99 protein-coding genes, 1 tRNA gene and 1 pseudogene (2 of these 101 only partly in view) are annotated in these 114,956 nt (G+C 64.1%); 33 read left to right on the forward strand and 68 right to left on the reverse strand.

The window, feature by feature from the left end; genetic code table 11:
* From PCO31110_RS03740 to PCO31110_RS03775, 8 genes are all read right to left on the reverse strand, one after another.
* Positions 1-396, reverse strand: the 5' portion of a protein-coding gene (locus PCO31110_RS03740) for an ABC transporter ATP-binding protein (RefSeq protein ID WP_010805584.1). Its footprint begins 336 nt before the window's first position; 396 of the gene's 732 nt are visible here — the first part of the coding sequence; its start codon is at positions 394-396; the stop codon falls past the left edge of the window.
* Positions 389-1,141 carry an ABC transporter ATP-binding protein gene (locus PCO31110_RS03745; protein WP_150689650.1) on the reverse strand — a complete coding sequence of 251 codons (753 nt, stop codon included), beginning with the start codon at positions 1,139-1,141 and terminating at the stop codon, positions 389-391. Before PCO31110_RS03745 ends, PCO31110_RS03740 begins: the two co-directional genes overlap by 8 nt.
* Positions 1,138-2,211 carry a branched-chain amino acid ABC transporter permease gene (locus PCO31110_RS03750; RefSeq protein ID WP_010805586.1) on the reverse strand — a complete coding sequence of 358 codons (1,074 nt, stop codon included), beginning with the start codon at positions 2,209-2,211 and terminating at the stop codon, positions 1,138-1,140. Before PCO31110_RS03750 ends, PCO31110_RS03745 begins: the two co-directional genes overlap by 4 nt.
* A gap of 13 nt (positions 2,212-2,224) precedes the next feature.
* Positions 2,225-3,097 carry a branched-chain amino acid ABC transporter permease gene (locus tag PCO31110_RS03755; RefSeq protein ID WP_036663908.1) on the reverse strand — a complete coding sequence of 291 codons (873 nt, stop codon included), beginning with the start codon at positions 3,095-3,097 and terminating at the stop codon, positions 2,225-2,227.
* Positions 3,098-3,144: 47 nt separating this feature from the next.
* A complete protein-coding gene (locus tag PCO31110_RS03760; protein WP_010805588.1) occupies positions 3,145-4,341 on the reverse strand; it encodes an ABC transporter substrate-binding protein in 1,197 nt (398 codons plus the stop codon).
* A 393-nt stretch (positions 4,342-4,734) separates the two neighbouring features.
* On the reverse strand, positions 4,735-6,075 hold the full coding sequence (locus PCO31110_RS03765) for a LysR family transcriptional regulator (RefSeq protein WP_150689651.1): 1,341 nt from the start codon (positions 6,073-6,075) through the stop codon (positions 4,735-4,737).
* A 7-nt stretch (positions 6,076-6,082) separates the two neighbouring features.
* On the reverse strand, positions 6,083-6,442 hold the full coding sequence (locus PCO31110_RS03770) for a protocatechuate 3,4-dioxygenase (RefSeq protein ID WP_150689652.1): 360 nt from the start codon (positions 6,440-6,442) through the stop codon (positions 6,083-6,085).
* Positions 6,439-7,281 carry a gallate dioxygenase gene (locus tag PCO31110_RS03775; protein WP_150689653.1) on the reverse strand — a complete coding sequence of 281 codons (843 nt, stop codon included), beginning with the start codon at positions 7,279-7,281 and terminating at the stop codon, positions 6,439-6,441. The genes PCO31110_RS03770 and PCO31110_RS03775 overlap by 4 nt, the downstream gene beginning before the upstream one ends.
* Before the next feature lie 213 nt (positions 7,282-7,494).
* Here PCO31110_RS03775 and PCO31110_RS03780 point away from each other — a divergent pair, with 213 nt between their 5' ends.
* The 3 genes from PCO31110_RS03780 (at position 7,495) to PCO31110_RS03790 (ending at position 10,253) form a co-directional block, all read left to right on the forward strand.
* The gene (locus tag PCO31110_RS03780; protein ID WP_010805592.1) at positions 7,495-8,163 is read left to right on the forward strand and encodes a GntR family transcriptional regulator; all 669 of its coding nucleotides are present in this window, start codon (positions 7,495-7,497) and stop codon (positions 8,161-8,163) included.
* Positions 8,164-8,247: 84 nt separating this feature from the next.
* Positions 8,248-9,312, forward strand: a complete 1,065-nt coding sequence (locus PCO31110_RS03785; protein WP_150689654.1) for a Rieske 2Fe-2S domain-containing protein — start codon at positions 8,248-8,250, stop codon at positions 9,310-9,312.
* Positions 9,309-10,253: a PDR/VanB family oxidoreductase gene (locus tag PCO31110_RS03790; RefSeq protein ID WP_150689655.1), complete on the forward strand. Its 945-nt coding sequence runs from the start codon at positions 9,309-9,311 to the stop codon at positions 10,251-10,253. Before PCO31110_RS03785 ends, PCO31110_RS03790 begins: the two co-directional genes overlap by 4 nt.
* A 97-nt stretch (positions 10,254-10,350) precedes the next feature.
* Here PCO31110_RS03790 and PCO31110_RS03795 read toward each other — a convergent pair whose 3' ends face one another.
* From PCO31110_RS03795 to mdlC, 3 genes are all read right to left on the reverse strand, one after another.
* Positions 10,351-11,736, reverse strand: coding sequence for an MFS transporter (locus PCO31110_RS03795; protein ID WP_150689656.1), 1,386 nt, complete (start codon positions 11,734-11,736; stop codon positions 10,351-10,353).
* Positions 11,737-11,841: 105 nt separating this feature from the next.
* Positions 11,842-13,311, reverse strand: coding sequence for an aldehyde dehydrogenase (locus PCO31110_RS03800; protein WP_150689657.1), 1,470 nt, complete (start codon positions 13,309-13,311; stop codon positions 11,842-11,844).
* Between the two features lie 84 nt (positions 13,312-13,395).
* Positions 13,396-15,024, reverse strand: coding sequence for a benzoylformate decarboxylase (gene mdlC, locus PCO31110_RS03805; protein WP_150689658.1), 1,629 nt, complete (start codon positions 15,022-15,024; stop codon positions 13,396-13,398).
* A gap of 260 nt (positions 15,025-15,284) precedes the next feature.
* Between mdlC and PCO31110_RS03810 the strand changes: the two genes are divergently transcribed.
* On the forward strand, positions 15,285-16,190 hold the full coding sequence (locus PCO31110_RS03810) for a LysR family transcriptional regulator (protein ID WP_150689659.1): 906 nt from the start codon (positions 15,285-15,287) through the stop codon (positions 16,188-16,190).
* Positions 16,191-16,205: 15 nt separating this feature from the next.
* Here PCO31110_RS03810 and PCO31110_RS03815 read toward each other — a convergent pair whose 3' ends face one another.
* Together PCO31110_RS03815 and argB are read right to left on the reverse strand one after the other, a co-directional pair.
* On the reverse strand, positions 16,206-16,904 hold the full coding sequence (locus PCO31110_RS03815) for a Dph6-related ATP pyrophosphatase (RefSeq protein ID WP_150689660.1): 699 nt from the start codon (positions 16,902-16,904) through the stop codon (positions 16,206-16,208).
* Positions 16,905-17,049: 145 nt separating this feature from the next.
* Complete coding sequence (argB, locus tag PCO31110_RS03820; RefSeq protein ID WP_150689661.1) at positions 17,050-17,955, reverse strand: acetylglutamate kinase; 906 nt, start codon at positions 17,953-17,955, stop codon at positions 17,050-17,052.
* Between the two features lie 445 nt (positions 17,956-18,400).
* Between argB and PCO31110_RS03825 the strand changes: the two genes are divergently transcribed.
* On the forward strand, positions 18,401-18,661 hold the full coding sequence (locus tag PCO31110_RS03825; RefSeq protein ID WP_246189710.1) for a cysteine-rich CWC family protein: 261 nt from the start codon (positions 18,401-18,403) through the stop codon (positions 18,659-18,661).
* 30 nt (positions 18,662-18,691) lie between these two features.
* On the opposite strand, the gene PCO31110_RS03830 is transcribed toward PCO31110_RS03825, so the two are convergent.
* On the reverse strand, positions 18,692-19,180 hold the full coding sequence (locus tag PCO31110_RS03830; protein WP_150689662.1) for a copper chaperone PCu(A)C: 489 nt from the start codon (positions 19,178-19,180) through the stop codon (positions 18,692-18,694).
* A gap of 218 nt (positions 19,181-19,398) precedes the next feature.
* Between PCO31110_RS03830 and PCO31110_RS03835 the strand changes: the two genes are divergently transcribed.
* Together PCO31110_RS03835 and PCO31110_RS03840 are read left to right on the forward strand one after the other, a co-directional pair.
* Positions 19,399-20,667: an ATP-binding protein gene (locus PCO31110_RS03835; protein WP_010805603.1), complete on the forward strand. Its 1,269-nt coding sequence runs from the start codon at positions 19,399-19,401 to the stop codon at positions 20,665-20,667.
* A complete protein-coding gene (locus tag PCO31110_RS03840) occupies positions 20,664-21,206 on the forward strand; it encodes a response regulator transcription factor (RefSeq protein ID WP_010805604.1) in 543 nt (180 codons plus the stop codon). Before PCO31110_RS03835 ends, PCO31110_RS03840 begins: the two co-directional genes overlap by 4 nt.
* Positions 21,207-21,271: 65 nt before the next feature.
* Here the strand turns inward: PCO31110_RS03840 and hslU are convergent, their stop codons facing one another.
* The 7 genes from hslU to PCO31110_RS03875 all read right to left on the reverse strand — a co-directional run bounded on the left by hslU (position 21,272) and on the right by PCO31110_RS03875 (position 29,132).
* Positions 21,272-22,630, reverse strand: a complete 1,359-nt coding sequence (gene hslU, locus PCO31110_RS03845) for an ATP-dependent protease ATPase subunit HslU (RefSeq protein ID WP_150689663.1) — start codon at positions 22,628-22,630, stop codon at positions 21,272-21,274.
* Positions 22,631-22,753: 123 nt separating this feature from the next.
* The gene (gene hslV / locus PCO31110_RS03850) at positions 22,754-23,305 is read right to left on the reverse strand and encodes an ATP-dependent protease subunit HslV (protein WP_010805606.1); all 552 of its coding nucleotides are present in this window, start codon (positions 23,303-23,305) and stop codon (positions 22,754-22,756) included.
* 293 nt (positions 23,306-23,598) lie between these two features.
* Positions 23,599-25,617 (reverse strand): TonB-dependent receptor, encoded by a 2,019-nt coding sequence (locus PCO31110_RS03855; RefSeq protein WP_150689916.1) that lies wholly within the window; start codon positions 25,615-25,617, stop codon positions 23,599-23,601.
* A 378-nt stretch (positions 25,618-25,995) separates the two neighbouring features.
* Complete coding sequence (locus PCO31110_RS03860; protein WP_150689664.1) at positions 25,996-26,439, reverse strand: hypothetical protein; 444 nt, start codon at positions 26,437-26,439, stop codon at positions 25,996-25,998.
* 236 nt (positions 26,440-26,675) lie between these two features.
* Positions 26,676-27,095 (reverse strand): RNA polymerase-binding protein DksA, encoded by a 420-nt coding sequence (gene dksA / locus PCO31110_RS03865; RefSeq protein ID WP_010805609.1) that lies wholly within the window; start codon positions 27,093-27,095, stop codon positions 26,676-26,678.
* Between the two features lie 389 nt (positions 27,096-27,484).
* Positions 27,485-28,546 carry a CobW family GTP-binding protein gene (locus PCO31110_RS03870; protein ID WP_150689665.1) on the reverse strand — a complete coding sequence of 354 codons (1,062 nt, stop codon included), beginning with the start codon at positions 28,544-28,546 and terminating at the stop codon, positions 27,485-27,487.
* Positions 28,547-28,637: 91 nt separating this feature from the next.
* Positions 28,638-29,132: a Fur family transcriptional regulator gene (locus PCO31110_RS03875; RefSeq protein WP_010805611.1), complete on the reverse strand. Its 495-nt coding sequence runs from the start codon at positions 29,130-29,132 to the stop codon at positions 28,638-28,640.
* 146 nt (positions 29,133-29,278) lie between these two features.
* On the opposite strand from PCO31110_RS03875, the gene PCO31110_RS03880 reads away from it, so the two are divergent.
* Complete coding sequence (locus tag PCO31110_RS03880; protein ID WP_010805612.1) at positions 29,279-30,154, forward strand: EamA family transporter; 876 nt, start codon at positions 29,279-29,281, stop codon at positions 30,152-30,154.
* 19 nt (positions 30,155-30,173) lie between these two features.
* Here the strand turns inward: PCO31110_RS03880 and PCO31110_RS03885 are convergent, their stop codons facing one another.
* From PCO31110_RS03885 to PCO31110_RS03905, 5 genes are all read right to left on the reverse strand, one after another.
* Positions 30,174-31,388: a class I SAM-dependent rRNA methyltransferase gene (locus tag PCO31110_RS03885; RefSeq protein ID WP_010805613.1), complete on the reverse strand. Its 1,215-nt coding sequence runs from the start codon at positions 31,386-31,388 to the stop codon at positions 30,174-30,176.
* Positions 31,389-31,546: 158 nt separating this feature from the next.
* Positions 31,547-32,620 carry a tyrosine recombinase XerC gene (gene xerC / locus PCO31110_RS03890; protein WP_150689666.1) on the reverse strand — a complete coding sequence of 358 codons (1,074 nt, stop codon included), beginning with the start codon at positions 32,618-32,620 and terminating at the stop codon, positions 31,547-31,549.
* Positions 32,621-32,675: 55 nt separating this feature from the next.
* A complete protein-coding gene (locus PCO31110_RS03895) occupies positions 32,676-33,344 on the reverse strand; it encodes a DUF484 family protein (RefSeq protein WP_150689667.1) in 669 nt (222 codons plus the stop codon).
* A 151-nt stretch (positions 33,345-33,495) separates the two neighbouring features.
* Complete coding sequence (gene dapF, locus PCO31110_RS03900; RefSeq protein ID WP_010805616.1) at positions 33,496-34,347, reverse strand: diaminopimelate epimerase; 852 nt, start codon at positions 34,345-34,347, stop codon at positions 33,496-33,498.
* Positions 34,348-34,391: 44 nt separating this feature from the next.
* Positions 34,392-35,288 carry a lipid A biosynthesis lauroyl acyltransferase gene (locus tag PCO31110_RS03905; protein WP_010805617.1) on the reverse strand — a complete coding sequence of 299 codons (897 nt, stop codon included), beginning with the start codon at positions 35,286-35,288 and terminating at the stop codon, positions 34,392-34,394.
* A gap of 187 nt (positions 35,289-35,475) precedes the next feature.
* Between PCO31110_RS03905 and metK the strand changes: the two genes are divergently transcribed.
* Entirely contained in the window at positions 35,476-36,654 is a 1,179-nt protein-coding gene (gene metK / locus PCO31110_RS03910) for a methionine adenosyltransferase (RefSeq protein WP_010805618.1), read from the forward strand.
* Between the two features lie 137 nt (positions 36,655-36,791).
* Here metK and PCO31110_RS03915 read toward each other — a convergent pair whose 3' ends face one another.
* Both PCO31110_RS03915 and PCO31110_RS03920 read right to left on the reverse strand, forming a co-directional pair.
* Complete coding sequence (locus PCO31110_RS03915; protein ID WP_036663913.1) at positions 36,792-38,156, reverse strand: coniferyl aldehyde dehydrogenase; 1,365 nt, start codon at positions 38,154-38,156, stop codon at positions 36,792-36,794.
* A gap of 188 nt (positions 38,157-38,344) precedes the next feature.
* Positions 38,345-40,009: an isovaleryl-CoA dehydrogenase gene (locus PCO31110_RS03920; protein ID WP_150689668.1), complete on the reverse strand. Its 1,665-nt coding sequence runs from the start codon at positions 40,007-40,009 to the stop codon at positions 38,345-38,347.
* A 292-nt stretch (positions 40,010-40,301) separates the two neighbouring features.
* Here PCO31110_RS03920 and PCO31110_RS03925 point away from each other — a divergent pair, with 292 nt between their 5' ends.
* The gene (locus PCO31110_RS03925; RefSeq protein ID WP_246189711.1) at positions 40,302-41,990 is read left to right on the forward strand and encodes a GMC family oxidoreductase; all 1,689 of its coding nucleotides are present in this window, start codon (positions 40,302-40,304) and stop codon (positions 41,988-41,990) included.
* Here the strand turns inward: PCO31110_RS03925 and PCO31110_RS03930 are convergent.
* The 15 genes from PCO31110_RS03930 to gatC all read right to left on the reverse strand — a co-directional run bounded on the left by PCO31110_RS03930 (position 41,961) and on the right by gatC (position 60,549).
* The gene (locus PCO31110_RS03930; RefSeq protein ID WP_246189712.1) at positions 41,961-42,851 is read right to left on the reverse strand and encodes a prepilin peptidase; all 891 of its coding nucleotides are present in this window, start codon (positions 42,849-42,851) and stop codon (positions 41,961-41,963) included. The two genes, PCO31110_RS03925 and PCO31110_RS03930, sit on opposite strands and share 30 nt — an antisense overlap.
* Before the next feature lie 2 nt (positions 42,852-42,853).
* A complete protein-coding gene (locus tag PCO31110_RS03935; RefSeq protein WP_150689669.1) occupies positions 42,854-43,945 on the reverse strand; it encodes a type II secretion system F family protein in 1,092 nt (363 codons plus the stop codon).
* A 42-nt stretch (positions 43,946-43,987) separates the two neighbouring features.
* Complete coding sequence (locus PCO31110_RS03940) at positions 43,988-45,706, reverse strand: GspE/PulE family protein (protein ID WP_174979303.1); 1,719 nt, start codon at positions 45,704-45,706, stop codon at positions 43,988-43,990.
* Entirely contained in the window at positions 45,690-46,154 is a 465-nt protein-coding gene (locus PCO31110_RS03945; RefSeq protein ID WP_150689671.1) for a hypothetical protein, read from the reverse strand. Before PCO31110_RS03945 ends, PCO31110_RS03940 begins: the two co-directional genes overlap by 17 nt.
* Positions 46,144-47,499, reverse strand: a complete 1,356-nt coding sequence (pilO2, locus tag PCO31110_RS03950; RefSeq protein ID WP_150689672.1) for a type 4b pilus protein PilO2 — start codon at positions 47,497-47,499, stop codon at positions 46,144-46,146. The genes PCO31110_RS03945 and pilO2 overlap by 11 nt, the downstream gene beginning before the upstream one ends.
* 1 nt (position 47,500) lies before the next feature.
* On the reverse strand, positions 47,501-49,267 hold the full coding sequence (locus PCO31110_RS03955) for a secretin GspD/PilQ domain-containing protein (RefSeq protein ID WP_150689673.1): 1,767 nt from the start codon (positions 49,265-49,267) through the stop codon (positions 47,501-47,503).
* 50 nt (positions 49,268-49,317) lie between these two features.
* Positions 49,318-49,893, reverse strand: a complete 576-nt coding sequence (locus tag PCO31110_RS03960) for a toxin co-regulated pilus biosynthesis Q family protein (RefSeq protein WP_150689674.1) — start codon at positions 49,891-49,893, stop codon at positions 49,318-49,320.
* A 55-nt stretch (positions 49,894-49,948) separates the two neighbouring features.
* Positions 49,949-50,593, reverse strand: a complete 645-nt coding sequence (locus PCO31110_RS03965) for a type II secretion system protein (protein ID WP_174979305.1) — start codon at positions 50,591-50,593, stop codon at positions 49,949-49,951.
* Positions 50,594-51,069: 476 nt separating this feature from the next.
* Complete coding sequence (locus tag PCO31110_RS03970) at positions 51,070-54,231, reverse strand: efflux RND transporter permease subunit (protein ID WP_150689676.1); 3,162 nt, start codon at positions 54,229-54,231, stop codon at positions 51,070-51,072.
* A complete protein-coding gene (locus tag PCO31110_RS03975; RefSeq protein ID WP_246189713.1) occupies positions 54,228-55,469 on the reverse strand; it encodes an efflux RND transporter periplasmic adaptor subunit in 1,242 nt (413 codons plus the stop codon). Before PCO31110_RS03975 ends, PCO31110_RS03970 begins: the two co-directional genes overlap by 4 nt.
* Before the next feature lie 145 nt (positions 55,470-55,614).
* On the reverse strand, positions 55,615-56,421 hold the full coding sequence (locus tag PCO31110_RS03980; protein WP_010805632.1) for a polyphosphate kinase 2 family protein: 807 nt from the start codon (positions 56,419-56,421) through the stop codon (positions 55,615-55,617).
* Between the two features lie 125 nt (positions 56,422-56,546).
* Complete coding sequence (gene gatB, locus PCO31110_RS03985) at positions 56,547-58,019, reverse strand: Asp-tRNA(Asn)/Glu-tRNA(Gln) amidotransferase subunit GatB (protein ID WP_010805633.1); 1,473 nt, start codon at positions 58,017-58,019, stop codon at positions 56,547-56,549.
* A 115-nt stretch (positions 58,020-58,134) separates the two neighbouring features.
* Positions 58,135-58,551, reverse strand: a complete 417-nt coding sequence (locus PCO31110_RS03990; protein ID WP_246189753.1) for a hypothetical protein — start codon at positions 58,549-58,551, stop codon at positions 58,135-58,137.
* Between the two features lie 95 nt (positions 58,552-58,646).
* Complete coding sequence (gatA, locus tag PCO31110_RS03995; RefSeq protein ID WP_010805635.1) at positions 58,647-60,137, reverse strand: Asp-tRNA(Asn)/Glu-tRNA(Gln) amidotransferase subunit GatA; 1,491 nt, start codon at positions 60,135-60,137, stop codon at positions 58,647-58,649.
* 112 nt (positions 60,138-60,249) lie between these two features.
* The gene (gatC, locus tag PCO31110_RS04000) at positions 60,250-60,549 is read right to left on the reverse strand and encodes an Asp-tRNA(Asn)/Glu-tRNA(Gln) amidotransferase subunit GatC (protein WP_010805636.1); all 300 of its coding nucleotides are present in this window, start codon (positions 60,547-60,549) and stop codon (positions 60,250-60,252) included.
* Positions 60,550-61,099: 550 nt separating this feature from the next.
* Here gatC and PCO31110_RS04005 point away from each other — a divergent pair.
* From PCO31110_RS04005 to rodA, 5 genes are all read left to right on the forward strand, one after another.
* Complete coding sequence (locus PCO31110_RS04005) at positions 61,100-62,143, forward strand: rod shape-determining protein (protein ID WP_010805637.1); 1,044 nt, start codon at positions 61,100-61,102, stop codon at positions 62,141-62,143.
* A gap of 184 nt (positions 62,144-62,327) precedes the next feature.
* Complete coding sequence (gene mreC, locus PCO31110_RS04010; protein ID WP_010805638.1) at positions 62,328-63,296, forward strand: rod shape-determining protein MreC; 969 nt, start codon at positions 62,328-62,330, stop codon at positions 63,294-63,296.
* A 9-nt stretch (positions 63,297-63,305) separates the two neighbouring features.
* Positions 63,306-63,818 (forward strand): rod shape-determining protein MreD, encoded by a 513-nt coding sequence (gene mreD, locus PCO31110_RS04015; protein ID WP_010805639.1) that lies wholly within the window; start codon positions 63,306-63,308, stop codon positions 63,816-63,818.
* A 52-nt stretch (positions 63,819-63,870) separates the two neighbouring features.
* Positions 63,871-66,105: a penicillin-binding protein 2 gene (gene mrdA / locus PCO31110_RS04020; RefSeq protein WP_010805640.1), complete on the forward strand. Its 2,235-nt coding sequence runs from the start codon at positions 63,871-63,873 to the stop codon at positions 66,103-66,105.
* Positions 66,105-67,253, forward strand: coding sequence for a rod shape-determining protein RodA (rodA, locus tag PCO31110_RS04025; protein ID WP_010805641.1), 1,149 nt, complete (start codon positions 66,105-66,107; stop codon positions 67,251-67,253). Before mrdA ends, rodA begins: the two co-directional genes overlap by 1 nt.
* A gap of 90 nt (positions 67,254-67,343) precedes the next feature.
* Here rodA and PCO31110_RS04030 read toward each other — a convergent pair whose 3' ends face one another.
* From PCO31110_RS04030 to def, 15 genes and pseudogenes are all read right to left on the reverse strand, one after another.
* Positions 67,344-68,063, reverse strand: a complete 720-nt coding sequence (locus tag PCO31110_RS04030) for a tetratricopeptide repeat protein (RefSeq protein WP_010805642.1) — start codon at positions 68,061-68,063, stop codon at positions 67,344-67,346.
* Positions 68,064-68,199: 136 nt separating this feature from the next.
* Positions 68,200-68,622 carry a DsrE family protein gene (locus PCO31110_RS04035; RefSeq protein ID WP_010805643.1) on the reverse strand — a complete coding sequence of 141 codons (423 nt, stop codon included), beginning with the start codon at positions 68,620-68,622 and terminating at the stop codon, positions 68,200-68,202.
* A 96-nt stretch (positions 68,623-68,718) separates the two neighbouring features.
* A complete protein-coding gene (locus tag PCO31110_RS04040; RefSeq protein ID WP_144265876.1) occupies positions 68,719-68,934 on the reverse strand; it encodes a hypothetical protein in 216 nt (71 codons plus the stop codon).
* A gap of 471 nt (positions 68,935-69,405) precedes the next feature.
* Entirely contained in the window at positions 69,406-69,849 is a 444-nt protein-coding gene (gene queD, locus PCO31110_RS04045) for a 6-carboxytetrahydropterin synthase QueD (protein ID WP_010805645.1), read from the reverse strand.
* A gap of 9 nt (positions 69,850-69,858) precedes the next feature.
* Positions 69,859-70,494, reverse strand: a complete 636-nt coding sequence (gene queE / locus PCO31110_RS04050; protein WP_010805646.1) for a 7-carboxy-7-deazaguanine synthase — start codon at positions 70,492-70,494, stop codon at positions 69,859-69,861.
* Between the two features lie 22 nt (positions 70,495-70,516).
* A complete protein-coding gene (gene queC, locus PCO31110_RS04055) occupies positions 70,517-71,254 on the reverse strand; it encodes a 7-cyano-7-deazaguanine synthase QueC (protein WP_150583592.1) in 738 nt (245 codons plus the stop codon).
* Between the two features lie 218 nt (positions 71,255-71,472).
* A tRNA-Phe gene (locus PCO31110_RS04060) sits at positions 71,473-71,548 on the reverse strand.
* 106 nt (positions 71,549-71,654) lie between these two features.
* Complete coding sequence (locus tag PCO31110_RS04065) at positions 71,655-72,392, reverse strand: response regulator (protein ID WP_150689677.1); 738 nt, start codon at positions 72,390-72,392, stop codon at positions 71,655-71,657.
* A complete protein-coding gene (locus PCO31110_RS04070) occupies positions 72,393-74,684 on the reverse strand; it encodes a sensor histidine kinase (protein ID WP_281350611.1) in 2,292 nt (763 codons plus the stop codon). It lies immediately after the preceding gene.
* Between the two features lie 319 nt (positions 74,685-75,003).
* Positions 75,004-75,591, reverse strand: a pseudogene (locus PCO31110_RS04075) (DUF4390 domain-containing protein); the annotation flags it as partial.
* Positions 75,588-76,901 carry a 16S rRNA (cytosine(967)-C(5))-methyltransferase RsmB gene (gene rsmB / locus PCO31110_RS04080; protein WP_150689680.1) on the reverse strand — a complete coding sequence of 438 codons (1,314 nt, stop codon included), beginning with the start codon at positions 76,899-76,901 and terminating at the stop codon, positions 75,588-75,590. The gene rsmB and the pseudogene PCO31110_RS04075, both read right to left, overlap by 4 nt.
* Before the next feature lie 174 nt (positions 76,902-77,075).
* Positions 77,076-77,936 (reverse strand): zinc metalloprotease HtpX, encoded by an 861-nt coding sequence (gene htpX, locus PCO31110_RS04085; RefSeq protein WP_010805652.1) that lies wholly within the window; start codon positions 77,934-77,936, stop codon positions 77,076-77,078.
* Positions 77,937-78,152: 216 nt separating this feature from the next.
* On the reverse strand, positions 78,153-79,136 hold the full coding sequence (gene fmt, locus PCO31110_RS04090; RefSeq protein ID WP_010805653.1) for a methionyl-tRNA formyltransferase: 984 nt from the start codon (positions 79,134-79,136) through the stop codon (positions 78,153-78,155).
* A gap of 30 nt (positions 79,137-79,166) precedes the next feature.
* Positions 79,167-80,921 (reverse strand): ArnT family glycosyltransferase, encoded by a 1,755-nt coding sequence (locus PCO31110_RS04095; RefSeq protein ID WP_150689681.1) that lies wholly within the window; start codon positions 80,919-80,921, stop codon positions 79,167-79,169.
* 144 nt (positions 80,922-81,065) lie between these two features.
* A complete protein-coding gene (gene def, locus PCO31110_RS04100; protein ID WP_150689682.1) occupies positions 81,066-81,569 on the reverse strand; it encodes a peptide deformylase in 504 nt (167 codons plus the stop codon).
* Between the two features lie 131 nt (positions 81,570-81,700).
* On the opposite strand from def, the gene dprA reads away from it, so the two are divergent.
* The 3 genes from dprA to PCO31110_RS04115 all read left to right on the forward strand — a co-directional run bounded on the left by dprA (position 81,701) and on the right by PCO31110_RS04115 (position 86,575).
* Entirely contained in the window at positions 81,701-83,140 is a 1,440-nt protein-coding gene (dprA, locus tag PCO31110_RS04105) for a DNA-processing protein DprA (protein WP_150689683.1), read from the forward strand.
* 101 nt (positions 83,141-83,241) lie between these two features.
* Entirely contained in the window at positions 83,242-83,631 is a 390-nt protein-coding gene (locus tag PCO31110_RS04110; RefSeq protein ID WP_150689684.1) for a thioredoxin family protein, read from the forward strand.
* 226 nt (positions 83,632-83,857) lie between these two features.
* The gene (locus PCO31110_RS04115) at positions 83,858-86,575 is read left to right on the forward strand and encodes a DNA topoisomerase III (protein ID WP_150689685.1); all 2,718 of its coding nucleotides are present in this window, start codon (positions 83,858-83,860) and stop codon (positions 86,573-86,575) included.
* 100 nt (positions 86,576-86,675) lie between these two features.
* Here the strand turns inward: PCO31110_RS04115 and PCO31110_RS04120 are convergent, their stop codons facing one another.
* Positions 86,676-87,644 (reverse strand): LysR family transcriptional regulator, encoded by a 969-nt coding sequence (locus PCO31110_RS04120; protein ID WP_010805659.1) that lies wholly within the window; start codon positions 87,642-87,644, stop codon positions 86,676-86,678.
* A gap of 424 nt (positions 87,645-88,068) precedes the next feature.
* Here PCO31110_RS04120 and hemN point away from each other — a divergent pair, with 424 nt between their 5' ends.
* Positions 88,069-89,616 carry an oxygen-independent coproporphyrinogen III oxidase gene (gene hemN / locus PCO31110_RS04125; protein ID WP_246189714.1) on the forward strand — a complete coding sequence of 516 codons (1,548 nt, stop codon included), beginning with the start codon at positions 88,069-88,071 and terminating at the stop codon, positions 89,614-89,616.
* A 95-nt stretch (positions 89,617-89,711) separates the two neighbouring features.
* Here the strand turns inward: hemN and PCO31110_RS04130 are convergent, their stop codons facing one another.
* Together PCO31110_RS04130 and PCO31110_RS04135 are read right to left on the reverse strand one after the other, a co-directional pair.
* Complete coding sequence (locus tag PCO31110_RS04130) at positions 89,712-89,909, reverse strand: YbdD/YjiX family protein (RefSeq protein ID WP_010805661.1); 198 nt, start codon at positions 89,907-89,909, stop codon at positions 89,712-89,714.
* A gap of 16 nt (positions 89,910-89,925) precedes the next feature.
* Positions 89,926-91,992, reverse strand: a complete 2,067-nt coding sequence (locus PCO31110_RS04135) for a carbon starvation CstA family protein (protein ID WP_010805662.1) — start codon at positions 91,990-91,992, stop codon at positions 89,926-89,928.
* A gap of 366 nt (positions 91,993-92,358) precedes the next feature.
* Between PCO31110_RS04135 and PCO31110_RS04140 the strand changes: the two genes are divergently transcribed.
* Both PCO31110_RS04140 and PCO31110_RS04145 read left to right on the forward strand, forming a co-directional pair.
* On the forward strand, positions 92,359-93,744 hold the full coding sequence (locus tag PCO31110_RS04140; protein WP_036663508.1) for a cache domain-containing protein: 1,386 nt from the start codon (positions 92,359-92,361) through the stop codon (positions 93,742-93,744).
* Positions 93,741-94,373 carry a response regulator gene (locus tag PCO31110_RS04145; protein WP_150689686.1) on the forward strand — a complete coding sequence of 211 codons (633 nt, stop codon included), beginning with the start codon at positions 93,741-93,743 and terminating at the stop codon, positions 94,371-94,373. The genes PCO31110_RS04140 and PCO31110_RS04145 overlap by 4 nt, the downstream gene beginning before the upstream one ends.
* Before the next feature lie 31 nt (positions 94,374-94,404).
* Here the strand turns inward: PCO31110_RS04145 and PCO31110_RS04150 are convergent, their stop codons facing one another.
* From PCO31110_RS04150 to PCO31110_RS04160, 3 genes are all read right to left on the reverse strand, one after another.
* A complete protein-coding gene (locus PCO31110_RS04150) occupies positions 94,405-94,824 on the reverse strand; it encodes a type II toxin-antitoxin system VapC family toxin (protein ID WP_010805665.1) in 420 nt (139 codons plus the stop codon).
* 17 nt (positions 94,825-94,841) lie between these two features.
* Positions 94,842-95,048 (reverse strand): FitA-like ribbon-helix-helix domain-containing protein, encoded by a 207-nt coding sequence (locus PCO31110_RS04155; protein ID WP_010805666.1) that lies wholly within the window; start codon positions 95,046-95,048, stop codon positions 94,842-94,844.
* 256 nt (positions 95,049-95,304) lie between these two features.
* On the reverse strand, positions 95,305-97,191 hold the full coding sequence (locus tag PCO31110_RS04160; RefSeq protein ID WP_246189715.1) for a phosphoenolpyruvate carboxykinase (GTP): 1,887 nt from the start codon (positions 97,189-97,191) through the stop codon (positions 95,305-95,307).
* 561 nt (positions 97,192-97,752) lie between these two features.
* Between PCO31110_RS04160 and PCO31110_RS04165 the strand changes: the two genes are divergently transcribed.
* Positions 97,753-98,763, forward strand: coding sequence for a D-2-hydroxyacid dehydrogenase family protein (locus PCO31110_RS04165; RefSeq protein ID WP_150689687.1), 1,011 nt, complete (start codon positions 97,753-97,755; stop codon positions 98,761-98,763).
* Positions 98,764-98,801: 38 nt separating this feature from the next.
* Here PCO31110_RS04165 and PCO31110_RS04170 read toward each other — a convergent pair whose 3' ends face one another.
* The 3 genes from PCO31110_RS04170 to PCO31110_RS04180 form a co-directional block, all read right to left on the reverse strand.
* Complete coding sequence (locus PCO31110_RS04170; protein ID WP_010805669.1) at positions 98,802-99,650, reverse strand: patatin-like phospholipase family protein; 849 nt, start codon at positions 99,648-99,650, stop codon at positions 98,802-98,804.
* 56 nt (positions 99,651-99,706) lie between these two features.
* A complete protein-coding gene (locus tag PCO31110_RS04175; RefSeq protein ID WP_010805670.1) occupies positions 99,707-100,108 on the reverse strand; it encodes a PaaI family thioesterase in 402 nt (133 codons plus the stop codon).
* A gap of 111 nt (positions 100,109-100,219) precedes the next feature.
* Positions 100,220-100,807 (reverse strand): hypothetical protein, encoded by a 588-nt coding sequence (locus PCO31110_RS04180; RefSeq protein ID WP_150689688.1) that lies wholly within the window; start codon positions 100,805-100,807, stop codon positions 100,220-100,222.
* 384 nt (positions 100,808-101,191) lie between these two features.
* On the opposite strand from PCO31110_RS04180, the gene PCO31110_RS04185 reads away from it, so the two are divergent.
* From PCO31110_RS04185 to PCO31110_RS04210, 6 genes are all read left to right on the forward strand, one after another.
* On the forward strand, positions 101,192-101,599 hold the full coding sequence (locus tag PCO31110_RS04185) for a DoxX family protein (RefSeq protein WP_150689689.1): 408 nt from the start codon (positions 101,192-101,194) through the stop codon (positions 101,597-101,599).
* 257 nt (positions 101,600-101,856) lie between these two features.
* Positions 101,857-102,417, forward strand: coding sequence for a Spy/CpxP family protein refolding chaperone (locus PCO31110_RS04190; RefSeq protein ID WP_150689690.1), 561 nt, complete (start codon positions 101,857-101,859; stop codon positions 102,415-102,417).
* Positions 102,418-102,860: 443 nt separating this feature from the next.
* Positions 102,861-103,817, forward strand: a complete 957-nt coding sequence (locus tag PCO31110_RS04195; RefSeq protein WP_150689921.1) for an aliphatic sulfonate ABC transporter substrate-binding protein — start codon at positions 102,861-102,863, stop codon at positions 103,815-103,817.
* 335 nt (positions 103,818-104,152) lie between these two features.
* Positions 104,153-107,914 carry an ATP-binding protein gene (locus PCO31110_RS04200; RefSeq protein WP_150689691.1) on the forward strand — a complete coding sequence of 1,254 codons (3,762 nt, stop codon included), beginning with the start codon at positions 104,153-104,155 and terminating at the stop codon, positions 107,912-107,914.
* Positions 107,915-108,048: 134 nt separating this feature from the next.
* On the forward strand, positions 108,049-108,618 hold the full coding sequence (locus PCO31110_RS04205; protein WP_150689692.1) for a molybdopterin-dependent oxidoreductase: 570 nt from the start codon (positions 108,049-108,051) through the stop codon (positions 108,616-108,618).
* Positions 108,619-108,681: 63 nt separating this feature from the next.
* Positions 108,682-108,981, forward strand: a complete 300-nt coding sequence (locus tag PCO31110_RS04210; protein ID WP_150689693.1) for an agmatine deiminase family protein — start codon at positions 108,682-108,684, stop codon at positions 108,979-108,981.
* Between the two features lie 14 nt (positions 108,982-108,995).
* Here the strand turns inward: PCO31110_RS04210 and PCO31110_RS04215 are convergent, their stop codons facing one another.
* Positions 108,996-110,039 (reverse strand): FadR/GntR family transcriptional regulator, encoded by a 1,044-nt coding sequence (locus PCO31110_RS04215; protein WP_174979346.1) that lies wholly within the window; start codon positions 110,037-110,039, stop codon positions 108,996-108,998.
* A gap of 273 nt (positions 110,040-110,312) precedes the next feature.
* Here PCO31110_RS04215 and PCO31110_RS04220 point away from each other — a divergent pair, with 273 nt between their 5' ends.
* The 5 genes from PCO31110_RS04220 to PCO31110_RS04240 all read left to right on the forward strand — a co-directional run.
* Complete coding sequence (locus PCO31110_RS04220) at positions 110,313-111,518, forward strand: ABC transporter substrate-binding protein (protein WP_010806699.1); 1,206 nt, start codon at positions 110,313-110,315, stop codon at positions 111,516-111,518.
* Between the two features lie 140 nt (positions 111,519-111,658).
* A complete protein-coding gene (locus tag PCO31110_RS04225) occupies positions 111,659-112,516 on the forward strand; it encodes a branched-chain amino acid ABC transporter permease (RefSeq protein ID WP_010806700.1) in 858 nt (285 codons plus the stop codon).
* A complete protein-coding gene (locus PCO31110_RS04230; protein WP_150689923.1) occupies positions 112,516-113,505 on the forward strand; it encodes a branched-chain amino acid ABC transporter permease in 990 nt (329 codons plus the stop codon). Before PCO31110_RS04225 ends, PCO31110_RS04230 begins: the two co-directional genes overlap by 1 nt.
* A complete protein-coding gene (locus PCO31110_RS04235) occupies positions 113,502-114,278 on the forward strand; it encodes an ABC transporter ATP-binding protein (RefSeq protein WP_010806702.1) in 777 nt (258 codons plus the stop codon). Before PCO31110_RS04230 ends, PCO31110_RS04235 begins: the two co-directional genes overlap by 4 nt.
* Positions 114,275-114,956: the 5' portion of an ABC transporter ATP-binding protein gene (locus PCO31110_RS04240; RefSeq protein WP_010806703.1), read on the forward strand. Its footprint extends 20 nt past the window's final position; the window shows 682 of its 702 coding nt (coding positions 1-682); its start codon is at positions 114,275-114,277; its stop codon lies beyond the right edge, outside the window. Before PCO31110_RS04235 ends, PCO31110_RS04240 begins: the two co-directional genes overlap by 4 nt.

Genomic DNA, 114,956 nt, shown 5'->3' on the forward strand with positions numbered 1-114,956 from the left:
ACGTTCGTGCAATCGCGGGAACAAGTCGTACACGCGATCGAGCGTCCAGTCGTTGCTGCCGCGCTCGCCTGCGTCACCCATCGCAGAGACCTGAAGGTTCTCTTCGACGGAGAGCGACTTGAAGATCTCGCGCTCCTGCGGCACCAGCGCCAGCCCCGCGCGGGCTCGCTTATAGGCGGGCCACGACGAGATGTCGTCGCCGCGATAACGCACCGCGCCGCCGTGGCGCGTGGTCAGTCCCAGCAGGCTGAGCAGCAAGGTGCTCTTGCCCACGCCGTTACGGCCAAGAATGGCGACGGCCTCTCCCGCGCCCACGCGAAGACTCAGGTCCTCGAGCACGATGGTCTCGCCATACCCGGCGCTGAGTCCGCAGGCTTCGAGCAGAATGTCAGTCATGATGGCGACGCCCCAGATAAATGTCGCGCACGCGCGGATCGCTGCGCACTTCGTCCTTCTCGCCTTCCATCAGCACCGCACCTTCGACCAGCACCGTGATGCGGCGCGCGAAGCGGAAGACCAGATCCATGTCGTGTTCGATGACCATCACCGCGACGTCTTCTGGCAGGCGTTCGAGCAGTTCGAACAGCTTGCGTCCCTGCCCTGACGGCACGCCTGCGACGGGTTCGTCGAGCAGCACCACCTTGGGATCGAGCGCGAGGCCCAGCGCGATTTCCACCTGACGACGCTGGCCGTACGCCAGTTCGTCGATGCGTCTGCCCGCGAGATCGAGCATGCCCAGTTCGCGCAGACGCTCCGCGGCCTCTTCCACCACCGCCGGACGGCTCGCGAGCGGCTTGCCGATGCAGCCGTCGAGGCCGCGCCGCGACGTGAGCGCCAGCGCCACGTTCTCGGCCACCGTGAGCGTGTCGAACAGCGTGTTCAACTGAAACGTGCGAGCCAGCCCCAGCTTCACGCGTTTGTGCGAGGGCATCGACGTCACGTCCGTGCCACCCACGCGCACCACGCCGGCATTCGGCTTGAGCACGCCCGTCAGCAGATTCATCAGCGTGCTCTTGCCTGCGCCGTTCGGGCCGATCAACGCGTGTCGCGCACCGACCGGCAACGACAGGCTGACGTTGCGGGTCACGTCCAACTGCCCGAAGCGTTTGGACAGTCCTTGAATTTCCAGTGCGGCGCTCACGGCGTCACCTCCTTGTCCGTGGCGGTTGCCTTGGCGTCGCCGGTCTTCTGCGGCGTGACCGCCTGGCGAGGACGGCGAATGCGTGCCGCGCAGCGATCTACCACACCGATCAGGCCATCGGGCGCGAAGCGCACCACGACGATCAGCAGCACACCGAGGGCGGCAAGCCAGTTCGTCGGGTCGATGGCCGCGATGCGGTCGGACAACACCATGAAGACGACCGCACCGAGCACCGCGCCGTAGAGACGTCCGGTGCCGCCCAACGCGAGCATCACGAGCACGTTGGCCGAGAGCGTGAACGACAGCGTGTCGAGTGCGACGATGTTGTTCACTTGCGCGGAGAGTGCGCCCGCGACGCCGGCCACCGCAGCGGCAAGCGTGTACAGCATCAGGCGGCGCAGACCGACGCGAACACCGAGGAGCGACATACGCACGGCGTTCTCGCGAATGCCCTGTACGGTCAGGCCGAACGGCGAATTCACGAGAAACTGCGTGAACAGATACACGACGAGCAACACGGCCAGCGCATAGAGATAGGCCGTGTGCCCATAGATATCGAAACTGAACAGGCCGAGCACGGGAGCGATGGTGTAGCCGGTCAGGCCGTCGTCGCCCATGGTGATCGACTTCGCGACGTTGCCCGCCTCGTAGAGCAGCGTGGCGCACACCAGCGTCAGCATGATCTGCGTGAGCCCGGTGACGCGCAGCACGACGACGCCGGTAATCAGCCCCACGACCGCCGCGACCACGGCGCCCGCCACCAGTCCCAACAACGGATCTGGCGAGACATGCATCGCGAAGAGCCCGGCAGCGTAGGCGCCGCTACCGAAGAACGCCGCGTGCCCCAACGTCTCGATACCGCAGTAGCCCTGCACGAGATCGAGCGAGAGCGCGAAGATGATCATGATCAGCACGCTCGTGGCGAGCGCGAGGTACAGATCGGCGAAGAAGTACGTGGCGACGGCGGCAATGAGGAGCACCGCGTCGAGCACGCCAAGACGTTTGCGACGCAGCGCGGGAGCCACTTGCGCCGTGCCCGCGACCGGCGGCAGAGGATTCGTATGAGACATCGTCACCCTCCGCTCAGGCGCGGCCGACCAACCCTTGCGGGCGGATCAGCAGAATGGCCAGCACGGCCAGATAGATCATGAAGGCACCGAGTGCGGGCACGTAGTAGCGGCCCAGCGTATCGATCAGGCCCAGCAGCAGCCCTGCGTAAAGCGAGCCTCGCAGACTGCCCAGGCCGCCAGCAGCCACGACAATCAGCACCAGCACCAGATACTTCAGACCGTAGTACGGTTCGAGCGGCAGGATCTGACTGGAGAGCGCGCCCCCCAGACCCGACAGCCCGCAGCCGATGGCGAACGTGATCGAAAACACGAGCGGCACATCGATGCCGACGCAACGCGCCATGCGCGGATTGTCGACCGCGGCGCGCAGCTTCGCACCGAACGGCGTGCGCTCCAGCCCCCACCAGATACCGAGGGCCACGACTGCGCTGCACACCAGCGCGAAGATGCGATAGACGGACACCGAGAACGCACCGAAGTCCCACGTGCCGCGCAGCCCCTGCGGCACGGGAATCGTTTGCAGCTCCGTGCCGGCGAGATGCTTGGCAACCGCGCAGATGATGAACGCGAGTCCGATCGTCATGAGCAACTGCCCCAGACCGTTGGCCGTGTAGACCCAGCGATACAGCGTGCGCTCGAGCACGGCGCCCAGCACCATCGTGCCGAACACCCCGACGAGCAGTGCGACGAAGAAATCGAGCCCGGCGCGCTGCATGGCCCACAAAGTGAAATAACCGCCGATCATGGCGAAGGCGGAGTGCGCGAGGTTCACCACGCGCATGACGCCCAGCGTGACGGTGAGACCCACGGAAATGAGAAACAGCAACATCCCGTAGGCCACACCGTCGATCGACAACGACAGGAAAGTGGCAAGCGATTGCGTCATGAAGAAATTACCGAACGAACTGAACAAACTGAACGACCACGCCTGCGTTACTTGGCAGCCACCTGGGGGTGGCTCACGTGCCACGGCTCGACCACCGACTTGTAGGTCTCGATGGGCTTGTTGCCAAGCTTTCCGTCGATGGACTCCACGCGCCGGATGTAGACGTTCTGGATGATTTCGCGCGTCTTCGGATCGATCGACACCGGGCCGCGAGCGCTCGTCCAGGCATAGCCCTTCACGGCAGCAATGGCCTTCTCGCCATCCTTCTTTCCCTTCGTGGCCTTGACCATCTGCGCGATGAGCGTCATCGAGTCGTAGGCCGCCACCGAGGCAATCGACGGCAGCGCGCCCGGGCCGTACTTCGCCTTGTAGGCTTTCACAAATGCGGTGTTCTCCGGCGACGTCAGATACGGCGAGTAGTGCAGCGCGGTGATCGTGCCGAGAGCGCTGTCGCCGATGGCCGGCAGATCGGATTCCATCGTCTCCGTCGTGGCGAAGAGCTGAATACCGGCCTTGTCGAGTTCGCGCTCCTTGAAGGCTTTCACGAAGCCTGCCGACATCGGGCCCACGGGCATGAACATGAAGACGGCGTCCGGCTTTGCATCGCGCACGCGTTGCAGGTAGCTCGAGAAGTCGGTGGTGCCCAGCGGTACCTTCACTTCGACGGCCACCTTGCCACCCGCCTTCTTGAACGTCTCGCTGTAGGCGTCGATGGCGTCGTAGCCTGTGGCGAAGTCGGCCACCACGATGGCGGCGTTCTTCACGCCCTTGCTGGCGGCGTATTCCACGAGCGGCACGCTCACGGTCCACTGCGTGAAGCCCGTGCGCACGAAGTACGGCGACTTGAGCGTGACGTTGGACGTCCCCGAGTTACCAATCACGAGCGGCGTCTTGGTCTGGTTCGCCACGTCGGCCATGGCCAGCACGTTCGGCGTGTACGAGCCGCCGAACAGGTACTGCACCTGATCGCGCACCACGAGTTCCTGCGCAAGCTGGCGCGTGCGCTGCGGATTCACGCCGCCTTCGTCGCGCTCCAGGATCACGAGCTTATCGTCGCCAACCTTGTTCTTGTTTTGTTCGAGCCACAGGTTGATGCCGCGACGGTACTCCGTGCCCCACCACGACGCCGAGCCGGAGAACTGGCCCAGCACGCCGACCTTGATGTCCTCGGCGCGTGCCGAGACAGCAGTGAGTTGGAAAACGCTCGCAAGTGCTACCGCGAGCCACAGATGGCGCTTCGTCATGGTGTCGTCTCCTCGTCGGCGTCGTGCGCCGCTCCGCTTTTTGATGTGGCGCGCCGGGGGGGTTGGCGCACCTTTTCAATGTGTCCGGAACAGCTTAGGCAACCGAGAAGAACACGTCGAATGAAACTCCCGCGTCGAGCGTTGCGTTTTTCGTATATCCCCGAGATTTCCCCTACGTTATGTGACGTTTTTTGCGAGGGGAATTTCGCGCTGCGGGACGCGCGGCGCGCTCTTGGCGAAACGCCCGCCGCACAAGGCGCGGCGAGCGCTCGTCAGCGACCGTCTCGCAAACCGGAAACGGCGCGCGCGCGAAAGCGATCGGATATGCAACTCATGACGAATTCCGCGATTTTTGCCGCGCTCGCCGACAATTTCGCGAACACAGCATGCGGATTACGTCGGATGCTGCATCGTCGGCACAAGCCCGCGGAGTTCGTCGAGCAACTGCTCCGCCGCCGGCGACAGCAGACCATCGCGGCGCATAGCAACGCCGATGGCACGCCGCGCGTGGTACAGCGGCACCGGCACTACGGCCAATTCTCCCGTGCGCAACTCCGACGTGATCTGCACCGGCGAGAGCAGCGCGAGCCGGTCGCTCGACGACAACAACCCGCGCACGACCGGTGAGCTGCTCGCGTGGACCTGCGTCTGCGGCAACGGCAGCCCTTCCGCATGAAACACCCGCTCGAATACACTGCGCGCGGGCGTACACGGCAGCGGGCTCACCCAGCCGTACCCGGCGAGTTCCGCAAGCGTGGGCGTGCATCCCGAGCTCAGACACGGATGATCGGCACGCGCGACCACCGATAGATGATCTTCGAACAGCGCCTCCTGACGAATGTCCGGCGGCACGTCGTTCGCACGCAACGCGCCGACGATCAGGTCGACGTCTGCCTGACGCAACTGCCGCACGAGCGCTTCATAGGTGCCATCGACGACGGTCACGCTCAGATACGGCGACTTGTGCAGCAGGCTGTCGATGGCCTTGGGCAGCAAAAAGCCGCTAGATAGCGGCAACGCCGCCACGATCACCGTGCCTTGCTGACGGCCGCCGAACGGCGCGAGTTCGTCTTCGGCAATCGCCAGTTCGGCCAGCGCCCGTTTGACCGGGCCAAGCAACGCCTGCGCTTCGTCCGTCAGACGGGTGCCGCGCGGCGTGCGGCGAAAGAGCTTGATGCCGATGAGATCTTCAAGCTGATCGAGATTGCGCTGAATCGTCGGCTGCGAGCATTGCAGACGACTCGCTGCGAGCGGCCCGCTCCCCAACTCCGCCACGGCGATGAAGCTCGTGAGGTGCTGAGGCGCGACGACCGCCGCGAAACGGCTCGCCGCACGTGCGCCGCCATCGGCCTGCGACGCCGTGGCGGCGAACGCCTCCCGGTACCCGTTGGCCAGTTCGGCAAGCGCACGCGAAGCCCGCACCCCAAGGCGCTGGCCCGCCGCATTCGGAATCAGACCGCGCCCGCTGCGATGAAAGAGCGGGAAACCCAGTTCTGCCTCGATGTCGGAAATCGAGCGCGCAACGGCCGACTGCGAAAGATGCAGCATGCGCGCGGCGCGTGCGACCGAATCGCATTCGAGCACGGCGACCATCGCGCGCAAGCCTCGCAGCTTGCGGCACAGCAGCGCCGCCTCGTTGCTCTGCGGCGCCCGGCTCCAGGTGCCGCGTTCGTGACACGCCAGCCGGGGTGCGGCCGGCGCATGGGTCAGACTGACGGCAGCGTTGATGGACATGCCCGGCTCAGCGCATGGTCGGCACGCGGCGCGTAGCCATGAACGCTTCGAGCGTCTCGCCGCGCATGAGGGCATAGACTTCGAGATTGGTCTTGCGCACCACGCGAGCGAACTTCTCCAGCACGAAGAAATTCACGCCGTGACGCACCAGACCCAGCCAATCCTGTGCCAGCACCATCGCCTGTTCGCCGGCGCTCAGTCCGGCCGCCGTCATCGTAGCGACGGGATCGCCCAGATACGCCTCGCGATTCTCCGCGCGAATCATGTGCCAGAAGAAGCGATTGAGTTTGAGCGTGCGATTGCTCACGCGCAGATCGAACGCGTAGGTACCGGTGATCGCCTCGATCCCTTCGAGTTGCGGGTTCATGCGGCGTCCTCCTCGTAGAGCGCGACCGTCATGGCGGTGGTCGTCGCCAGGTAGTAGTTCAGATGCAGACGCCTGATGTTCGGGCCGAGCGCGCCGCGCATCGACAGCCACATGATTTGCTCGACGCTCTCGGCACCGCCACGCTCGACGTAGTCCACATGCTTGAGTTCGGTCAGCTTCTCGGGCTGGTGCTCCAGCAGTGCCAGGAATTCACGATCCCACGCTTCGTCGTTGTAACCCGTGCGCTCGCCGTGAATTTGGTGCGACAGACCGCCCGTGCCCACCACGACCACACGCAAATCTTCCGGATACGACTCGATGGCGCGGCGCACCGCCTGACCGAGGCGATAGCAACGGCGGCCCGTCGGCAACGGGTATTGCAACACGTTGATGGCAATCGGCACGACCGTGCCCGGCCAGTCCGGCTTGTGCGGCCAAAGCAACGGCAGCGGCGACGCACAACCGTGATCGATGGGCTTGTCCTGAAACACGGTGATATCGAACTCGTCGTTCACCAGCGACTCGGCAATGTGAGCCTGCAACGCCACGTCGCCCCGGATCGGCGGCAGCGGACGCAGCCCTGCGCCTTCGTCGGCAATCGGGAACGCCTCGCCCACGCCCAGCGCAAACGTCGGGTACATGTCGAAGAAAAACGTGGTGGCGTGGTCGTTGTAGAAAAACACGAGAACGTCTGCCTGCTTTTCGGCCAGCCACTTCGCTACGGGCTCGTAGCCCAGAAACAGCGGCGCCCACGCGGGGTCCTGCTGCTTGCCCTTGTCGTACGCCACGCCGATGGTCGGCACGTGCGACGTACCGATCCCCCCAATGATCTTTGCCACGCGAAGTCTCCGTCTTTTGTCTTGTGGTGCCGGGCGGCCGAATGACATCACCCGCACTTATGCAGCGCCGAGTCTATCCGGGATCCCATATGAACATAAAGCAGGGTATCTACTGATGCGTTTTGCCATTACGGGATCCCATAATGAGTAAAAGCCGGATCTGGCAGGGTCTAGAACGACCGGCAGGCATTCCGAAAAATCGAAAGGAGACGCATGCTGCATCCCACGCCGACCACGGTTCAATTGCGCGAGATGATCCTCAAGGGTGACCTCGCGCCGGGCGAACGTCTGGCCGAAGCCAAACTCGCGGAGCAACTGGGGGTCTCGCGCATGCCGGTCCGGCAAGCGCTGCCGGTGCTCGCCGAGGAAGGACTGGTGGTGCGTGCCGGGCAGCGAGGCTATGCCGTACGGGCCCACACGCGGGAGGAGAGTGTCGAGGCGCTGCATCTGCGCGGCGCCCTCGAAGGCTACGCCGCGCGCCTGCTTGCCGAAAAAGGTGCGAGTGCCGAGTTGCTCCATCAGTTGCGCGATCTGCTGGCCGAAGGCGACAGCCTGCTCGCCGGGCACACCATGACGGCCGAAGTGCAGATCGGCTACGCGTCGCTCAACGCGCGCTTTCACGATCTGCTCGTCACCGGTGCGCGCAATCCGCTGCTCGAAGGCTTCATCGCGCGCTGCAATCTGGTGCCGTTCGTCGCGCCGCGCACGGTGGCGTTCGGGCATGACGATCGCCGGCAGTATGCAGACATCATCGCGTATGCCCATCGCCAGCATCACGCCATCGTCGAGGCGATTGCCGCGCGCCAGCCCGATCGCGCCGAGTTCATGTGCCGTGAGCACATCGTCACGCAGGAACACAGCATGGGCGCGCAGTTGCTCTGACGCGCGCTCCCCGACTTCATCCCTACCATCCCCTATCAAAACGAGATCGCACCGCTCGAAGGTGCGCCAAGGAGACAAACGATCATGTTCCTCAAAAATACCTGGTACGTCGCCTGCACCCCGGACGAGTTTGCCGAGAAACCGCTGGGCCGCAAGATCTGCAACGAACCGATCGTGTTCTTCCGCGACGGGAACGGCAAGGCCGCCGCGCTGGAGGACTTCTGCCCGCATCGCGGCGCGGCGCTGTCGCTGGGCTTCGTCAAGGACGGCCACCTCGTCTGCGGCTATCACGGTCTGACGGTCGACGGCGGCGGCAAATGCACGAAGATGGTCGGCCAACGTGTCGGCGGCTTCCCGAAGACACGTTCGTTTCCCTGCGTGGAGCGTTACGGCTTCGTCTGGGTCTGGCCGGGCGACGCCGCGCTCGCCAACGCCGATGAGATTCCGCATCTGGCGTGGGCGGTGAGCGATCAGTGGGCGTATGGTGGCGGGCTGTATCACATCAAGTGCGACTATCGCCTGATGATCGATAACCTGATGGACCTGACGCACGAGACGTATGTGCACGCGACGAGCATCGGTCAGGAGGAAATCGAAGAAGCGCCACCGAAGACGACCGTCGAAGGCGACATGGTGATTACGGCGCGCCACATGGAGAACATCAAGGCGCCGCCGTTCTGGGCAAGCGCGCTGCGGGCGAACGGTCTTGACGATCAGGTGCCGTGCGACCGCTGGCAAGTCTGCCGCTTCACGCCGCCGAGCCACGTGATGATCGAAGTGGGGGTTGCGCACGCGGGTCATGGCGGTTACCACGCACCGGCCGACAAGAAGGCCGGCAGCATCGTGGTCGACTTCATCACGCCCGAGTCGGACGAATCGATCTGGTATTTCTGGGGCATGGCGCGCAACTTCAAGCCGGAAGACGCCGAACTCACCGCTGCGATCAAGCGTGGGCAGGGCGGTATCTTCGCCGAAGACCAGGACGTGCTCGAAGCCCAGCAGCGCAATCTGTCCGCGTATCCCGAGAAACCGATTCTGAAGCTCAACATCGACGCGGGCGGCGTGCAGTCGCGCAAGGTGCTCGACCGTCTGATCGATGTCGAACGCGCCGGTGGGGCCAACGTACAGCGCCTGGGGAGTGCGGCATGAAAGTCAGGCTGGCGAACAAGCGCGATGTCGCGACCGACATCTGCGAATTCGAACTGGTGAGTGTCGACGGCAGCCCGCTGCCGGCATTCACCGCAGGCGCGCATATCGACGTGCACGTGGCCGACGGACTCGTGCGTCAGTACTCGCTGTGCAACGCGCCCGGCGAGACGCATCGTTACTGTGTGGGTGTGTTGCGCGACCCGGCATCGCGAGGCGGTTCTACCGGCATGCATGCGCTCGCGGTCGGCACCACGCTGGAGATCAGCGCACCGCGCAATCACTTCCCGCTCGCCGAGCAAGCGCAGCACAGTATTCTGCTCGCCGGCGGGATCGGTGTGACGCCGATTTTGTGCATGGCCGAAGCGTTGTCCGCAGGCGATGCGTCGTTCGAAGTGCATTACTGCACCCGCGAACCCGCACGTACCGCGTTTCGCGATCGCTTCGCGCGAGACGATCTCGCGGCGAAGACGCGTCTGTACTTCGACAACGACGGCGAGCGCGCCGATCTCGACGCCATCCTTGCGCAGCCGTCCGGCGGCAAGCATCTGTATGTCTGCGGCCCGGCCGGCTTCATCGAAGCAATCCTCGCCCGCGCGGAAGCGGCGCAATGGCCGGAAGGCAATGTGCATCGCGAGTACTTCGCCGCACCGGCGCAGGCAGACACCGGCGGCGACCAGCCGTTTCAGGTGAAGCTGCATTCGAGCGGCCGTGTGATCGATGTGAAGGCCGGAGAGACCATCGTTGCGGCGCTCGCCGCTCAGGGCGTTGAAGTACAGATGTCGTGCGAGCAAGGCGTGTGCGGCACGTGCCTCACGCGCGTGATCGACGGCACGCCCGATCATCGCGACGTCTACCTGACCGACGAAGAACGCGCGGCCAACGACCAGATCCTGCCGTGCTGCTCGCGCAGCAAATCGACCATGCTGGTGCTCGATCTGTAACTCGATCGGTAACGCATCGACGCCGGCGTCGGAAGACAACAGCCCCGCTTCGCATCGCGAGCGGGGCTGTTGTCTTTTCATGGATCGCCGGACCGCGTTACAGCGTCCGGTCCTTCGTCTCACGCACAAGGAAAGTCGAGATCAGCGCCATCGCCGCGAGGACGAGGAAGTAGACGATGACCGGCCAGATCTGTCCGTGACTCCACGCCAGCAGACTCGCGGCAATCATCGGCGCCATTCCGCCGCCCAGTACCGTGCCGATCTGCTTGCCGAGCGACACGCCCGAGAAGCGCACGCGGGTGTCGAACAGTTCCGAGAAGAAGCTGCCTTCCGGGCCGAACATCATCGGATGAATCACGCCCGCACCGATCACGATGGCCATCACGACCAGCGCCGTCTCCTTGCTGCCCATCATCAGGAAGAAGGGATAGATGAAGATCGCGGTAGCGGCCAGTCCCATCAGGAACATCGGGCGGCGTCCCAGCTTGTCGGAGAGCATGCCGAACGCGGGGATCGTCAGCATCGCGAGAATGTTCGCGTACAGCACGCCGTCGGCCATCATGTTGCGTGGCAAGCCCAGCGTCTTGGTGCCGTACGACAGCGAGAAAATCGCCACCAGATAGAAGAAGCTCGTCTCGGCCAGACAGATGAAGAACGTGACGAGCGTCGGCCGCCAGTAATGCGTGACGACTTCCACGACCGGCACCTTCGCGATATCGCGATGCTGTTCTGCCGCCTTGAAGCTCGGCGATTCCTCCACCTTGAGACGCACATACGTGCCCAACGCCACCAGTAGCAGACTCACGAGGAACGGCAAACGCCAGCCCCAGGTGAGCAGATCGTCTTCCGGCAGCCGCGTGATGAGCACGATGGCGAGCGACGCGCCCACGATCGATGTCGGCCCTGCGGCCTGAATCAATCCGCCAAAGAGCCCGCGCAGGTGGGCAGGCGCACCTTCGACCGTCATCAGCAAGCCGCCGACGGATTCCCCGCCGAGCGCGAAGCCCTGCACGAAACGCAACGTCACGAGCATGATCGGCGCCCACATGCCGACCTTGTCGTACGTGGGCAGCAGACCGATCGTCGTGGTGGCCACGCCCATCAGAATCAGGGTGAACAACAGAATCGACTTCCGGCCGATGCGGTCGCCGAAGTGGCCGAACACGATGCCGCCGATGGGCCGCGCGATGAAGCCGACGGCGAAGGTAGCGAACACGGCGATCATGCCCGTCATCGGATCGAGCTGCGGGAAGAACAGCCGGTCGAACACGATGGGCGCCAGAAAGCCGTAGATGAAAAAGTCGTACCACTCGATAGCGGTACCGAAGCAACTGGCCGCCACCACTCGGCCGTAGTTTGCCGATGCGCCCGGCGTGGCTGTCGTGGCGGCAGCGCCGGTGTCGTGGGGGTGAGCCTCGCCGGCGCTGGCATGGCCGGACGTTGCACCGGCCCCCGCAGGGGCGGTTTCGTACTGTTGTGACACGGTTGTCTCCTCCGGCCGTCTGTTCCGGTCTCCCGGCTGCGGCGGTATGGTGGGTCTTGCGTGACTTCACGTGACGTCCGGGGTGTCCGGGACGTCGAGCGTCGCTCAGAACGGGTAGTGACGCGGGGTGATCTGCACTGTCATCCAGCGCAGATCGGTGAATTCGTGAACGCCGGCCTTGCCGCCGAAACGTCCCCAGCCGCTCGACTTCACGCCGCCGAACGGCATCTGTGCTTCGTCGTGCACCGTGGGGCCGTTGATGTGGCAGATGCCCGATTCGATGCGTTTGGCAACGCCCATCGCTCGCGCGATGTCGCGGCTGAAGACGGCGGACGACAGCCCGTAGGCGTTGTCGTTGGCGCACGCGATGGCCGCTTCGTCGTCTTCCACCCGCACGATGCCCTTGACCGGACCGAACGACTCTTCGCTGTAAATCTTCATGTCGGGCGTGATGTGATCGAGCAGCGTGGCAGGCATGAGCGTGGTTTCTGCGCGGCCGCCGCACAGCAGCTTCGCGCCCTTGGCGAGGGCATCGTCGATCAGCGCGTTGCAGCGCTCGACCGTCGCCATGTCGATCACCGAACCGAGCACGACCGGGCCTTCGCGCGGATCGCCCAGCGGCAGCGCACGCGCCTTGGCAGCGAGTTTTTCCACGAAGGCATCGGCAATCGACTCCGCCACGACGATGCGCTCTGTCGACATGCAAATCTGTCCGGAGTTGGCGAACGCCCCGAATGCGACGCCGTTCACGGCGGCATCGAGATCGGCATCGTCGAGGACCAGACACGGCGCCTTGCCGCCCAACTCCAGCACGGCAGGTTTGAGATGTTCTGCACACATCGTGGCGATGATGCGGCCCACGCGCGTCGAACCGGTGAAGTTCACGCGACGCACGGCGGGCTGCGCGATCAACGCTTCGACGATGGCGCCGGCGTCCTTCGGCGCGTTGGTAATGAAGTTCACTACGCCCGGCGGCAAACCAGCGTCCTCCAGCGCATCGGCAATCAGACCGTGCGTGGCCGGACACAGCTCCGACCCCTTGAAAACCACGGTGTTGCCGCAAGCCAGCGGCAACGCCAACGCACGCACGCCGAGAATGACTGGCGCGTTCCACGGCGCAATGCCGAGCACCACGCCCGCGGCCTGACGCACCCCCATCGCGAGACTGCCCGGCACATCCGACGGGATGATTTCACCAGCGATCTGCGTCGTCATCGCGGCAGCTTCGCGTAGCCCCTGCGCGGCCAGATGTACGTTAAAGCCAGCCCACAAGCCAGACGCGCCCGTCTCCGCAGCCATGGTGGCCTGAAACTGTTCGACTTTCGCTTCCAGTTGATCGGCGGCCTTCATGAGCAGCGCGCGGCGTTCGCCGGGACCAGTGTTCGACCATGCGGGAAAAGCGTCCCACGCGGCGCGCACAGCGGCGCGGGCGTCGTCGGCAGTGGCAGCGGGGGCGCGCGAGGCGACTTCGCCGTCGAGCGGATTGCGTCGCTCGAAGGTGGCGCCGTGCGTCGCGCCGACGCGCTTACCGGCGATCAGCATCGTCAGGGCTTTAGGATCTTGTTGGGTAGGCATTGGCATTCGTCTCCTTGCTCGATGGTTCGTCACGCGATGGCGAGCACGGCACTCGGGAGGACCGGCGCACGCACTCGCCGTGCATCATGCCACTACGATTTCGACGAGACGTGTCTCGCCACTCGCCATGGCTTGCGACAGCACGTCGCGCAACTCGCTTCCCTGTTCGACGCGCTGCGCGCGCACGCCCATGCCCTCGGCCAGACGCACGAAATCGAGATCGGGCAGATCGGTCCCTTGCACCGGGTCTTTCGGCCCGAAGCCGAACGACGGCGCGAAGTCCTGCAACGCGGCATAGCGGCGGTTGTTCAGAATCACGAACGTGATGGGCAACCTGGCTTGTGCTGCACTCCACAGGCCCTGAATCGAATACATCGCAGAGCCGTCGCCGATCAGACAGATGACGCGCCGTGCCGGATGCGCCATCGCCACACCGACCGCCGCAGGCATGGAGTACCCGAGGCCGCCGCTGTTCATCGTGTAGAACGTGCCCGGCAGCGTGAAGGACAGGTATTGCTGCATGACTGAACGCGCACTCGGCGCTTCTTCCACAACGATGTCGTGAGCGTCACGCACTTCGGCAAGCGTTTGCAGCGCAAAGGCAGTTGTCATACGTTCGCCCGGTGCGTTCGCCGTAGCCACTGGCGCGACGGCACGCGCGGGCGGCAATGCGCGCTCGCCAGCGATGTCGCGGGCGAGCAGCGCCTCGACGCCGAGCCGCACGTTGCCCACCACGGATGCGCCGACCGGCGTCCACGCCGCCACGCCCGGATCTTCGATCAACTGGAACAACGATGCGCCCTCGGGGACATGTGGCCCCGCGCCTTCCACGTGATATGTGAACGCCGGGGCGCCGATCACGAGAATCAGATCGTGACCGCTTAGCAAACCTACGATCTTCTCGCGCATCGGCGGCAGGAAGCCGGCGAACAGGCGGTGATCTTCGGGAAACGCACAGCGGGCACACATCGGTGCGGTGAAAACGCGAGCGTTGTGCCGTTCAGCCAGCGCAACCACGGCGTCGAACGCCCCTGCCCGGTCGATGGACGAACCGACGACGAACGCCGGACGCTCGCACGCATCGAGCGCCGCCCCCAGTTGCGCAAGCGCCACCGGATCGGGCTGCACACGTGTGCTCACCTGACGCGGCGGCAACGCCTCGGCAGGCCGATCCCAATCGTCGACCGGAATCGAAACGAAGACCGGCCCCTTCGGTTCCTGCATGGCGATGTGATACGCACGGGCGAGCGCCAGCGGCACGTCTTCGGCACGCGCCGGTTCCAGACTGAATTTGACGTACGGCTGCGGCAACTCCGTCGCCCGCACCGATGCGAGGAACGGATCGAACGGCAGAATCGAGCGCGCCTGCTGGCCGGCGGTCACGATGAGCGGCGTCTGATTCCTGTAGGCCGTGAAGATGTTGCCCATCGCGTTGCCGACACCGGCGGCCGAGTGCAGATTGATGAAGGCCGCATTGCCGGTCGCCTGTGCGTAGCCGTCGGCCATGCCGACGACCACCGCCTCCTGAAGACCCAGCACGTATTCGAAGTCGGCGGGGAAGTCGCGGAACAACGGCAACTCGGTCGAACCGGGGTTGGCAAACACCTTGGTCATGCCATGACGGCGCATCAGGTCGATGACCACCTCGCGAACGCTCAGGGCTTGAGGCGTACCGGCGCGCTGGTCCGCGCGAAGTTCTCGGCTGTCTTTCATGGATACGGTTGTCTCGTGCCGCCGTCGACGCGCGAGCGTGACGGCGTGGTTGTTGTATGGGCTCGGGCTGCGCGGCCTGACACCGGCGCGGCAAGTCGATCAATTTCAATTGCGACGAGCGATGCACACGAGTATAGGCAGCCGACATATGCACCGGAATTGCTTTTACGTACCGAAGTCATTACGCTTTTGCATGACTTTTCGATGTCGCCGCGTTGCCGTCATTGCGTTCGGCCTCCCCGCCTTCCTCTGGAGTTTCCATGAGCCTCAATCTCCAGCAATTGCGCGCCTTCACGACCATTGTCGCGACCGGCAGTCTTGGTCGGGCCGCCACGGAGCTGCACCTCACCCAGCCCGCGTTGAGCCGCACCATCAAGCGGCTTGAGACCGATCTGGGCGCGCCGTTGTTCGAGCGTCACAGCAAGGGGATGGAATTGACGGCGTTCGGGCAAGCCTTGTTACCGCACGCGATGCTGCTCGAGCGCGAGGCCGACCACGCGCGCGAAGAGATCGATGCGTTGCGCGGGCTCGCCAAAGGCGTCATCAAAGTTGGCGCCGTCGGCGCCATCGCGAGCCATGTGCTGCCGCTCGCCGTCGATCGTGTGCTCAATCGCTGGCCGAATCTGCGGGTGGAGATCATCGAAGGGGTGTGGGACCGGCTCGCGCAAGGGCTCATGCGGCACGAGATCGATCTGGCGCTCTCGACCGCCGCCCCTGATACCGAAGACATCGTCGCCATCGCCGACTGCCATTGGCAAGACGACAGCTACGTAGTGGCCGCGTGCGATCACCCGTTGCGCCAGCGCAAGACGCTTGAACTGGCCGACACGCTTTCGCAACGCTGGGCCATTCCGCCACGCGGCACCGCACCGTATGCGCATATGCAAGGCGTGTTCGCCGCACACGGGCTGGGGCTGCCGAACATCGTCGTGGAAACGCGCTCGGTGCCCGTGCTCAAGAGCATGGTCGCGCGATGCGGTTTTCTGACGTGGATGCCCGAGCCCATGTACGATGTCGAAGCGAGGGCGCAGGTGATGGATACGTTACCGATTGCGACCGTGCGCGCCACGCGCACGCTCACGGCATTTCGCCGCCGTCAGGGGATCTTGCCAAGCCCCGCGGCCAAGCTGCTCGACGAGTTGCGCCAATTGACCGCACCCGGTTGATGTCCCGCGTCCGGCTCAGTCCGGCGCGGACGCGATGTGCGCGCGGTGGTACGGCGTGCCGCCGTATTCCTTGGGGCCGTGAATCGTCTCGACCCGCTCGATGCGCCACGGCACTGGCTGCGTGAAGCGCGGGCCATCGTAGGCGAAGGTGTGGAACTCGCCGTTCTCACCGCACGCGTCGACACCTGCCGGAAGATCGGCCAGCAACGACGCATCGTATTCGCGGCCGACGAATTCCGGCCCGAGATGGCGCCCGTCCACACACACGATCACCGCGCGATAGCCCAGCGAGATGAACTCATGCGCGAGCGTCAGGCGCTCGCGCTGCCACAGCGGCAGCACGGCGGTCATGCCCGCTGCCGCACAGACTTTCTCTTCCCAATCGCGATGCGGCTGCAAATCGATGTCGCCGAACAGGCCGTGTGTGATGCCGTCAGCCCGCATCGCCTGCAATCGGGCAACGAACGCCGTCTCGTATTCGCGCCAGCCGGCATGTCCAACATCGAGCGCGATACCAAGCGCATCCGCCTGCGCCTGCATCAATTCACGCGGCAGGCCATGCGAGCGTGAGCTGTCGCCGGTGTCGTCGAACATCGCCAGCAAACGCCGCACGTCGTAATGCGGCGCGCCACTCGTGTCGCACGACAGGGCGTGATGCAGGGCAAGGCAGGAATCCTTGCCGCCACTCCAGGAGAAAAAGGCAGGTGTGGGCATGGGGTCTCGTGAGTCGGTCGATAGGTCGAATCATCGATCCATCGGAATGACGGATCGCACAAATGCAAAGCGGACCCCGCAGGGTCCGCCCTTGCGCCTTGCAGGCTGCGATGTTTCCATCGACGTGGCCCGCATGACGTCGCGCTCAGTGCGAGCGAATCATCGTGCCGAACGGCTGCTCCGTCAGAATCTCGAGCAACACCGAGTGCTCGATGCGGCCGTCAACGATGTGCACCGACTTCACGCCGCTCTTCGCAGCGTCGAGCGCCGACGAGATCTTCGGCAGCATGCCGCCCGAGATCGTGCCGTCTGCGAACAGTTCGTCGATCTCGCGCGCCGACAGATCGGTCAGCAAATTGCCTTCACGGTCCAGCACGCCCGGGATGTTGGTCATCATCACGAGCTTCTCGGCGCCCAGCACCGTGGCGAGCTTGCCCGCCACGAGGTCGGCGTTGATGTTGTACGCCTGACCGTCTTCCCCCACACCGATCGGCGAGATCACGGGAATGAAAGCGTCGTCCTGCAACGCGCGCACCACCGCCGGGTTGATCGAGTCGACTTCACCGACGAAACCGATGTCGAGGAACTGGCCCTCATGTTCGCGATCCGGCATCAGCATCTTGCGAGCGTTGATGAGACCACCGTCCTTGCCGGTGAGACCCACTGCCTGGCCGCCGTACTGGTTGATCAGCATGACGATGTCCTGCTGGACTTCGCCGCCGAGCACCCACTCGACCACTTCCATCGTCTCTTCATCGGTCACCCGCATGCCCTGGATGAACGTGCCCTGCTTGCCGATCTTCTTGAGCGCCTGATCGATTTGCGGGCCGCCGCCGTGCACCACCACCGGGTTGATGCCGACGAGCTTGAGCAGAATGACGTCGCGCGCGAAGCCCTGCTTCAGACGCTCTTCGGTCATTGCGTTGCCGCCGTATTTAATCACCACGGTCTTACCGTGGTACTTGCGGATATACGGCATCGCCTCAGCCAGCACTTCGGCTTTGAGAGCAGGTGCGATGTCGTCGATGGAAGACAGTTGCGGATCGGACATGGCGGGAAGGTTCTTCGCAGGTGGACCAGAAACACGGCGCATTGTACAACCAAGAAGCCTTTGCGTGCGGGGCTTTGACCGGTTTCGGAAGGGTCTGGGACTTGCCTCGGCCAATGCCCAAGGCGGCCTTGCGCCGAGTGTCGGACGGTAACCGCAAAAGCGGCGATTTTCGCCCGCTCAGCGGCACAGAATCGCGTGTGCGTATCACCCCTTTCACTTGGTCATGGACGCCCGTCAGTGGCCGATTTTTGCCGCATCGCCCGTCGCCCGACAATTTCGGTGCCGCAAGCGAGCGCCGAAGGCCGGCCGATGACAGCGGGCGCGCTGTTGCAGTTGTGCAACTCGTGCCGGCGAACACCCCGGCCAGACGCCCGCGCTGTGGCTTCGCCGCCGCTCAAGGCTTGGTAATCTATGGCGATGGAAAAAGAGATCGGGAATCGGGACCATGGTTGACACGAACCCTCCGGCGCCGGTCGGCATGGCGCCCGATCCGTCGCGCTGCCCCCGGTGCGGCGCCGTCGTGGCGTGCGGTGTGCTTGCGTCGGCGCCCGGCACCGCCGGCTTGCGCTGCTGGTGCCTCGATTGGCCCCATCTGCCCGCGTCGGCCCGGCTCGGTGCCGATGCCTGCCTGTGCCCTGACTGCCTTCGTGCGGCGCTCGCCGCCGCCGGTGTAGCGATCGACGGCACCGCCGCCGATCCCGGCTGAGGCTCGCTGGGCACGACATGGGCGTTGAGGTTATTGGCTGTGCGTGCCGTGTGCCATGCCGGCCATGCTGCCCGCGGCAGGCGCGCCTGCCGTCAGATCGCGCACCGGCACCTGAACCTGCTGCTCGGACTTCTTGTGATCCGCCGATTCGAAACGCAACGTCAGGGGCACGGTGTCGCCCTTCTTGAGCGCTGCCTTCAGGTCTGTGAGCATGATGTGATAGCTGCCCGGCTTGAGCTGCACCGGCTGATTGGCCGGCAGCGGCAGGCCGTTGGGCAGCGCGCGCATTTTCATCAGCGTGCCTTCGAGCTTCATTTCATGCACTTCGGCGTTCGCGGCAGCCGACGTGCTCACACCGACGAGCGTTGTCGCCTGATGCGCCTGCAACGTCATGAAAACGCCGGTCGCGGTCTGGCCGGGCACGGTACCGCGCGCCCACGCATCGGAGACATCCACCTGTGCATAGGCCGAGGCCATGCCGAAACTCAGCGCGGCAACCCCCCAAAGCTTGTGTTTCATGCAAACTCCTTTTCGTTGTCGACGGACACACATCCGCCCTGTATCGCAGGAGACGTCGCGCGACACCCTGTCGCGCGAGACGCGGACGTTCATTGTAGTCGCGCCCCGTCGTACGCGTGCACGGGCGGCGCGATGCGGCCTGCCTCCCCGTGCGGCAGAGTGTCGCAGCGCCCGGAGACGCGGGATGGCCCGTGACCCGGACTTGGTACACTTGTCGTATGACTCATTTTCCCATCGAGCGAACCAACGTCGTCCAGCTCTTCTGGCTGCGCTGCCTGGCCATCGTGGGCCAACTGGCGACGATCGGGGTCGCGCAACTCTGGCTCGGCGTGCGCCTGCCGCTCGAGCCGATGCTCACCATCGTCGCCCTCGAAGTGCTGTTCAACGTGCTCACGTGGATACGGGCGCGACGCGGCGTCGAGCGCGCCAAGCGCCACACCGATCTCGACCTGATGAGCCAGTTGCTCGTCGATCTGGCCGCGCTCACCGCGCTGCTGTTCTTCTCGGGTGGCGCGACCAATCCGTTCGTCTCGCTCTTCCTGCCGGGTCTGGCAATTGCCGCCGCCGTGCTGCCGTGGCGTAACGCCTCGCAACTGGCGTTGCTCTCGCTGGTCGCCTATGGCGCCCTGAACTTCCAGTACGTGCCGCTCGATCTGGCCGACCCAGGCAATCTGCTGCGCCTGCATCTGGCAGGGATGTGGGTCAACTTCGTGGTCAGCGTGCTCGTGATTGCGTGGTTCGTCTCCCGGATGTCCCGTGCACTGCGCGCCCGCGACGCGCAGCTCGCCCGTGCGGAACAACGGCTGTTGCGCGACGAACGCATGGCCGCACTCGGCGCTCAGGCCGCGAGCGTGGCGCACGAACTCGGCACGCCGCTCTCGACGATGGCCGTGGTCATCGGCGAACTTCGCAGCGAGAGTCTGAGCAACGCCGCGCTGAAGCCCTTCGAGCTGGATCTTCAGACACTTGAGCAGCAAATTGCGTTGTGCAAGAGCGCCATCGGCCACGTGCAGACGCGTGCCGCAGCCCCCGTACGTCAGGCGGTGGCCGAGTGGCTGCCCGCTTTCACTACGCAATGGCGCTTGCGTCATCCGCAGGTGCAGTTCCAGTTACGTGTTCCGCCGCAGATGACCGCGCGCATCGAAGACACGGTACAGGTCGGTCAGATTCTCACCATCCTGCTCGATAACGCGGCCTACTTCAGCCCGTCGTCGGTCACGCTCGACGTAAGCATCACGCCGGAAGATGCCCGCTTTACCGTCTGTGACGAAGGCCCCGGCATGACCGCCGAGTTGCGTACCCGACTGGGCACCTCCCCCGTCATGAGCACGCACGGCGGGCATGGCATGGGCCTGTATCTGGCCTTTGCCAGTGCGCAGCGTCTCGGCGGCGACATCGTCCTCACCCCCAACACGCCGCAAGGCACGCGCGCCGAGCTGCGCCTGCCGATGGCCACCTTCTTCTTCGGCTCGCGGAGTCAGACATGAACGCCTCGCATTTCCTTCTCATCGACGACGATGTCGTCTTCGCCGAAACGCTGGCCCGCGCGTTGACCCGTCGCGGCTACGACGTGCAGATAGCGGCCGACGGCGCCGCAGCGCTGCTCGCGGCGCGCACGCGTCAGTTCGATCTGATCTCGGTCGACCTGCATCTGGGCCACGACTCGGGCCTGCCGCTCATCGCCCCGCTGCGCGCATTGCAACCGAAAGCCCGCATGCTGGTGCTCACGGGTTACGCGAGCATCGCGACGGCGGTGCAAGCCGTCAAGGACGGCGCCGACAACTATCTCGCCAAGCCGGCCAATGCGGACACGATCCTCGCATCGCTGCGCAGCGATGCGAGTGAGACCCAGGCCGACGAAGCCTTCGAAAATCCCTCGCCGCTGTCGGTCGCGCGTCTCGAGTGGGAGCATATTCAACGCGTGCTCTCCGAACACAACGGCAACATCTCGGCCACGGCACGCGCGCTGAACATGCATCGCCGCACGTTGCAGCGCAAGCTGCTGAAGCGGCCGGTGAAGCAGTAACGCTCGCGTCGCCGTCAGACAAAAAAAAAGGCCCCTCGCGGGGCCTTTTTCACATCACTTCGATCTCACAGCACGTAGCGCGACAGATCTTCGTTCTGCGCCACTTCTTCGAGGAAGCGATTGACGTACTCGGCGTTGATCGACACCACCTCGCTCGCCTGCTTGCCGGCGTTGTACGAAATGTCTTCGAGCAGCTTCTCGATGACGGTGTACAGACGTCGCGCACCGATGTTTTCCGTCTTCTCGTTGACCGAGAACGCGATTTCCGCGAGACGCTTGATGCCGTCCGGCGCGAATTCGAGATGCACGTCTTCGGTCGCGAGCAACGCCTGATACTGCTTGACGAGGCTGGCATCCGTTTGCGTGAGAATCGCTTCGAAATCTCCGACCGAGAGCGATTCGAGTTCGACGCGGATCGGGAAGCGGCCTTGCAGTTCCGGAATCAGATCGCTCGGCTTGGCCAGATGGAACGCACCGCTCGCAATGAACAGGATGTGATCCGTCTTGATCATGCCGAACTTCGTGCTCACGGTCGTGCCTTCGACGAGCGGCAACAGATCGCGCTGCACGCCCTGACGCGACACGTCGCCGCCGCCCACTTCGCTGCGCGTGGCGATCTTGTCGATTTCGTCGAGGAACACGATGCCGTTCTGCTCGACGTTACGCAGGGCCAGTTGCTTGACCTCTTCGTCGTTGAGCATCTTCGACGCTTCTTCGTCGGTCAGCACCTTGAGCGCGTCCTTGATCTTGAGCTTCTGGCGCTTCTTGCGCTGATTGCCCAGATTCGCAAACATGCCCTTGATCTGCTCGGTCATCTCTTCCATTCCCGGCGGGCCCATGATCTCCATGCCCTGTGCCGGAACTTCCACTTCCAGTTCGACTTCCTTGTCGTCGAGCTGACCCTCGCGAAGACGCTTGCGGAAGGTCTGACGCGTGATGTTGTCTTCCGCGCTCGGCTCAGCCTCATGCGACGCCGAACCGAAACGGATATCGCGCGACGATTCGCGTCCGGTCGGCAGCAGCAGATCGAGAATGCGGTCCTCGGCGCGATCTTCGGCCTTGGTACGCACTTTCTTCATTTCGGCTTCCCGCGTCTGCTTGATCGCGATTTCCGCGAGGTCGCGCACGATGCTGTCGACGTCGCGGCCCACGTAGCCGACTTCGGTGAACTTGGTCGCCTCGACCTTGATGAACGGCGCGTCGGCCAACTTGGCCAGACGGCGGGCGATCTCGGTCTTGCCGACACCGGTCGGACCGATCATCAGAATGTTCTTCGGCGTAATTTCCTGACGCAGGGGCTCAGCCACCTGCTGACGGCGCCAACGGTTGCGCAAGGCCACCGCAACGGCCTTCTTGGCCTTCTGCTGGCCGATGATGTGTTTGTCGAGTTCGGAAACGATCTCGGAGGGGGTCATATGGGTCATGACGTTCGCCAAATTAGGGGTTCGCACAGAGGGTGACGCCCGGCCGGCCAGCTGTCGTTCAGCCGCCGGCCGGCAGGTCGCGCCGCAGGAGTCCACCTGCTGCGGCGCGCGCGTCGTCCGTCGTCACTTCGCTGCCTTCGGCGGCAGCGTTTCGATAATGTGGTTGTCGTTCGTGTAGATGCACATCTCGCCGGCGATCGTCAGCGCTTTCTTGACGATCTCGCCCGGCGTCAGATCGGTGTTCTCGATCAGCGCGCGGGCCGCAGCCTGTGCATACGATCCGCCCGAACCGATGGCAGCCACGCCGCCCTCCGGATCGAGCACATCGCCATTGCCGGTAATGACCAACGTGGTCTCGGCGTCGGCGACGATCATCATCGCTTCGAGCCGACGCAGCATGCGGTCGGTACGCCAGTCCTTGGCGAGTTCGACGGCCGAGCGCGTCAGATGCCCCTGATGCTTCTGAAGCTTCGCCTCGAAGCGGTCGAGCAGCGAGAAGGCGTCCGCCGTTGCCCCAGCGAAGCCGACCATGACCTTACCGTCATAAATCGTGCGCACCTTGCGTGCGGTGCCCTTCATCACGATGTTGCCGAGCGTGACCTGGCCGTCGCCGCCGAGCGCGACCTGATCGCCGCGCCGAACGGAGACGATGGTGGTGCCGTGATATTGCTCCATGCCTGTTCCTTTTCGGGGGGCGACACTCGCCCCGTAACGATTGGCCCGGACGCCTGACACGTCCTCACGACTGTGACGACGCACCCGACCGGGCGAGACGTGACTGTAGTTTAGGGCAATCGAAAGAATATCAAGAGGCGTCGACGGCGGCAGGCACGCGCCGCTTTTCGACGGCAAGCCAGTGTCGCAAAAAGCGGCGTGAATCGGGAGATTCGCGCGGCATTGCACCGCGCGAATTGGATGCTGCGAAGCAATTTCTCGGAAATTGCTTCGTTTTTGCGGAGTTTTGCCGCTTAGAACGTGGTGCGCAACCCCACACGAACCGAGCGTCCGCCCTGCGGCGCAATGTCGCGCAGCACCGAACTGGCCAGACGCACTTCCTGATTGGTCAGGTTCTCGCCCTTCAGATACGCCAGCCACTGAGCGCCGCCGGCCTTGAACTGGTACGTGAGCGAGGCGCCGAGCGTGGTGTAGCCGCTCGTTGTCAGATCGTTCACGGGCACACGGCCCTGATTGCTCGCGTGCACCATTTCCAGACGCGCGCCCCAGTGGCCCAGTCCATAGGCCAGCGCCGCTGTCAGACGCAACGGCGCGATGCGCGGCAGCGGTTCGCCCGTATCGCGGTTGCGCCCGAGGGTGTAATCGCCGCGCAGCTCGAGATCGAGATTGCCGTAGCCCTGCCAGAGCCGGGCGCGGCCTTCGGCTTCGACACCGTAAAGGTCGGCCGGCACGCCCGCGTATTGATAGACCGGCAGGTCCCGGACGTCCCCGGCGATCGTCTGCCCCGTGTTGTTCAATGCGATGAAATTGGTGAAGCGGCTGTAGAACAAGCCGACGCTGCCCTTGTTCGGACCGCTTTCATAGCGCAGCGACAGATCGGTCGAGAATGCCTTTTCGAGCTTGGCCTGCGGGTTGCCGATTTCCCAGACGCCGGTCGCCAGATGCGGGCCGTTAGCGTATAGCTCGTAGAACGTCGGCGCCCGCTCGGTGTACGACGTATTGAGCGCGACCGACCACGCGGGCGCCAGCGCGAAGACGGCCCCTGCCGACACGCTGCCGGGGGTGAAATTGCGCGACGGCAGGTTGTCGAAACGCTCGTTGCCGCCAGCGCTCGGCTTGACGCTCGTGTGTTCGATACGCGCGCCGAACGAGAGCTTCACCGCCTGACTCACGGCCCACTCTTCGAGTGCGAAAAGGGCCACATTGCTCGTATCGCTCTTCGGCACGAAGGCCTCTTCGCCGAGCGCCGAGAAAGTGTTTTGCGAGAACTGCACGCCCACGGCGCCTTCGAGCGGCCCGATCTTCGCGTGGCGCGCTTCGATGCGCCCTTCGTAGCCGTGATTCTTGAACGTCGTGCCCGTCTCGCCGTTCTCGATTTCCTTGTGCTCATAATCGGTGTAGCCGAAGTTGAACTTGAGGGCGGTGAACGGTCCGCTCAGATTGCGCACTTCACTGGCTAACGCCAGACGCTGCTGCCGCAGCCGGATGCGCGTGTCGGCCTCGGCCACCGTGCCGTAATCGGAGTCGTAACCGGAGTACGAAAGGCCCGTGTAGCCGTTGACCCATGTCCACGACGCCCCCACAGCCGCGCCGCTCACCTGTCCGTTGCTGTTCGGCAACGTGCCCGACGCTTGCGGCGTGCCGTCGTCGTCGCGTGCACGTTGTTGTGCCGAATGCGCGAAGCCGGGGATGCGCAGGTCCGCGCTCTTTCGTGCGAAGCCATCGACATGGAGCGCGAACTGGCCATTGCCGAATTCAAGCTGTGCCGCGCCCGCGCGTTCGCGGTTGGCGCCGCCGTAGCTGAAGTCCGTCGCCCCGGAAATGCCGGTGATGGATTCGCGCGGAATACGGTTATCGATGGTGTTGATTACGCCGCCGACGGCATTGCCGCCGTACAGCAAGGCGGCCGGGCCACGCACGATTTCTACGCGCTCGATCGTCAGCGGATCTTGCGCCACGGCGTGGTCGTACGACAGCGACGAGGCGTCAAGCGCGGCAGTGCCGTTCTGCAGCACGCGAATCCGGTCGCCGTCGAGACCGCGAATGATCGGACGGCTGACGTTCGGGCCGTAGGACGTCGCCGAGACGCCCGGCAGGCCGTCGAGCGTCTCGCCCAGCGTGCCGGCTCGGCGCAGCGCGAGCGCTTTCCCGTCGAGTTCGGTCACAGGTGCGGCGAGGTCGGCAGCGGCGCGTCCGAGGGGGTTGCCGGTGACGAACGTTGTCGGCAGCACAGCTTCGGGCGCCGCCGGGGTGGCGGTCGCAGAAGGTAGTTCGGCGCGTGCGTCAGCGGCTTGTACGGACCAACTCGTCATGGCGAGCGCACTGAATGTCAGTGCGGCAGCCAACGGCAGCGGTGCCAGGTTGGGCCGCGCGAGGCGCGCACGAGGCGCGGCGGGAAGCGATGCGTAAGCGAGCGAAGACGTCGCGCGCTCACGCGCGGCGTTCGATGAAATGTGTGCCATGTCGTTATGAGTTCTGTTGGATCTGTCCGGGGGAGCCTCGCCCGAGGGCGCAAGACTCCCGGATATCCCGTGCATCGGCGCGAGCGAACCCGCCGCGTCGACGCCTGTCGGCGAACGAACGCGCAGCAGCACACCGCCGTCGAGGCCCTGAAGGGCGGCGAAGCTCAGTGCTGGCGTTGGCAGGGATTCGCGCAGGAAGCGCGGAAAAACGCGAGAGAACGCGTGGGGTCAGACCGCGACCGGCGGGGCGCGAGAGTCGAACGGCAGTTCAAGCGCACTGGCATGAGTGCGGCCGTTGGCGCGCAGCGGGGTGTTCGCCGTGGCGTTGGCACCGCGCCATTGCAGGACGGCCACCGCCATGGCGGCCGCCAGCGTCGCCCCTTCGAACAGATGGCAATGATGGTGATGGCCGCCAACACCGAATGGCGTCGTCGACGACACGTCATCGTCGTCGCCAAACGTGAGATCCGAGGCATGCGAATCGACTGGCGCCGACGCACTCCACACGCCACCGGACAACTCGCGCGCATGCAGGATTTCGTGTTGCAAACCCCACATCTGCACGCAGATCAGCGCGACGATGAGCCAGACGATCCAGCCGCTTCGCCCACGGCCGGCCAGCGTGCGCAAACGCGCACGCCATTGGCGAAAGACGGATTCGATAGGCAGCATGGAAACGCTAAATTGCAACTGAGTTGCAATTCTGCCATAAAGCCCTCTAGGCCGCGAGCGCTACCTTGCGTTGCGTGCAGGCGACAGTGCGAGGCTGGCGTCGCGTGGTCGACCGGCCGGCATCAAGATGGGCAACAAAAAAGGCATGTCGTGAAGACATGCCTTTAGCAAACCGAGGGGCCCGACTGACAAACTTGCCGCCACCGCGCGGCATCGGGCCGGATTGCGTGATGCGATCAGTCGCCGAACAGCTTTTGACGCAGTTCGCGACGTTCCTGCGCTTCGAGCGACAGGGTAGCCGTCGGGCGGGCAAGCAGACGCGGAATGCCGATCGGCTCACCGGTTTCCTCGCACCAGCCATACTCGCCGGAATCGATGCGGGCGAGCGATTGCTGCACCTTCTTCAGCAGCTTGCGTTCACGATCACGGGTACGCAGTTCAAGTGCGTGCTCTTCTTCGATCGTGGCGCGGTCAGCCGGGTCCGGGACGAGAATGGTTTCCCGAAGGTTCTCGGTCGTTTGACCGGCATTGCGCAGAATGTCAGCTTGCAGAGTTTCCAGACGATCCTTGAAGAAGGCGAGTTGATCTTCATTCATGTAGTCCTTCTCGCCCATCTTCAGAATTTCGGCCTCGGTCAAAAGTCTTTTCTTGCTCATGGGTTTTTGTGGCGTCTCTTTCGGATAGTCCGGCGACGCCCCTGCAGCAGATGGGACGTCTTGCTTACCGGCGATGCCGCGGGCGGCTTCTTGGGTTACGTTCCTGCCGGACGATTGGGGCGCGGCCTTTTTGGCGGCGACCTTCTCGCCCGTCTTCGATTTGCCTGCTGGAGCACGCTTGGCACCCGCATCCGGCGCCGGGTCAGACCGGCGCGTGGGGCGTGCGGTGGCAGTCTTGCGAGAGGCGGTGGCCATGGCGGTGCTCCCCTGCCTACCCCCCGGAATGCCGCGTCAATTCGCTGGCGACAGCCCAGTGGGCAGGTATTGTAACCGAATCATCGGAAAGCTCCGGTTAAGGGGTTTCCCGTTGATCGATTCGGCAGTCCCGTTCAGACCAGACAGCGCTCCAGCCCTTGCAGGATGATGTCTTTCGGCAGCTCGGCACCAATAAACACCATCTTGGTGTTCGGCGTCTCTCCGGGTTGCCATTTCGTGCCCACGTCACTACCCATCATCTGGTGCACGCCCTGGAACACGACCCGGCGGTCGATGCCGCGCATATTTAATACGCCTTTATAACGCAATAAGCGTTCGCCGTACACCTGTAGGATGCTCCCGAGGAAATCCTCCAGCTTGGCCGGATCGAATGCCTTTTCGGTGCGGAAGACGAACGACTTGATGGCGTCGTCGTGATGCGCATGGTGGTGCCCGTGGTCGTGACCCTCGTGAGCGCATTGGCCATGATCGTGATCGCAGTGCGCGTGGTCATGGTCATGGTCGTGGTCGTGCGAGTGCTCGTCGGCGGCCAGGAAGTCCGGATCGATATCCAGCTTGTCGTTCAGGTTGAAGCCGTGGATATCGAAAATCTGCTTGAGGTCGGCCTGACCGAAGTCGACCACCTGCTGCGGGGCGCGCGGGTTCATGTGCGCGAGACGATGTTTCAGATCGTGCAGCACCTCGGGCGTGACCAGATCGGCCTTGGTGATGAACAGGCGGTCGGCAAAGCCCACCTGGCGCTGCACCACTTCGTGTTGATCGAGCTGTTGCGGGCCGTGTTTGGCGTCGACCAGCGTGATGATGGCGTCGAGCCGATAGGTGTCGGCCACTTCGTCGTCGATGAAGAAGGTCTGCGCCACCGGGCCGGGGTTGGCCAGGCCGGTCGTCTCGATCACCACGCGATCGAACTGAATCTTGCCCGCATCGCGCTGGCTGTTCAGATCGGACAGGGCCTGCACCAGATCGCCGCGAATCGTGCAGCAGATGCAGCCATTGCTCATCTGCACGATCTGCTCGGCGTTCTCCTGCACGAGGATGTCGTTATCGATGTTTTCTTCACCGAATTCGTTTTCGATGACGGCAATCTTCATGCCGTGCGCTTCGGTCAGGATGCGCTTGAGCAGCGTGGTTTTCCCGCTGCCGAGAAAACCGGTCAGGATGGTGACGGGGGTCATGAATGCAATGTCCTGTTGTGAAGCGGCTTGCCCGTTGCCGCCTGAAAGTCACCCACTCTACCCGAGGTGACGAAAAGCGGCTTGGGACGCGTCAGTTGGGGGCGCCCGCGCACTGTGCGCAAGTGCCGTGAATCAGCAGCTCGACCTGTTCGCCCACGAAACCCTTGGGCAGGCGCTTGAGTTCGCGCTCACTCAGTTGGGGATGCTGGGGCCAATCGTCAAGACAGAAGGTCCGGTGACAGCGTACACAGCGGAAATGACCGTGTTGCGTATGCGGACGCGGCGATGCGGCACGTTGCGGGTCGACATGCTCGGCCATGACGAAGCGGAAGATCCGGTCGTCGCCCGCCTGCTTGATGGCCCACCCCTGCGCGACCAGCCAGTCGAGTACGCGGTAGGCCGTCACGCGGTCGAGCGGATCGGCGTCGGTGGCCAGATCGGCCAGCACTTCCTGATGAGTGAGCGGCCGGCCAGCCTTGAGCAGCAAGGCCAGCACACGCACACGCCCCGAGGTCACGCGGCCCGATTGCTCCTGCAAGCTTGTGCGCGCAGCTTCCAGATACGGTTGTAGTTGAGTAAGGCTCATGAATCGATTTAAGCACAGCGCCGCCAGCGCTGCAACCGAGTTGCAAAAGTGAGGACTCGGCCTCGAGCGTCGGAGGGACGGCTCGAAAGTGACTGAAAGTGTACGAGCAATGCGTCATACAATTGACACAAAAAACACCCCTTGCCATGTCGCCCACCGCTCTCGCTCTAGTCGTTACCGCCGCATTCCTGCATGCCACATGGAATTTCCTCGCCAAACGCATCGACACGAGCGAAGGGGGCGGCCCGCAACTCGTCTTCCTCTATGCGCTGCTCACCGTCGTGCTCTACACGCCGCTGGCGCTGTTCTTCCTGATCGGTGCCGACGCCGGTTGGCCAACGGCACTCGGTTGGGTTGTCATCGCCGCCAGCGCCTTGCTGCACTATGGCTATACCCTGGTCTTGCAGCGCGGCTACCGGGTGGGCGATCTGTCGGTCGTCTACCCGCTCGCGCGCGGCACCGGGCCATTGCTGTCGTCGCTGGGCGCCATCGTGCTGCTGGGCGAACGCCCAGGCTGGCTGGCGCTCGCCGGCATCGGGCTCGTGGTGGGCGGCGTGCTGGTGATCGCCGGCGGCGAGCGCCTGTTCCGGCGCGGCAGCATGCATGCGGGCGCCGGCTGGGGCGTGCTGACGGGCGGATTCATCGCCGCATACACGCTGGCCGACGCCTACGCCATTCGTACGCTACTGCTCGCGCCGCTTGTCTATTACTACCTGGAGAACGTGCTGCGGGTGGTGCTCTCGGCCCCGATGGCGTGCTCGCGCCCTGCACGCATCGCCATGCTCTGGCAGTCGAACTGGCGCAAGATCGTGCTCATCTCGCTGATTTCGCCGATGTCCTACTTCCTGATACTCACCGCGCTCAAATACGCGCCGGTCTCGCACGTCGCCCCGGCGCGGGAGATGTCGATGATGGTCGCCGCGCTGCTGGGCGTACGTCTGCTGGGAGAAGGTGAGATGCACCGCCGCGTGGGCGGTGCCGTGCTGATCGCGTTGGGTGTGGTCGCATTGACGCTGGGCTGACGCCCACAATAGCGAGCACTTACATACGCTGCAACCAAAGTCCCTTGAGGTATTCGCCCTCGGGGAATTGCGTGAGCATGGGGTGATCCATGCCAGCCGACAGGCGGCGCAGAATACGCGCGTCGACACCGGCATCGACCGCTGCCCCCGCCACGATCTTCTGAAACAGCGCCGCGTCGATGGCGCCCGAGCACGAGTACGTCAGCAACTGACCGCCCGGACGCAGCAGGCGGAAACCCGCCATATTGATGTCCTTGTAGGCCCGGGCGGCACGATCAACGTGATGGGCCGACGGGGCGAACTTGGGCGGATCGAGCACGATCATGTCGAACGTGCGTCCCTCTTCGCGCAAAGCGCGCAGGGTCTTGAAGACGTCGGCATCGCGCCACTCGGCGCGGTTGGCGTCGAAACCGTTGAGTTCGACGTTACGCGCGCCGATGGCCAGTGCCTCGCCCGACGAGTCGATGGACAGCACGCTCTGTGCGCCGCCCGCCAGCGCCGCCAGCGAAAAGCCGCCGGTGTAGCAGAAGCAATTGAGCACGTCGCTGCCCTTGGCCTGTTGCTGTACGAGCAAACGGTTGTCGCGCTGGTCGATGTAGAAGCCGGTCTTGTGTCCGTTGCGCACGTCGACGTAATACTTCACGCCGCACTCGTATGTCGTCAGGAGGTCGGGCGCTTCCGGCGGCTCGGCGCCCGCCAGCACGCCGGTGATGCTCGGCAGGCCTTCGCGCTCGCGCACGGCGGCGTCGGAGCGCTCATAGACGTTCGGGCAACCGGTCGCGCCGGTGAGCGCGCGCGTGATCGCATCCTTCCAGGCTTCTACGCCCGCGGCCATGAACTGGCACACGATCTGGTCGGTCACCGGCGCGCCGGGGGCCGATTGATAGCGGTCGACGATCAGACCCGGCAGACCGTCGGCCTCGCCGAAGATCAGGCGCGTCGCGCCCGTGTCGTGCACCATCTGCTCGCGATAGGCCAGGGCCGCCGACACGCGACGTTTGAAGAACGCGTGATCGACCGGCTCGTTCTCGTCGAACGTCCACACGCGGGCACGGATGGCGGAGACCGGGCTGAACGCGGCGCGCGCGAGAAAGCGCCCGTCGGCGGCTCGCACCACGACCGTTGCGCCGGAAGCCGGCTTGCCGTCCACGCGCGCCACGGCGGTAGCGTAAATCCAGGGATGACGGCGCAGCAAGGACTTTTCTTTGCCGGGCTTGAGGGTCAAGGTGTTCATGCGGGACGGACCAACGGTTGCAAACGGAATGGCGGCAAGTCGCGCGGGGCACGCGGCGGCGTCGCCTCGCGGGGGCGACGTCCGGCAAACGGACAACATGCGGGACTTACTGGGGAAGGACGCGATTCTACACTGAGTCGCACCGCCCGCCGCAAAGCTCAGGTCTTCTTGCGCGAGCGCGGATGCGCCTGATCGTAGACCTTCGCGAGATGCTGGAAGTCGAGCTTCGTGTAGATCTGCGTGGTCGAAATATTGCTGTGGCCGAGCATCTCCTGCACGGCACGCAGATCGCCGGACGATTGCAGAACGTGCGTCGCGAACGAGTGACGCAACATGTGCGGGTGGACGTGGGTCGGCAACCCGGCCGCCAGTGCATGACGTGCCAGCCCCTGCTGAACCGCGCGCGCGCCGATACGTTTGCCGCGCGCCGAAAGAAAGAGGGCATGCGGCTCGGCCGTCGCCAGTGCCGTGCGCATGTCGAGCCAGAGCGAGAGCGCTTGCGCCGCCTTCTCGCCCACGGGCACACGACGGCGCTTGTTCCCTTTGCCGGTGACGACCACTTCGCGTTCGGGCAAGTCCAGCCAACTCGCGGATCGATAACCGTCGGCTTCCATATAGCGATGATCGAGCCCGGTCAGCTCCGACAGACGCAACCCCGACGAGTACAGCAGTTCGAACATCGCCCGGTTGCGAACGGCCTCGGCGGATGTGCCGCAGACGTACTCGACGAGCGCCGACGCCTGATCGGGCGACAGCGCCTTCGGCAACGGCTTGGGCTGTTTGGGGGCGCGCACCCCTTCGACAGGGTTGGCGGCCAGCGGGGTTCGCTGCGCGAGCCACGCGAAATAACCGCGCCACGCAGAGAGCTTGCGGGCAATCGAACGGCCGACGAGACCTTCGCTGTGCAACTGCATGGCAAAGCGGCGAATGTCGCCGTGCTGAAGCGATTCGAGCGAACGGCCGTGCGCCAGACGCTGCAACTGGCGCAGGTCGCGCGTGTAGTTCTCGAGGGTCAATGCCGCGAGCTTGCGCTCGCTGGCGAGCGAGGTGAGGTAGCGGCGAATGCCGGGTTCCAGCGGCGTGTCGGACAACTCAGGCGTTTCCGCTTTGCCGGCACGCTCATGGACGCCGGCCGCCTTGGGCTTGCGGGCGTGAACCGGCGAGGGGCCGCCGGTTCGGGTGTTGGCTGCGGCCCCGTTGGTCGTGCGTGGCGATCGGGTCGACGTGACCATGAGGTGCCGGAAATGAAGTCGTCAGCTCGCCACGGACCCGGCGGGCATGAGTTGCTCAGTCGTCTGCGCGCAGCTTGCCGAGCGCCGCCCCCGCCAACTCGCCGATCTGCGTCAGGAAATCGGTCGCCATGCCTTCGTGGAAACGGCGGGCGTCTTCCGACCCCATGACAAGCAGGCCGAAGATCGGACCGTCAGGCATTTGCGGATCGCGCAGCGCCAGCAATGCGACAGACGCCGGATCGCTCGACGCACCTAGCCACGTCACCGCTTCGAAGCCGGTATTGGCGCCGCAATACGGCGTGGCCAGGCTCGACGCGAAGATCTTCACCTCTTCGCTCACGCTGCGGGCGAAGTCGGCGGGTTGATAGGGTGTGGCTACGTTCCAGAGACGCACTGCCGCAAACGGCACGTCGAAGACGTCGCGCAGACCCCGGGCGATCGCATCGGGCAGGGCATGAGGATCGCGCTCACTGAGCAGACCGAGGGTCCAGCGATGCAGTTTTGCCGAGATGTCGTCGTTTTCGTGACCATAGCGCATCAGTTCGGCGAGGCGTCGCTCGATCTGTTTGGTCTTCTCGCGCTGCATCTCGATCTGGCGCTCTTGCAGCGACACCGCACGCTGGCCGTGCGGGCTGGTGAGCCGCACACCGGCCAGCAATTCGGCATGGCGCTCGAAGAAGTCGGGATGCGCGATCAGGTATTCCGCAATATCTCGGTCGTTCATGAGTGTCCGTCTGCTGTTCGTCAACTGCTGCCAGCCGCCCTCGAGCACAAGGGTGGCCCGCGGCCGCCTGGGTCGCTAAATCAGAATCCGTGAGAAACCAATATCGTACTGCCCTGCGCTCCGGGCACCGCGCCGTCGCCGGCGTTTTACGTCAGATCTCGATCGTGCCTTCAAAGACCGTGGCGGCCGGCCCCGTCATGATGACCGGGCCGCTTGCGCCGTCCCAGTCGATGGTGAGCGTGCCGCCATGCGTTTCGACGGCCACGGGCGCGCTCAGCAGCCCGCGGCGAATGCCCGCCACCGCAGCCGCACACGCACCGGTGCCGCAGGCGAGCGTCTCGCCGGCACCGCGCTCGTACACGCGCAGACGCACCCGATGCTTGTCCACCACCTGCAGGAAACCGGCGTTCACGCGGCGCGGAAAGCGGGCGTGACGCTCGATCAGCGGGCCGTCCGTCTCCACTGCGGCGGTATCGACGTTATCCACCACTTGCACGGCGTGCGGATTGCCCATCGAGACTACGGAAATCCACGTCGTCTTGCCAGCCACGTCGAGCGGCCAGAGCGTGTCGTCGCCTTCGCGGCGGCCTTCCAGACCACTGGCATCGAACGGCACGTCGGACGGTGTGAGGATCGGGGCGCCCATATCCACGCTGACCTGACCATCGTCGCGCATCGTCAGCGAAATCACGCCCTGCTGCACTTCGACGCGCACCGAGCGCTTGTCGGTCAAGCCCGTGTCGTGCACGAACTTCACGAAGCAGCGCGCGCCGTTACCGCAATGCTCCACCTCGCCGCCGTCGGCGTTGAAGATGCGGTAGCGGAAATCCACGCCCGGCAACGTCGAGTGTTCGACAAGCAAAAGCTGATCCGCGCCGACGCCAAAATGACGGTCGGCGAGCGCACGCCACTGTTCGGGCGTGAAATCGATGGTCTGCGAGATGCCGTCGATCACGACGAAGTCGTTACCGGCACCTTGCATCTTGGTGAATTTAAGCTTCATGCCCGCTATTGTAGTGGAGAAGATCGACGCGCATCCGGCACCGGTCAATACACGCCCGGCTCGCCGGGCGGACGCGTCTTGAAGCGCTTGTGCACCCAGTAGTACTGCTCCGGCATCTTGAGAATCTGTTCTTCGAGGAACGCGTTCATGCGGCGCGCATCGGCGTCCGGGTCGCCGCTCGGGTAGTTTTCCCACACTGGGAACACCTTGAGACGGTAGCCCTTGTAATTAGGCAGCACCTCGCCGATGAACGGCAGGATCTGCGCCCGGCCAACTTCGGCGAGGCGAGAAACCGACGTCAGCGTGCAGGCCGGGACGCCGAAGAACGGCACGAACGTCGAGTTTCGCGCGCCGTAGTCCATATCGGCCGCCAGCATGACCGGCTTGCCCTTACGGAACATACGCAGTACGTCGCGGGCACTGTCGCCGCGCGGGATCATTTCTGCGTCGAAACGGCCGCGCTGCTCGCGCGCCATGGCGTCGAACGCCGGGTTCGACATCGGCGTGTAGAGCGAGGCGCAAGGCCGGTGCAGCGAGTAATTGATGAACACCGAGCCCGCCTCGATGCCGACGAAGTGGAATCCGAGCAGGATCGTCGGCGGCATGTTCGGGTCGCGCAGATCGACCGCCGAGTCGAGTTCGATAAGCCGTTCAAGCTTCTTGCCGTCGGCGAACCATTGCACGCTGCGCTCCGCATAGCTGCGAATGGCGTGCACGAAAGACGCCTTGGCAACGCGCTCGCGCGTCGCGTCGTCCCAATGGGGGAAACACAGACGCAAATTGGTGTGCACCACACGCTTGCGCGAGCTAGGAAGCGCGTAAAGCACCCGACCCAGGCCGGCGCCGAAACGCGCGACCCAACTATAAGGGAGCAGATTCAGCCCGCGCAGCAGGCCAACGCTAAGGTAATAGCCGATGGACTTCTTGGGAGTAGTTGCCATGTCGCCAGCAAAATTTCTTCAGGGGCGTATAATAATCGACATCGCCGAGTTAACTGACAACTTGCGGGGCGATTCGAGTGAGCCACCCTATCAGGCAGCACATTCGACCAACTTTCCGCTAAAGCGTCGCCGCTTCCCCTCCGATGACGGCTACGTGAGTCGCCAAGTTCATTTAGAGGAGCCAGAAGTGGCGAACGATTATCTCTTTACCTCCGAATCGGTTTCTGAAGGTCACCCGGATAAGGTCGCTGACCAGATTTCTGACGCCGTTCTCGATGCCATCCTGAAGCAAGACAAATACGCCCGCGTTGCTGCCGAGACGCTTTGCAACACGGGTCTTGTCGTGCTGGCTGGCGAAATCACCACGACCGCCACAGTCGACTACCAGCAAGTCGCACGCGATACGATTCGCCGCATCGGTTATGACAACACCGACTACGGTATCGATTACAAGGGTTGCGCGGTGCTGGTCGCCTACGACCGCCAGTCGCCGGACATCGCCCAGGGCGTGGACCGCGCGCATGACGACAACCTCGATCAAGGGGCCGGCGACCAAGGCCTGATGTTCGGTTACGCCTGCGACGAAACGCCGGAACTCATGCCGCTGCCGATCTACCTGTCGCACCGTCTGGTCGAGCGCCAGTCGCAAGTGCGCCGCGATGGCCGTCTGCCCTGGCTGCGCCCGGACGCCAAGTCCCAGGTCACCATCAGATACGAAAACGGCCGTCCGCACAGCATCGACACCGTCGTGCTCTCGACGCAGCATGCGCCTGACATCGGTCTGGAAGCCCTGCGCGAAGCCGTGATCGAAGAAGTCATCAAGCCGGTGCTGCCGGCCGACCTGATCAAGGGCGATATCAAGTTCCTGGTGAACCCGACCGGCCGTTTCGTGATCGGTGGACCGCAAGGCGACGCCGGCCTCACGGGCCGCAAGATCATCGTCGACACGTACGGCGGCGCCGCACCGCACGGCGGTGGCGCGTTCTCGGGCAAGGACCCGTCGAAGGTCGACCGTTCGGCGGCCTATGCCGGGCGTTACGTTGCGAAGAACATCGTGGCCGCCGGTCTGGCCACGAAATGCGTGATTCAGGTCTCGTACGCCATTGGCGTGGCCCGTCCGACGTCGGTCATGGTCAACACCTTCGGCACCGGCAAGATCAGCGATCAGCGCATCGCCGAGCTGGTCGAGAAGCACTTCGATCTGCGTCCGAAGGGCATCATCCAGATGCTCGACCTGCTGCGCCCGATCTACGAGAAGACCGCCGCCTATGGTCACTTCGGCCGCGAAGAGCCGGAATTCTCGTGGGAAGCGACCGATCGCGCCGACGCCCTGCTGGCCGACGCTGGCCTGCGCGCCGTGGCCTGATCGAGAGTGCGTGACCCGGCGCTCACCGGTCGAAACCGGTGAGCGTCAAACAAAACCCCCGCCCGGGTCAAACCGGCGGGGGTTTTGTTTTGTCCCGGCGCCCGTCGCCCGACGCGAGGGCTTCCGGCAGAGATCCGTCAGCGCAGCAACTGCCGGATCATCGCGGCGAACACCTTGCCGTAGGGCGGATTGAGCAGTCCGGCACCGTTCCAGCGCGCCTGCCGGAAAATCGGCTTCTCTTTGGAGAACGTGCGAAAGCCCGCCTCGCCGTGATACCCGCCCATGCCCGATGCGCCCACCCCACCGAACGGGAGGGCATGCTCGGCAACGTGCAGCAGCGTGTCGTTGATCGTCACGCCGCCGGAAATCGTGCTGTCCACCACCTGATCGATGCGCGAGTTGTCGGTATCGAACACATACAACGCCAGTGGACGCGGACGCTCATTCACATACGCGATAGCGGCGTCCAGGTCGTCGTAGGGCACCACGGGCAACAACGGCCCGAAGATCTCCTCGCGCATTACGCGCATGCCGTCGTGCACGCCGGTGAGCACCACGGGCGGCAGACGTCTGCGCGACGCCTGTGCCGGGGTATCGAACAACTCATACGACGTGGCGCCCTGCGCCGCCGCCTCGGCCGCCAGCCCGGACAACCGTTCGAAGTGCCGTGCCGACACGATGCTCGTGTACTGCGGATTGTTTACGGCATCCGGGTAAAGACGTGCCGCCACCTGTTTCGCCGTCGCCACGAAAGCATCGAGCTTCTCGCGCGGCACGAGTACGTAGTCGGGTGCCACGCACGTTTGCCCCGCGTTGACCAGCTTGCCGAGCATGATGCGCTCCACGGCATGCTCCCAACGTGCGCCCCGCCCGATGATGGCAGGCGACTTGCCGCCTAGTTCGAGGGTCACGGGGGTGAGATGCTCGCTCGCCGCACGCATCACATGATGGCCGATGGACGTCGCCCCGGTGAACAGCAGATGGTCGAACGGCAACGTCGAAAACGCGCGGGCGGCCTGCGCATCGCCGGTCACGACCGTCACCCATTCCGGCGCAAACGTCTCGGCCACCGCCGCCGCGAAAACCTCGGCAAAACGTGGCGTGACTTCCGACACCTTGATCATCACGCGATTGCCTGCCGCCAGTGCGTCGGTCAGTGGGCCGACGGCGAGGAACAGCGGGTAATTCCACGGCACGATCACGCCGACGACACCCAAGGGTTGCGGGACGACCGCCCGCCGCGCAGGCAGCAGCCAGAGATTGGCCCAGCCTCGCGAGCCGCGCATCCAGCGACGCGTGTGCGAAAGGGCATGCTTCAGATTGCCGTGCGACGGGAATAGCTCGAGCATGTCCGTTTCATGCACCGAGCGGCCGCCGAAATCTTCATCGATGGCGTTGGCGAACGGCTCGCGATACTTGTGCAGCATCGCTTGCAGCGCCTTCAAATGACGCTTGCGCGTGGGCCAGTCGACGTGCGGCGAGGCGTCGTGGGCACGGCGCATCGCGTCGAAACGGGGGGACAGCAGCGCGCGCGCAACGTCCTCGTCGGCGGAGGTATCCTGCGCCGACGTCACCGGCCCCGCCTCATGCAAACTGTCCAGTTCAAGGTTATGTCCCATGCCGTCTCCTCCCTGTGACCGCCAGCGGCCGGCCTGCATGCCGTCCGGCGCCCACCGATGTATTTCATGCGTTATGCGAGAAACACCCGGTCGAGCCAGGCACGTTGAACACCTGCCGCGAGCGTGTCCGGCATGACGCCATAAACCCGTCCCCCGGCGCTCGAGAAGCGGCTCTCGATGAAACCGTGCGCCAATTCGGCGGGTGCATGTTCGAGCAGCAACGCCGCCTGCGACAACAAGACGATCTGCTGGGCAATGGCGCGCGCACGCACCGCATGCGTTGCGGGATCGGCGGCCAGCCAGCCATGCAGTTGCCCCAACGCGGCACGCAACGTCGCATGCGACCCGGTGCGCTTTTCGAGCCACTGGAACCAGTGCTGCGCAACGTCGGGCTCGCGGCCGATGGCACGCAACACGTCAAGACACATCACATTGCCCGAGCCTTCCCAGATCGAATTGACGGGGGCCTCGCGATACAGTCGCGCGAGCGGCCCCGTTTCCACATAGCCGTTACCGCCCCACACTTCCATGCATTCGCCGGCCAGTTCGAGCGCGCGCTTGCACACCCAGAACTTCGCCGCGGGAAGCACGATACGCCGCCAGGCACGCTCAACCGGTGAATCGTCGTCGGAGGCGTTCGCATCGAACGCCTGCGCGAGGCGCATCGCCAGCCACGTCGCGGCCTCCGATTCCAGCGCGAGATCCGCGAGCACCGTCGTCATCAGATCCTGATCGATGAGCTTCGCACCGAATGCCGTACGGTGCCTTGCGTGATGAATCGCCTGCACGACGCCGGCGCGCATCATCGCCGCGCTGCCGATCACGCAATCGAGCCGCGTGTATGTCGCCATCTCGATGATCGTGGGAATGCCTCGCCCCGGCGCGCCGACGCGCGTGCCATACGCGCCCTGAAACTCGACTTCGCTGCTCGCGTTGGAACGGTTGCCCAGCTTGTCCTTGAGACGCTGAATCTGCACGGCGTTCTTGCGGCCGTCCGGCGTGTAGCGCGGCACGAAGAAGCAAGAGAGCGCATCGCTGTCGCTATCGCGTGCGAGCACCAGATGCGCATCGCACTGCGGCGCCGAGAAGAACCACTTGTGACCGACCAGCGAAAACGTACCGTCGCCGCGCTCGGTTGCCGTGGTGGTGTTGGTGCGCACGTCCGATCCGCCCTGCTTCTCCGTCATCCCCATGCCGATGAGAATGGCGTGCTTCTGTGCGAGCGGCACATCGCGCGGATCGTGCTGCGGTGCGAGCAACTTGTCCTTGATCGACGCGAAGAGCAAAGGCTCCTGGGCAAGCACCGGAATGCTCGCGAACGTCATGGTCGTGGGACACAACGCGCCCGCCTCGTTCTGGGCGTGCAGAAAATACGACGCCGTACGCGCCGCCATCACGCCGCCGCGCGGATGTGCCCATGGCAACGACTGGAGTTGTGCACCGCGCAACAGGCCCATGAGCGCATGCCACGCGGGATGAAACTCAACTTGATCGATGCGATTGCCTTGCGAATCGAACGATTGCAGCTCCGGCGCATGACGATTGGCCATCTGCGCCCATTGCTGGACCTCGGCTTCGCCCAGACGCGCGCCCTGACGATACAGCGTCTTCGCATGCCAGTCGGCATTGAAAACCGCCACCGCGGCTTGCAGGGCGGTATCCGTGGCGTAAAGGTTGTAATCCGTGAGCGGCGGCACCTGATTGGTGACGTCGTGGGTCTGCCAGGCTTCAGTCATCCGTGTCTCCGTATGCCCATATGCCGAACTTGGGACGGTCACCTCAAGTGCATCTTTTCATCATAGCGGCTAGGTCTCCCCCATTCACACAAATTAGAGGAATGCTTCACTTCGCCCCCGGGCACAGGGGATGTCTGTCTACAATAAGTGCCGCTGCAAGACGTCACCCACGGGGAGCGAATCGCGCAGGTGCGGCCCCCCAAAAATGCGCGTAGAACGATAAGCAAAAACGCAGCGAACAGGAAATCAACAACCCAGTTGATGCAGTGCCCATCCAAGGGAGGATGACAGCATGGACTATGACTACGTCATTGTCGGCGGCGGCTCTGCCGGTTGCGCGCTGGCCGCGCGGCTGGCCGACGGCGCACCGCAGCGCACGATCGCGCTCATCGAAGCCGGCCCCCCCGACGACAGCTTTCTCGTACGGCTGCCGCTCGGCATCGCGGCGCTCGTGCCGTTCCGGTCGCGTCGCAACTATGGGTATCGCACCACACCGCAGGCGGGACTCACGGGACGCCAGGGCTACCAGCCACGCGGGCGCGGGCTGGGGGGCTCGAGTTCGATCAACGCGATGATCTACACCCGCGGCCATCCGGACGATTACAACGACTGGGCACAGGCCGGCTGCCCCGGCTGGGGATGGGACGACGTGCTGCCATACTTCCGTCGCAGCGAGCACAACGAGCGCGGCACCAACGCCTGGCACGGCACCGGCGGCCCGCTCAACGTCTCGGATCTACGCACGGTGAACCCGTTTTCGAGACACTATGTCGAGGCGGCGCGCGAAGCCGGGTTTCCGGTCAGCGACGACTTCAACGGCGCGCAATACGAAGGGGCTGGCGTCTATCAGGTGACGCAGAAAGACGGCGAGCGATGGAATGCCGCGCGCGCCTATCTGCACGGGAAATCGCGGGCGAATCTGCATGTCATCACCGGCGCGCTTGTGCAGCGCATCGTCTTCGATGGAAAACGGGCGACGGGCGTCAAACTGCAACGTCGCGGCGCCCTGGAGACGATTCGTGCGCGAGCGGAGGTGGTACTGAGCGCGGGCGCGTTCAACTCGCCGCAGTTGCTGATGTGCTCAGGCATCGGCCCCGCCGGGCATCTGCGCTCGCACGGGTTGGAAGTGCGCGTCGACGCGCCGGGCGTCGGTGAGAATCTGCAAGATCACATCGACTTCATCATCAACAAGTACGTCGCGCACCGCGATCTCGTGGGCTATACGCCGGCCGGGTTGTGGCATCTGCTCATCCAGGGGCTAGATTATCTGCGTGACAAGCGCGGCTTGTTCGCCAGCAATATCGCCGAGGCGGGCGGCTTCCTCAAGAGCGATCCCACCCTCGCGCGCCCCGATTTGCAGATGCACTTTCTCGTGGGTATTTGCGACAACCACAATCGTCGACTGCATTTACGGCGCGGCATGTCGCTGCATGCGTGCGTGCTGCGTCCGAAGAGCCGCGGACGCGTGACGCTCGCCTCCGCCGACATGCGCGACGCCCCGCAAATCGATCCGGCATTCCTGCAAGCACAAGAGGACGTCGACACGTTGCTGCGCGGTGCGCGCGTGATTCGGCGGATTCTCGCGGCGCCATCGCTCGCGCAGTTCGGCGGGCAGGAGTTGCACAGCCGGGGCATCGAGTCGGACGAGGCGCTCACGGCCCTGATCCGGGCACGCGCCGACACCATCTATCACCCGGTAGGCACATGCCGGATGGGCAGCGATGCGGGCTCGGTCGTCGACCCGGAATTGAAGGTGCGTGGCGTGGAGGGGCTGCGTGTGGTCGACGCATCGATCATGCCGACACTCATCGGCGGCAATACCAACGCACCGTCGATGATGATCGGAGAAAAGGCGGCGGATCTGATGCTGGGACGTGTGCTGGCACCGGTGCCACACGATGACCCGGCAGCCGTGGACGCATCACGCACGCCTTCGGCCGAATCGATTGTGTTAGCCACCCGTGCGCAGCCACAGGTTTAGGAACGGCTCGCCCCACAACAGGCTAGTCAGCGCCCCCAGATTCAGCCACGGACCGAAAGGCAGCGGCTCGCGCAGCGCGCGGCCGCGCCACAGCCCCAGCACCGCGAAGGCGAGTGTCGCCGCGAAGGCACCGAATGCCAGCATCAACGGCACGCCAATCCAGCCGAGCCACGCGCCACACGCCGCGACAAGCTTTGCGTCGCCACCGCCGAGTCCGTGCTCGCCCGTCAGTACTCGATATGCGCCGGCGATCATTCCCATGACGCCGTAGCCCAATGCTGCGCCAAGCACGGCATCGTCGATGGGTAACGTCAGCCCCGCGACACTGCACAACAGGCCGGCCCACAGCAGCGGCAACGTGAGCGCATCGGGAAGCAGCCGCGTGTCGCTGTCGATCAGCGTGAGCGACAGCAGCACTGCGCCGAAACCGCACCACGCCAGCATCGTGAGGTACTGCATCGATGGCACGAACTGCCATGCGATGCCCGCGAACATGACCGCGACGGTGAGTTCAACGAGCGGATAGCGCAGAGAAATCCCCGAGCGGCACTGCGCGCAACGGCCGCGCAGAAGAAGAAAGCCGAGCACCGGGAAGTTGTGGCGCGCCAGGATGCGTGTCTCGCAATGCGGACAGCGCGACGGCGGCCACGCCAGATTGAACGTGGGCGTGACCGGTGGCGCCTGCCCGGCCCACGCGGCGCTCTCATGCGCCCACTGCGCCTCGAGCATCCGCGGCAGACGATGCACCACGACGTTCAGAAAACTCCCCACGAACAGCCCCAGCATGGCCATCGCTGCGACGACCGCTTCACGAGGCAGCGCCCGGAATTCGTGCCACATGAGTTCAATGAGCGACGCCATCGTCAGAACATCGATTCCGCGTACTCACCCGCCGCGTGTCCGATCTGAAGCATACCGGCCACGGTGAAGATGATGGTCAGACCGACGAGTGCCATCAGCACGGAGCGAAGTGCGGCGGAACGCATCTTGATGCGCTCGGCAACTTCCTCGATGGTCATCAGACCGATCTTGCGAATGCCGGCGTCGAAGTTGGAACGTCCCGCGTATTCGACCAGACGATCGAAGACCTCCTCGTTGAAGATGCCGGTATCCATCGCCTTGACCATGCTCCGCTCGCTCTTGAGCGACGCACGCATGCGCAGCAAATGAGAGCGCATCCAGGGCGAAGCCCCTGCGAGCAGCAGCGACACGGAATCGAACACCGATGTCTTTGCGCCGGTTAGCGCGGCGAGCGACACGAGAAACTCACCGGCGCGCACGTCGCGATACACGGCGTACGGCCCGAAGTTATCGACGCGCCGCCGCAAGGGTCCCGTCCATCGACTGAGCGACAACAACACGGCCACCACGGCCAGCAGCGGCACGCCATAAAGCAGCGGCCACCAGTTCGCGACGAATCCCGACACGATGTACAACCCCGTACCGATGAGCGGGAACTGCTCGGGCGGCATGATCTCGATCATGATCGGCATCATGCCGTAGGCCACCCCCAGTTGAATGGCGGCGAGCAACACCGACATGAAAATCGGTAGCACCACGGCGCCGGCAATCGCCGCGCGCGTCTGCTGCTGGAGCGTGACCACGCGTGCCAGAAATCGCAGCGCGCCCGGCAGGTCGCCCTTCTCGCCGGCGGAAATCACAATCAGATCTTCGTCGGGAATGGTGCCTTCCCACGACTTGCGCAAGTTCTTCGAGCTGGCGCGGTCACGCCACAAGGCATAAAGCGGCGCCATCAGATTGCGCCGCTCCTTCGCACGCGCACACCGGCGGGAGAAGAGTTCGAACGGATTCGCACCATCTTCGATGGCATCGGCGAAGTCACTGTAGAACTTCGCGCGCATCTTGCGAAAATGGCGCTTTGCCCGGTTCAGACCCGGATACGGGTCCCGCGCGGGGGACAGCTTGGCAAGCAGACGATTGGCGGCTTCGAGCATAGGGAATAGCGCTGCGTTTCAGACGAATTGCGTGAGGATGACTTACACACTCGCCAGACGGCGGGGCGGTTGAGGCGATGTCGACCCGCCCTTCCACATCTGGAATTTCTTGAGCTTGTGGAATCCGGCTTCGATGTCACCGGGATCAATGAGACCCTGCGCCATCTTGTAGATCGCATGCTCCATGGCCGACTTACCGGACATGACCGGGCTCGTGAGATCGCCGTCGTGTTGGGCGCGCCAATAGCGCTGCGCCTCCCAGAATTTCGATTGACGCAGCAGGTCGAGCAATTCGTCGCACAATTCGCACACTTCCGCCACGACCGTCTGCCCTGCCGTGCCTCGCCCCTTGCAGTGATCGCAGCCTGGGCCTGCGACACGCACGCGAGCCGTGTCGATACCGAGGCCGGCGATGACGCACAACGTCGTCTCGTCGAGATGCCCGACGGCCGGCAGCTTGCAGTGATCGCACAGTACCGGAATGAGCTTCTGATACACCATGGCGGTGAGAAAGTTGGGGGACGTGACGGCCGAGACCGGCATGCCGATCTCTTCGCTGATCAAACGCGGGATGATGCCGAATGCGCTCGACGCGTGAACCGTGGACAGCACCTGATGGCCCGTTTCGGTCATCGACTTGGCGAACGAGCCCGTTTCGATGTCGCGAATTTCGCCGGGCATGAGTTTGTCCGGATCGCCACGCAACAGCACTTTGGCCGCTGCGCCGAACGCCGATTCGCCGTGCCCGTCTTCAGCACGCCGCTGAATCGGGATCTGTGTCACATGCGGCTGGATGTATTCGACCGGATCTTCGATGGAGAAGAATTTTTTACCCGAGTCACGCTCGTACATCATCATCGTGCGCAATGTCGTCGACTTGCCCGAGCCGGTCTCACCCGCGATGATCGTCAACCCTGGGCTGCGATGTACCGCGTTCTCGAGCACCTCGATCTGATCGGCGGAGTAACCGAGTTCGGAGAGCGACAGCACGTCGTCGTCCACGGCTTCGTTGACGAGCAGTCGCAAAATCACGTCGACACCCCGATTCTCGCGAATGCTCTGCAAGCGAAGCTGATACTTGCGATTACGCAGGTTCAGCGGAATCGAACAACTCTGATGCTGATCTTCATCGAAATGGTTGTGACTTCGGCTGCTGGGGTCGGCACGCGAGTTGTACGCCGCGGACACCGCATCGAGCATCGCGTGATAGTCGCGAGAGATGCGATCTGTCTCGCTGGTCGCGCGCAGCTTGCCGTGAATCCGCATGCGCACGCGCACATGCTGACCTTCGCGAAATTCGAAGTGGACGTCGGAGGCCCGCGCGTCGATGGCGCGTTCGATGATCAGATCGAAATTCCGGTAGGCGCCGGTGCGCTGCGCTTCGGTGCGGACACCGGTGCCGCTTTGCTGTTGCAGGCGCGACTGCATGAGCAGCATTTCTTCTGTCGTGCCGACGTAAATCCCTTCGAGATCCAGTCGATGTGTCGCTCGAACGGCCTGTTCGAAACGCGAGAGCAAGTCGGAGCCCTGCATACGCACGAACGTCGTGTGTTCGAGCAGTACCAGAAAGAGCCGCGGCTTCGGGGCAACGAGCACCAGCGACCCGTTTTCCGCCCCGGCCAATATGATGCCGAGATCCTGACGCCAGCCTTGCATCTGGATATCGTCGACGCGAAGATCCGCGATGGGTCGAGCGACCGTGCCGCTGCGTGAATTGACGCGTGAGAGCGCCGCCTGGAACCGATCAGAAATCTTCGCCATTGCGCCGCCCCGATGACCCGAGTCTCGCGCGACTCGCCTGCGTTTCGCCGGCGGGCGACGCCCCCATCGCATTGGGCAGCAGCAGACGCTGAACTTTGCCACCTCGTGTCACGTCCACGAAATCGCTGCCGATCTTCACCACCCGCCAATCGCCGAACCGATCGCCGTCGCTCACGTTGTAACCAAAACGGCCATCGACGCGCAGATAAGCCGCCGCAATGTCGTCAACGCCGTGAATGAACATCAGTTCCGGCAACACCTCGGGCGTTGCGCTGATCGCTACGGCAGACGACGCGCCATCGGCCGTCAGTGTCTCCTGCGTCGACTTGAGATGGGCTCGGGCAAACGCGTCGATCGTTTCTTCGGCATGCGCAGGTGTGACAAACATCGGGGACGTTGCCGCCACGGCCGTCGCAATCCATGCCGTCCGGCGGAGCTTAATGAACATAGTAGGTTCCTTTAGCGGAGAAGACGGGTTTGGTGTCGTCGATCACGATCGTCAACTCGTGCAACGACATGTTGCCGGCGCGCATCATCAGTCCCGCCACAGAATCGACGAACGCCAGATGCCCGGCAATCTTCCATTCCCCCCTGGCGATCGGCGGTGGTACGTCGCTGCGCGCGGTCACCGCCGGTGGTGCCTGAACAAGCGGTTGGGGCATCGATAGCGAAATGTCCATGCCGTAGTCGCCGAGCGATTGCAGACGCGCCCCGGCGGTGCGCAGAAACTGCGTGCGCGGCACGGGTGTCACGCGCGCCTCGCCGTCGTCGACCTCGTCTTCGTTCTCGGCGAGCCCTTCCGCGCTCGCAGACACCGGCATCGATTTGGCCTGCCCGGATACTGGCGGAACGGTGTCGGCGGGCGTGATGGTTTCACTCGCGTTGTCGAGATCGACGATCCGGGCATTCGGGCGTTGCGAGAGAAGCAGATCGAACGTGCCGCCCTCCTGACGGCGCCACTGAATCTCACATTGATTGCCCCTGCATTCGATGGACGCGGGTCGCCATCCGCCAGCGCTCGCGGGCAGCGACTGCACCGCGTATTGCACGCGCCGGGCATACGACGCTCCCGTCGAAAAGGGTTCTGCGGCGATTGCGCGGGCGAGCGCGCGCCGGTAGGCATCCACCGGATCGACCTGATTGGCCGCTGCGAGCTTTGCCTTCTCCCTTTCCTCGTACCAGTCCCACCCCCACCACCCGGCCACGCAGACGAGTGAGAGCACTGCGAGCGAGATCGCCGCGATCTTCAGTTGGCGCGCCGGTAACGGCTTGCGCACGACTTGCAGACGCGCGTCGCGCGACTGATCCTTCGCTGCCTGTGCCGCGATATCGTCGAGCGTGAGCGCCACATCGGCGCCGCTGCCGTTCAATGGCGCAATACCTGCAATCGTGATTCCGCCCTCGATCTCCGCTGCCCACTGCTCCATTCTTGCGCGCAGTTCCGATGCGGGCACGACCAGATCCAGCTCCGGCCGACGATCACGCAACGTCACGAAGAACACGGCAGACAGATCGTCGGGATCGGGATGCACGAACGCCACGTTCGGCGCATCGACCATCGCGCCGAGCACGGCACCCAGGGCGTATAACTCGGGCGCGCTCTGCCCTTTGATCGACGGGGCCAGCGAGAACAGCCCCGCCGTGCGCGTGCCGGCGCCATCGTCGGCCACGGCGTAATGAGAGGCGTCGCGGCTGCGGGCGAGCCCGCGGATCTCCGTAGGCTCCTTCTGCAGACCGATCAATGTCTCCCACTGCGCACCGACGACGAGCCGGTTGGACAATATGCGCGTCATATCACACGCCCTCGGTCAGTTCCGGCGAAATCAGGATGACGACTTCCTTGACCTGCTGGCGCGCCTCCTTGGTGCCGCCCTGGTAATTGAAGAGCCCATCGCGATCGGTCGAGTCGTCGCGCCGGCGGAAACCGCTAAGCACCAGCGTATCGCCCGACTTGAGCGACGCGCGCTGCATGGTCTGGATCGACGCCGTAATCGGCAACTGCATGAAGGTTCCGACGCCAAGGCCATCATCGGACCCCGATCTCTCGTCCTTGCCATCCAAGCCCACCTTCACGCCATCGGCACCGACTTCCGCCTTCACTTCCGGACCGCCGCCGCCCTCCACGTTAGTGCCACTGGGCGCTTCTTTACCCGTGCGCAGATTGATCTTGTCGAGCTTTTTCAGGTCGGACATGTCGATCTGCACCTGCAACATCACGCTGCGGTTGTCCATCAGCGTGGGCAACAGGTTCATCACGAAGCCTGTGGTCAGCACCGACTGTTCGGCGGTCACCACCGCCTGTCCGCCATAGTTGCCGGGCGTCATCTTCGTTTGTGCGACAAAGCCCTGATTCTGGGTGACGGCGACGGGCGCCGGCTGATTGTTCAGCGTAACGACCGTGGTGTCGATCACGGTACTCACACGCCCCTGCTGGCTGAGCGCGCGGATGAAGGCGCCGGAGCCTCTGAATCTGCCGCTGTCGATCTTGTTGAGTTGCAGGCCGCCCTTGCGTGCCATAAGCGTGCCGCCCGCCGCAGGGCCGGCCAGGCCCAACGTGATGCCGCTCGCCGCCCGATACACCAGATCCCAGTCGACGCCTGCGGCCGAATTTTCTTCCAGCGCCACGGAGTACACCTGCACGCGCAATTTGACCTGACGGCCCAGCACGGCGTTCTCCGCGTCGATGTAACTCGCCACGCGCTCGATGACGTCGGCCGTGTCGCTGACGACAAGCGAACTGGTCACGACCGACGGCGTGACACGCCCCCCTTCGGAGAGCATGTCCGTCACGGTGCGAACGAGATCCGACCAGTAATCGAGTTCGGATTCCACGCTCACGCTGGCGTCGGCGTTGAAGCTCAGATCGACGCCACCGGCAGAGCCGCCCGGCCCGCTGCCGCCCGCCGCACCGCGATTCGCCTTCATCTGCGAGGCCTTGCCCACCGACGCAGAGTACGAAGAACTGCCGGGCATCATCTTGATCTGGAAAGTCCGTGTGACATAGCGTGCAAAATGCACCACGCCGTCACGATAGCTCCAGTGGGTGCCCGTGCGGTGGGCGATGGTGTCGAGCAATCCGGATAGCGTGCCCGAGTATTGCAGCGGCACGGTCGGCTCGCCAGCATCGGAGCAGTTCACCTGGAACAGGTTGGCGGGACTGCCACCGCGATTGGCGGCGCGGCTGGCGCCACTCCCACCCCGTTCGCCACCGCCTGCTGCGCACGACACATCCGACGCCATGCGAATGGTCAGGCCGTTGCCGCGCGCCACCTGAGCGAGCACGATCGACATGGGCAACGGCGCGCCGGTGGCGAATCGCACGTTGCGCTTGAAAAATTCGGGTAACGCTATCGAAGCATTGATGGGCACGGAGCGCTTTGCGAGCCACGCCCCTTCCACGTGCTCGATGGCGCGAATCGGCGCCGCCGAGTGGGTATCGAACGCCGATTGCCCATCCGTCTGCGCCTGCTCTACGTTGGCATCGGTTTTGGCGAGCATGCCTGGCGTGCCGCACGCCGTCAGAAACGTTGTGGCGCACAACACGCCAAGTCGCTTTCTCATGGATTACCGCTTCCGTCATGATGGCCGCGCCGGGGGGTGCGCAGCGCTTGTTATTGTGTGGCGTGAACGACGCGCAGCACGCGGTTGGCCTCGTAGACTTTCACGCGAATGGGCGCATCGGTGTTCTGCAGGGAGACCACGATCTGCTCGACGATGTCGAGGAAGTCACCTGTGAACGTGGCCGGATACTCGATAGGGAAGTCACGGTCGATTTCCCACGCGAGCTGCCAGCCGTGCCCCTTCAGATAGCGCTGAAGCGCTACGGAAACACGGCCGTCGTCCGGTGACATGAACAGTTCGAGAAGCTCGCGAACTTCGGCCTGCGCAGGTGGCTTGAGAGGCTCCTCAGCCTGCACAGACGGCATAGCCTGAGAAGGCGAGGCTGGCATCGCGGCCACATCCGACGACACGTCGACCGACGGCAGCGGCTCCAGCGCTCTCGCAAGGGAACTCGGCGGCGGTGTCGCCGCTGCCGCTGCGCCGCCGGACATCAGCGGTTTATGGCTGGCGAAGGCGACCGCGATATCGGGCGTCCGATGCACCTCTTGAGACCTCTCCAAAGCGACAACCGTGCCCGACCATACGGTCGACGCCACTGCCGCCGTTAGCATCCTTTTGATGCGCATCTTTTCCTCACGTCGAATTCAATGCCGAATTGCCGGATGGGGTTCGATCACGGGATCAGGAGCCGCCGATGGTGAACTCGACATCCGCCTTGGTCACGTCGTCCTGAACGAATCCGCCTGCCCCGTTATCTTTCCCTGACGATTTGCATGCCGCCCCTAGCTTGTTCATATCGAAGGGTGTCTTCATCGTTTTCAGATCCTGCTGGTTCACCTTGATGGTGGCGAAGCTCGGGTGCATCGAGGAAAAGAGCTTCTGACATTGCTCGCTCGGCAAATCCTTGGACACGATATTGAGTCCGAATGTCGGCTTGTCTGTCCCGCCGCCCGTAATCACGGACGGGGTAACTTCCCCACCGAATCGATTGAGATATTTGTCGCTGGTCCCAACCCGCTGCATGGAACCGAAGATCCCCAGATCGTGCATAGCAGGCAACGTGGTCGAACTGTTCAACTGCCCCGACATCACCGCGTTTTGCACCGAGACCACCGCCATCTGCCAGTCCTTGATCTCCTGATTCACCCGCACCGAATTCATCAGGCGCGGCACCCCGACCATTGCGCCGGCCATAATCAGGCCCATCACCGCCACGGCCACCGACAACTCCACCAGCGTCACACCGCGCTGACGGCGTTTGTTCAAGCGGCTGACCATTTTGCTTTTCATCTGCACGAGTGCGCCCTCGTTCGCTTGCATGTTCATATCCCTCATCCTGAGCCATTCGATTGGAAAGATTGCGCGGCAAAGCGATGTCTCCCCTAAGCCGCGACAGGGGCGATTTATGCCTGAACACCAAGCACCGCGTTGTCGCGTGCTATCCGTACATTTCGCAAATTGACAATTGCGTGGGACGAGAACCCCCCGTCGGCCCACCAATTCCGATAAGCCGATGCCCATCGAGAAAGTGCAGTGCCATGCCGTCGATGGCATGCCGAGCAAGGGGGAACGCGGATCACCGAGCGCTGGCGCCGCCATGGAGAATTTTGCGATCGTCGGAATTAGCCCAACCGCAACGAGAGTATTCACAACGCCGTTTGCCGATGGCGCTATTCAGCGATTTCACAAGGCACATTGCATGCCATGGGTACGCGAGTTTGCTGCGCGCGTGATGCGCCGAAGGCAGATGGCACAGACAATGCGTTTGTCTCGCCTGCCTTCGGCTTCAGGACGTCACCGCCTCACGGCGCCGCGTCCGTGTGAGTGCCGTCGACGACGCGGGCCGAACCGTGCGCATTCCCGCCGTTGTGGTCCGTCTCGCGGCTATCGTTCGCCGCCTTGTCGCCCGGCAGCACGAGCGGCCCCTTCCCTGCGAAGCGGTCGAGGTAGAGATAGATCACCGGGGTGATATAGAGCGTGATGACCTGCGAGAACAGCAAGCCGCCGACCACCGCCAACCCGAGCGGCTGACGCAACTCCGCGCCTGCCCCGAGGCCCAGCGCAATCGGCAACGCGCCCATGAGTGCCGCGAGCGTCGTCATCATGATCGGCCGGAAGCGCAGCGCACATGCCTGACGAATCGCTTGCGTGGGCGTCATGCCGCCGTTGCGCTGCGCGTCGAGTGCGAAGTCGATCATCATGATCGCGTTCTTCTTCACAATGCCGATGAGCATCAACACACCGATCACCGCGATGAGCGACAGATCCATGCCGAACAGACGCAGCGTAATCAGCGCCCCGACGGCCGCCGACGGCAAGCCCGCGAGAATCGTGATCGGATGGATGTAGCTCTCGTAGAGCACGCCGAGCAGCACGTAGATCACGAGCAACGCGCCGACCAGCAGCACGATCTGACTCGACTGCGACTTCTGGAACGCTGCCGCGTCGCCGCCCCAACTCGTGATAATGCTCGGCGGAAAGCCCAGTTGACGCTGGAAGCCCACGATCTTCTGCGCCGCGTCGCCCAATGCCGCACCCGGTGCGAGATTGAACGACAGCGTGATCGCCTGCAACTGGCCCTGATGGTTGACTGACACCGGCCCCATCTTGCGCTCGACCGTCGCCACCGCCGAGAGCGGTACCAGCGCACCGCCCTTGCCGCGCACGTAGATCTTGTCGAACGCGCCTTCGTCACGACGATCGTTGTCGTCGGCCTGCAAGATCACCTGATAGCTGTCGCTGGGCGTATAGATGGTCGACACCTGACGCTCGCCGAACGCGCTGTACAACGCGCTTCGAATGTCGCCGATGGCCACGCCGAGCGTATTCGCCTTGTCGCGGTCGATGGTGAGCTGCGCTTGCAGGCCCTTCATCTGCGCGTCGGTCGTCACGTCGCGGAAGATCGGATCGGCCCGCATGAGGGTCATCAGCCGGCCGGACCACAATTGCATCTCTCCCGGTTTCACGCTCTGCATCACGTACTGATAGCGGCTCTTGCTCTGCTTACCGCCCAGTTGCAGGTTCTGCACCGGGTTGAAGTAGACGTTGAGCCCCGGCACCTGCTTGACGTCGCGCCGCAGCCCTTCGAGCACCTCACTCATGTGCGGACGCTCGCCGTGCGGCTTCAGGTTGACGAACATGCGGCCCTGATTGCTGTCGCTGGCCGACACGATCACCGTCTCGACCGCCGGGTTGGCGCGAATGATATCGCCCGCCTGACGCAGCAATGCCGACATGGCCGTGAACGAAATGTCCTGCGCACCTTCGGCCGTCACCTGTACCTGCCCGATGTCTTCGCTCGGGAAAAAGCCTTTCGGAATCGTCGCGAACAGCACGCCCGTGGCAACGAACGTCGCGGCGGCGGCGGCCATCACCCACTGGCGATGCGCCAGGCACCAATCGACGCTGCGCACGTAGCCGTTCTGCACCCACACGAAGCCGTCTTCGAACCACTGCGTCGCACGCAGTCCCAGCCCTTCGTCCTGCTCATGCTTGAGAAACCGGCTGCACAGCATCGGGATCAACGTGAGCGAGACGGCGGCCGACACCAGAATCGCGAGCGACACCACCACGGCGAACTCGTGGAACATCAACCCGATCACGCCCGGCATGAAGAAGATCGGGATGAACACGGCCACCAGCGAAATCGAGATCGACAGAATCGTGAAGCCCATCTCGCGCGACCCGACCAGCGCCGCGCGCAACGGCGGTACGCCGTTCTCGATATGACGCACGATGTTCTCGAGCATCACGATGGCGTCGTCCACGACCAGCCCCACGGCGAGCGTGATGCCCAGCAGCGAGATATTGTCGATGGAGTAGCCCATGCCCTTCATGAGCGCGACCGTGCCGATGAGCGACACCGGCAGCGACATGACCGGAATCAACGTGGCGGCCAGACGTCGCAGAAACAGGAAGATCACCAGCGTGACGAGAATCACCGTGAGGCCGAGGGTGAACTGCACGTCGTCAATCGATTCGCGAATCGACACCGAGCGGTCGTTGAGCAGCTTGACCTGAATCGACTGCGGCATCTGCTCCGCCAGACGCGGCAGCGCCGCCTTGACCTGATCGACGGTGGCCACAGTGTTGGCATTGGGCTGACGCAGCACGGCGAGCACAATCGAGCGTTCGCCGTTGACCCAGCTGCCCGTCTTCACGGACTCAACACTGTCCTGCACCTCGGCCACGTCACGCAGATACACCGGGCTGCCGTTGACGCTCGCGATAATGAGGTTCGCGAACTGCTCGGCCTTGGTCATCTGACGGTTGGCCTCGATGGTCAGCGTCTGGCGGGTGCCGTCGAGCGTGCCCACCGGGCTGTTGGCGTTGGCCGACGCCAGCGCACGCGCCACATCGTCGAGCGTGAGCTTGCGCGCGGCCAGCGCGTCGGGACGCGCCTTCACGCGCACGGCGAAGCGCTTCTGCCCGAAGATCAGCACCTGCGCCACGCCGGGCAGCGTGGACAGCGTGGGAGAGACGAGGTTTTCCGCATAGTCGTCGAGTTCGGCCAGCGACATCGACGGCGAATTCATCGCGAGGAACAGAATCGGCGCGTCGGCCGGGTTCACCTTGCGGTACGACGGCGGCGTGGTCATTTCCACCGGCAGCTTGCGCTGCGCGCGGAATAGCGCGGCCTGCACGTCGACGGCGGCGGCATCGATGTCCCGGTCGCTGTCGAACTCGATGATGATCGACGTGGTGCCCTGCGTATTGGTCGAACTGATGACCGCCACACCGGCAATCGTCGAGAACTGCTTTTCCATCGGTGCGGCCACCGACGCGGCCATCGTCTCCGGACTCGCACCGGGCAACGTGGCCGTGACCTGAATGACCGGCGAGTTGAAGCTGGGCAGGGCGGAAATCGGAATCTGGCCGTACGCAATCAAGCCAGCCACCACCGCCGCCACGCACAGCAGGATCGTCATGACCGGCCGGCGGATACAGAGTTCGGACAGGTTCATGGCGCTTTCCCTGCGGCGCCATCACCCGCACCACGCGCCGCCACGACCGTCACCGCACTGCCCGGACGCAGGTTCTCGGCGCCCTCCTGCACCACGCGCGCGCCGGCGGGCACGCCTTCGACGACCGCGAGCCGGGCTTCTACGTAGCCGACCTTCACGGGCTTGGCGCTCACCTTGCCGTCTGCGCCGATGACATAGACGAACTTGCCGTCGGGGCCGGTCTGCACCGCCTGCGGCGGCACGACGCTTGCCTGCCTGAGCACGCGGCCGATCACCGCGACGTTCAGATACATGCCGGGCCACAGCTTCGCATCGCGGTTCTCGTAAGCGGCCTTCAGACGGATCGTGCCCGTCTGCGAGTCTACGGCGTTATCGATGAAGCTGAGTTGTCCCGTCGCGGTCGTGCCGGTCGTGCCAAGCGTGGCCGTCACCGCGACGGGGCCGCCTGCGCGCGCAGCCTGCAACTCGGCCAGTGCGCCTTCCGGCAGCGTGAAGCTGATATCGATCGGATCGAGCTGGGTGATGCTCACGAGCACCGCCCCGCCCGGCGTGACGAGACTGCCGGGGTGAACGTTGATCGCCCCGGTGCGGCCGTCGATGCCGGCGCGAATCTGGTTGTAATCGACCGCGACCTGACTCGCGGAAATCGCGGCCCGGTCGGCGGTGACCTGCGCGGAGAGGCTGTCGACACCGCTCTGCGCCGTATCGAGCGCGCTTTGCGAGACGAAATGCTCGGCGATCAATTGCTTGGTGCGAGCGAGTGTGCGGCGGGCGTTGGCGAGATCGGCTTCGTCCTTCGCCAATTGCGCCTGCACCTTCTTGAGGTTGGCCTCGTCCATGCGCGCATCGAGCGAGAACAGCAACTGCCCGGCTTTGACGAAATCGCCTTCCTTGATGTGCACCTGACGAATCGTGCTGGAAATCTGCGGACGCACCTCGACGGTCTGACGCGCGGTGACCGTGCCGTTGGCGATGAGCCGCACAGGCACGTCGCGCACTTCAACGGTAGCGGCACTCACCGAGGGCGCCACCGCCGCCTTGGCAGGCTTCTCCGCGCCACGAGAGCGCAACCATGCGCCGGCCCCGCCGATCACCGCAACCGCCAGCAAACCGGTGATCCAGCGGCGCGAGCGCGCCGTGCCCCGTGGCGTACCGCCTGCGCCACCCTGGGCGGCCGTCTGATGCCCGCGGGCGGCAGCATCCCCCGGCATGTGCCGGCGGGCGTTCTCGTCACTCATCTTCTTCCCCGTTACCCATGCGACGCCCATTGCCCGGCAAACCCCCGTTCGCCCGGCCGCGCCTGTTTCTTCTGTCAAAACGGCCGTGGATTGCCACGGCCGTTCACGTCATGCCATTTTTCTGTTGCCGCCATGCGGCGTTGCGTCATTCCACCTTCATGCCCGTCAGTTCGGGCCTGCCGGGCGGATAGGACAACTTCAGATCGGTCAGCGTCTGCACCAGCAACTCTGCCACCATCAGGTTACGGTGGCGTTTTGAGTCGGAAGGCACGATATACCACGGCGCATCTTCCGTCGAGGTCGCCGATAAAGCCGCCTCGTAGGCCTTGGTGTATTGCGGCCAGAAGCTGCGCTCCTTGAGGTCGTTCAGCTCGAATTTCCAGTGCTTGTTCGGATCGTCGATGCGCTCCTGAAGCCGCTTGCGCTGCTCTTCCGCCGAGATGTGAAGGAAGCACTTGACGATGCGCGTGTGGTTGTCCGCGAGCAGATGTTCGAAATTGTTGATGTGGGTGTAGCGGCGCTTGCACTCGTCGGCGTCGATCCAGTCGTGCACACGGGTGATGAGTACGTCTTCGTAATGGCTGCGATTGAAAATCACCAGTTCGCCCGCTGCCGGCGCCACCGTGTGAACGCGCCACAGAAAGTCGTGAGCCAGTTCCATGGGCGTGGGCGACTTGAAATTCGCCACGCGAATGCCGAGCGGATCGACGTTCAGGAACACCGCGCGAATGGTGCTGTCCTTGCCGCTGGTATCCATGCCCTGCAACACGAGCAGAACACGGTGCTTGCTGTTGGCGTGCAGAATGGTTTGCAACTCGTCGAGCTTGAGCGCCAGTTCGGCCATGCGTGTCTTGTCGTCGACCTTGCTGTCGCCCGAAAACGGCTTGTCGGCCGGATCGAAATTCGACAGGTCCAGCTTCTTGCCGAGCGGTACGCGGTATTTCTCGAACATCGCCAACTCCTCATGACAGGCTATGCGGCAGTATCGCGCAAATCAAAAAGCGCGGCACCGAACCGGCTGCCGCGCTTTTGTCTGACGCTTTGCGACTGCCGCAGCAGCGGCAGCCTGAACCTTCGTCAGGCACCGAGCTTCTTCTTGAGCAACTCGTTGACCTGGGCCGGGTTGGCCTTGCCCTTGGTGGCCTTCATCGCCTGACCGACCAGTGCGTTGAACGCCTTCTCCTTACCCGCGCGGAATTCCTCGACGGACTTGGCGTTCGCGGCCAGCACTTCGTCGATGATCTTCTCGATCGCGCCCGTGTCGGTGATCTGCTTCAGCCCCTTCGCTTCGATGATGCGGTCTGCCGCACCGTCGTCGGTAGCGCGTTCTTCCCACATCAACTGGAAGACTTCCTTGGCGATCTTGTTGGAGATTGTGTTGTCGGCGATACGGGCGAGCAGACCCGCGAGCTGGGCGCTCGACACCGGGCTGTCGGCAATGCCGATATCTTCGCGGTTCAGCAGCGACGACAGTTCGCCCATGATCCAGTTGGCGGCCGGCTTGGCGCTTGCCTTGCCCGCCTTGGCGACCACGGCTTCGAAGTACGCGGCCTGGGCCTTCGATTGGGTGAGCACGGCGGCGTCGTAATCGGACAGACCGTACGACTCGACGAAACGCACCTGCATGCCGGCCGGCAGTTCGGGCAGCGCGGCACGCACGCGTTCGACCCACTCGCTGTCGATCACGAGCGGCATCAGATCCGGGTCCGGGAAATAACGGTAGTCGTGCGCGTCTTCCTTGCTGCGCATCGAACGCGTTTCCTTCTTGTCCGGATCGTACAGACGCGTTTCCTGCACCACCGTGCCGCCGTCTTCGATCAGTTCGATCTGGCGGCGCACTTCGTACTGAATCGCCTCTTCGAGGAATCGGAACGAGTTCAGGTTCTTGATCTCGGCGCGCGTGCCGAATGCTTCCTGGCCGACCGGACGCACCGACACGTTGGCGTCGCAACGGAACGAGCCTTCCTGCATGTTGCCGTCGCAAATGCCGAGCCACACCACCAGCCCGTGCAACGCCTTGGCGTACGCTACGGCCTCGGCAGCGCTGCGCATGTCGGGCTCGGTCACGATCTCGAGCAGCGGCGTGCCGGCACGGTTCAGATCGATGCCGGTCATGCCGGCGAAGTCTTCGTGCAGCGACTTGCCCGCGTCTTCCTCAAGGTGCGCGCGCGTGAGCGTGACGACCTTTTCGTACGCTTCACGGCCGGTACGGGCATCCGCTTCGACCTGAATCTTCAGCGAGCCGCCCTGCACCACCGGAATTTCGTATTGGCTGATCTGATAGCCCTTCGGCAGATCGGGGTAGAAGTAATTCTTGCGCGCGAAGATGCTGCGCGGCGCAATCGTCGCCCCGATGGCCAGACCGAACTCGATCGCGCGCTCAACGGCACCGCGATTGAGCACCGGCAACACCCCCGGCAACGCCAGATCCACAGGACAGGCCTGCGTGTTGGGGGCCGCGCCGAACTGCGTCGATGCGCCCGAGAAAATCTTGGAAGCGGTGGAGAGCTGTGCGTGCGTCTCCAGACCAATAACGACTTCCCATTGCATAAGGTTCACCCTGTCTCAACTTGTCGGCATGGCGCATTCGCCCTGCCCTTGCCGCCGGTCGTCCCCGCTGCGGTGACGCTCCGGCCTGTTCCTGTTCGTCGGTCGCTGCTGACGCTTATCTGCGAGTTCCCGCCGCGCAAATCCCCGAGTGCGGATCGAAACTCACCGGCCATGCGTTCTCGTAGATACCCGGCGTGCAATACGCCTCGCAGTTCGCATGTCCGATGGTCACGTTGCCTGGATCCTGCCAGATGAGCAACTTGCAACTCCCGCTGTTCGCGCGCAGTTCGATGCTCGGACGCCACTGCGTCTGGTGAAAATCCGCCAGATTGAAGTGGCAGCTCCCGCGCTTGCCGACCCACAGACGCCAGTCGAGCGACTGCACCTGATTGGCCGACACATTGAGCGTCGCCTGTTCGCGAAAACCGTCCTCGTCCGTCTGCGAGCAATACCCCGACAGATTGATCTCGCGGTACGCAATCGGCGTTGGCCGCCCAAACGGCAAGGTGCACGACGCGAGCGTGAGCACCATGCCGGCAAGCGTCAGGCCCCTGGCGGCCAGGGCCAGCGCAGCCGTGCGCGAGCCGGCAGGCGCGAGAGACATCACCACGCGCGGGCGGCTCACGATCAAACGCCCGACGGCGCGCGCTTGTGCCAGTCGGTCGCGCGCTGGAACGCGTCGGCCACCTGCAGCAGGCGAGCTTCGTCGAAGTAGTTGCCGATCAGTTGCAGGCCGACCGGACGCGCATCGCGTCCCGGCCCGACCGGCAGACTCATGCCAGGCAGACCGGCCAGGCTAACCGACAGCGTGTAGATATCCGCCAGATACATCTGCACCGGATCGGCGCTCTTCTCGCCGAGGTTCCACGCGACCGACGGGGCCACCGGCCCCATGATGACGTCGCACTGCGAGAACGCGTTCTGGAAGTCCTGGGCGATCAGGCGGCGGATCTTCTGCGCCTGTAGATAGTAGGCGTCGTAGTAGCCGTGCGAGAGCACGTACGTGCCCACGAGAATGCGGCGCTTGACCTCGGTGCCGAAGCCTTCGGCACGCGACTTCTTGTACATGTCGAGCAGATCGCGATACTCGGCGGCGCGGTGGCCGTAACGCACACCGTCGAAACGCGACAGGTTCGACGAGGCTTCGGCCGGTGCCAGCACGTAGTACACGGGGATCGACAGTTCCGTCTTGGGCAGCGACACCGGCACGCGCACGGCGCCAAGCGTCTCGAACTCGCGCAAGGCGTTGTCGACGGCTTCGCGCACGTCGGCGTCGAGGCCTTCACCGAAGTATTCGGCCGGCAGACCGATGCGCAGACCTGCCAGCGGCTTGTCCGCCGTGGCACCGTCGAGCGGCTTGCCCAGCGCGCGCGCGAAGTCTTCGTCGGCACGCTCGAGGCTGGTCGAGTCGCGGGCGTCGAAGCCCGCCATGCCGTTAAGCATCCACGCGCAATCTGCCGCGCTGTGACCGAACGGCCCCCCCTGATCCAGCGACGACGCGAACGCGATCATGCCGTAGCGCGACACGCGCCCGTATGTCGGCTTGATACCCGTCACGCCGCAGAAGGCGGCCGGCTGACGGATCGAGCCGCCGGTGTCGGTGCCGGTCGCGACCGGCGCGAGACGCGCAGCCACCGCGGCGGCCGAACCACCCGACGAACCGCCGGGCACGGCACGCTTGTCCCACGGGTTCTTCACCGGGCCGTAGTGCGAGTTCTCGTTCGACGAGCCCATCGCGAACTCGTCCATATTGGTCTTGCCCAGCGTGACCATACCGGCCTGCGCCAGACGCTCGACCACGGCCGCGTCATACGGGCTCACGTAATTCTCGAGCATGCGCGAGCCGGCCGTGCTGCGCCAGCCGCGCGTGACGAACACGTCCTTGTGCGCGACGGGAATGCCCAGCAGGGGCTGGTTCGCGCCGTCACCCGCCGCAATGCGGGCGTCGGCTGCACGTGCCTGCGCGAGACTGGCCTCGGCGTCGACGTGCACGAAGGCGTTCAGATCGGCAGCGCCGGCGATACGGTCCAGATAGTGCTGCGTCAGCTCGACGCTCGAGACGCGCTTCGCGTCGAGCGCGGCGCGCAAATCCTGCAAATGAATCAGATCTTGTTCCATGATGGCTGCTGTGTTGCGCGTGAGGGAATGAGGTGCGCCGAGGGCGTGCGGCAACACGTTGCGTGAACCCCGGCCGGGCCGGGCAGGCCGGACGTCAGGCAACGCGCCGGACTCATTCGATGACCTTCGGCACCAGATAGAGGCCGTCCTGCACGGCGGGGGCCGGACGTTGATTGGCGTCGCGGTCGACCACTTCCGTCACGACGTCGGTACGCAGCCGCTGGGCAACTGCCTGAATTTGCTCGATCGGATGCGCAAGCGGAGCAACGCCCTTCGTATCGACCGATTGCATCTGCTCGACGAGCGCGAAGAAGCCGTTCAGCTCCTTTTCCATATGAGCCGCCTCGTCTTCGGCCAGCTCGAGACGCGCGAGATGAGCGATGCGTTTGACGTCTGAGAGATTCAAAGCCATGAAGAAATCCCGAAAAAATGCGCATTGGAGAGCAGCCGGATGCGCACCTGACGCCAATATTAGGGACAGAATGCGGAGAATGCGCGAATGAGATCGAACTCGTCTGCGGTTTTACTCCGTGCACCGGGCTGCGCAGGAGGGCTGGCGCGCCGCGCCACAAGGCTCCCGGCCCGAACGCCGAGGGCGTCGAATGTGGTGTCAACGTGCTCGTTTTTCCTGCAAAACCTGCGAAATTATAAGGTATCATTGCGCATTAAATTTGCGTCGGAGCGTGTTTTTGCACCCTTCGCCGCTGTCGCGCAGGTGGGCCGCGGTCAATCCGGGGGGCGTGACAGATGATCGCGCAGTCCATTGAAAGCCCCTGACGCGACGGATTTATAACGGCAGCCCCGCCTCCTGCCCAGTACAGCATTCCTCGGTTTGTCCGCACGTTTCGCGAGCCGCCGCGTGGCGCCTGGCGATTTTTTTGCGAACAGTCCGGAACCCAGATGACAGGCAGTCGTCCCAGTCACATCCCTTGGGGCGGCCTCACGCAAACACAGGATTTTGCATGTTCGGTTTTCTTCGCAGCTATTTCTCCAACGACCTGGCCATCGATCTGGGCACGGCCAACACCCTCATTTATATGCGCGGCAAGGGCGTCGTTCTCGACGAACCGTCGGTCGTCGCCATTCGCCAAGAGGGTGGCCCGAGCGGTAAGAAGACGATTCAAGCCGTCGGCAAGGAAGCCAAGCAGATGCTCGGCAAGGTGCCGGGCAACATCGAGGCGATCCGCCCGATGAAGGATGGCGTGATCGCCGACTTCACGGTCACGGAGCAGATGATCAAGCAGTTCATCAAGATGGCACACGAGTCGCGCCTGTTCTCGCCGTCGCCGCGCATCATCATCTGCGTGCCATGCGGTTCGACCCAGGTCGAGCGCCGCGCCATCAAGGAAGCCGCACACGGTGCTGGCGCTTCGCAGGTGTATCTGATCGAAGAGCCGATGGCCGCCGCCATCGGTGCCGGCCTGCCGGTCTCGGAAGCCACGGGCTCGATGGTCGTCGACATCGGCGGCGGCACGACCGAGGTGGGCGTGATCTCGCTGGGCGGTATTGTGTACAAGGGTTCGGTGCGCGTCGGTGGCGACAAGTTCGACGAAGCCATCGTCAACTACATCCGCCGCAACTACGGCATGCTGATCGGCGAACAGACCGCTGAAGCGATCAAGAAGGAAATCGGCTCGGCCTTCCCGGGTTCCGAAGTCAAGGAAATGGAAGTGAAGGGGCGCAACCTCTCGGAAGGGATTCCGCGTGCCTTCACCATTTCGAGCAACGAAATCCTCGAAGCGCTGACCGATCCGCTCAACCAGATCGTGTCGTCGGTGAAGATCGCGCTGGAACAGACCCCGCCGGAACTGGGCGCCGACATTGCCGAGCGCGGCATGATGCTCACGGGTGGCGGCGCGCTGCTGCGTGATCTGGACCGTCTGCTCGCGGAAGAAACCGGCCTGCCGGTGCTCGTGGCCGAAGACCCGCTGACCTGCGTGGTGCGCGGTTCGGGCATGGCACTCGAGCGCATGGACAAGCTCGGCAGCATCTTCTCCTACGAGTAAGGCAACGTGCGTGGTTCGTCGTCCGGCGCGGTGGGGCAATCCCTTCCACACCTCGCCAGACACGGCCAACCTCGCAGCAAGACCACGCGCACGGAGCTTGCCGTCATGCGGTTCCGTCGCGCCCGACTGACACCATTCGCGCACCGCAGCGGCTCGCTGCGCGTGCTTCCCTGAAGGGCCTACCATGCAGTACAGTCCGCCGCCACTGTTCAAACAGGGACCGTCGGCGCTGGCCCGGCTGATCTGTTTCGTCGCGCTCGCCATCGGCCTGCTCGTGGTCGACTCGCACTACAACACGCTGGAACGGGTTCGGGCCGTTGTCGGCACCGCGCTCTACCCGGTGCAACGCATGATGCTGTTGCCGCGCGACGCCATTCTCGGCGTGGCGGGCTTCTTCTCGACCGAATCGCAACTCACTGGCGAGAACCGCACGCTTCGCGAGCAAAATCTCGAACTCTCCGTCCAGGCCCAGCGCAATAACCAGTTGATGGTCGAGAACGAACATCTGCGCCAGATGCTCGCACTACGCGAGCGCCTGCCCGTACCCAGCATTCCCGCCGAAATCGAATACGACACGCGCGACCCGTTCACGCAGCGCGTGGTCATCGATCGCGGCACGAAACACGGCGTGAAGCTGGGCGCGCCGGTCGTCACGGAACAGGGGCTGCTCGGCCAGGTCTCACGCGTATTCCTGCTGCAAAGCGAAGTCACGCTGCTCACCGACAAGGAACAGGCCGTGCCCGTGCAGGTCACGCGCAGCGGTGTGCATAGCGTGATTTACGGCGGCATGCGCGGCGACGTGCTCGACCTGCGTTTCATTCCGCTGTCGGCCGACGTCAAGGTCGGCGACGAAATCGCCACCAGCGGTCTGGACGGCATCTACCCTGCCGGTCTGCCCGTGGCCCGTATTACCAAGGTCGATCGCGTCTCGGACACCGCGTTTGCGCGCATTCTGTGTCAGCCGGTGGCCAATCTGCGCAGCCAGCGTCAGGTGCTGGTGCTGCAATACACCACGCCGCTCGCCCTGCACCCGGACGCCGCCGCCGATCTCGCGCGCGCCTCCGATCCGTCGGCAAGCGGCGAAAAGCCTGGCCAGAAGGGTGCCACTCGCGCCGATCCGAAGCGCGCGCCGACGCTCCGAAAGGGCCATTGAGGAATCGACATGTCACGACCGCAATACATTCTGCTGCCGGTCAATCCGTACTTCATCGCGCTCAGTCTCGTGGTGGCGTTTCTGGTGAACCTGATGCCGTGGGGCCATGCCCCGGCCATGCCCGACTTCGTCGCGCTGGTGCTGATGTTCTGGAACATCCACCAGCCGCGCAAGGTGGGCATGGGCGTGGCATTTCTCGTCGGGCTGTTGATGGACGTGCACAACGCCGGTTTGCTCGGCGAACATGCACTCGCCTATACGCTGCTGTCGTACGGTGCAATCATGATTCACCGCCGCGTTCTGTTCTTCACGCTACTCGGGCAGGCGCTGACGGTACTGCCGCTGCTGCTGCTCGCCCACGTGGTGCCGTTCATCATTCGTCTGGCAACCGGCGCGGCATTTCCGGGCTGGTGGCCGCTCGCGGCGAGTTTCGTCGAAGCCTTGCTCTGGCCGGTGATCAGTATCCTGCTGCTGGCGCCGCAGAAACGCGCCGTCGACCGCGACGACACGCGTCCAATCTGATGGGCCGCCCGCCTGCAAGACCGCACCATCGAGTTCCGCCCGCCCAGCCAGAATGACCGAGTTCAAGAACCCCCAGCAACAACTGCAGACGTTTCATCTGCGGGTGACGGCGGCTGCGTTTTTCGTGCTGATCTGCTTCAGCCTGCTCGCGGTGCGTTTCGTCTACCTCCAGGTTTTCCGTCACAATCAGTACGCGCTGCAAGCCGACGAAAACCGTGTCTCGCTCGCCCCGATCGTGCCCAACCGGGGCGTGATCATGGATCGTAACGGCGTGGTGCTCGCGCGCAACTACTCCGCCTACACGCTGGAAATCACACCGTCGAAGATCGGCCGCCCGCTCGAGGACCTCGTCACCGATCTGTCCGACGTGATCGAGATCACGCCACGCGACCGCGCCCGCTTCAAGAAGCTCATGGACGACAGCAAGAGCTTCGAGAGCCTGCCGATCCGTACGCGCCTGACCGACGAAGAAGTCGCCCGCTTCACCGCACAGCGTTTCCGCTTCCCCGGCGTGGATGTGCACGCTCGTCTGTTCCGTCAGTACCCGCTTGGCGAGACGGCCGCGCACGTGATCGGCTATATCGGCCGGATCTCGCTGCGCGATCGCCAACGGATCGAAGCGATGAGCGACGAGAACGACAGCGATAGCGCCAAGTACGATATCCGCCGCGACGTGAATAACTACAAGGGCACCGATTACATCGGCAAGATCGGCGTCGAGCAGAGCTACGAGACGCAACTCCACGGCATCACCGGTTTCGAGGAAATCGAAGTGACCGCCGGCGGCCGGCCGGTGCGCACGATTTCACGCACCCCCGCCACGCCGGGCGACAACCTCGTGCTGTCCATCGACATCAAACTCCAGCAGGTGGCCGAACAAGCCTTTGCGGGACGGCGCGGTGCGGTCGTGGCCATCGAGCCGAAGACGGGCGACGTACTCGCGTTCGTGTCGGCCCCGAGCTTCGATCCGAACATGTTCGTCGAAGGCATCGACCAGCAGAATTGGGACGCGCTGAACAACTCGGCCGACCGCCCGCTGCTCAACCGTCCGCTGCGCGGCACCTACCCGATCGGCTCGACGTACAAGCCGTTCATGGCGCTCGCCGCACTCGAACTCGGCAAACGCACGACCAATTGGGGCTTCCAGGACACGGGCTCGTTCACGCTCGGCAACCACACGTTCCGCAACGACATTCGCAACGGTCAGGGCTGGATCGACATGTACCGCTCGATCGTGGTGTCGAACGACACGTATTACTACATGCTCGCGCACGACCTCGGCGTGAACGCCATCCACGACTTCATGGCGCCGCTCGGCTTCGGTCAGTTGACGGGCATCGACATCGAAGGCGAAGCGCGCGGCATTCTGCCGTCGACCGAGTGGAAGCGCAAAGCCTACAAGAAGGCCGCGCAGCAGAAATGGTACGACGGCGAGACGATCAGTCTGGGCATCGGCCAGGGTTACAACTCGTTCACGATTCTGCAACTGGCGCACGCCACGGCCACGCTGGCCAACAACGGTGTGGTGATGAAGCCTCACCTGGTCAAGGCCGTCGAAGACCCGGTATCGCACTCGCGCCAGTTGACCGTGCCGCATGAGAGCGCGCGGCTGCCGTATAAGCAGGCGGATGTGGATTTCGTCAAACGGGCGATGGTCGGCGTCATCAAGGAAGGTACGGGCCGTCAGGCGTTTGCCGGTGCCCCGTACGACGCCGGCGGCAAGACGGGCACGGCGCAGGTCTACTCGCTGGGCAAGAACGAGAAGTACAACCACAACGCGATTCCCGAATTCAAGCGCGATCACGCGTTGTTCATCGCTTTCGCTCCCGCGGATGATCCGAAGATCGCCATCGCGCTGATCGTCGAGAACGCCGGTTGGGGCGGCGCGCAAGCAGGTCCGGTCGCACGCCGTCTGCTCGATTACTACCTTATCGACGAACCCAAGGAGCGCGCTGCGGAAGCGGCGGCGTTGCAGGCTTCGGCATCTGCACCACGCGCTGCCTCGGGGGCGCTGGGTGTGTCCGCCGCACCGGACGCGCCGCCCGCCAGCGCCGCCGAATTCGGAGGCCGTACTGCCGGCGCCCCGGCGAGCGTGGCACGCGCGGCTCCGGTTCCCGCCACGGCATCGGAGGCTACCGCAGGCGCGCCGCGTGTGGCCGAAGGCCGCGCCACCACGGCACCGGAAGCGCCGAAGCCGACCCCGCCACGTCAGCCCGCCGTAAGCCCGACCGTCGCCGACGAGGCCCGCCATCGCGCCGCCATTCGTGCGCAAGGAGGAACGCCATGATGGCGCTCGACAAACATACGTGGAAAGAGCAGGTCAAACGCCTGTTCATCGGCTTCGACAAGCCGCTGGCGCTGATCGTCTTCCTGCTGCTGTGCGTGGGACTGGTGACGCTCTACAGCGCCAGTATCGATGTGCCGGGCCGCGTCGAGGATCAGATCCGCAACATCGTGCTCACGTTCATGCTGATGTGGGTGCTGGCGATGATGCCAACGCAAACGCTGATGAAGTTCGCCGTGCCGCTCTACACGGCCGGTGTTGCGTTGTTGATCGCGGTGGCGATGTTCGGGCTGACGAAGAAGGGCGCGAGGCGCTGGCTGAACGTCGGCATGGTGATCCAACCGTCCGAGATCATGAAGATCGCCATGCCGCTGATGCTCGCGTGGTACTTCCAGAAGCGCGAAGGCAACATTCGCTGGTTCGATTATCTGGCTGCGCTGGCGCTGCTCGGCGTGCCGGTCGGACTCATTGCGAAGCAGCCCGACCTCGGCACCGGCCTGCTCGTGGCGGCGGCCGGCCTTTATGTGATCTATCTGGCCGGCCTGTCGTGGAAACTCATTCTGCCGGTGCTCATCGCCGGGGTGCTTGGCGTCGGAACGATCCTCGCGCTTGAAGACAAGATCTGCCAGCCGGACGTCGAATGGCACATCCTGCACGACTACCAGAAGCACCGCGTGTGCACGCTGCTGGACCCGACGACGGACCCGCTCGGCAAGGGCTTCCACACGATTCAGTCGGTCATTGCCATCGGCTCCGGCGGCACCATGGGCAAAGGCTGGCTCAAGGGAACGCAGGCACACCTTGAGTTCATCCCCGAGAAGCACACCGACTTCATCTTCGCCGTGTTCGCCGAAGAATTCGGGCTGATCGGCGAAGGCGTACTACTGGTGCTGTATTTGTTGCTGGTGGCGCGCGGGCTGATGATCGCGGCTTCCGGCGCGACCCTGTTCGGCCGGCTGCTCGCCGGGTCGGTCACGATGATCTTCTTCACCTACGCCTTCGTGAACATGGGGATGGTGAGCGGCATTCTGCCGGTGGTCGGCGTGCCACTGCCGTTCATGAGCTACGGCGGTACCGCGCTGGTGACGCTCGGCCTCGGCATCGGCATTCTGATGAGCGTTGCGCGCGAGAAGCGGCTCATGCAGAGCTGACGGTGCTCTGACACCACAGTGCCGGGAAGAGCCGGGAAGCGGAGAAAACGGCAGGGTCATCGCCCTGCCGTTTTTGTTTTGGCGGGTGGCTTAGCGAGCCGGGGACGGTGCGGGAAACGACGGCTGCGGACGCTCGCGATTCATCGCGTCGAGTTTGCCCTGAGCCGCCACGTCGCCCTGTGCGGCGGCCCTCTCGTACCACAGACGCGCCCGCTCGATATCCGGCGTGACGACCCCGTAGCCGCGCTCGTAGTAGCTCGCCACGATGTACTGCGACGGCAGGTCACCGCCGCGCGCCGCCTTTTCGTACCAGCCGAACGCGGCCTTATAGTCCTTGGGGACACCGCGTCCGATGAAGTACTCGTTGGCGATGGCCGCCTGCGCTTGCACATGCCCCTGCTTCGCGGCCTTCTCGTACCAGAGATTGGCCTGAGGAATCGACTTGCCGACGACGTAACCGTCGTCGAACATCTTCCCGTAGACGTATTGCGCCTGCGTCATGCCCGCGTTCGCGGCACGCGCCAGCCAATGCACGGCGCCGTTCGGATCGGGGGTGCCCCCTTCGCCGTTGAGCAGCATCATCGCGTAGTCGAACTGCGCCAGACGATTGCCCTGTTCGGCCGCCCGGCGGAACTCCTCCAAAGCCTGCGACTGCTGCCCCGCTTCGTAGTGATGGACGGCCTGATCGGTCAGTGTCTGCGCGGGGGCCTGAGCGGCAGCCACCGCATAGGGAATCGGCTGGCACGCCACGCTCGCGAGCGTGGCGGCGAGACCGGCGAGCAGCCGGCGCATGGCGAAAGACGGCGACATGACAAACCTCCGGGGGCGGGCTTGCGTCTATTGTGCGCCAATCGAAAAAGACATGCCGGCACCGCCCGTCTTCGGCGTTGGTCCAATAAAAAACCCCGGCACATGGCCGGGGTCGGGTGCCGCAGGAAGCGCCGGCTTACGGCTTGATATACGCGTAGCCCTTCTGCTGCAAGCGCGTGAGTTCGACCACGCCCGAGGGTGTGAAGTCGGCGTCGAGCACGAACTGGTCCTTCTTCAGATTGCGCTGCTTGAGCGTGATCTCGCACACCTCGAACTTGACGCCACGGGCATGCAGCGCCGAGATCAGCGGCCCGACGGTCGCGGCATCCTTGTAGCTCTCCATCAGGAAATCGACCCCTTGCGCATGGGCGACGACCACAATGTCGGAATCCGGTACGGTGTCGAGCTGGTTGCGGATGTTGCGCAAACCGGCAAGTGCCTGATGCTCGGCGTCGTTGATGTGATACACGACCTTGTCGCGTGCGAACGCCGGCGTGGCGGGCAGCGCAAATGCCGTGAGCAGGAATGCGGCCAGCAAGCCGCGCAGCAGCGTCTTCATGTGTGGAGTCTCCCCTGTTGGTTACGTCGTACCAGCCGCATCATAGCGCGTTGACGCGCCGTGGGTCATCGACGAAACACGCCGGTCCAACCCGTGTCAGACAGCCGAACTCGGATAGCCGTGTTGCAAATACCACTCCAGGCTCGGCGGACTATACGCAGGCGGCGAGTCGGGGAGCGGCGCGCTCGGAAGGCCGTAGTGAGGCGCGATGTCGCTTGCCGAATAGGGCGGCGGCGCCCCCCATGCGTCGCCGGTCTGCGTTGCCGAATACGGCGGCGGCACGTCCGACGCACCGTCGGTTCGTACCGGCATATCGAATGACCGGAGATGAGCCCCTCGCGCCGCGTCAGACGATGCGATGCCGCCGGCCGATCGCGAACCCGTAAAGTCCGCACGAAAATCGCCACGTGGGCGCGAAGGTGCGCTCGGTCGCGGCCGGGCGGACACGACCGGCCGATTGACTACGCGATCGAGCGAGCTCAGATTCCCCTGTGAATCCACTCGGCGCATCGAGATGAACTGCACGTCCGTCTGACTATCGTAGGCAACCCCATTGTTACCCGCTGAGATTCTTGACATGACCTTTCCTGTAATGAAAAAACCCGCCAGACATCGATATCTGACGGGTTTGGACTTTCAGTCATGTCATCACCGGCGGCCATCGACTTCGCCAGTGGAGTTTGGAATTTGACGTGCCGTAGGCGGCATCCCAGTCAATTCAGATGGCATCGGCTCAATTGCGCCCGCGGCGCGAACAAATGCCGCGTCGACAGACCCGCCCCCTTACGCCGTGACTTCCGACCAGCAATTCGGCGTTTCGTACAGGCGCAAACGCACGAGGCGCAGGTCGTGACCATAGTGCGTATCGAAGACGCTGCTCAGCTTGTCGAAGGCCGCGGCGGCCAGATTCTCGACGGTCGGCACGCGATCGAAAACCACCGTCTTGTGATCGGGCATCGTCTCCAGGAAGGCGCGCACGGCCGTATCGCCTTCATAAACGAGGAACGCGTGATCCCACACCGATACGAGGTGTTCGTTGGCCAGCGCCTTCACGTCGGCGAAGTCCATCACCATGCCGTTATCGGACGCACCGCTCTCGCGGCTCACTTCGCCCGCCAGCGTGATCTCGAGCACGTAGCGATGCCCGTGCAGGTTACGGCACTGGCTTCGGTGATCGGGAATGCGGTGGCCCGCATCGAATTCGAGTTTCCGGGTAATCGTAATCACGGCAACGGCTCAGGGAATATTCAGGTATTTGTGCGTCTGCATCGACAGCGACCAGCGCGGATGCGATTTGCAATAGTCGATCGCCAGCTTCGTGTTGGTGTCGCGCAGCGGGCCATCCATCGGCTGGAGATAGAAGTGCCGGAAGTCGAGCGCTTCGTAGTCGGCCAGACGCTGACGATCCTGCGGCACCACCACCTTCAGTTCATCGCCGCGCGTGACGACCATCTCCGCATCGGCCTTCGGGCTCACGCACACCCAGTCGATGCCCTCGGGAATGACTTGCGTGCCGTTGGTCTCGACCGCAATGCGAAAACCCTCGGCGTGCAGCGCATCGATGAGCGGCGCGTCGAGTTGAAGCAGCGGCTCGCCGCCGGTGCACACGACAAACCGATGCGCCCGGTCGCCCTGCGGCCACAACGCCACGATTTGCGCGACGAGTTCGGCCGGCGTGCGGTACTTGCCGCCATTTTCGCCGTCGGTGCCGACAAAGTCGGTGTCGCAGAACTGGCAGACGGCGTCAGCGCGGTCCTCTTCGCGGCCGGTCCACAGGTTGCACCCTGCAAACCGGCAGAACACCGCCGGGCGGCCGGCGTTCGCGCCTTCGCCCTGCAAGGTGTAGAAGATTTCCTTCACTGCGTACGTCATGATTCTCTCGATAGTCGAAGGATCAGGCCGCGCCGCGATCCTGATCGTTACTGCGGGCGCGCCACTGCTCGTAGCCGCGCTGGCGCAACTGGCACGCCGGACATTCGCCGCAACCGTAGCCCCATGGGTGCAGCACGCTGCGCTCGCCCAGATAGCATGTGTGCGTGTCTTCGCGCACGGTCTCGACGAGCAACTCGCCGCCCAGATCCTGCGCCATCTGCCACGTGTCGGCCTTGTCGATCCACATGAGCGGCGTCTCGACGATGAAGCGCTGATCCATGCCCAGATTGAGCGCGACCTGAAGCGCCTTCATGGTGTCGTCGCGGCAGTCGGGGTAGCCCGAAAAATCGGTCTCGCACATCCCGCCGACCAGCACGCGCAAACCGCGCCGATACGCAATAGTCGCACCAATCGTCAGAAACAGCAGATTCCGGCCCGGCACAAAGGTATTCGGCAATTGGTTTGCCGCCATCGCAATCGTGGTCTCGCGCGTGAGCGATGTCTCGCTGATCTGCCCCAGGATCGACAAATCGATCATGTGGTCGTCGCCCAGACGCGGTGCCCACTGCGGGAAACGCTCACGCAGCTTGGCCAGCACGTCGGTGCGGCACTCCAGCTCCACGCGATGGCGCTGGCCGTAATCGAAGCCCAGCGTCTCGACGCGCGCATAGCGCGACAGCGCCCACGCGAGGCAGGTGGTCGAATCCTGTCCACCGGAGAACAGAACCAGAGCGGAATCGGTGCTTGTCGTCATGATCATGCGCTAGCAGTATCGCCCTCGCCGTCAGGACATCACGACGATGAGGGCAGGGGCACGCGCTTGCGGCCACCCCTCGGGCAGCCCGCGTGCGGGATGTGTCACGCGATTTTGAACCGCGATGCCCCGCGTTGCTATCGCCGGGACGTTATACCCATCATCGGGCGGCGTTTTCGTTCAAACGCAAAAAGGGCTTGCGATGTGCGCAAGCCCTTCGAATTTGGTGGCCTGGGTCGGAATCGAACCAACGACACGCGGATTTTCAATCCGCTGCTCTACCAACTGAGCTACCGGGCCAAGAGAAAAGCGATTATAGAGACTGCGAGCGCTTTATGCAAGCCCTATATCGAAAATATCCGCAGGAAAGCGGCATCGCGGCGCGCCTGCGCGCGCCATGCCGCCATCAAGTCTTGCTCTTGGAAAGCTCCACGCCCAATTGCTTGAGCTTGCGATACAAGTGCGTGCGTTCCAGCCCGGTTTTTTCGGCCACGCGCGTCATGCTGCCGTGTTCCTTGGCCAGGTGATAAGCGAAGTACGCGCGCTCGAAAGCATCGCGCGCCTCGCGCAGCGGAACGTCGAACGAAATGTCCGCAGACATGCCCGCGGCCACCCCAGCGGTGCCCTCGGCATCGTGCACGCCAATTGGCGTGTGATGCGTGGCCGCACCGTTCAGGCCCGTGCCCGCGTGGCGCGTTTCGCTCTCACCGAAGACGCCCGTATCCAGCGCGTCGTCGTCGGCATCGAATGCACTCGCGACGCCACCGGACAGATCGCGCTTACCGCGTGCCAGCCCCTGTTCCACTGCTTGCAACAGCTTCTGCAAGGCGATGGGCTTTTCTAGGAAATTGAGCGCACCGATCTTGGTCGCCTCGACGGCGGTGTCGATCGTCGCGTGGCCCGACATCATGATCACAGGCATGGTCAGCAACTGCTGTGCCGCCCACTCCTTGAGCAAGGTCACGCCGTCGGTATCGGGCATCCAGATATCGAGCAGCACGAGGTCAGGCGTGTGCGTGGCGCGGAACGCACGCGCTTCCTGCGCGTTCTCCGCCACCTCCACGACATGCCCTTCGTCGCTCAGAATCTCCGAGAGCAGCTCCCGGATCCCCATTTCGTCGTCCACCACCAAAATGGTTGCCATTTACGCTACCTTCGTGTGTTCTGCCGGCTTGTTGCGCGGCAGGTCCTGGTCGTCAGCCAATTGAGTAAACAAGATAGAAATCTGCGCCCCTGCACTGCCTTCGCCCTCGGGTAACGACCGGTTGCGAATGTCGATGCGCGCCTGATGCTCATCGATGATCTTCTTGACCATCGCGAGTCCCAGCCCGGTGCCCTTCGACTTGGTCGTCACGTAGGGCTCGAATGCGCGGGTCAGAATGCGGGCCGGAAAACCCGGCCCATTGTCCGTGATCGTCAAACGCGCCGCAGTGCGCTTCGGCTCGCCGGGATGCACATCCGATCCTGCGTATTCTACTGTCTTCGTTTCCACCGTGATAATAGGGTTTTCGGTTCCGCCCACGGCATCTTGAGCATTCTGCAGCAGATTATGAATAACCTGACGCAATTGCGTCGAGTCGCCACGAATTTCCGGCAGCTCGGCGTCGAGATACGGACGAATCGCACCACGCCCTTCGTCCACACCGTATAACGTCAACACCTCGCCGATCAACTCGTTGAGTTGCAGCGGATGCATGATCGCCGGCGGCAGACGCGCGTAATCGCGAAAATCGTCGACCATACGCTTCATTGCCGCCACCTGATTGACGATGGTTGTCGCGCCGCGGCGCAGTACCTCGGCATCGGCCGGCGGCAACTTGTCCGACAATTTCATCTGCAATCGCTCAGCCGACAGTTGAATCGGCGTGAGCGGATTCTTGATCTCGTGCGCCAGACGCCGCGCCACTTCGGCCCACGCGACCGAGCGCTGCGCGGAGATCACGTCGCTGATGTCGTCGAACACCACCACATAGCCGCCGCCCGCGCGCGTCGGCACCCCGGCCACCGCCACCATCGGTTCCGGCAGATGTGAGCCGCGCACGAGGAGCGTGACGGCGTCGGTCTCGCCCGGCAGCGTCAGGCCAATCTGCTGTTGCCAGTGCCCGCCCGGCCCGAGATCGGCATTCGCATCGCGATCGGCGAAAGCGCGGCGCAACGTCTCGCCGAACTCCACCAGCGCCGGAATATGCGCGGGTGAACGGTTCAGCTCGCCCTGAAAGCTCTGCTTGAAGATGCGTTCGGCACCGGCGTTGGCCGTCGTCAGCCGGAATTCCTGGTCGAAGACGAACACCCCGGCCGTCAGACTCGACAGAATACTCTCCAGGTGAGCCTTGGAGCTTTCGAGCGCGAGACGGTTGCGCTCGACTGTCGCCCGGGCGTCCGACAATTGACGCGTCATCGCATTGAACGCCTGCGTGAGGAAGCCGAGTTCGTCGTTGGTACGCACTTCCCCCTTCGGCGACAAATCGCCCGCCGCCACTTCCTGCGTGCCGCGTGCCAGCAGGAACAGCGGGCGCGCAAGCTGATTGCCGAGCGCCAGCGCGAGCATCATCGCGACGAACGTCGCCAGGAACAGCGACAGCGTCAGCGTGCCGATATACATCTTGCGCAGGCCGGTACGGCCAAGCGCCTTTTCCTGATATTCGCGATAGGCGTTCTGCACTGCCTCGGCGTTCTGCGCGAGATTGGCCGGCACCAGTTGCGTGACTTGCAGGAAACGCTCCTCGTCCTGCAACGACGACGAGTAGCCCGACGGGATACGAATCACGACCCGCCATCGCAACTGATCGTTGCCCTGGCGCTTGTCGTAACCCTCGCTGCCGCCTTCGATGGCGGTATAACCGCGCGACTGCGTGCGCGCCTGACGCAACATGAGGGCCGTTGGCAGTTCGGGCACAAGCGCATTGAAGTTGCCCGACGCCGACGCGAGCACACGCCCGTTACCGTCCACGATCGTGGCGTCTTGCAAACCGAACTGGTCGCGCATGCGCAGGAGCGTCAGCGTGCCGCCCTTGTCGCCGCTCGACGTGAGATTGTCGGCAACGAGCCGCGCTTTCGCGCTCAGATCCGACAAGCCGTTATTCAGAATGGCGCGGCCGAGTTCGAGTCCCGAGTCGAGCGCCGTCTCCACGCGCACATCGAACCACGATTCGATACTGCGCGAGACGAACTGCAACGACACCAGATAAATGATGCCGCCCGGCAGCACGCCGACCAGTGCGAAGAAGATCGCGAGCTTGGCCAGCAAACGCGTGCCGAAGCGGCGCTGACGCAGGCGCACCAGAATGATCCAGACAAGCGCACCGACGATGAAGATGAAGATGATCGCCACCGCAATGTTCGCGGTGTAAAGCAGCGAATAGTAACGATCGAAGAATTCGGTATTGGCCGACGCGAGCGCGAGCAGGCAGAACAGCCCGATGGCGACCAGCGCCATCGTGACGAGCAGCGTGCGAATGATGATGTGCTTGAGCAGTCCGCCGCCGTTATTTGACACGGGCAGCTCCGGGCGGCAATGCCGCACTGAAGGCGAGCGGCAGATTGCCCGTCAGACGGGGCGAGGCATCCGTGGTGCCGAACGCTGCCGTTGCCGCGCCGGCCTGCCCCGCCATGCCGGCGCTCGCAGACGCGCTTGCCGGCGCGACAGCGGGCACGCTCACCGGGGCAGCAGCGCCGGACGACGCCTTCGGTACGACGCTCGACGTTGCGACGACAGGTAACGCCGGCAGGCTGGCCGCTGCCGGCGGCGCACTCGGCGAGAACATGAAGCGCGCCCAGTCCGAACTGAGATTCCAGTCGCGGTTGTTCACGGCATCGATCTGGAACGGCTTGGGCATGAGGGCGTTGTCGAGGCGCATGCGCACCGACGCCTGGTATTGGGTGCCTGCCTTGGCGACGCCTTTTTCAATGACGCGCCAGCCGCTCACGTTGCGCACAAGCGCAAGCGCATCGCGCAACGAGGTGAAGCCGAGCTGCAGCCCGCCGCTGTTGCTGTTGCCGTTGTTGCTCGAGACACGGTATTGACGTGTGAGCGGCTGGAACCAAAGCCGCACGCTCTGCGAAGTGGTCACGACTTTCTCGTCGAACCAGTACCAGCGCGAGCGCGTGAGTTCGAAGTCGGTCGTGAAGTAAAGCGAGACGCCGCGATTGACCGCGTCTTCAAGGCTGCTGTTGAGTTCGAACGCGAAGCGCGCGTCGAGCGACCAGCCGCCTTCGGAAGGCTCGAGTCGAGCTTCGCGCACCTGAATTTCGTTTTCGGCGCGTGCGGGCGCTGCGAAGCCGAGCGCAAAAACGCACAGCAACAGCGGCAGCAAACTGGCCAGGAGCCGTTGGGAAAAAGTCACCGTTTCTGGAAGCGAGCGTAGTAGAAGCCGTCATGGGCGCCGCCAGGGGTCATTAGCAATTGCCCGGGAGCGTCCAATCGTACCGCATCTGTGCGGACACGTTCAAACCATTGCGCTTGCGATTCGTTTTCCGCCGGGAAGACGGAGCACGTCGCATAAATCAGTTCACCGCCCACAGCCAGGGTATCCCAGAGCGCGAGCAGAATGCGCTGCTGCTCTTTCACCAGGGCCGCGATGTCGGCCTCGCGGCGCAGCCAGCGAATGTCGGGGTGACGCCGCACGATGCCGGCCGCCGAACACGGCACGTCTGCCAGGATGCGGTCGAACGGCACGCCGTCCCAGCCGCCGCCGGACCACTTCGACGGGGTGCCGGCGTCGCCGATGCGCACGTCTGCGCTCAACCCCAGACGCTCGAGGTTCTCGTAGATGCGCGGCACCCGGGTGCGATCCGACTCCAGCGCCGTGACCTGCACGTCGGCCATCTCCAGCAGATGGCAGGTCTTGCCGCCGGGGGCCGCACAGGCGTCCAGCACGCGCAGCCCTGCGCGCGGGTTCTCGCCAAGCACGAGCGGCGCGGCCAGTTGTGCGCCGGCATCCTGCACCGACACCCACCCGTCGGCAAACCCCGGAAGACGGTCCACCGGCACCGCCTGCGCCAAACGCAACGCCACCGGGCCGATCACTTCGGACGCCATGCCCTCCTGCGTCAGCCGCGCTTGCATGGCGGCCACGCTGACGCGTCGCGTGTTGACGCGCAGGGTCATCGGGCCGCGGCTGTCCCCTGCGGCAAGCAGCGTCTCCCATTGATCCGGATAGGCCCGGCGCACAGTGTCGATCCACCACGCGGGGTAGTTCCAGCGCGCTTCGGGTTGCTTGGCAATCTCGGCCAGCAGGGTGTCGCGCTCGCGCAGATAGCGGCGCAGCACGGCATTGGCCAGCCCCTTCGCGGCGACGGTACGGCGCTGCGCGGCAATCGCCTCGACGGCCTGATCGACGACAGTAAATTCGGTGTACGCAGCGTCCTCGGCGGCGTCCTGCAGCAGCGCGAGGGCGCACAGCAGGATGTCGCGCACGCGGGCTTGCAGCGCGGACTCGACCAGCAAGGCGAGCAACGCACGGCTGCTGCCCAGACGGCGCACGGCGCGGTAAGCGAGATCCTGTGCGGCGGCGCGCACGGTCGGCGCGCACTGCGCGGTGGCTTGCGCCAGCGCTTGCGGCAACGCGGTGCCCTTCTGGACGGATTCGAGGGCCTGCGCAGCGCGTTGCAGCGCAAAGGCCAGAGATTCGGTGGGCAGATTCGGTTGCGGCATGGGCGTTCTACAAACGAACATGCCCGCGCGACGGCGGGCATGGGAGGCTATCGGACGGCTGTCGGGCGACAGGATAGCAGACTGGCGAACATTGCCCGAGGGCAACAGGCGCGCCAGCGGGCCAGGTTGTCGCCGGCGATGTCAGCCCTCACTTCCAGCGCATCGCTCACGCGATCAGGCCGGATATTGCCCGGTGCGTGCCATCTCCATCAGACGGGCAATGCGCTCTTCGGTCGCCGGGTGCGTCGAGAACAGATTGGCGATCGTGCCGCCGGAGAGCGGGTTCATAATCATCATCTGCGCCGTGGCCGGATGTTGCTCGGCCGTCTCGAACGGAATGCCCTGTGCGTAGCGGTGGATCTTGTCGAGCGCCACCGCAAGCGCCTGCGGATCGCCGGAAATTTCCGCACCGCCCCTGTCTGCCTCGAATTCACGGGCGCGCGAAATCGCCATCTGAATCAGCGATGCGGCCAGCGGCGCGAGAATCGCCACGGCAATGCTGGCGATCGGATTGGCGGGGCGGCCGTTCTCGTCGCGTCCGCCGAAGAACATGGCGAAGTTGGCAAGCGCCGAAATGGCACCGGCCATCGTGGCGGAGATGGTCGAGATGAGAATGTCGCGATGCTTCACGTGCGCCAGCTCATGCGCCATCACGCCACGCAGTTCGCGATCGGAGAGCACGCGCAGAATGCCCGTTGTGGCGGCCACTGCGGCATGCTCCGGATTGCGCCCGGTCGCGAACGCGTTGGGGGCGTCTTCGTTGATCAGGTAGACCTTCGGCATCGGCAGGCCGGCACGCTGCGACAGCTCACGCACCATGTTGTAGAACTGCGGTGCGCTCGTCTCGTCGACTTGCTGCGCGTTGTACATGCGCAGCACCATCTTGTCCGAGAACCAGTACGAAAAGAAATTCATCGCGAGCGCGAACGCCAGCGCGAGCATCATGCCCTGCTTGCCGCCGATCATGCCGCCCACCACCATGAACAACGCGGTGATGGCCGCCATGAGCAGGGTGGTCTTCATCCAATTGAACATGGTGTTCTCTTCTCCTCTGCAAATCTTGATGACCTGGGGAGCCACGTACTTTACGTGTCCTCGGGCGTTAGATGGTGCCAGGCGTCAAAAATTCAACGGCGGCGGCTTCAGCTTAGATACTTTTCGGATGTTTGCCTGAATTTCCTGCCAATTCACCGATGTTTTGCGACTCTTCCGTGCTGTTTTGATGGCAGGAACGCACAAACCGGCGAGTCATCACGCCGCCGCCGGGTCGACCGTCACGAACCGGTCGCCCGGCGTCAGCGCAAACCCCGCGAGGAATTCACGAACCGGGAGGCGCTTGCCGCCCGGCTTCTGACATTCGGTCACGCGCAATGCGCCTTGTCCGCAAGCGACGACGATAGCGTCAGCGCTCACTTCGAGAACGGTACCGGGTGTGGCGCCCGCCGTACCCGGTACAGCGCTCGCGCGCCACAGCTTTATGGGCGTGTCGTGCACCGTGCCGAGCGCGCCGGGGAACGGGTCGAACGCCCGCACCTGACGCGCCAGCACCTCGGCCGGCTTGTGCCAGTCGAGCACGGCCTCCTGTTTCGCGATCTTCTCCGCATAGGTCACCCCCGCCTCGGGCTGAGCGACGCTCGGCAGATGTCCGTCACGCGCGAGCTGGCGCAGCGCGTCGACGATCAGCTTGCCGCCCAGCGCCGCCATGCGGTCGTGCAGCACCGCCGTCGTGTCTTCGGGGCCGATGGGCTCGGCCTCACGCAGAATCATGGCGCCCGTATCGAGCCCCGCGTCCATCTGCATGATGGTGATACCGGTCTCGGGGTCGCCCGACTCGATGGCTCGGTGAATCGGCGCGGCGCCACGCCAACGCGGCAACAGCGAGCCGTGAATATTCAGGCATCCGTAACGCGGCAGATCGAGCACTTCCTGGGGCAAGATCAAGCCGTAGGCGGCCACGACCATGACGTCCGGCGCCAGCGCGCGCAGTTGTTCGATGGCGGCCGTCGCTTCCTCGGGGTACTTGCCGTTACGACGCAGCGACGGCGGCTGCGATACCGGCATGCCGTGTGCCAGCGCGTAGCGTTTGACCGGACTGGCTTGCAGCTTCATCCCACGTCCGGCCGGGCGATCCGGCTGAGTGAGTACCAACTCGACGGGAAAACCAGCGGCATCGATGGCGGCAAGCGCGGTTTGTGCAAATTCCGGCGTACCGGCGAAAACGATGCGAAGCGTCATGACGAACTTCCTCTTGCTGAACGCGGTAACTTATTTGACGGCATGGGTGGCCGCAGTGGCCGCACCGGTGGAAGCGTCCGGCGCGACGAAAGCGCGGAAACGCTCGTTGGTATCGCCTGCTCGGCCGCCCTGCCAGATCTCGCGCCATCCGGGGGGCGCAGGAATGCGCGCGGCGGCCTTGTCGAGCAGCAACAGCACGCCGCAGCGCGACGCCTGCGTCAGATCCGGGAGCTGCACCGGACGCACATCGATGAAATAGTCGAGCATTGCGCGCTCCGACTCGCCGACGTTGAACGACCCGACGCAAGCATTTGCCGCCGGGGAGCCAGCGGGTGCCAGGCGATCGAGCGATTCGCGCAGCGCAGCGAACGGCGTGCGGTAACTGCGAGCCTCGTTGACCCATGGCAGCAGCAGCGTCGAGAGAGTGCCCCAGACGAACATCAGCCCGGCGAAACCGAAGACGAGGGCGCCCAACTGACGACGATGCACGATCGCCGTCACCCAGAGCCCCGCGATGCCAAGCGCCGCCAGCAACAGGCCCGGCGAGAACGGCAACACGTAGTCGAGCGGCAGCCACTTACCGATCGGCCCGGCCGCGACGTGTCCGTTGCCGGTCAGTTGCAGCCCCCAGCGCACCCACAGAAACAGGCCCAGCACACTCATGAGCACGAGCGCCACGCCCGACCACGTCTTCTCGAGCCACGCGGGCAGGCGCGCACCCGCACCGAGCACAGCGATGGCGGGGAAGAGCGGCAACATATAGATATCGCGAATGGCCGACGAAACCACGAGCGTCAGCACGAACAATCCCGAGTACAGCCAGAGCATGACGTGCTCCGGACGCTCGCTCAGAAAGCCCCGCACCCCGCCCCCCTGCCGCAGTTGCGCAATCAATGCACCGACCGCCAGCCAGCCAGCGGGGAACGTCAGCCCGATCAGGCTCCTGAGGTCGCTCCAATACGACTTGCGCTCACCGCCGAGATGGACGAAGCCGAAGAAACGGCCGAAGTTGTTGTCCCAGAACCATTCGATGAAGAGCGGCTCGGAGGCGCGCCAGAACAGCATCGGCCAAATGACGACCCAAGGCAGCGCCGCCAGCACTGCCCATGCCAGCGCAGCGGCGTAACGACGCGTGCGATAGGCTGGCACGACGAGCACCGCCAGTGCGGTCAGGGCCAACACGCCGGGCACGAGCAAGCCTTTGCTCAAAAATGCGATCCCGGCGCCCGTGCCGAACAGCAGCCCCCACAGGCGGGGCGAATTCTCCGTCTTGGCCAGGCGGGCCAGCGCCGCAAGAGCGAGCGCCGCGCCCGCCAGTTGCGGCACGTCTGCGGTAAGTTTGTGAATGTTCTCAATGGTCCCGAAGCTACCCACCATCAGCATGGGTGCGAGCCAATTGAACCTATCCGTGCTCTGCGGGTGGGCCGGGTCGCAGAGGCGCTGCGCCAGACGGCCGACACAAAGCACCGCCATCACAAGCCAGGCCAATACCGCGAGTTGTGCGCCATCGAAGACCGGCAGCACGCCGGACGTCAATCGCGCGAAGAGCGCTCCCGTCCAATACATGACGGGCGGCTTCTCCACGAAGGGATCGGCAGCCACGTGAGGCACAATCAGATCGTGGCCGCGAAAGAAATTCAGGACCATGCCGACGGAATATGGCTCGTCGGCCTTCCAGGGGTCGCGATCGAACAGTCCCGCCAGTACGAAGGCGAACAGGAGTACGGCGCTCAACCAGTAGATCGTGCGGGTGCGGGATGACGACGAAGTAATGGCGATGGACATCTCGGCAAACGGTCGGGAGTTGGCCCGACGGCAGACGTTCGAGACGCCCCGTCGCAGCGGCGGAAGGCGAGCCCATGGGCGCGCGAGCGCTGCAAGTATAGAGGACTTTACCGGGCTAGCCCACGGCAGGCGAGCCTGACGAGGTCAGGCGCGCTCGACCTGCTTCTTCATCTTTTGCTTGATGCGATTGCGCTTGAGCGGCGAGAGGTACTCGACGAAAACGCGTCCCTTGAGGTGATCCATCTCGTGCTGAATGCACACGGCGAGCAGCCCGTCGGCGTCGAGTTCGAACTTCTCGCCCTTCTCGTTCAGGGCACGCACGCGCACGCGATCGGCACGCTCGACTTCGTCATAGATGCCGGGCACCGAGAGGCAGCCCTCCTCGTAGACCTTCTGTTCGTCACTGCGCCAGAGGATCTCGGGATTAATGAACACGCGAAGTTCGTCGCGCGTTTCCGAGAGATCCATCACGATGACCTGCTCGTGCACGTCGACCTGCGTTGCCGCAAGGCCGATGCCGGGGGCCTCGTACATGGTCTCGGCCATGTCCTTGACGAGTTGCTGGATCCGGTCGTCGACCTGGGCGACCGGCTTGGCCACCTTATGCAGACGCGGATCGGGATATTGAAGAATTGTCAGTAATGCCATGATGAAAACGGGAATTCGCCGCATTGCCTTGGGGTGGCCGCGAACGCACAATCTTGCGGTGGTGACGGCGTCGCGAGGCTCGCGCCGCTGCGGATGCCACCCTTGGCCCCCCGGTCAATGCTTACCGGATAATGAAAAATTTTAGCATAGCGCCCCTGTCGGCGCTGGCGGCCGGCGATACGCTGCCGGCCCGAAACGCCCGCTCCGGCGCCCTTTCTGATGCCCTTTCTGACGCTTGTTCCGGCGCCATCGCGGGCGTCGCTGCCGACGGCACCGCTGACGAAAGTCCCCCCCTCACGCCCAATAGCGATCAGATCGGGGCCGACGGCTCGGAAATCAAGGACTGGCTGCGGCTGTGTCACACGCCCGGCGTGCCGCCTGCGGCAGTACGGCGTCTGTTGGCGGCCTTCGGGCCGCCCGAGGCGGTCTTTCGCGCGCCGCGCCGCGACCTCGCCCACGTCGTGCCCAATGACGTCGTAGCCCGGTTGCTGGCACCGGTTTGCGCCGATTTGGCCACACAGATCGCCCACACCATCGACTGGGCCAGCCGGCCGGGGTGCGCGGTTGTGACGTTGTCGGAGCCGGCCTATCCACGCGCGCTTCTGACGCTCGGCGACGCCCCTCCCATCCTTTACTGCTGCGGCGACATCGGTCTGCCGAACCGGGCGGGCAACATGGCGGCAGCCCTCGTCGGCAGCCGCCGCGCCACGCCGCAAGGTCGCGACAACGCACGGCATTTCGCACGCGTGCTGGGTCAGGCAGGCGTTACCGTCGTGTCCGGACTGGCGGCCGGCATCGACGCCGCCGCGCACGAGGGTGCGCTGGAGACGGCGGGGCGCACCTGCGCGGTCGTCGGGACGGGTGCCGACATCGTCTACCCGGCGCGCCATCGCGCACTCGCCGGGCGCATCGCGGAGCGCGGGCTGTTGCTTTCCGCATTCCCGATCGGCACACCGCCCCGGCCGGATCATTTCCCGCGCCGCAACCGGTTGATCGCGGCGCTGGCGCGGTGCACGGTCGTCGTGGAAGCCGCAACGCACTCGGGCTCGCTCATCACGGCACGTCTGGCGGGCGAACTGGGCCGGGACGTGCTCGCCATTCCAGGCTCGATCCACGCGCCGCAAAGCCAGGGCTGTCACACGTTGATCCGGGATGGCGCGACACTCGTGACCTCCCCCGAAGACGTCTTCGAGGCGCTGGGTATCGTGCCGCTTGCCGCGAAGGCCGACACAAGGCGGTCTGGCGAGGGGCGTGCGCGCCCTCCCGGACAACGGCACGCGCCGCGAGGGCCGCAAGCGGCCGGCCCGGTCGACGTTGACAGTGACGGGAACGCTCACGGCCTGCCCACTGTCCATCCCACCGTGACCGCGTCTGCAAGCATGCCACCGGACGTGACGGCGGTCGTGGAGGCACTGGGTTATGATCCCGTCAGCGCGGACACGCTCTGCGAGCGCACCGGCATGGGCGCCGGCGCAGTGCTCGCTCACCTGAGCGTGCTCGAACTCGATGGCCGGATCGCTCGCCTGCCCGGCGGCCGGTTTGTCCGGCTGACAGCCCAGGGCGCACGCTAGCGAATGCGCTGCCGGCCGAGGTCGAGACCGAATCGTGCAAGACCGGGGCATTGCTGACGATCGCGCTTCCCAAATACCGAGATACCGATATCACCGACACCATGCCCGTTTTCGATCCCGTCGCCGACCGTTCTGCGCTGGCCGCCGCACTGGCCGATGGCAACACGCGCCTCGTGGCCTGCCTGTGCGCAGCGTGGTGCGGCACCTGCCGCGAATACGCGCAGACGTTCGAACAATTGGCGGCCAGCCATCCGGAGTTGTGTTTCGTCTGGGTGGACATCGAGACGCACGCCGACTGGCTCGACGATCACGACATCGAGAACTTCCCGACCTTGCTGGTTCAGGACGCGCGGCAACCAGCCGGACAGGCGCGTTTCTTCGGTCCTGTGCTGCCTGCCATCGGCATTCTCGAACGCATGCTCGACGCCCGCGTGCTGGGCGACGCCACCGTTATCGCCCCCGCGCTGCGCGAGCATCTCCTTGCCGGATAATGCCTGTCGGCCTCCCACGACGGGAACGCCGGGCACAGCGGGGTGCTACGCCGCTTGCCTGACGTCGCCCCACCGGCCCCGCGCTTGCCGCCGGCCTGCGACGCGCTTATGATGTGCCGCTCTCAGGCACCCCTTGTGCCCGATCCGGCGGCAACGCCGGATTGGCTATATGTTATAAAGCCAACGAATGTCGCTTGGCGACACCCCCTCAACATTACCTAACGTCATGTCAAAAGCTCTGATCATTGCCGAGAAACCGTCCGTCGCGAATGACATCGCGCGGGCGTTGGGCGGCTTTACCAAGCATGACGAGTACTTCGAGAACGACGATTACGTCGTCTCGTCGGCGGTTGGCCACCTCGTCGAAATCGGCGCGCCGGAAGACTATGAAGTCAAACGCGGCAAGTGGAGCTTCGCCAACCTGCCCGTGATTCCTCCCCACTTCGACCTCAAGCCGATTGCCAAGAGCGAATCGCGTCTGAAGGTGCTCACCCGTCTCATCAAGCGCAAGGACATCGACGTCCTGATCAATGCCTGTGACGCGGGGCGCGAAGGGGAACTGATTTTCCGCCTGATTGCGCAGCACGCGAAGGCAAAGCAGCCGGTCCAGCGTTTGTGGCTGCAATCGATGACGCCGCAGTCGATTCGCGACGGCTTCAAGCGCCTGCGTACCGACGACGACATGTTGCCGCTGGCCGACGCCGCGCGCAGCCGTGCCGAGGCCGACTGGCTGGTGGGCATCAACGGCACGCGCGCCATGACCGCCTTCAACAGCAAGGGCGGCGGCTTCTTCCTCACGACTGTCGGTCGCGTGCAAACGCCGACGCTGTCGATCGTGGTGGAGCGCGAAGAGAAGATTCGCAAGTTCGTATCGCGCGACTACTGGGAAGTGAAGGCCGAGTTCGTCGCCGCCGCAGGCTTCTACGAAGGCCGCTGGTTCGACCCGAACTTCAAGCGCAACGAATTCGATCCGGAACAGCGCGACTCGCGCCTCTGGAGCGTGGCAGCGGCCGAATCGGTCGTGGCCGCAGTACGTGGCAAGCACGGCACGGTCACGGAAGAATCGAAACCGACGTCACAACTCTCACCGCTGCTGTTCGATCTGACGAGCTTGCAACGCGAAGCCAACAGCCGCTTCGGTTTCTCCGCGAAGAACACGCTGGGTCTGGCGCAGGCGCTGTACGAAAAGCACAAGGTGCTGACGTACCCGCGTACCGACGCACGTGCCCTGCCGGAAGACTATCTGGACACCGTCAAAGAGACGATGGCCGTGCTCAAGGAGAGCAACAACTATCACCAGTTCGCCAGCCAGGTACTGAGCAAGGACTGGGTCAAGCCGAACAAGCGAATCTTCGACAACAGCAAGATCAGCGATCACTTTGCCATCATCCCGACGCTGCAGGCGCCGAAGAACCTCTCCGAACCGGAGCAGAAGCTGTACGACCTCGTGGTCAAGCGCTTCCTGGCGGTATTCTTCCCGGCGGCCGAGTCTCTGGTGACGACCCGCATCACCGAGGTGGTCGGTCATCACTTCAAGACCGAAGGCAAGGTGCTGGTCAACGCCGGCTGGCTCGCCATCTACGGCAAGGAAGGCGCGGGCGACGGGAAAGACAGCAAGGACGGCAAGGACGGCAAGGAAGAGCAGCCGAACCTCGTGCCGGTCGCCAAGGACGAGAAGGTCGGCGTAGACAAGGTCGAAGCCGTCGGCCTGCAGACCAAGCCTCCGGCGCGCTACAGCGAAGCGACACTGCTCTCCGCCATGGAAGGCGCCGGTAAGCTGGTCGAAGATGGTGAGTTGCGTGAGGCGATGGCGGGCAAGGGGCTGGGTACACCTGCCACACGCGCGGCCATCATCGAAGGCTTGCTGACTGAAAAGTACCTCGTGCGCGAAGGCCGCGAGCTGCACCCGACGGCCAAGGCGTTTCAGTTGATGACGCTGCTGCGCGGCCTCGGCGTGGACGAACTCACGCTGCCCGAACTCACGGGCGAGTGGGAAGCCAAGCTCTCGCAGATCGAGCGCGGCGGCCTCAAGCGCGATGAGTTCATGCACGAGATCGCACAAATGACGCAGACCATCGTCAAGCGTGCGAAGGAATACGACTCGGACACGATCCCCGGCGACTACGCAACGCTCACCACGCCGTGCCCGCATTGCGGCGGGGTGGTCAAAGAGAACTACCGCCGCTTCGCGTGCACGAACTGCAGCTTCTCGATCTCGAAGATCCCGGGCGGACGGCAGTTCGAGATCCCGGAAGTCGAAGAACTGCTCAAGAACAAGACGATCGGACCGCTGTCGGGTTTTCGCAGCAAGATGGGACGTCCGTTCTCGGCCATTCTCAAGCTCTCGCCCGATGACGAGATGGGCTACAAGCTCGAGTTCGACTTCGGTCAGGACAATGGCGACGAAGACGGCGAAGCCCCGGACTTCACGGGACATGAGCCGGTCGGCAAGTGTCCGAAGTGCGGCGGACGCGTATTCGAGCATGGCATGCGTTATGTCTGCGAGAACGCGGTCGCGAACCCGAAGACCTGCGATTTCACATCGGGCAAGGTGATCCTCCAGCAGGAGATCACACGCGAGCAGATTCACAAGTTGCTGACCGAAGGCAAGACGGATCTGCTGACGAACTTCAAGTCGTCGCGCACGGGCCGCACGTTCAAGGCCTATCTGGCCAAGCAGAAGGACGGCACCATCGGCTTCGAATTCGAGGCGAAGGCCCCGAAGAAGACCGCTGCGAAGGCAGGCGACGCCGAGGGCGACGAGAAGGCCGCACCGGCGCGCAAGACGGCAGCGAAGACGGCTGCCGCCAAGGCACCGGCCAAGGCGCCTGCGAAGAAGGCAGCCGCCCGGAAGACGACGGCAAAGGCCAAACCGGCCACGAAGCCGGCGTCGGGGGCGTCGGACGACGCAGCCGCTTTCGACGACGACGACGCACCGTTCTAAGCGGGTCAAGCACCGCGTTGCGCCGTTCTCCACGGGGCAATGAAAAACGGCCACTTCCTCACGGGAGTGGCCGTTTTGTCATCTGGTGGTACGAAGGACGTCACACCGGAATTTCGGTAGTCGGCGCAGCCGGAGACGATAGCTTGGGCGGCACCCAGCGCTCGGCGGCCGAGATACCTTCGTTCTGACGGAAATATTCGACCGTCAGATCGATGAAGCCACGCGTCTTGGCCGACAGATACTTGCGGCTCGGATAGACCAGCGAGACATCGACCGGTGTCTGCGAGAAGTTGCGCAGCAGCGCGACGAGATCGCCGTCGCGCACGTCGTTCCCCACGAGATACGACGGCAAGAACGCAATGCCGTGCCCCAACAGCACCGACTGGCGCAACAGTGCCGTGTTGTTGCAGATGAACTTGTTCTGCACACGCACACGCACTTCGCCATCCGGGCCGGCGAACACGCGATCGTCGCTCCAGAAGTCGTTCGGCAGGCCCAGCACGCCGTGCTCGCCCAGCTCCTGGGGCGTCACGGGCTCGCCGTGCTCAGCGATGTACGCGGGCGATGCGCACAGCATCACGCGCGTCTCGGCAAGCACACGCGAGATCAGGCTTTCGCTATTGATCATGCGCGTGAGCAGAATGCCGCAGTCGTAGCCTTCTTCCACCAGATCGATCGCGCGATCGGTCAGCGTGAGATCGACCACCACTTTCGGGTGCATCTCCTGATACTTCTTAACGAGCGGGGCGAGATTGCGCAAACCGAACGAAACCGGGGCGACAACCTTCAGGGTGCCTTTCGGATCGCGCGATGCGCTGGAGATGAGGGCGTCGGCTTCGTCGACTTCGTCGATGATTTGCCGGCAGCGTTCGAGATACACCTGTCCCGCGCCGGTCAGCGACAGGCTGCGAGTCGTGCGGTTGAGAAGACGAACGCCGAGATGCGATTCCAGTTCGGCGACGTGCCGCGTGACCACGGCCGCCGACAGATCCATCTGGGCAGCCGTACGGGCAAAGCTCCCGTTGTCGGCTACCTTGACGAAAACGCGCATCGATTGCAGTCGGTCCATGTTCTTTCCAATCGTGATGTGCCGCGTCGTTCAGGCAAAAACGAGCATGGGCGGACCGGTGATTCACCGGCACTGAGGATACCCGCGGGCACCGGCCGGACCGCCACCCCGAACCGTTCCGGGGCGCGCCGCGCGCGTGCCGCCAGGGATGTCGACACGGCGGGGGGACTTCAACAACGCGTAGCTTACCGTAGACGGCCAAAATTTGCCTGACATGGCAACGATCTCGGTGCACGGCTGCTGCGTTGCATGCACGTCGTGATACCCGAATCTGCGTCTGACGGCGGTTTTGACGCAGCGCGGCCGCGAATCACGCCATTCGCGCGCAGCTTACCGGCTGCCAGCGGGAGGTTTGACGCAGGTCAGGGCGCGGCGTTCGCCGCGACGCTACAGTCGACTATCACCGACCGTTACAGGCTTCGTCATGACCCCCTTCCCCCTTTTGTCGGCGCCGTGCACCAACGCCTCAGCCACCGGCGAACCACGCGCCGCCGGTTCGCGGTGCCCCGGCTGCACGTCGCACGCATCTGCCGAAGGACACGGACAATCGCGGTGCGCGACACGCGCGGCGTCGCAAACGGCCCTCGCCATTCCCCCCGCCCCGATTCACTTCGATGCGCGGCTGCTCGGCCGGTATGACGTCAACGGGCCGCGCTACACGTCGTATCCGACGGCGCTGCAATTCCATGACGATTTCGGCGCCAGCGACTACGCGCGCGCGGCGGCCCAGTCCAAACGCACCGGCAAGCCGCTCTCGCTTTACGTACACGTTCCATTCTGCGATACCGTGTGCTTCTATTGCGCGTGCACCAAAATCGTCACCAACAATCGCGCCCATGCCGAAGCCTACGTCGAGCGGCTGCACGTGGAGATTGCGCGTCAGGCGTCGCTGCTCGGCGCGGGCCGCACGCTCGCGCAAATGCATTGGGGCGGTGGTACGCCCACCTTCCTTGCGTTGGAACAGATCGCCTCGCTCATCGACGCCATCGGCCGCCAATTCGTGATGACGACCGACGACAGCGCCGAATACTCCATCGAGATCGACCCCCGCAGTGCGGGTCCGGCGTCGATTCGTGCCCTGCGTGCGCTTGGCTTCAATCGCCTGTCCATCGGCGTACAGGATTTCGACCCCCGCGTTCAGGAGGCCATCCATCGCGTGCAGCCGCGCGCACTGGTCGAAGCCGCACTTGATGCCGCGCGAAGCTGCGGCTTCCGCTCGGTCAACTTCGACTTGATCTACGGCTTGCCGCACCAGACGCCCGAGTCGTTTTCCAACACGCTCGACGCCGTGATCGAGATGGCGCCCGAACGCCTGTCGGTGTTCAGCTACGCGCATCTGCCGCAGCAGTTCAAGATGCAGCGTTGCCTGCCCGACACCTTGCCGGACGGCCCGCAAAAGCTGGCGCTGTTGCAGACGATCATCGCCCGCCTGACGGCGGCGGGCTACGTCTACATCGGCATGGATCACTTCGCCCGCCCCGACGACGAACTCGCGCGCGCGCAAGCGGCCGGCACCCTGCATCGCAACTTCCAGGGATACAGCACGCGGGCGGATTGCGATCTTATCGGCGTCGGCATGTCGGCCATCGGCCGTGTGGGCGATAGCTATGCGCAAAACGCCAAGACCCTGAAGACCTATTACGACGCCGTCGATTCGGGCGGACTCGCCATCACGCGCGGCGTGCGCCTCGATGAAGACGACCGCATCCGGCGCGAGGTCATTTCGCGTCTCATGTGCAATATGTCGCTGAACTTCGCCGACATCGAGCAGGCCTACGACATCGATTTCGTCACCTACTTCGCGAGCGAGCTGGGCGAGTTGGCCGATCTGGCCACCGACGGTCTCGTGGCCATCGGCGCCCACGGGCTGCGCATCCTGCCAGCGGGGCGTCTGCTCGTACGTGTCGTGGCGCAGGTCTTCGACAGCTATCGCCGCAGCACCGCAAACACGCGGTGCGCAAAAGTGATGTAACCGAAGCGCTGTTCACGTCACAAAAAGAAACGCCCGGTGGAGATCCCACCGGGCGTTTTCGTCGTGAACGTCGACGTTGCGATGCTATCGGTGCGTCAGCAGCATCGTCCACCGCTCTTGCCGCCGTAGCGCGCTTCCTGACGCTCGCGGAAGAAGGCTTCGTAGCTCATGGCCTCCTGATCCGGATGCGTGGCGCGCATGTGCGCCACGTACGTCTCGTAGTCGGGCAGGCCGACCATCAGACGCATGGCCTGTCCGAGATACCGGCCAACCTTACCGACTTCGTCGAGCATGGCGCCTCTCCCGGTGTCAGACCTGACGGCCGGCCGGCATCGGCTCGAACGGCGTTTCCCGGGCCGTCGGCTTGTTGGCCTGGCGCGCCACCATAATGGTCCGCAGACCGAAGACCGCCACGGCCACCACCACGAACATGAAGACACCTGCGAGCGTTGCATCGACATAATCGTTGAACACGATCTGCTGCATCTGCGCGACCGACTTCGCCGGGGCGAGCAGCTTGCCGTCTGCGAGTGCCGCCTGATACTTCCCGGCGTGGGCGAGGAAGCCGACCTTCGGATCCGGATCGAACATCTTCTGCCACCCGGCGGTGAGCGTGCAGGCGAGCAGCCACAGCGTCGGCAGGATCGTCACCCAGGCGAAGCGTTCACGCTTGAGCTTGAAGAGCACACACGTTGCGAGAATCAGCGCGATGGCGGCCAGCATCTGGTTGGAGATGCCGAACAGCGGCCACAGCGTATTGATGCCACCGAGCGGATCGACCACCCCCTGATACAGGAAGTAGCCCCACGCGGCGACACAAAGTGCCGTGGCGATCAGGTTCGCGGGCAACGACTCCGTACGCTTGAGCGACGGTACGAACGTGCCGAGCAGATCCTGCAGCATGAAGCGGCCGGCGCGCGTGCCTGCGTCGACTGCCGTCAGAATGAACAGCGCCTCGAACAGGATCGCGAAGTGGTACCAGAACGCCATCATCGCTTCGCCGCCCGCCACCTGATGCAGGATGTGGGCCATGCCAACGGCCAGCGTCGGTGCGCCACCGGCACGCGAGATGATCGTGTTCTCACCGACCGCGTGGGCGGTGGCAGTCAGCACGTCGGGCGTGATGGAAAAGCCCCAGCCCGAGACGACTTGCGCCACGGCTTCCGGCGTCGTACCGATCACGGCGGCCGGGCTGTTCATCGCGAAGTACACGCCGGGGTCGATCACGGAGGCCGCGACCAGCGCCATGATGGCCACGAACGACTCCATCAACATGCCGCCGTAGCCGATGAAGCGCGCGTTGACTTCGTTATCGAGCAGCTTGGGCGTAGTGCCCGACGAAATCAGCGCATGGAAGCCTGAGACGGCGCCGCACGCAATCGTGATGAAGAGGAACGGGAACAGCTTGCCCGACCAGACCGGACCGCTGCCGTCGACGAATTGCGTGAGCGCCGGCATCTTCAGTTCAGGCGCGACCACCAGAATACCGATCGCCAAGGCCAGAATCGTGCCGATCTTCAGAAAGGTGGACAGATAATCGCGCGGGGCGAGCAGCAGCCACACCGGCAACACGGACGCGACGAAACCGTAGCCGATCAACATCCACGTGAGTTGCTTGCCGTCGAACGTGAACAGCGGCGCGAGTGCGGCGCTGTCGTGCACGCTTTGGCCGAAGTAGATCGCGGCCATCAGCATCACGAAGCCGATGATCGACACTTCGCCGATACGGCCCGGGCGGATGAAACGCGTGTAGATCCCCATGAAGAGCGCGATCGGAATCGTCAGCCCGACGGTGAACGTGCCCCACGGGGAGCCGGCGAGCGCCTTGACCACGATCAGCGCCAGCACGGCGAGAATGATGATCATGATGAGGAAGGCACCGAACAATGCGATCACACCGGGGATCATGCCGAGTTCGGACTTCACGAGATCGCCCAGCGAACGGCCGTCGCGACGCGTGGAGATGAACAGCACCATGAAGTCCTGCACCGCGCCAGCGAACACCACCCCGGCGAGAATCCACAACATGCCCGGCAGATAACCCATCTGCGCGGCGAGCACCGGGCCCACAAGCGGTCCCGCGCCGGCGATGGCGGCGAAGTGGTGACCGAACAGCACGTAGCGATTGGTCGGCACGTAGTCCAGCCCGTCGTTGTGACGCCAGGCCGGCGTCATGCGCGTGCCGTCGAGTTGCGCCACACGCGTGGCGATGAACTTGCTGTAGAACCGATAAGCGATCAGATAAACGCAGATGGCTGCGATCACGATCCAGAGTGCGCTAACGGTTTCGCCGCGCGATAGGGCTACCGTGCCAAGCGCGCAAGCGCCGACGACGGCCACCGCTGCCCAGGGCAGTTGTTGCCAGATGCGATTCATTGTCTCTCCTCGGAACTGCCTCCTGCGGGCAGCAACCCGGAACCGTGCCGTTGCAGCACTGTCCCGCCTTTTGGTGTGGCGCCATCGAGACGCCTCGAATCGCGGCTCGCTGCGAACGCCCCTCTTTCGGGGGTCTGCATACAGCGAGAACCGGCGACGTTGCGCGCAAACGCCACATGCGGACATGCGAAGTTGCGCAACACTTGCGAGAAGCTTGCGAGTTACACTCGGCAGCCCCGGCCACGATTCGGCGTGTAGTATTGGCGTTTGCCCACTGCGCCACAAGCGCGGAACTACGCAGGTCCGCTACGTGCTACTACGTAGCCAAATGCTGTGGAACACGGCATTGCAGGCTTTTCGAATGGCATGAATCTCCGACAGAAATTTTTCGTCCTGGCACTGTTACCGGTCGCATTGGCCATGGTCGCCATCGCGCTGGCCGTACGGCATCAAGGCAACGAGCTTTCGCGCGCGCAGCACGAAGCCGTGCAAACGACGTCGCTGGCCAACAAGCGGGCCGAGCTGCTGCATTACGTGGGTCTGGCGCGCAATGCCATCGAGCCGCTGTACAACGGCCCCGACACCCCGGCCGCGCGCGAACAGGCCCTCGCCACCCTTGCCCGCATGGAATTCGGCAAGGACGGCTACTTCTTCGTCTACGATCTCGAAGGCCGCAGCCTGATGCATCCGCGTCAACCCGAGCTGGTCGGCCACAACCTCTGGTCGCTCAGGGACGAGTCGGGCGCACCCACCATCCAACGCCTGATCGCAGCGGCACGCGCGGGCGGCGGCTACGTGCAGTACCCGTGGGAGAAACCGTCCCGCCAGCAAATGACACCGAAGCTCGGCTACGTCATTGCCCTGCCACGCTGGAACTGGATGATCGGCACGGGCATTTATCTCGACGATGTCGAAGCCACGCTGCGTGAGTCGGACGAGCGCGCGCAGTCGAACATCGATCGCACGCTGATCTGGATCACGCTCATCGCCTCATCGTGTCTGGCGATCGTCGGCCTGTGCGGGCTCGTCGTGAACATCACCGAACTCAAGACCGCCGACGCGAAGCTGCGCCAACTGGCGCGTCAGGTCGTGGCGTCGCAGGAACTCGAGCGATCCCGTATCTCGCGCGAGTTGCACGACGGCATCAGCCAGCTTCTGGTCTCGGTCAAGCTGCTGCTCGAGTCGGCATCGATGCGCCTGCCGGGCTCACCCGCCGCCGCCAGCACCACGTTGGGCGTTGCCATCGAACGGCTGAACGGCACGCTCGGCGAAGTGCGGCGCATCTCGCAAGCGTTGCGCCCGGCCATGCTCGACGATCTCGGTCTGGCCGCCGCCATCGATCAGCTCGCACGGGAATTCGGCTCGCACGCGGGGCTTCCGGTCGAAATGAATGTCGAAGGCGACGCTCCCGTTCTGGACGACAACATCAAGACGATGCTCTACCGCATCGCACAGGAGGCGCTCACCAACATCGAGCGCCATGCGCAGGCGTCGCGCGTCTCGATTCTGCTGATCTTCAAAGCCGACGGCATTCATCTGTCGATTGCCGACGACGGACGCGGCTTCGACGTGTCCGACGTGCACCACGACCCCCGCCACGGCATCGGCCTGCGCAACATGCGTGAGCGCCTGGACGCCGTCGGCGGCGTACTCGGTATTCAATCGTGGCCCGGCCTTACCACCATCAGTGTGTGGGTGCCTCTCACGCCTGCCGCCGTGAAAGCGGCGCTTCGTGCAACAACACGCAAATGACGCAAGCTCACCCTATCCGATTGCTGCTGATCGACGATCACCCGCTCGTTCGCGACGGACTCCGTGCGCGCTTCGACGCCTCGCCCAATCTCCAGGTCGTGGGGGAAGCGGGCAATGCACAGGAAGCGCTCACGCGAGCGAAAACATCGTCGCCGGATCTCGCGCTGATGGACATCAGCATGCGCGGCACGAACGGCATCGAACTGACGGCACAGTTCCGCGAGCAGTTTCCGCACATCGCCGTGTTGATACTCTCGATGCACGACAATGCCGAATACGTGCGTCAGGCGGTTCGTGCCGGTGCACGCGGCTACGTGCTCAAAGACGCGCCTGCGCACGAGATCGTGACCGCCATCGAACGCGTAGCCCGCGGCGACGCGTACTACAGCGCCGCCATTGCTGCGCGCGTGGTGCAGGCCTCGACGTCGCATGCGCCAATCGACTCGCTCACGCCCCGCGAACGCGAAATCCTCACGCGTATCGCCTGCGGACTGGCGAACAAACAGATTGCGACGGAAATGGATTTGTCGGTCCGGACGGTGGAGACCCATCGGCTCAACATCAAGCGCAAGCTCGGCATCGAAGGGCAAGCGGAGTTGATCAAATTCGCGGTGGAGAATCGACTGTAAGGTGTCGGCGGGGCAATCGCCCGGCATCGATCTACTGGTGAAACGGGTTGTACACCTCCACGCCCGTGCCGGAGAAATCCTTGACGTTACGCGTCACTACAATGAGTTCGTGAACTAGCGCAGTCGCCGCGATCAACTTATCGACGGGATGCTGTTGATGCGGCACCCGCAGGCGAGCCCACATGTTGCAGACGCTCTGATCGACGGGGAGAATCTGCTGCAGAAAATCGCGATGCACGGTCTTCACCCAATTGTCCACAAGCGTTGCCTGACGCGGATCGTTGCGGTAACGCAGCAAGAGCGCACCACGTCGCAACTCCCCAAGCGTGATGACCGACAGGTAGCGAGGTATCGCGTTTCGCGTCGTGTGACGAATAAATCGTTGCACACCAACGTCACCTCCCCCTAACTTCCTGCACTCACTGATCACGTTCGTATCGAACAGATACATTGCAGTACTAAATTGGCTCAATTGACACGTTCGAAATCGCTGTCGAGTCCGACGTTAGGGAAATTCATGATCGCTTCCCCGATACATCGGAACCCCGGTAGTCTCGCCACGTTATCCAGAATCGACAACACCTCTTCCTCCGGCGTTCTCCCATGCAATGCCGCACGCGATCGAATCGATCGCATAAGCGGTTCATCAATCCCCTCGATCAGCATCATGTGCATATGCCCCTCCCTTCATTCATAAACAAAAATCGGCGTCCGAATTGAACACCCGAACAACAGGGGAAATGCTAGCACCGGAGAACTTTCGAAAACCGGCCAAGACCTCGCCCGGTGCAGCTTTCGGAAGGATCACAAGGCAATAAAAAAATCCCACCGAGGTTTTCCTCGATGGGATCGTATGGTGCACCCGTTGGCGCTACCGCCGATACCGGCGATCGCACAGGGTCAGTGCACTATCGCTGCGATATCTGACGAATCACGACTTCAGACGACGCTCGATGTCGGCCTTCGTGTCGAGCAACGCCTGCGGCAGGTGATGCTTGAGCGTGTCGAACAACTCGGCGTGGAGTTTCAACTCCTCATGCCATGCGGCCGGATCCATCGACGTCACGTCGTCGAACTGCGCCTGCGTGAACGACAGGCCGTTCCAGTTCAGATCTTCGTAGCGCGGCGTGATGCCGAACGCGTTCTCCACACCCTGCGCCGTGCCGTCGATACGGCCGAGCATCCATGCCAACACGCGCATGTTCTCGCCGAAGCCCGGCCACACGAACTTGCCGTCGGCGTCCTTGCGGAACCAGTTCACGCAATAGATCTTCGGCAGCTTCGCGCCCGTCTTGCCGAGATGCGCGCCGGTGTCGAGCCAGTGCTGGAAATACTCGCTCATGTTGTAGCCGCAAAACGGCAGCATGGCGAACGGATCACGACGCACCACGCCCTGCTGGCCCGCCGCAGCGGCAGTCGTCTCCGAGCCCATCGTCGCGGCCATGTACACGCCTTCGGTCCAGTCGCGGGCTTCGGTCACCAGCGGCACGGTCGTGGAACGGCGGCCGCCGAAAATGAATGCGTCGATCGCCACACCGGCCGGGTTTTCCCAGCCGGCATCGATCGACGGACATTGCGACGCCGGCGCCGTGAAGCGCGAATTCGGATGCGCTGCCTTGCGGCCCGTCGCCTTCCCGCTTTCCGGTGTCCAGTCCTTGCCCTGCCAGTCGATCAGATGCGCCGGCGGCGTGTCGGTCAGGCCTTCCCACCACACGTCGCCATCGTCGGTCAGCGCCACGTTGGTGAAGATGACGTTCTCGCCGAGCGTAGCCAGCGCGTTCGGGTTGGTCTTCTCGCTCGTGCCCGGCGCCACGCCGAAGAAGCCGGCTTCCGGGTTGATCGCGTACAGACGACCGTCTTTGCCCGGCTTGATCCAGGCGATGTCGTCACCGAGGGTCTCGACCTTCCAGCCGTCGAAGCCCTTCGGCGGAATCAGCATCGCGAAGTTGGTCTTGCCGCATGCCGACGGGAACGCCGCCGCCACGTGATACTTCTTGCCCTCGGGCGACGTCACGCCAAGAATCAGCATGTGTTCGGCCAGCCAGCCTTCGTCGCGGCCCATCTTCGAGGCGATGCGCAGCGCGAAGCACTTCTTGCCCAGCAGCGCGTTGCCGCCGTAGCCCGAACCATAGCTCCAGATCTCGCGGGTTTCCGGGAAGTGAACGATGTACTTCGTCGCGTTGCACGGCCAGGCCACGTCCTTCTCACCGGCCGCAAGCGGCTTGCCGACCGTGTGCACGCACGGCACGAAGGCGCCGTCGGTGCCGAGCACGTCGTACACGGCGCGGCCCATGCGCGTCATGATGCGCATGTTCACCACCACGTAAGGCGAGTCGGACAATTCCACGCCGATATGTGCGATCGGCGAGCCGAGCGGCCCCATCGAGAACGGCACCACGTACATCGTGCGACCGCGCATGCAGCCCGCGAACAGGCCGTCGAGCGTCGTGCGCATCTCGCGCGGATCGATCCAGTGGTTGGTCGGCCCAGCGTCTTCGCGCTTTTCGCTACAGATGAACGTGCGGTCTTCCACTCGCGCCACATCCGACGGATCGGACAGCGCGAGGAACGAATTCGGACGCTTGGCGGGGTTGAGCCGCGTCATCGTGCCGGCGGCGACCATCTGTTCACACAGACGGTCGTATTCCTCCTGCGAGCCGTCGCACCAGACGACACGCTCAGGCTGGGTGATCGCCGCGATGTGCGACACCCAGTCGATCAGCTTGCGGTGACGCACCCAGGCGGGCAGATCACGTGTGGCGACGTTGGACGAGGAGGAGGCGTCGAGCGCGCTAGCGCTCACACTGGCTTGCGTCATGGGGGTTGTCTCCATGCAGAGTCGGGAAATCGATGCGGACGACGGGCGTCTGTTGCGCGGGCACCCTGGATCGCCGGGCGACCCATCCGGTTGGGGATACCGGACAGGCGGACGTGCCCCGGCGGTTGCCGCAGGCGCTGGCAATCCAGGCGCTCGCAGGTTCAGGCCGCGTGAAAAATGGTGTGTGTTGTACGTCTTGCGACACACGCAGCAACACACGCGGGAAGGCAGAGGGCAACACGCGCATCGATACGTGCGCTTCAAGCGTCTCGTTCACCAGGTCCGACTTGTGTGTACGGGGTGGATTCGATTTTTTGCCATCGTGTTCAGGCGGTTTCGCCATGGTTGCCAGGACACCTGCCATACTATGCAAAACGAGGCGTCAGCATACCACCGCGCAAATCGCACCGGTGCTGCGTCGCAACAAGGCCGGCGGGGGATTTGCCCCGATAGACGCCGTCCATGTCAACGACCAGAACACCCGCCCGTGCGGCGGCCTCCGACAATTGTTCCGTCCGCGCAGGACTCCCCGGTTCCGCGCCGATCCGATTACGTTTTGCCATGAAAATTGCCATTCTCGACGACTATCAGGACGCCGTTCGCAAGCTCGACTGCTTCTCCCTGTTGGCCGGTCATGACGTCAAGGTCTTCAACAACACGGTCAAAGGCGTCGGGCAACTCACTGCCCGCGTCGGCGAAGCCGAAGTGCTCGTGCTGATCCGCGAACGCACCGCCGTCACGGCGCAGCTCATCGACAAACTGCCGCGTCTGCGGATCATCAGCCAGACCGGGCGCGCCGGCACTCACATCGACATCGACGCCTGCACCGCCCATGGCGTGGCTGTGCTCGAAGGCGTGGGCTCGCCCATCGCACCCGCCGAACTTACCTGGGCGCTGATCATGGCCGCCCAGCGCCGCATTCCGCAGTACGTCTCCAGCCTCAAGCACGGCGCCTGGCAGCAATCGGGCCTGAAATCGTCGAGCATGCCGCCGAACTTCGGGCTGGGTCAGGTACTTCGCGGCCAGACGCTCGGCCTCTGGGGCTACGGCAAGATCGGCCGCCTCGTGGCAGGCTACGGCCGCGCATTCGGCATGGAGGTGATGGTGTGGGGCCGCGAGGGTTCGCGTGAAGCTGCCGCGGCCGACGGCTTGCGCGTGGCGAACAGCAAGGAAGAACTCTTCACGCAAAGCGATGTGCTCTCGCTGCACCTGCGTCTGAACGACGAGACGCGTCACCTCGTCAAACTCGAAGATCTGCTGCAGATGAAACAGACCGCCCTGTTCGTGAACACGAGCCGGGCCGAACTGGTGGAAGAAAACGCGCTGATCACGGCACTGAACCGCGGCCGTCCGGGCATGGCGGCCATCGATGTCTTCGAGAGCGAGCCGATTCTGCAAGGCAACCCGCTGCTGCGTCTGGAGAATTGCGTGTGTACGCCGCACATCGGCTATGTCGAGCGTGAGAGCTACGAGCTGTATTTCCGCGTAGCTTTCCAGAACATCGTCGACTTCCTGAACGGCGACCGCACTCACGTCGCGAATCCGGCTGCGTTGCTCGGCTTCGGTCGATAACGCCGCCGCACACGCCTCGCGCAACGGCGAGGCGTGCGCTATTTCATCGTGTCCAGATGACGCAGGAACGCCTCGCCGTCCTTGCGGCCCAGCGCGAATGCCGGGCCCATCATGTCGGGGCGCGTGTAATCCCAACTGGAAATCGGTACGGGCACGCTTGGCTGCACATATAGCCGGTCTTGTCCGCCGTGATGCTGCGTGAAGATCTGCGGACGCGGATAGCGCCGCGTCACCAGCACAAGCACCTGGCCGGGCGTGGCATCGAGCGCGTCGACGGGCACGTTGTCGACCATGCCGCCATCGAGCACGGCCCGCCCGTCGCGACGGAGAATCGGTGTGAACGGCGGCGTACAGGACGATTGCAGCATCAGATCGGCCAGATCCCCGGTGGACCGGCAATCCTGCGCGCGCACGAATTCGGGAGTGAAGCCAAGCCGGCGGGCGAGCGTCGGATGCAGCGTACGACGCACGTGCTTGTCGATGTTGTAGGCCACCAGCGCTGCCGCCGTGGCCGTGCGCGGCCCGAGCCAGCGCGGGATGTGCGACACGCCGACGCGAATCTCCGGCCCGGCGGCGAGCTTGTCGAGCTGGCCCTCATAAATGTCGAGCAGCGCCTGCCGGTAGATGCGGTAATGCGGAAACACCCGCTCACGGCGCAGCAGGTTGCCCCAGTAGGCGTTCTTGCGATTGTTCGCGAGTGCCCGCCGGTAATAGTCCATCACCCAGTCCGACTCGCGCATGTGCAGCATGCACGCGGTGGCGGCACCGGCCGATATCCCGGTGATGACGCGCGGGCGCAGCGGCACCTCGCGCGCGACGCGCTCCCAGAATCCCGCCTGCCACCAGCAACGGTTGCCGCCGCCGGCGAATACGATCTGATCGAACACCTGGCCCCCTTCGGTGATATCGCGTTATCGACGTTGAGCGTCTTGCAACGGTGCGCTCAAAGCAGCGCGTAGGTCGTGGTGGCGTGCACCGCCATCTTGCCCGACGCATCGAGAATCTCGATCTCGCCGAACACCAGATTCTTGCCGCGACGCAGAATCCGCGCGATCACGCGCAAATCGCCCTCGGCCACCGGACGCATGAACTGCGTGTTGAGCGTGACGGTCGTCATTGGCTGGAAACCGCCAAGCGAGGCCGAGAGCGCCACCACCATGGCCGTGTCGGCCACGGCCATGAAGACCTGTCCGCAGATGACGCCGCCGCCATGTTTGAACGCGGCGTCGAACGGCAATCGCAATTCGCTTTGTTCCGGCCCGGTCGCCTCCACTTGCAGATTGAGTTGTCGCACCCACGGCGCGACGAGTTCATCGAGCATCTTCTGCGCCTGCACCCGCTCCATCCCGCCCCTCCTCCAAGTTCGTTGTGACGCCGATGATAGCCCCAAAACAACAGCGCCACCCGGCAAAGGGTGGCGCTGGCGTCATGCGCGTGATCCGCAATCAGCGGCAACTCATCCGTTCGTCTTGTCCTGATGAATTCGCTCGCTTTGATGATTTTCGCGATGCTGGATACCGGCCTGCTCGCCCTTGCTCACATGACCGTTCTTGCCCGCGTGCGCTTCGGCGGTGTCGACATGGGCCTGCCCGCGCTCAAGACTACCGGCCTGGCGATTATTCAACGTGCCGGCGGCCTGTCCCTGAGCGATGCGCTTTTCCTGGTTGACGTTACGTTGCACGTCGGCCTGCATGCGCTCCGACGACTTCGACGTGGGATTCACCACCTGACCGTTGTGCTTGAGCTGATCGATCTTCGCGCTTTCCTTGTTCTGCGCGTTGGCGATGCGTGCCTTCTCGGCGGCGGTATCTCCCGTGTGAGCGGCATGGGCTTGCATGCGGTCGATCTTCGCCTCGCCCTTCTCGATGCTCGACGCTTCCTTGGTCGTCAGTTGACCGCTCTTCAGTCCGTTCTCGACGCGCTGCTGTTGATGGATGTCGCGCGCCGTCTCGGTGGTGGTGCTTTGCGCAAACGCCTGCGAGGCGAACACACCGCCGAGGGCAACCGTCACGGCACTCAGAATCAGCGTTTTACGAACATTCATGATGGAATCCTTATTGACTTTGGCTGTGCTTTCGAAATGCCCGGACACGATCGGGTGGATACGTGTTCGGGGAACCGGCGGGACCGGGGCCGTTGGCGGGCTTGCCAGCGAATGACCGTGTCCTTATGCGGATTAACGGGGCGCGCGAGCGTCGCGCCGACAGCCGTCGTGTAACCGGGCAGTCCGAAAAGTAACGGCTTGTAATCCGCGCGCCGGGTCCGGGGCGGGCTATGTCCCTGAAATCGCTCAGACAGTCACAGACAGCGCCGTAACGATTTGATACAGTGGTGCCCATTTGGCCGGCACGCCCTGCCGCAGAGCGTGCCACCCCGTTCCCCCTCAGTCCCCATCCGCGAACAAGCGAGTCAAGAAGGAGCCTTCCCCATGCAGAGCACCAGAGACGACCTCGGCAAACTCATCCTGCGCCTTACCCTCGGCATCCTGCTGCTATTTCACGGCGTCAGCAAAGTGATCAACGGCGTCGGTTTCATCGAGGGCATGGTGACTTCGCACGGCCTGCCGAGTTTCCTCGCCTACGGCGCCTACCTGGGTGAAGTGCTCGCGCCGGTGCTGCTGATTCTCGGCGTGCTCACCCGTCTGGGCGGCCTGCTCGTCGTGTGCAACATGCTTGTCGCCTTCTCACTGGTCCACCTGAGTCAACTGGGCGATCTCTCGAAGACCGGCGGCTGGGCGCTGGAACTGCAAGGCTTCTATCTGCTCGCGGGCCTTTGCGTGATTCTCTTCGGTGCCGGCCGCTACAGCGTGTCCGGTGGCCGTGGCACCTGGGACTGATCGGAGGCCGGAGACCAGCTAACGTCGCCCATCGGGAACCGGCCGCCGGGCGCGGCGTTGCGCCGGCGGTCGTGACGGCCCGCGCTTGCCGCCCTTCTCGATGGGCCGCAGGCGCGGGCCGAGTCGTTTCGGCGTATTGCATACGCGGGCGCCGGTAACGTCGGGTAATACAGCGGTTGCACTTTGCAACTTGTTCCTCGTGGCGATGGCGTACTCTGAAACTGCCAATTCCGGCAGTATCAACAGGAGTCAACACCATGCGCAAACTGAAGATCGCCGCCGCGTCGGCAATCCTCGTCGCCACCTCGATGTTCGGCGTCGCCCATGCCGCAGACGCCACCGCGCCGGCCACGGGTCCGCATGCCGCCATGCACCCGATGCGCGGCGATCACGGTCCCTGGGGGCTCGGCGACATTCGCAAGCTGCACGATCAGCTCAAGCTCAACGCGCAGCAGGAACAAGCCTGGCAGCAGGCCGTGAACACGTCGAAGCAGAACCACGACGCCATGCGCAAGAATGGCGAACAGTTCCATCAGATGATCGCGCAGGCGAAGGATCAGCAAGTGCTCGATCTGGCCGGCATGCGTGCCGCACGCGAAAAGGTATTCGATCAGAACCGTCAGCTTCACAGCCAAACGGAAGATGCCTGGCTGAACGTCTACAACGGGCTGAACAACGATCAGAAGATCCTCGTGAGCAACGCCATCAAGGCGCGCTGGTCCAGGATGAAGACCTGGCACGACAAGGCAATGCAGCATCGCGGCCAGATGCCCATGGGTGCGCCGGCGATGCAAGCGCCGGCCGGTCAGGCGCAATAACCGCGTAAATACGAGGCCGGCGCCGCCGGCGCTCGACTGCCCGGCATATCGTGAGACGCCCGCCCCCTGCCGTCGTGCAGGGCCGGGCGTTTTTTATTAACGCGAGCATGCCCGCCGGCGCGAGTCCGTCGACCCAGGCGTCGACTGCGCGGGTTTCGGCTGGCGATATTGGCGATCCGGCTTGCGTCATATCGATATGACGGCGGCCTCGCTATGCAAAGACGAATCGCTTATTGGCGCGAGCGGCTGGCATCGCGATACAAGAAGGAATCACTTGCCTTGCATGCCCGGCGCTTTCGCCGCGTTGTCACGACTTTCAGCACTCTCGCTTCGCCATGTCCCGTCAGATCGATTGCCTCCTGCCCGCCCAAACGCATCGCGTCTCCGAAACGGCACCGCCATATCCTCAGCGCCGCCGCTTTCTTCAGCGCGCAGGGACGGCGATGTTCGCGGGGGGCGCCGTGCATGTCTTCGGTGCCGCGAGCGCATTGACACTCGGTGACGATGCCCGTGCGGCCACCTCGCCGCTCACAATGCGCATTGGCTATCAGAAGTCGTCGACGCTCATCGTGCTGGCCAAGGCACGCGGCACGCTGGCGCACGCGCTCGCGCCGCACAACGTCACGCTCACGTGGCACGAGTTCACGAGCGGGCTACCGCTGCTCGAGGCGCTCAACGTCGGGAGCATCGATTTTTCGGCCGACGTGGCCGATACGGTGCCGGTGTTCGCACAGGCCGCGGGCGCGCGCATCGCCTATGTCGCGCGCGAGACGCCCTCGCCGGATGCCGAAGCGATTCTGGTGCCGCAAAACTCGCCGATCAAGACGCTCGCGGATCTCAAGGGCAAGCGCATTGCCGTGACCAAGGGCGCAGGTGTGCATTACCTGCTGATCGCGGCGTTACAAAGCGTAAGTCTGCGTATCAACGACGTGCAGCCGGCCTACCTCACGCCCGCGGACGCACGCGCGGCGTTCGCCAGTGGCAACGTCGACGCCTGGGTGACGTGGGACCCCTTCCTGGCGGGCATCGAGCGTCAAGACAAGGTGCGCACGCTGACGAGCGCGCGCGGGCTCGCGGGCTATCAACGCTACTACCTCGCGACCCCCGCGTTTGCCCGCGATCACGACGCCGTGCTGCGCGAGGTTTATCGGACATTGCGCGAGACAGGTCAGTGGGTACGTGCTAACCCGCGCGATGCCGCAGCGCAGCTCGCCCCCCTCTGGGGACTGGATACCGCCACGGTCGAAGCCGCCAACAGGCGCCGCAGCTACGACGTGCAACCGGTGGTGCGCGACGCCATCGCCGAGCAGCAGCGCATTGCCGACGCCTTCACGCAAGCGGGTCTGCTGCCCAGACGGGTCGACGCCGCCGATGCCACCTTCTGGCAACCGCCGGCCTGAGCGCTGCGACACGCGGCGCAATACCTAGCAAAACTGATAGTTCGGTCAGGAAAGCGTCGCCATGGCGTAATTCCCACAATATCGTGTGAATTTCTCAGGTATTCCCAACGGAATTCATACACGTGTTTATACTTCAGTATGTAATACCTGAAGCATTCGGCCGGAGCCCCCCCGGAACGGCCTTGGCGTCTCGCCAGATTGCCGACTCGGCGCCGACGGCAGCCCCTCGCTGCCTTCCGGAAACGTCGGTCTGGTTCGACGACATCATGAAATTCGCACACCGGTGCAACACGTAAAAGTGTGCGCCGGTGTTGCCTATTCGCCGTCCAGGGATAATGCAAGTCACCAGATCGCTCTACCTGCTCGGACCGATGCGGGTCGAAAAAGGCAAACAGGCATGCGCCGTGAAATACACGAAAGCGCGCGGGCTGTTGGCCTATCTCGCGCTTCAACCGGGCTATCACACACGCGGCGCACTCGCCGACCTCTTCTGGCCGGATGAAGACGGCCAGGGCGGTCGCGACAAACTCAAGCGCATGCTCTTTCACCTGCGCGACACGCTCGGCGACGAACTCTTCGAATCGGATCGCCAAGTCGTGCGCTTGCGTCCCGAGACGGGCCTGTGGATCGACGCCCACGTCTTCGCGAACATGATCGAGCAGGCCGATCGCACGCTCGACGGCGTCACGGGTCTGGATCTGGCGGCGCATCTCCAACATCTGGCCGATGCCGTCGCCCTTTACCAGGGGCCTTTCCTGCACGGCCTGTCGGTACGCGACACGCCCGATCTCGAGCAATGGATCGAGTTGCAACGCGACGAATACCAGCGTCGGCGCGTCTTCGGCGAACGACTGCTCGCCGACGGCTACGCCCGTCTGGGCGATCTCGATCAGGCACTCGCTCACGCACGACAGCTCGTGGCGCTCGCCCCGTTCGACGAATCGTGCTGGCAGTGCCTGCTTGCACTGCTGCTGCGCGCGGGACGTCGCGACGAGGCCGAAACCGAATACCGCCGCTTGTGCGACATCCTGCGCGAAGAACTTGATGAGACGCCCGGCGCGGCGCTCACGCAGTTGCTGGAAACACCACCCGCGCGAATGGAACAGCGCGCCACGGGGCCCGAGCGCCGCCAATTGACGGTCGTGGCCATCGAACTCGCGCCCAACGGCATCGACGATCCCGATCAACTCGTGGGTGTGATGCGCCCGCCACTCGTGCAATGTGAAACGATCCTGCGTCAGTCGTGGGGCTACACGATGCGCACGCCAACCGGCGGCCTGCTCGGCTATTTCGGATATCCCACCGCACTGGAAGGCGCCGGACGCCACGCCGTCGAAGCCGCCATGCGCTGCGTGCAGGCAAGCACCGCACGCGTGGGCATCGGTGTGGGCGTTCACACCGGACTCGTCATCAGTTCGGTCGCCGACGACAGCCCCGACACCGGCGGGCGCGTCTCACGCTCCGCAACGCAGTTGGCCGACATGGCGCTGCCCGGCGAAGTGGTGATCTGCGATGCCACGCAGCGCCTCATCGGTGTCGCCATCGCGACCACGCCCCATGGCAGTGTGCGCGAGCGCCATGCGAATCGAGATATCCCGGTGTTTCGGGTCAATCCCGACCCCACCCCGGAGCGCCGCTCGCGCCGGCGTGCGGCCATGCTCTTCGGCCGCGATGCGGCGCTGGCCGAACTCGCCCGTGCACACGCGGCCATGCGCGACGCCGCTACCGGTCAGGGCACGCTCGCGCTGGTGATCGGCGAGGCCGGTATCGGCAAGACGGCGCTGGTGCGTCATTTCATCGAAACGCGCGGCCTGCGCGCGATCGATCTGGCCTGCGCACAAGACGGCGCGGGCACGCCGTTCCATCCGATTGCCCGCTGGCTGCGCACGCAGTCCGCAGCCGACGCCTCGCAACTCCCGCAACCCGCCCTGCTCGCGCATCGGCGCCTGCGAGCGCTATTCGACATGCACGCCGACGGCAACGTGCCGCACGCGTGGAAGCAGGTCGTGCTCGACGAAGCCCCCGCCCTGCTCGCCGCGCTGCTACCCGACGGCGGTGTGCTGATGCTCGACGACGCCCACTGGACCGATCCGTCCACGCAGGAATTGCTCGCGCTCATGGCGGAAAATCCGCCGCGCGGCCGTCTGTTGGTCGTATGCGCGCGCCCCGAATTCGAGCTGCCATGGCATCACACGGTGAGCTTGTGCCGCATCGACCTGGCGCCGCTCGATGCGGGCGCCGCCGCCTCCATCGTGCGCGCGGCGACGCCACGCGTGGCGCTGCCGGCGGCCATGCGCGAGCGCATCGTGCATCTCGCCGAAGGGGTACCGTTGTTCCTGCAAGAGCTGGCGCGGGCTACCGCCGCACAGCAAGGCGGACGCGGTCCGGTCGGCGCCATGCCGATGCCGGCCAGCCTTCAGGAATTGATGATGGCGCGCATCGACGCCGCCGGCAGCGCGAAGCCAGTGGCTCACTTTGCGTCGTGCCTCGGCCCGGAGTTTCAGGCCGACGTACTCGCCGTCGCAAGCGGACGTTCGATGGCGCTCGTCGAGCGCGCGCTCGACACGCTCGTTGCCTGCGCCCTCGTGCAACGTCAGGACAGTGGCCGCTACGTCTTCCGTCACGCGCTGCTGCACAAGGCCGCCTACGATGCGCAGCCGCAGGAACGCCGTCAGGATGCGCACCGCCGGATCGCGCTCGCCATGCGCGAGCACGACGCGTCGGCCGTGCAGACCGAGCCCGAAGTGCTTGCCTGGCATTTCCGTCAGGCCGACGAGCCGCAGGCGGCCATCGAGCACTACCGTCTTGCAGGCGAATTCGCGACGGGGCGCCAGGCATTCCGTGAAGCGTGCGCGCACTATCAAAGTGCACTGGATGTCTTGCGGCAGACGGGCGCCAACGCCCAGACCGCGCAGCAGGAATTGCAATTGCGCATGGCGCTCGGCGTGCCGCTCGTCTCGCTGCATGGTTATGGCTCGGAGCCTGCGCGTCACAATTTCGAAACGGCGCTCGCGCTCGCGCAGCCGATGGGCGACGCCATCGCGCTGTTCCCTGTCTACTGGGGGCTGTGGCTCGGCTCCAGTTCGTGGAGCGACTTCGATCGAAGCATCGACCTTGCCCGCAAACTCATCCTCATCGCCGAACAGGCCGATACCGGGCCGTTGCTCGCACACGCGTACTACGCGCTGGGCAACAGCCTGTGCTGCTACGGCGACTTCAACGGTGCGGTAACGGCGCTGGAAACCGGGCTCGCGCATTACCGGCCCGAACACGCCGACACGGGGCTCGGCGAAGACGCCCGCATCACCGGACTGTCGTTCCTCTCGTGGGCGTACTGGTTCACCGGACGTCACGACGCGTCGATCGCCGCCAGTGAAGAAGCGCTGGCGATGGGACGTCAGCAAGGCCGTCGGTACTCCTTCTCGTTTGCGCTGGTGTTTGCGGCGATGTTGCGACGCTTGCGTCGTGAAGTGGCGTCTGCCGAGGCACTGGCGAGCGAGGCGACCGAAGTGGCGACGGAGGCGGGCGTGGCTCTCTGGGCGCTCGCCGGACAGACGATTCGTGGCTGGGCACTCGCCTCTCGCGGCGACGTGAACGGTCTCGAGCGCATTACCGACAGCGTGGGCCGTCTGAGCGAGATCATGGGTGGCGTCGAAGGCATATTCTTCGGTCTGCTCGTGGAAGCATGCGCGGGAACGGGCGACATCGCGCTCGGGCTGCACGCGGCCGAGCGCGGTGCCCACGTGGCGACGCGCCGCAGCGACGCCCATTGGCAAGCCGAATTCCTGCGTCAGAAGGGCGACTTCCTGCGCGCCGGACATCATCCCGACGACGCGGTGCGCCCTTGGCTGGAACAAGCCTTGCAGATCGCACAGGCGCAGGCGTCGCCGTCGCTCATCTTGCGTGCGACGCTCAGCCTGTTGCGCCTGAGTGGGGGCAACGCGCCAGGCGACGACGATCGGGTGCGGGTACTGCGCGAGGCGCTCGACGCGCTCGAAGGCGGCGAGACGCTTGCCGACGTACAGGAGGCACGCACCCTGATTGCCAACATGTCGGCGCCGCAGCCCGCACGCCGCACCGCCCGCTACGGAAGTTGACCGCGCGCACCGGCAAGCCGTTGCCGGCGCGGGGCCCGCTCAGGCCCTGCGAATAGGCGCTATCAGGCACGTCGTATGTCCGCCGGAGGCCCGGCCGCTATATTGAAGCGACCGGTGCCCCCAACCCATCCGACATGCCCATCGACCCCATGCGTATGCCGTCCGGCCCTTCGCCGGACAGTCGCCCGACCGCCAGCAACGCGCCGTTCACGCGGGTGAGCGCCGCACACGCGGCCTCCGCCCCGCTCGTCTCGCGCGAAGTCGTCGTCTCCGGCTACGTCAATCGCCATCACTCGTTCGATCTCTGTTCGCTCATGCGTCTGCCGACGCAACTGACCGGGCCGCTCGACGTCGTCTGCCTGTCTGGCCGGAAAGTGCGAAGTGCGAGCGATTACAAAGGCGTGCGGCTGACCGCGCTGCTCGACGTCGCACGGCTGCATCTGCCGCAAGCGCGCGATTTCACGCGGGCGTTCGTATTGGCGCAAGGGGCAGACGGCTACACCGTCCTGTTCTCGTGGCACGAGCTGTACAACACGCCGGTGGGTGTCGGCACGCTCGTCGTCTATGAACGCGACGGCCTCCCGCTTGGCGACGACGAAGGAGGCATCGGCCTAATTTCAACGTGCGACCTGCGCGTGGCGCTACGCCAGGTACGAGCCCTCAAGCGGCTCTTCGTCCATCTGGCCGATCCGCTCACGCGCTGAGCCCCTTCGCAGCGACCGTGCGCCACCGACACTGGTGGCACGCTTCTCACGGTAACGCGAACCATGACGGCACCTCATCGCAATTCAGACTCGACAGGCAAGAACGCCATCGGCCGCTGGCGCATGCCGCCCGAGTGGCACCCGCACGCCGTGCGCCGGAACTTCAACGCCTGGGATCTGCCTCCCGAGGGGGTTGTCATGGCGTCGTTCGGCGATCCCGCGGCCGATGCGCATGCGCACGACATCGTGAAACAGGCATTCCCCGACAGACACGTCGTGCAGTTGCCGCTTCGCGGGATTGCCCGGCGCGGCGGCGGCACTCACTGTTGCACGCAGCAACAACCGGCCGCCGCGCGGCCCTGAACCATCAGGCCGTCTTAACTCGACACCGCACGACGTTTGCGCGGGGCCGTCGCCTTCGCCGCCACCCCCGCCTTCGTGCTTGCCGTCTTCGGCTTCGCCTGCGGCTTGCCGGCAGTCTTCGCAAGAACCGCCCCCTCGCCCGCCGCCTTACGCACCGCCCGCTTCGGCGGCACGGTGGCCGCTTCCGGCGACATCTTCACCGCCGCAGACTTGCGACGCGGTATCTGCGGCGCACCAGCCCCAAGCTGGGAGCGCACGCGCTGCTGCATATCGGCGATATCCGAATCGAGAATCAGGCGGCCGCGCAGCTTCCCGTTCATCCGTTTGATATAGGTGCGCGCCTCCTGCATATGGAAATGCATGAGTTCGCGCACGCGCTCGGCGTCGCCCGCGCGCGCCGCATCGGTAATCTCGCGATGAATGTTGACGTTCGCCGTGCCGAACTTCTCATGCTCGCGGCGCGGCGTCTCGTTGCCGAACACGATCAACTGGCGAATCATCTCGTTGACGAGTTCGCAGGTGAAACGCAAAAAACTGTTGGGATTGGCGGCCGCGAGAATGTCGTGAAAGTCGACATCGGCCTGACGCTGACGCAGCAATTCGCGGCGATCGTGCGACGCCGGGCTGCAGCACGCCATGTTTTGCTCCAGCGCTTCGAAGTCGGCCTCGGTCAGATGCGGCACGGCACCGGCAGCCAGTTCCGGTTCGAGCAACTGACGCACCGTATAGATGTCGTCGATGCTCACTTCCTTAAAGAAGAGATAGTTCTGCATGAGCTGGAACGTGCGCTCGAGCGGCACCTCCACTACCATGCCACCGCCCGACGGCCCCGTGCTCACCTTGATGAGCCCCTGCACTTCGAGCGACTTGAGCGCTTCGCGAATGGTGCTCTTCGACACCCCGAACATCTGCTGCAACTCCACTTCCCGCGGCAAACGATCGCCGGGCAACAGATTGCCCTCGGTAATCAGGCGCTTGATGGCTTCGGCAACGAGATCGCCGCGTTTTTGCTGTTTGATTTCCAACGGCTCTCGCACCATTTGCGCATCCAATGCCATGTAGCGCCTCAAAAAGGTCTTGTTCACACGAATTTCCGACGGTGCCGCCTCGGAATTTTTTCCGATTGACACTCCAAAGCATTATACCTACGATCAAATCCATCCTATTTATCATTATAAATATGACGGATAGGGATAAGGCCCCGGACGTTGCAAGTCGTTACCGTCAGGTCGCTGCCCCGGATCTATTTTTTCAGGTCTGCGGCCGGTCGGCGTGTCACGCGCTGCACGTTGGCACCCCATGAACGATTGCTCTCTTTGCTGGAGACCCAATTGAATCGTCGTGAACTGTTGAAGCTCGCCGCTGCGGCGTCTCTGCCTGGCTCCCTATTCACCGCTCGCGACGTGTTCGCGCAAAGCACCGGCGCCATTCAATTGGCATGTCCGGTGCCGATGTCCGGGCCGTTCGCCGCCAACGGCAAATTCGCCGATCTCGGCATGAAGCTCATCGTCGAGCAGTACGGCAAAGTGCTGGGCCGCCCGCTCGCCTACACCACACTCGACACCGAGGGAAAACCCGCCACGGCCATCCGCCGTGTGCAGGAAATCGCACAGCAGAAGGGCGCGCGCTTCTTCGCCGGCGGCATTCTGTCGTCCGAGGCGCTGGCGATGGGCAAGGAAGCCGAGAAGGCTGGCGGCATCTTCATCACCACGGCCGGTGCCGACGAAATCACGGGCAAGGATTGCAACAGCGCCACGTTCCGCTGGTCGGTGCCGACCTTTGGCGCCATCGAGCAAACGGTGCGTCCGCTCATCGAATCGATGCCCAAGGCCAAGCGCTGGTACACGATCACGCCGCAATACGTGTTCGGCGAAGGCCTGCTCACTGCCGCGAAGAACATCTTCAAGGAGAAGGGCATCGAGCACGTGGGCAATAGCTATCACTCGCTCACGGAGAAAGAGTTCTCGGGCTATCTCACGAACGCGGCTGCCGCCAAGCCCGACGTGCTGCTGATCCTGAACTTCGGCTCGCAATCGTCCGACACGCTGCGTCAGGCGGTGAGCTTCGGCATGAAGAAAAACTGCACGATCCTGATGGCGTGGGCGTCGGGCCTGGAACAGTTCGAGACACTCGGCGCCGATCTGTGCGACGGTGTGTACTTCGGCGCGCAGTACTGGCACGCCGTGGCCTCGCCGCTGAATCTCGATCTCGTCAAACGCACGCAGGACCGCTTCAAGCAGAACCCGAACTACAGCCTCGCGGGCTCTTACATCTGCACCAAGCTCATGCTCGACGCCATGGTCAAGGCGGGCAGTGCTGATCCGAAGGCGGTCATCGCTGCGATGGAAGGCATGAAGTACGACGGTCTCACCGGTCCGGAGGAAATCCGCAAGGGCGACCATCAGGTGCTCAAGAACTACTATCTGCTCAAGGGCAAGCCCAAGTCGAAGATGAAGAATCCCGACGACTACGCCGACATCGTCAGCGCCGGGAAATCGTTCCTGCCACTCGACAAGACCGAGTGCAAGATGGCCTGACGAAGCCGCGCAACGCCATCGCTGTCTGAAGTGTCGCTCGCGGGGACGCCTTGCCGTCCCCGCATGTGTCGTCTGCGCCGCGCGGCGAAAGCCGGGCGGCGCACGGTGCTCCACGTCCACTCAAGCTCTCCGGGACGCGCATGAACGTCTATTTGCTGCAAGTCATCAATGGCGTCGGGATCGGGATGTTGTACTTCCTGCTCGCCGTCGGGTTATCGATCATCTTCGGCCTGCTGCGCTTCGTGAACTTCGCGCACGGCGCCTTCTATCTGCTCGGTGCCTATTTCTGCTATCAGGCGCTGCAATGGGGGCTGTCGTTCTGGCTCGCGCTGATCGTCTGTCCGATCGTCGTGGGCGCGCTCGCGTGGATCGCCGAGAAGGTGCTGCTCTCGCATATCTACGAGAAGGCGCACGAATTCCATATCCTCGTCACGGTCGGCCTCGCACTGGTTGTGCAGGAACTGGTCATCATCGTGTGGGGGCCGCTGGGCGATAACGTCGCCGTGCCCGAGGTACTCGACGGCGTGGTGATGTGGGGCAGTTTCATCTATCCGAAATACCGGCTCTTTCTCATCGGCTTCACCGCAGTCTTCGCCGCCGTGCTCTGGTGGCTGCTCGAAGGCACGCGTCTGGGCAGTGCGGTGCGCGCGGGCAGCGAGTCGTCCGAGATGGTGTCGCTGCTCGGCATCAATGTGTTCCGGGTGTTCAGTCTCGCCTTCGCGCTTGGTGCGGGCACGGCTGCGCTTGCGGGCGTGCTGGCCGCACCGGTGCGCGGCGTCGAACCGTTCATGGGTATCGAAGCGCTGGGCATTGCCTTCGTGGTGGTCGTTATCGGCGGCATGGGCAGTTTCGCCGGCGCGCTCGTGGGCGGTCTCGTCATCGGCATCGTGCAGAGTCTGATGAGCACGATCTGGCCGGAAGGCGCACGACTGATGATTTATGTGGCGATGGCAGCCGTGCTGCTCATGCGTCCGCACGGCCTGCTCGGGAGGGGATGATGCTGGTACGTTACCGTTTTTGGCTGCTCGCCGCCGCTGTCACACTGATCCTGCCGGTCACGCTGTCGTCGGGCACGCTCGCGACCGAAGTCCTCGTCTACGCGCTCGCCGTGCTCGGCTGCAATCTGCTGCTCGGCTATACCGGCCTGCTCTCGTTCGGTCAGGGCATCTTCTTCGGCCTGGGCAGCTACACGCTGGGCATCATGCTCACACGCACGGCGTTGCCCATGCCGCTCGCCGTCGTCACGTCGATCATGCTGGGCGCGGTGATCGCGGCCGTCGTCGGCAGCTTCGCGATCCGCCAGAAGGGCACCTACTTCGTGATGCTCACGCTCGCGTGCGCGCAGATGTTCTACTTCCTCGCCTACACCGCGACGGACTGGACCGGCGGCGACAACGGGCTGCTCGACATCCCGCGCAAGTCGCTGGCTATCGGCGGCAAGACACTCATCCCGCTCGAGACGCCGTGGCAGTACTACACCTTCGTCGCCGTCATCTTCCTGATCGTCTTCGCGGCACTGTTGCGCGTAGCCGATTCGGTGTTCGGCCGCACGCTGCTCGCCATTCGCGACAACGAAACCCGCGCCGCCGCCATCGGCTATCACGTGAAGACGTTCAAGCTCGTGGCGTTCGCCATCTCGGGCGCCGTCACGGCGCTCGCCGGTGCCTTGCATGCGCTGATGACGGGTATCGCGCCGCTGTCCAACATCGAGTACCACACGAGCGAAATGATCCTCGTGATGACGGTGATCGGCGGCACGGGCAATCTGTTCGCTTCGGTGCTGGGCGCAGCGTTCTACGTACTCGCCGCCGACTGGCTCTCCACGCTCTGGCCGCGCTGGCTGTTGTTGCTCGGCCTGCTGCTCATCGCCGTGAGCTTGTTCATGCATCGCGGCCTGTGGGGCGTGGGGGAATCGCTGTGGTACCGCATCACCGGCAAACGCCGCGACGCCAACGGCAAACTGGATACGCAAGGAGATGCGACATGAGCGGCGCGCCTAACGTGCTTATTGAAGCCAGCGGCATCGTCAAACGCTACGGCAAGTTCACGGCGCTGCATGGCGTGGATCTGCGCGTGGCCCCGCGCACGGTGCATTCCGTCATCGGCCCGAACGGCGCAGGCAAGACCACGCTGTTCCACATGCTCACCGGCACCGTGCCTGTCTCAGGCGGGCGCATCCTGTTCGACGGTCACGACGTGACGACCGAAGCCGATTACCGGCGTGTGCAACGCGGCATCGCCCGCTCGTTTCAGGTGACGGCGCTGTTCCAGAACCTGTCGGTGCGCGAGAACCTGCGACTGGCTGCGCTGGGTGTCACGCCGCGCCATGCGCTCTCGTGCTGGCGCAAGGCCGACGGCCCGCGCGCCTGCGCCAGCGTCGTTGACGACGTGCTCACGCGGCTCGCCCTCACGCGTCACGCCGACACTGCGGCGGGGGCGCTCTCGCACGGGCAGCAACGCCGCCTCGAAGTCGGCATGGCGCTGGCGGCGCGTCCCAAGGCCATCTTTCTCGACGAGCCGACGTCCGGCATGGGCATCGACGATCTCGACGACATGAAGCAACTCATCCGCGGCCTGCGCGACGATCACACCGTGGTGCTCATCGAACACAACATGAACATCGTGATGGACATCTCCGACACGATCACCGTCATGCAACAAGGCCGCGTACTGGTCGAGGGCAAGCCGGACGCCATTCGCGCCGACGATCGCGTGCGCGCCGCCTATCTCGGCAACATGATTACCGGAGGCCGCGCATGATTCTCGACGTCGCAGGCATTCACAGCTATTACGGCAAGAGCCACATCCTGCAAGGCGTGTCGCTGAGCGTCGGCGACGGCGAACTCGTTACGCTCCTGGGCCGCAATGGCGCGGGCAAGTCGACTACGCTCAAGACCATCGCCGGCGTGGTCACGCCCAAGGCCGGCAGCATCTCGTTTCTGGGCAAGCCCGTCGCCGGGCAGCCCGCGCACCGCATCGCGGCAAAGGGCGTGTGTTTCGTGCCCGAGCATCGGGGCATCTTCAAGCTGCTCACCGTCGAAGAGAATCTCAAGCTCGGCGCGCGGCGCGATTCGCCGTGGCAGCTTGCCGACATCTACCGCATCTTTCCGCGCCTGCAGGAGCGTCGCAAGAATGGCGGTGCGCAACTCTCCGGCGGCGAACAGCAGATGCTCGCGATCGGCCGCGCGCTGATGAATCATCCGCGCCTGCTCATGCTCGACGAGCCGGTCGAGGGCCTCGCCCCCGTGATCGTCGAAGAGATCGTGGCGCAGTTGAAGCTCATCAAGCAGGCGGGCGTGGCCATCCTGCTCGTCGAACAGAATCTGGAAGTCTGCACGCAACTCGCCGACCGGCACTACATCGTCGAGCAGGGCGTCATCGTGTATGGCGCGGACAACGCCGCTTTTCTCGCCGACGAGGTCGTCAAGGACCGTTATC

The organism is Pandoraea communis (assembly GCF_902459745.1).
Lineage (GTDB): Bacteria > Pseudomonadota > Gammaproteobacteria > Burkholderiales > Burkholderiaceae > Pandoraea > Pandoraea communis.

Excerpts from the sequence above, each read along its gene's own strand:
- PCO31110_RS03750 (WP_010805586.1), bottom strand. The coding sequence starts at position 2,211 with ATGTCTCATACGAATCCTCTGCCGCCGGTCGCGGGCACGGCGCAAGTG.
- PCO31110_RS03755 (WP_036663908.1), bottom strand. The coding sequence starts at position 3,097 with ATGACGCAATCGCTTGCCACTTTCCTGTCGTTGTCGATCGACGGTGTG.
- PCO31110_RS03760 (WP_010805588.1), bottom strand. The coding sequence starts at position 4,341 with ATGACGAAGCGCCATCTGTGGCTCGCGGTAGCACTTGCGAGCGTTTTC.
- PCO31110_RS03765 (WP_150689651.1), bottom strand. The coding sequence starts at position 6,075 with ATGTCCATCAACGCTGCCGTCAGTCTGACCCATGCGCCGGCCGCACCC.
- PCO31110_RS03770 (WP_150689652.1), bottom strand. The coding sequence starts at position 6,442 with ATGAACCCGCAACTCGAAGGGATCGAGGCGATCACCGGTACCTACGCG.
- PCO31110_RS03780 (WP_010805592.1), top strand. The coding sequence starts at position 7,495 with ATGCTGCATCCCACGCCGACCACGGTTCAATTGCGCGAGATGATCCTC.
- PCO31110_RS03785 (WP_150689654.1), top strand. The coding sequence starts at position 8,248 with ATGTTCCTCAAAAATACCTGGTACGTCGCCTGCACCCCGGACGAGTTT.
- PCO31110_RS03790 (WP_150689655.1), top strand. The coding sequence starts at position 9,309 with ATGAAAGTCAGGCTGGCGAACAAGCGCGATGTCGCGACCGACATCTGC.
- PCO31110_RS03800 (WP_150689657.1), bottom strand. The coding sequence starts at position 13,311 with ATGCCTACCCAACAAGATCCTAAAGCCCTGACGATGCTGATCGCCGGT.
- mdlC (WP_150689658.1), bottom strand. The coding sequence starts at position 15,024 with ATGAAAGACAGCCGAGAACTTCGCGCGGACCAGCGCGCCGGTACGCCT.
- PCO31110_RS03810 (WP_150689659.1), top strand. The coding sequence starts at position 15,285 with ATGAGCCTCAATCTCCAGCAATTGCGCGCCTTCACGACCATTGTCGCG.
- PCO31110_RS03815 (WP_150689660.1), bottom strand. The coding sequence starts at position 16,904 with ATGCCCACACCTGCCTTTTTCTCCTGGAGTGGCGGCAAGGATTCCTGC.
- argB (WP_150689661.1), bottom strand. The coding sequence starts at position 17,955 with ATGTCCGATCCGCAACTGTCTTCCATCGACGACATCGCACCTGCTCTC.
- PCO31110_RS03825 (WP_246189710.1), top strand. The coding sequence starts at position 18,401 with ATGGTTGACACGAACCCTCCGGCGCCGGTCGGCATGGCGCCCGATCCG.
- PCO31110_RS03830 (WP_150689662.1), bottom strand. The coding sequence starts at position 19,180 with ATGAAACACAAGCTTTGGGGGGTTGCCGCGCTGAGTTTCGGCATGGCC.
- PCO31110_RS03835 (WP_010805603.1), top strand. The coding sequence starts at position 19,399 with ATGACTCATTTTCCCATCGAGCGAACCAACGTCGTCCAGCTCTTCTGG.
- PCO31110_RS03840 (WP_010805604.1), top strand. The coding sequence starts at position 20,664 with ATGAACGCCTCGCATTTCCTTCTCATCGACGACGATGTCGTCTTCGCC.
- hslU (WP_150689663.1), bottom strand. The coding sequence starts at position 22,630 with ATGACCCATATGACCCCCTCCGAGATCGTTTCCGAACTCGACAAACAC.
- hslV (WP_010805606.1), bottom strand. The coding sequence starts at position 23,305 with ATGGAGCAATATCACGGCACCACCATCGTCTCCGTTCGGCGCGGCGAT.
- PCO31110_RS03855 (WP_150689916.1), bottom strand. The coding sequence starts at position 25,617 with ATGACGAGTTGGTCCGTACAAGCCGCTGACGCACGCGCCGAACTACCT.
- PCO31110_RS03860 (WP_150689664.1), bottom strand. The coding sequence starts at position 26,439 with ATGCTGCCTATCGAATCCGTCTTTCGCCAATGGCGTGCGCGTTTGCGC.
- dksA (WP_010805609.1), bottom strand. The coding sequence starts at position 27,095 with ATGAGCAAGAAAAGACTTTTGACCGAGGCCGAAATTCTGAAGATGGGC.
- PCO31110_RS03870 (WP_150689665.1), bottom strand. The coding sequence starts at position 28,546 with ATGACCCCCGTCACCATCCTGACCGGTTTTCTCGGCAGCGGGAAAACC.
- PCO31110_RS03875 (WP_010805611.1), bottom strand. The coding sequence starts at position 29,132 with ATGAGCCTTACTCAACTACAACCGTATCTGGAAGCTGCGCGCACAAGC.
- PCO31110_RS03880 (WP_010805612.1), top strand. The coding sequence starts at position 29,279 with ATGTCGCCCACCGCTCTCGCTCTAGTCGTTACCGCCGCATTCCTGCAT.
- PCO31110_RS03885 (WP_010805613.1), bottom strand. The coding sequence starts at position 31,388 with ATGAACACCTTGACCCTCAAGCCCGGCAAAGAAAAGTCCTTGCTGCGC.
- xerC (WP_150689666.1), bottom strand. The coding sequence starts at position 32,620 with ATGGTCACGTCGACCCGATCGCCACGCACGACCAACGGGGCCGCAGCC.
- PCO31110_RS03895 (WP_150689667.1), bottom strand. The coding sequence starts at position 33,344 with ATGAACGACCGAGATATTGCGGAATACCTGATCGCGCATCCCGACTTC.
- dapF (WP_010805616.1), bottom strand. The coding sequence starts at position 34,347 with ATGAAGCTTAAATTCACCAAGATGCAAGGTGCCGGTAACGACTTCGTC.
- PCO31110_RS03905 (WP_010805617.1), bottom strand. The coding sequence starts at position 35,288 with ATGGCAACTACTCCCAAGAAGTCCATCGGCTATTACCTTAGCGTTGGC.
- PCO31110_RS03915 (WP_036663913.1), bottom strand. The coding sequence starts at position 38,156 with ATGCGCCGTGCCCACGACGCCTCGCCGCACGTCGACTGGCCCACGCGC.
- PCO31110_RS03920 (WP_150689668.1), bottom strand. The coding sequence starts at position 40,009 with ATGACTGAAGCCTGGCAGACCCACGACGTCACCAATCAGGTGCCGCCG.
- PCO31110_RS03925 (WP_246189711.1), top strand. The coding sequence starts at position 40,302 with ATGGACTATGACTACGTCATTGTCGGCGGCGGCTCTGCCGGTTGCGCG.
- PCO31110_RS03930 (WP_246189712.1), bottom strand. The coding sequence starts at position 42,851 with ATGGCGTCGCTCATTGAACTCATGTGGCACGAATTCCGGGCGCTGCCT.
- PCO31110_RS03935 (WP_150689669.1), bottom strand. The coding sequence starts at position 43,945 with ATGCTCGAAGCCGCCAATCGTCTGCTTGCCAAGCTGTCCCCCGCGCGG.
- PCO31110_RS03940 (WP_174979303.1), bottom strand. The coding sequence starts at position 45,706 with ATGGCGAAGATTTCTGATCGGTTCCAGGCGGCGCTCTCACGCGTCAAT.
- PCO31110_RS03945 (WP_150689671.1), bottom strand. The coding sequence starts at position 46,154 with ATGTTCATTAAGCTCCGCCGGACGGCATGGATTGCGACGGCCGTGGCG.
- pilO2 (WP_150689672.1), bottom strand. The coding sequence starts at position 47,499 with ATGACGCGCATATTGTCCAACCGGCTCGTCGTCGGTGCGCAGTGGGAG.
- PCO31110_RS03955 (WP_150689673.1), bottom strand. The coding sequence starts at position 49,267 with ATGAGAAAGCGACTTGGCGTGTTGTGCGCCACAACGTTTCTGACGGCG.
- PCO31110_RS03960 (WP_150689674.1), bottom strand. The coding sequence starts at position 49,893 with ATGCGCATCAAAAGGATGCTAACGGCGGCAGTGGCGTCGACCGTATGG.
- PCO31110_RS03965 (WP_174979305.1), bottom strand. The coding sequence starts at position 50,593 with ATGAACATGCAAGCGAACGAGGGCGCACTCGTGCAGATGAAAAGCAAA.
- PCO31110_RS03970 (WP_150689676.1), bottom strand. The coding sequence starts at position 54,231 with ATGAACCTGTCCGAACTCTGTATCCGCCGGCCGGTCATGACGATCCTG.
- PCO31110_RS03975 (WP_246189713.1), bottom strand. The coding sequence starts at position 55,469 with ATGAGTGACGAGAACGCCCGCCGGCACATGCCGGGGGATGCTGCCGCC.
- PCO31110_RS03980 (WP_010805632.1), bottom strand. The coding sequence starts at position 56,421 with ATGTTCGAGAAATACCGCGTACCGCTCGGCAAGAAGCTGGACCTGTCG.
- gatB (WP_010805633.1), bottom strand. The coding sequence starts at position 58,019 with ATGCAATGGGAAGTCGTTATTGGTCTGGAGACGCACGCACAGCTCTCC.
- PCO31110_RS03990 (WP_246189753.1), bottom strand. The coding sequence starts at position 58,551 with ATGGTGCTCACGCTCGCGTCGTGCACCTTGCCGTTTGGGCGGCCAACG.
- gatA (WP_010805635.1), bottom strand. The coding sequence starts at position 60,137 with ATGGAACAAGATCTGATTCATTTGCAGGATTTGCGCGCCGCGCTCGAC.
- gatC (WP_010805636.1), bottom strand. The coding sequence starts at position 60,549 with ATGGCTTTGAATCTCTCAGACGTCAAACGCATCGCTCATCTCGCGCGT.
- PCO31110_RS04005 (WP_010805637.1), top strand. The coding sequence starts at position 61,100 with ATGTTCGGTTTTCTTCGCAGCTATTTCTCCAACGACCTGGCCATCGAT.
- mreC (WP_010805638.1), top strand. The coding sequence starts at position 62,328 with ATGCAGTACAGTCCGCCGCCACTGTTCAAACAGGGACCGTCGGCGCTG.
- mreD (WP_010805639.1), top strand. The coding sequence starts at position 63,306 with ATGTCACGACCGCAATACATTCTGCTGCCGGTCAATCCGTACTTCATC.
- mrdA (WP_010805640.1), top strand. The coding sequence starts at position 63,871 with ATGACCGAGTTCAAGAACCCCCAGCAACAACTGCAGACGTTTCATCTG.
- rodA (WP_010805641.1), top strand. The coding sequence starts at position 66,105 with ATGGCGCTCGACAAACATACGTGGAAAGAGCAGGTCAAACGCCTGTTC.
- PCO31110_RS04030 (WP_010805642.1), bottom strand. The coding sequence starts at position 68,063 with ATGTCGCCGTCTTTCGCCATGCGCCGGCTGCTCGCCGGTCTCGCCGCC.
- PCO31110_RS04035 (WP_010805643.1), bottom strand. The coding sequence starts at position 68,622 with ATGAAGACGCTGCTGCGCGGCTTGCTGGCCGCATTCCTGCTCACGGCA.
- PCO31110_RS04040 (WP_144265876.1), bottom strand. The coding sequence starts at position 68,934 with ATGCCGGTACGAACCGACGGTGCGTCGGACGTGCCGCCGCCGTATTCG.
- queE (WP_010805646.1), bottom strand. The coding sequence starts at position 70,494 with ATGACGTACGCAGTGAAGGAAATCTTCTACACCTTGCAGGGCGAAGGC.
- queC (WP_150583592.1), bottom strand. The coding sequence starts at position 71,254 with ATGATCATGACGACAAGCACCGATTCCGCTCTGGTTCTGTTCTCCGGT.
- PCO31110_RS04065 (WP_150689677.1), bottom strand. The coding sequence starts at position 72,392 with ATGGCAACCATTTTGGTGGTGGACGACGAAATGGGGATCCGGGAGCTG.
- PCO31110_RS04070 (WP_281350611.1), bottom strand. The coding sequence starts at position 74,684 with ATGGCGCTGGTCGCCATCGGGCTGTTCTGCCTGCTCGCGCTCGCGTCG.
- rsmB (WP_150689680.1), bottom strand. The coding sequence starts at position 76,901 with ATGCCGCAACCGAATCTGCCCACCGAATCTCTGGCCTTTGCGCTGCAA.
- htpX (WP_010805652.1), bottom strand. The coding sequence starts at position 77,936 with ATGTTCAATTGGATGAAGACCACCCTGCTCATGGCGGCCATCACCGCG.
- fmt (WP_010805653.1), bottom strand. The coding sequence starts at position 79,136 with ATGACGCTTCGCATCGTTTTCGCCGGTACGCCGGAATTTGCACAAACC.
- PCO31110_RS04095 (WP_150689681.1), bottom strand. The coding sequence starts at position 80,921 with ATGTCCATCGCCATTACTTCGTCGTCATCCCGCACCCGCACGATCTAC.
- def (WP_150689682.1), bottom strand. The coding sequence starts at position 81,569 with ATGGCATTACTGACAATTCTTCAATATCCCGATCCGCGTCTGCATAAG.
- dprA (WP_150689683.1), top strand. The coding sequence starts at position 81,701 with ATGAAAAATTTTAGCATAGCGCCCCTGTCGGCGCTGGCGGCCGGCGAT.
- PCO31110_RS04110 (WP_150689684.1), top strand. The coding sequence starts at position 83,242 with ATGCCCGTTTTCGATCCCGTCGCCGACCGTTCTGCGCTGGCCGCCGCA.
- PCO31110_RS04115 (WP_150689685.1), top strand. The coding sequence starts at position 83,858 with ATGTCAAAAGCTCTGATCATTGCCGAGAAACCGTCCGTCGCGAATGAC.
- PCO31110_RS04120 (WP_010805659.1), bottom strand. The coding sequence starts at position 87,644 with ATGGACCGACTGCAATCGATGCGCGTTTTCGTCAAGGTAGCCGACAAC.
- hemN (WP_246189714.1), top strand. The coding sequence starts at position 88,069 with ATGACCCCCTTCCCCCTTTTGTCGGCGCCGTGCACCAACGCCTCAGCC.
- PCO31110_RS04130 (WP_010805661.1), bottom strand. The coding sequence starts at position 89,909 with ATGCTCGACGAAGTCGGTAAGGTTGGCCGGTATCTCGGACAGGCCATG.
- PCO31110_RS04135 (WP_010805662.1), bottom strand. The coding sequence starts at position 91,992 with ATGAATCGCATCTGGCAACAACTGCCCTGGGCAGCGGTGGCCGTCGTC.
- PCO31110_RS04140 (WP_036663508.1), top strand. The coding sequence starts at position 92,359 with ATGAATCTCCGACAGAAATTTTTCGTCCTGGCACTGTTACCGGTCGCA.
- PCO31110_RS04145 (WP_150689686.1), top strand. The coding sequence starts at position 93,741 with ATGACGCAAGCTCACCCTATCCGATTGCTGCTGATCGACGATCACCCG.
- PCO31110_RS04150 (WP_010805665.1), bottom strand. The coding sequence starts at position 94,824 with ATGTATCTGTTCGATACGAACGTGATCAGTGAGTGCAGGAAGTTAGGG.
- PCO31110_RS04155 (WP_010805666.1), bottom strand. The coding sequence starts at position 95,048 with ATGCACATGATGCTGATCGAGGGGATTGATGAACCGCTTATGCGATCG.
- PCO31110_RS04160 (WP_246189715.1), bottom strand. The coding sequence starts at position 97,191 with ATGACGCAAGCCAGTGTGAGCGCTAGCGCGCTCGACGCCTCCTCCTCG.
- PCO31110_RS04165 (WP_150689687.1), top strand. The coding sequence starts at position 97,753 with ATGAAAATTGCCATTCTCGACGACTATCAGGACGCCGTTCGCAAGCTC.
- PCO31110_RS04175 (WP_010805670.1), bottom strand. The coding sequence starts at position 100,108 with ATGGAGCGGGTGCAGGCGCAGAAGATGCTCGATGAACTCGTCGCGCCG.
- PCO31110_RS04180 (WP_150689688.1), bottom strand. The coding sequence starts at position 100,807 with ATGAATGTTCGTAAAACGCTGATTCTGAGTGCCGTGACGGTTGCCCTC.
- PCO31110_RS04185 (WP_150689689.1), top strand. The coding sequence starts at position 101,192 with ATGCAGAGCACCAGAGACGACCTCGGCAAACTCATCCTGCGCCTTACC.
- PCO31110_RS04190 (WP_150689690.1), top strand. The coding sequence starts at position 101,857 with ATGCGCAAACTGAAGATCGCCGCCGCGTCGGCAATCCTCGTCGCCACC.
- PCO31110_RS04195 (WP_150689921.1), top strand. The coding sequence starts at position 102,861 with ATGTTCGCGGGGGGCGCCGTGCATGTCTTCGGTGCCGCGAGCGCATTG.
- PCO31110_RS04200 (WP_150689691.1), top strand. The coding sequence starts at position 104,153 with ATGCAAGTCACCAGATCGCTCTACCTGCTCGGACCGATGCGGGTCGAA.
- PCO31110_RS04205 (WP_150689692.1), top strand. The coding sequence starts at position 108,049 with ATGCCCATCGACCCCATGCGTATGCCGTCCGGCCCTTCGCCGGACAGT.
- PCO31110_RS04210 (WP_150689693.1), top strand. The coding sequence starts at position 108,682 with ATGACGGCACCTCATCGCAATTCAGACTCGACAGGCAAGAACGCCATC.
- PCO31110_RS04215 (WP_174979346.1), bottom strand. The coding sequence starts at position 110,039 with ATGGCATTGGATGCGCAAATGGTGCGAGAGCCGTTGGAAATCAAACAG.
- PCO31110_RS04225 (WP_010806700.1), top strand. The coding sequence starts at position 111,659 with ATGAACGTCTATTTGCTGCAAGTCATCAATGGCGTCGGGATCGGGATG.
- PCO31110_RS04230 (WP_150689923.1), top strand. The coding sequence starts at position 112,516 with ATGCTGGTACGTTACCGTTTTTGGCTGCTCGCCGCCGCTGTCACACTG.
- PCO31110_RS04235 (WP_010806702.1), top strand. The coding sequence starts at position 113,502 with ATGAGCGGCGCGCCTAACGTGCTTATTGAAGCCAGCGGCATCGTCAAA.